Below are 115343 nucleotides of genomic sequence, written 5' to 3'. Positions count from 1 at the left end.
ATAGGTTTCTATACCCTTCGAATTCTCAAATATTTTGCCTGACTATGACGAGCGTTTCCGGCCCCTTTCGAGGTAAATAGGTTTCTATACTGACTGTTAATAATAAGCTAGAAAAAGGTCCTGCTAAGTTTCCGGCCCCTTTCGAGGTAAATAGGTTTCTATACGAAGATCCTGAACACGTTGAATTAAATGGCGAGGGGTTTCCGTCCCCTTTCGAGGTAAATAGGTTTCTATACACTATGTATGATATCAATGATGTTTATGAAATTTTGTTTCCGTCCCCTTTCGAGGTAAATAGGTTTCTATACTTGTTGTAGGGGCATATCATATTGATATTAAAGTAAAGTTTCCGTCCCCTTTCGAGGTAAATAGGTTTCTATACAAGGTCTAGTAATGATTTGGTATAAGGAATACTTGTTTCCGTCCCCTTTCGAGGTAAATAGGTTTCTATACCCCATATCTTGTATACAATCCTATAACAAGCACTAGATATAACCTATTGGAAACTAAAACTAGTATATCATATTTTGAAAGAGTTTTCACATCAAAAGAACAAACAATCATCCTTCTCTACCTCAACTTCATCTGTATTTAAGCGCATAGTTTCTTCCCTACTTCCAACATAAATGATGATATTATCAAGCTGGTCAGGATCGTAGAAATCTTCTAACTCTCTTATTAAGGTTTGATAGTTCGACTTCTCCAAATCCACTTCAAAACAAGAACGTTGGACTCGTAGGCCAAATCCCTCTAGTAACTTTGCTAGTTTTAAGCGTCTCTTATTACTGACAATATCATAAATAATAATACAAAAGAAACTTTTTTTCTTAGCAAATTCCTTCTCCTCAGAAGATAGATTAAAGTAAAGTCCCATTATATTTCCCCTGTAAAGCAACTAGTATAAAGTTCGGGTTTGAGTTTTTCACAAGCTCGGATAAATCCCTTTATCTGCTGATCTGCCATATATAGAAAAGTGTAACGTTTTTTATCTAATTCAACATACTGATGGATTTCTAACATCCGTTCCCTCATGGCACAGATAAAAATCTTTCTCCCTTCATCTCGCAATAAATAGCTACTCTCTTCATTCTTTTCAAAATGCTCAACTGTTAATTTACCACTAAAGATTAAGTCTAAAATAGTATTATCAACGATGATTGGACGCCACTCCTCCATGAAGTCACTCGCTAAAGTTGAATGGTGTTGGTGGCTCTGATGCATAACACCGAAACCATAACTCAAACCATTCTTTCTTATCAGGCCTAGAAAGCAAGAATAGAGCAAAGAGTAACCAAAATTTAGTAGACTATTAAAACAATCCTCAGCAGGCCTACGACTTCGTCTATAAAAATGAAAATCATCAGGCACTAGTAATCCCAAATAGTAAAAATAAGACTTGGCAATTCTACCTTCATACCCCATCACTTCTGGAATTGAGCTAGCTTCAGATATCTTTTCTATACTTTCTTCAAAGCGCGAAAAATCTTCATGTGTTAAAATTCCATCTTGATTATAATTTTTAAGTAAGGATAGCTGGTGATTTACCTTGGCGGAAGCTATTTTTTTGGATATAGAGAGACAAAAATCCTTATCAAAACAAGCTTTCGTCTGAATAATTTGCTTCTCAAAATCTTCTTGTCGATAGGAATCCAAGCAAGCCAAAAATTTACCTTCACCAGAAAAATAATAAACATTGATTTGCTTCTTTGCTAAAGCCTTTAGTAATTGTGTGCTTAATTGAGCGTGCCCAAATACTATGACATTCTCAACTAAGTGGATTGAGATTTCTTTAACTATCTCGCGTTGACCATTCTTTATGACAATCATCTGATTACAGAGACTTAAAGAATGATCAGACTTTTGAACAAAAAGGTCACTCATCTCATATACACCTCCTAAATGTATAAAGGATATTATTTTATCACTAAAATTGCTTTTGTCAATACCAAATATTAATTTTTTTAAAAACAAAAAAAACGAACCAGTTTAACTGATTCGTTCTTTTTGTTTACTCCTACTTCCGATACATTTTAAATTGTAGGAAGAGGTCGCTGTAAATTCCTGTCCATTTATGGTCAAACTTCTCATAAACTTCTAGGTGTTTCATAGTATCTGCATCAGGATAGAAGGACTTATCCTCTTTTGTCTCCTCAGGGAGCATTTCCTTAGCAGCATTGTTTGGTGTTGAATAGCCGACATATTCTGCATTTTTGAGAGCATTTTCGGGCTTCAACATAAAGTTGATAAAGGCGTAGGCTGCGTCTTGGTTTTTGACTGTTTTGGGAATAACCATATTGTCAAACCAGAGGTTACTTGCTTCTGTCGGTACGACATAGCGAAGATTTTCATTTTTCTCCAGCATCTGGCTGGCTTCTCCTGAGAAGGTCACACCAATGGCAGCATTATTCTGAATCATGTACCCCTTCATCTCATCCGCAACAATAGCCTTGATATTAGGTGTTAGCTTATAGAGCTTATCTACCGTTTCCTCCAACTGCTGTGGATCTTTAGAGTTTAGGCTATAGCCTAGCGAGTTAAGACCTAAACCAAGTACTTCACGCGCCCCATCAAAAAGCATAATGGAGTTCTTATACTCTGGCTTCCAAAGGTCATCCCAATGTTCAGGCGCTTCTTCCACCATAGTTTCATTGTAGACAATTCCCAAGGTCCCCCAGAAGTATGGGATAGAGTACTGGTTGTTGGGATCAAAGGACTGGTTGAGAAATTCAGAACCGATATTCTCAATGCCCTCAATCTTACTATAATCCAGTGGAACTAGAAGGTCTTCGTCCTTCATTTTGTTAATCATGTACTCACTCGGGATAGCAATATCATAGGTTGTTCCACCCTGCTTGATTTTCGTGTACATGGCTTCATTGGAGTCAAAGGTTTCGTACTGAACTTGGATTCCTGTTTCTTCTGTAAATTTCTCGAGAAGTTCAGGGGCGATATAGTCTCCCCAGTTGTAGATAACCAATTTTTGACTATCGCGACTATTGATTTTACTGTCAAGATGGTAAGAAATTCCCCAAAAGACAAGGATAATCGCTAGAATTCCTGCTAAAAATGAATAGAGTCGTTTCATGCTTGCTCCTCCTTCTCACGTGAAATGAAGTAATATCCGACAACTAGGATAATACTAAAGAGAAAGACCAAGGCTGAAAGAGCATTGATTTCTAGCGAAATTCCCTTACGAGCTCGAGAGTAGATCTCGACTGACAAGGTTGAAAAGCCATTCCCCGTTACAAAGAAGGTCACGGCAAAGTCATCTAGGGAATAGGTGAAAGCCATGAAATAACCTGCAATGATAGACGGTGTTAGGTAAGGAAGCATAATTTCCTTAAACATCTGGAACTGACTGGCTCCAAGGTCATAGGCTGCATGGATCATATCTCCATTCATCTCTTTTAATCGAGGCAAGACCATGAGCACTACGATTGGAATGGAGAAGGCCACGTGACTAGACAGAACAGTCAGAAAGCCAAGAGAAAACTTGAGTTGTGTAAAGAGAATCAAGAAGCTGGCACCAATCATAACATCTGGTGCAACCATCAAAATATTATTGAGTGATAGGAAGGCTTCTTGGTATTTTTTTCGTGATTGGTAGATGTAAATAGCACCGAAAGTCCCAATGACAGTCGCAATCAGGGCTGATAGGAAGGCTAGTAAAAAGGTCTGAACCAAGATCAGCATGAGTCTTCCGTCACCAAACATGGTTTCAAAGTGAGACAAACTAAAGCCTGTAAAACTATTCATATCATCCCCAGCATTGAAGGCATAACCAATCAAGTAAAAGATTGGCAGATAGAGGACGATAAAGACAAAGGCTAGGTAAAGATTTGATATTTTTTTCATCGTTCTCTCCTTTCCTTAGTCACCCACATAGTGATGAACATGGTCAGGATAAGAACAACACCGATAGTTGAACCCATACCGTAGTTGTCATTTGTTAGGAAGTTCTGCTCGATGGCAGTTCCCAAAGTAATCACTCGGTTCCCTCCAATCAAACGGGTCAACATAAAGAGACTTAAACTCGGGATAAAGACAGATTGGACACCACTTCGTACTCCATTCATAGAAAGAGGGAAGATGACATGGCGGAAAGTCTCCCATTTGGTCGCACCGAGGTCATAGCTGGCATTAATGAGATTATTATCCATATCATCTAAAACATTGAAGATAGGCAAAATCATAAATGGAAGCTCGATATAGCTTGCGACAAAAATAAATGAGAAATCCGTAAAGAGCAACTGCTGAGAACCGATTCCGATAAATTCTAAGAATTGGTTGATAGAGCCATTTTGCCCAAAAATTCCGATAAAGGCATAAGCCTTAAGGAGAAGGTTGATCCAAGTTGGTAGGATAATCAGCATGAGCCAGAGTTGACGGTGTTTAAGACGAGTCAAAAAGAGGGCTGTTGGATAACTGATAAGAAGCGTCACCAGAGTCACAATCCCAGCATAAAGAACAGAGTTGAAACTCATTTTAAGATAGGTCAAGTTTTGTGACGCAAAATAGGATTTATAGTTTTCTAAACTAAACTGGCCTTCGATGTTGAAAAATGATTGTCCAAAAATCAAGACCAAGGGTGCCAATACAAAGAGTGCAATCCAAAGCATGTAGGGCACTACAAAGAGTTTAGAGGTTGTTTTCTTCATCTCTTTCCTCCTCGATAGCGTTGATCAAACCTGCTTCATGCTCTTCGATTTCTACGTACTCTTCGATACGAGCATCGAACTCTTCTTCTGTTTCATTGAGACGCATGATGTGGATGTCTTCTGGTTCAAAGTCTAGACCGATTTCCTCACCAACGATGGCCTTACGAGTCGAGTGAATCATCCATTCGTTACCGAGTTCATCATAGGCGATAATCTCATAGTGAACCCCACGGAAGAGTTGCGTATCGACTTTAACTTGAAGTTTTCCTTCTTCTGGAAGAGTAATGCGCAAGTCCTCTGGACGAATGACGACTTCGACAGGCTCGTTTGGCTTCATCCCACCATCGACCGCTTCAAATCGTTTGCCATTGAACTCGACCAAATAGTCCTCAATCATGGTCCCTGGCAAGATATTTGATTCACCGATGAAGGTGGCTACAAAGTGGTTGATAGGCTCGTCGTAGATGTCAACTGGTGTCCCAGACTGAACGATTTCACCGTCATTCATGACAAAAATCCAGTCACTCATGGCCAGAGCTTCTTCCTGATCGTGAGTAACAAAGACAAAGGTGATGCCCAAGCGTTGTTGCAGTTCACGTAGTTCGTACTGCATGTCTGTCCGCAACTTCAAGTCAAGTGCTGACAAAGGCTCATCCAATAGCACCACTCGAGGCTGGTTGATAATGGCACGCGCAATAGCTACACGCTGGCGTTGTCCTCCAGATAACCTACGGATAGAACGCTTTTCATATCCTTCAAGCTGTACCATCTTGAGAACTTCTAAGACACGTTTTTCGATTTCTTTTTTATCGACCTTGCGTAATCGCAATGGAAAGGCAACATTTTCAAAGACATTCATATGCGGAAACAAGGCGTAAGATTGGAAGACAGTATGAACATCTCGCTTATTGGTCGGGATGTCATTGATACGAACACCGTCTAGCAAAATATCACCCGTCGTTGCTTCTAGCAAACCTGCAATGATATTTAGGATGGTTGATTTTCCTGAACCAGAAGCTCCTAGCAGTGTATAAAATTTTCCTTCTTCCAACTCAAAGTTAATATCCTTGAGAACCTTAGTGTCACTATCTTCAAAAACTTTAGAAACGTTTCTGAATTCGATAATTGGTTTTTTCAATTGTCATATATTCCTTCTTTTTCATAGATTAACAGATCAAGGCTCTGTCAGGCCGCCACTACCTCTTGCAGGGAGTTAGACCTCCTGCATGCATCTTCGCTACCGATAGGCTTTCACACCCTCTACATTCTAGTTAGTAGCAGCTAAGCTATTTCTACTATTTACTCATGTTCACCCAAGATACGAACTTCTCGCTCAAGAGTAACACCCGAGTGTTCTTTAACTTTTTCAATGACAGACTCAATCAAGTCTTCATAATCTCTAGCAGTTCCATCAGAAACATTAATCATAAAACCTGCGTGCTTTTCTGAGACTTCGACGCCACCGATACGATAACCTTTCAAGCCTGCTTCTGCAATCAATTGACCTGCAAAATAACCTACTGGACGTTTAAAGACGGAACCACAAGAAGGATACTCTAAAGGCTGCTTGAGTTCACGAAGGTGGGTCAAGCGGTCCATTTCTTGCTTGATGACTTGGTGATTACCTGGAGCTAAGGCGAACTTAGCAGATAGGACTACTGCCCCTGACGCTTGAATGGCTGAATGACGATAACCAAAGGTCAAGTCTTTAGCAGAAAGGGTTTCGATTTCACCTTCCTTAGTCAAGATTTGACAAGACTGGAGAACATGAGCAATCTCACCACCATAAGCGCCAGCATTCATAAAGACAGCACCACCGACGCTTCCTGGAATACCACAAGCAAACTCAAAACCAGTCAAACTATGACGTAGGGCAATACGAGTGGTTTCAATCAAGTTAGCTCCAGCTTCTGCCTCAATGGTATAGCCATCAACAGAGACATTATTAAGCTTGTCACACATGATTACAAAGCCACGAACTCCGCCTTCTCGGACGATAATGTTACTTGCATTTCCAAGAACCATCCAAGGAATGTTTTCCTGATTGGCAAACTTGACTACACGAGCCATCTCATAGCGATTGCGTGGAAAAACTAAATAATCTGCCTTCCCTCCAACTTTGGTATAGGTATAAGTTTTTAGCGGTTCATCGAATCGAATATCGATTCCTTCTAGTGTTTCTTTTAGTTTATCTAATACGGTCATTTTTCTAATCCTTTTATAAAATCCATTCCATTATACCATTTTTGGCTCTATTTTTCGATGATTTGGTTAGCTTTTTCAAAAGCTCAAACTAAAAAGAGGATGAACCTCTTTTTTGTATTATTGCTTTTTATAAAAGATCGATTTTGTAAAGTAAATAAAAATAATAACTTCCACTGCTAACAATCCTTCTACGAGAAGGGGATTTGACAACCAGCCAACTTGAGATAGGCTCGGAGCCAAATCAAATAGGGCGTGTAAACCATAAGCAGCTACTAGGTATATCCATTTCTTTTGGCGAACTGCTTGATAAACCCAGAAAGAGAGACCGATTTGCATAACAAGAGCAAGCACACGCTCAACACCGAGTAAATAAACCTGCCATCCAGATAGAGATTGTACTGTTTCAAGTGTATTTTGGGGAAGGAGATTTGCCAGATCTGGATTTGAAGACTCTAATAACGAAAAGAGAATCAAAAGACTAATCAAGCTTCCCATTCCGAGGTAGAGCAATTCCAAGCCACCATGCCCCAATCCATAAGCAAGGGCATCTGAATCTTCCAAAGTTCTTTTCTTCTCCAACCATTTAAAAAAGATAAGTCGAGCTGTTTCTTCAAACAAAGCAGCCATACAGATCCCGTAAATCACATAGAGAAGGGGATTTTCCGTCATGAGTGGAACTGTCCCATCCTTTTGTGGATGAAGAACCAAGAGATGAACGATTTTCTCTAAGACCTGAGATGAAGCAAAAAATGCAACTGCCCCAAGTCCCAAAACTGCAAAATTAATCTTGTATTTCTTTCTTGCGTACCAAACTGCTGCAATGAGGACGGCAAACAAGGCCAGCATCGTTATTATTACATGAATTTTCATATTTGACTCCTACTATTCTGCCTGTTCGATATCTTTTTTCATCTCGTCAATGTTAAACTTAGCAAATAGATATTGACGATCCTGAACAGGAAAACGTTGATCCAACTGGTCAACTGCACCCACTTCTACAATACCTTCCTTGATGACAAAATCCATAACGTGGCCACCAAAGGTTAGGTCATCTGAGATAAAGTGTAGATGGTAACCAGCAACACTAACTCCATGGAAAATTTCAGGTGTCCAAAAACCAACGATAGTTCCTGAGACATTGTCGCATCTATATTCAGGCTGATGCGTCGCAACCTCAGCAAACTTCGTTTCGCTTGTTGATTTTGGAATCATACGAACATGCATGTGTTTAAAATCACCATGAATCTTGATGGAACGAAATAGATTTTCTCCATCATAATAGGATTCAATACGTTTTTCAAGTTCCTGATCAGTCATTTCAAAACGCTGACGGAAAATAACTTCTGCCTGGTGGGGTACAACTGCTGCATAGGGAATCAAGGCATCTGGTGAAACTTCCACAATTTCAGGTTTCTCACCTGATCCCTTAGCCTGATAAGCTTTCCCATCTAAGACAATCAATTCTCCATCGATAGAATCCAGGGTTCCTAATCCTAAATCACCATGTTCAAGCAATTCACCAACGGTCATGGTTCCTCCGTAAAGTCCCGCCATCAAGGCTCCCAAAGTATTATATTGGAATAATTTAACTGGTTCTTGCACCTTCATCATCTCGCTCTTCTTTGAAAATTTTACTTACTAAGTATATCACATTTCTGATTAGAATTGAATGCTAGACTGCCTTTTAATACTCAATGAAAATCAAAGAGCAAACTAGAAAACTAGCCGCAGTTTGCTCAAAACACTGTTTTGAGGTTGTGGATAGAACTGACGAAGTCAGTAACATATATACTATAAGGCGACGTTGACGCGGTTTGAAGAGATTTTCGAAGAGTATAACATTGCCAAACTTCTAAAAAAAAGGTACAATGTAACAAAATCGAGAGAGGTCTGGGATGAAGCAAGAAAGCAAGTATGAACAAGTCGTTCACTATCTAAAAAATGAGATAGAATCAGGTAGATTTCCAACTGGAAGTCGCCTACCATCTATCCGAAAACTCAGTCAAGATTTTCACTGTAGCAAAGACACCATACAGCGCGCACTCTTAGAACTCCGATACGAGAAATATATCTACTCAAAACCTCAAAGTGGTTATTATGTATTGGAGCAACAAACCAGTCATGAAGACTTAATTATCTCAGTTAACGATGAACACGCAGCAGCCTATGATGATTTTCGTCTGTGCGTCAATGAGAGCTTGATTGGGCGAGAAAATTATCTCTACAACTACTATGAACACCAAGAGGGTTTAGAAGAATTACGAAAGTCCGTTCAGACTTTGCTCTTTGATCAAGCGATTTATAGTAAGGCAGACCAATTAGTCATGACATCTGGGACCCAGCAAGCACTGTTTATTCTTTCCCAGATTGATTTTCCAGGTCAAGCTCAGGAAATACTGGTCGAACAACCGACCTATCATCGGATGAACCAGCTGCTACTAGCTCAAAATATTCCCTATCAAACCATTGACCGTCGAGTAGACGGCATTGACCTAAACAAACTTGAGGAACACTTTAAAAGCGGAAAGATTAAGTTTTTCTATACTATTCCTCGTTTCCACTATCCTCTGGGGCATTCTTATTCTGAAGAGGAAAAACTTGCCATCCTTGACTTGGCTGCCAAATATCAGATTTATATCGTTGAGGATGACTATCTGGGGGACTTGGATCCTAAAATGGGACAAACCTTTCATTATTTAGACCAACATGATTTGGTCATCTATATCAAGTCCTTTTCTACCAGTCTATTTCCTGCCCTTCGAATCACTGCCCTTCTTCTTCCAAACACTATCAAGGAAGCTTTTGTGACCTATAAAAACATTCTCGACTACGATAACAACCTTATCATGCAAAAGGCTCTATCACTCTACATCGATAGTCAACTCTTTGAGAAAAACAGACTAGCACGACTGACACTGCAAGAAAAAAGTCAGGAGCACATCCAACAGCTCTTACAAAGGTATCCCATTTCCCTACCGAACTATCCACTTCATGATGGGCTTTTACTTGATCTCAGGAACTATCCTAGCATCGCTAGTCTTAAACACAGCCCTCTAGAACTCGACTTCTTCGAATCTTCCTATCTAGCGAACTGCCCTTATCACTTTGCAAAAATTTCCTTAGAAAATATTGAAGAAACATTAAGCTATTTAAAAACAGAGCTGGACTGAAATCCAACTCTGTTATTTTTTATTGCTCTACTTCTGTTAGCTTAGCAGCTTTTTCAAGATAAGTTTGGTAAGTTCCGTCATCTTTCAGTTTCTGGATGACCTTATCAACCACTTCCTTCAAATCTGAGTTACCTTTTTTGATAGCTACAGCATTTGCTTCGCCTTCTTTCATAGTCAAGTTTACTGTAGCCACTGCCAAATCTGAGTTCTTAGCAGCATAGCTTAATGCTACTGGCTCATCCATATGAACGGCATCTACTTTACTAGATTGAAGCTCGTTGACTGCTTCTCCCATGTTTGTCAAAGAAGTCAACTGTGCCTTTGGAAGTTGCTCTTTAACCATAGATTCAGGAACAGTTCCTTTCTGAGCTGCAATATTAGCACTTGCTAGAGAATCCAAATCCTTGTATTTTTCAAGATCTGATTTTCTGATAAGGAAGCTAATTTTATTTTCATAGTAAGGAATTGAGAAATCAAAGACTTCTTGTCTTTCTTCAGTTGCACTGATTCCCGCAATTGCTAGGTCTGCTTTTCCTGTTTGAAGACTGGTCAAGACATTATCAAAACTCATACTTGAAATTTCCAATTTCACTCCAAGTTCATCAGCGATTGCTTGCGCCATGTCAATATCCGCACCTACGACTTGGTTTTTACCATCCACAAGTGCTTGAAACTCAAAGGGAGCATAGTCGGGACTAGTTGCGACCACTAATTTTCCTTTTTGCTTGATGGCCTCCACTGCAGACTGCGAGCTTGAACTAGACGATTGGCAAGCTACCAATAAGAGGCTTGCAAGAAAACTACATAAGACAAATATCCATTTTTTAAAATTCATAAATAAACAACCTCTCTGTTGATTTTGTATAATTATAACTCTATCTACTTCGTTTGTCAAGCATATTCTAAATTTTTATGAAAAATTTTCAATTTTTGTTTCAAAAAAGGAGCTTTTACTTACTAACAAGCTCCTTTTTTTGCATAATTAATCAATTTTACAATTCAACAATCTTACCTGTTTCAAAGTAAACAACCCATTCACAGATATTTTTTGCATAGTCACCGATGCGTTCCAAGTAAGAAATGACTTGGAAGTAATCACGACCTGTGACGATAGCTTCTGGGTTCTTTCTAATTTCTTCAGTTGCAAGATCACGAATATTATCAAAGTAATGGTTGATAGTTTCATCCATGGTTGCAACTTCATAGGCTTGATCCACAGAACCATTCAAATAAAGTTCTAAAGCGGCTTCAACAAAGTTTTTTACTTCACGACCCATTTTTTTAATTTCTTCTTCAACTGCAGGGATACGCTGCTCACCCTTCATACGAATCGTTGCTTTTGCGATAGATACTGCATGGTCACCCATACGTTCTAAGTCTGACACAGCTTTTAGAACTGTTAAAACTGTACGTAAGTCTTGTGAAACTGGCTGTTGTAGGGCAATCATTTCAAATGATTTCTTTTCAAGTTTCACTTCGTATTCGTTTACTTCTGCATCTTCCTCAATGACTTCTTTAGCCATGTCACGGTCATGCGTTACAAAAGCACGTACGGTACGATTGATTTGGGAAAGAACTTCTTGTCCCATAGCATAAAACTGATTATGCAATTTCTCTAAATCTTCTTCCAATTGAGAACGTAACATCATTTATCTCCTTATCCAAATTTTCCTGAAATATAATCTTCTGTTTCCTTGTGTTGTGGGTCGAGGAACATATCCTTGGTATCGTTAAATTCAATCAAATCTCCATTGAGGAAAAAGCCTGTCTTATCGGAGATTCGAGATGCTTGCTGCATAGAACGAGTAACCAAGAGCATGGTGTATTTGTCTTTTAGACCATACAAGGTTTCCTCAATCTTACCAGCAGAAATAGGGTCCAAGGCTGAAGTTGGTTCATCCAAGAGGATGATTTTAGGGCTAGTCGCTAATACACGTGCCACACAAACACGTTGTTGTTGCCCACCTGAAAGACCAATAGCAGAGTCATGCAAACGGTCCTTGACTTCATCCCAGATTGAAGCACGTTGTAAAGCCTTCTCCACTGCTTCATCTAAGACCTGCTTGTCTTTTTCTCCATTTATACGGAGGCCATAAACGACATTTTCGTAGATAGACATAGGAAAAGGATTGGGTTGTTGGAAGACCATACCAATTTCTTTACGTAATTCAACAGTGTCGGTACGAGGACTATAGATGTTGTGACCGTTATAAACCACTGATCCAGTTGTCGTCACTTCAGGATTAAGGTCACCCATTCGGTTAATAGCCTTGAGCAGGGTTGATTTCCCAGATCCAGACGGACCGATAAGGGATGTAATTTCCTTGGGTTGGAACGATAAGGAAACACTATTCAAGGCCTTCTTTTTATTGTAATAGACTGACAGGTCTGAAACCTGTAAAATCGGTTCTGTCATACTATTTCCTCTCTAACCAAAGTGTCCAGTTACATAGTCATTTGTTGACTGTAGCTTAGCATTTTGGAAAATATTAGATGTCTTATCATACTCAATCAAGTCACCCAGGTAGAAGAATCCTGTGTAATCACTAGCACGCGCAGCCTGTTGCATACTGTGGGTCACGATAATAATGGTAAAGTCCTTCTTCAACTCCAACATGGTTTCTTCAAGTTGAGCTGTCGCAATCGGATCCAAGGCTGATGCTGGCTCATCCATCAAGAGGATATCTGGTTTCACAGAGATGGCGCGAGCGATACAGAGACGCTGTTGTTGACCTCCTGAAAGAGTTAAGGCTGACTTATGAAGGTCGTCTTTAACCTGATCCCAGAGGGCGGCTTGACGAAGAGAGGTTTCTACAATTTCATCAAGGACCTTCTTGTCCTTAACTCCTGCACGTTCATGTGCAAAGGTGATGTTGCGGTAAATTGATTTAGCAAATGGATTTGGACGTTGGAAAACCATTCCGATGTGTTTACGCATTTCATAAACATTGATTTCAGGACGGTTAACGTCAATTCCTTGATAGAGAATTTGTCCAGTCACCTTTGCAATATCAATGGTATCATTCATACGGTTGAGACTGCGTAGGTAGGTTGATTTCCCAGATCCTGATGGACCAATCAAGGCCGTAATTTTATTTTTTTCGAATTGCATATCCACGCCCTTGATGGATTCATTTTTACCGTAGTAAACATGTAAATCCTTAGTAGAGAGGGCCACTTTTTCTTCTGGAAAAGTAATAATATGCCTTTCATCCCAATTATATTTCGACATGGCTTCTCCTTTAGGCAGCGGTTAATTTCTTATGTAGATAGCTTCCGAGTTTACGTGCTCCAAAGTTAAAGATTAAGATAAAGATTAAGAGCACCGCAGCAGAACCCGCTGAAACAAGTGTCCCATCAGGAATAGTTCCCTCACTGTTGACTTTCCAGATGTGGACAGCCAAGGTTTCTGCTTGACGGAAGATTGAGATTGGACTGGTTACACTAAGGACATTCCAGTTAGACCAGTCAAGGGCTGGTGCTGATTGTCCTGCTGTATAGATAAGGGCGGCTGCTTCACCAAAGATACGACCTGAGGCAAGCACAATACCTGTTACAATACCAGGTAGGGCTTCGGGGATAACGACATGAAGAACTGTTTCCCAACGAGAAAGTCCAAGCGCCAAACCAGCCTCACGTTGCGTGTGGTGAACGTGTTTCAAACTGTCTTCAACATTACGCGTCATCTGTGGAAGGTTAAAGACAGTCAAAGCCAAGGCACCAGAAATAATAGAAAATCCATACTCGAACTGAACTACAAAGATGAGGTAACCAAAGAGACCGACTACGACTGATGGCAGTGAAGACAAAATTTCAATACAGGTACGAACGAAGTTGGTAACACGACCTTTTTTTGCATATTCAGCCAAATAAATTCCAGCCCCCATTGATAGAGGTACAGAGATGAATAAGGTAATGACCAAAAGGAAGAAGGAATTATAAAGCTGGATTCCAATACCACCACCTGCTTGGTAAGAAGATGATTTTCCAGTCAAGAAGGACCAAGAAACATGAGGTAAGCCTCGAACCAAGATATAGAGAATCAAGGAAGCAAGGATGGTCACAATGATTCCTGCGATGGTATAGAGGACAGCTGTAGCAAGTTTATCTAATTTCTTAGCGTGCATAGTTTTTCTTTCCTCTTTCTTTCGTAATCAATTTAATCACACTGTTAAAGGCCAAGCTCATCAAAAGCAATACTAAGGCTAGTGACCAAAGAACATTATTATCAACAGTTCCCATAACAGTATTTCCGATACCCATGGTCAAAACAGAGGTCAAAGTCGCAGCAGGTGTTGTCAATGAAGTTGGGACAACGGCTGAGTTTCCGACCACCATCTGAATAGCTAGTGCTTCACCGAAAGCACGCGCCATACCAAAGACTACTGCCGTAAAAATACCTGAACGTGCCGCCTTCAAGGTTACACGCCAGATAGTCTGCCAACGAGTAGCTCCCATAGCTAAACTAGCTTCACGGTAGTGACGAGGAACTGCACGTAGGCTATCTGTTGTCATGAAGGTTACAGTCGGCAAAATCATAACAAAGAGAACGAAAATCCCTGATAAAATACCAAAACCTGTTCCACCAAAGACACTACGTACAAATGGTACGACGACCTGCAATCCGATAAATCCATAAACTACTGAAGGAATCCCAACTAGGAGTTCAATAGCAGGTTGCAAAATCTTTGCCCCTTTTGGTGATACTTCTGTCATAAAGACTGCAGCCCCAATGGCAAATGGTGTTGCAATAAGAGCTGATAGGATGGTAACAATAAAGGAACCTAAAATCATCGGAAGAGCACCAAATTGTTTCCCTGAAGGGTTCCAAGTCTGTCCAAATAAAAATTCAAAAATGTTAACACCATTGACGAAGAAGGTAGATAACCCTTTCTGAGCCACGAAAATCAAAATCATGGCTACAATGATGACAATCAAAGAAAGGCAGGCAAAGGTTAGCCCTTTTCCTAATTTCTCAAGACGAGAGTTTTTTGAAGGAGAGAGCAATTTTTTAGATAATTCTTCTTGATTCATTATTGGCTCCCTTCTAGCGCTGTCACAGTACCTGCAGCATCTTTTTCAACCTTCATTTCCTTAACTGAAATATAACCCATTCCTTTAACGATTCCATTCTGAGCTTCGTCTGAAAGGACAAAGTTTAGGAATTCGGCAACCAGTTCATTTGGCTCACCAAGTGTATACATATGTTCATAAGACCACAAAGGCCAATTATTCGTGGTTACATTCTCTGAAATTGGTTCATAACCATTGAGTTTGATAGTCCCAACTGAGTCATCAACATAGGCAAATGCTAGGTAGGAAATAGCTCCAGGGGTCTGAGAAACAATTGATTTGACCATCCCGTTTGAATCTTGTTCCTGACTTTGCATTGCTGATTGCCCATCCATGATCACACTGTCAAAAGTCGCACGAGAACCTGAACTTGCCGCACGGTTGATAATAGAAATAGCTAAATCCTTACCGCCGACTTCCTTCCAATTAGTGATTTCTCCTGTAAAGATTTGTCGGAGCTGATCTGTCGTCAGATTATCGACATCTACTTCTTTATTAATAATTACAGCTAATCCAGCAACAGCAACCTTATGGTCAACTAGCGCGGACGCATCGATACCATCTTTCTCTTCAGCGAACACATCAGAGTTTCCAACATCAACTGCACCAGACTGAACCTGCGATAGTCCTGTACCAGAACCACCACCTTGAACATTGACTGTTTTTCCGATGTGAGCTGATGCAAATTCATCTGCAGCCGCCTCGACTAAAGGTTGGAGAGCAGTTGAACCAACAGCAGTCATAGACTCCCCACGATCAATCCAACTTGCACATCCTACTAACGAACCAGCAAGTAAAAGAGTCGCAAGAGAGAGTGTGAGTTTTTTTAATTTTTTCACTATTTGTCTCCTTGAAAATAATGATGAATAGCTTGGAATTTCGCCCTATTTTTCTATGTTTTATGCAAAAAATCCATACTTCCACTATAACATAGAATACTGATTTTGACTAGTTTTTCACCTTAAACCTCAAGCCCTTAGGGAAATAATTCTTCAATGTATTTCCTGTCACTTTTGCAAAACCTAAACCATTTCCAGCAACCAAAACTTGGTACCAGCCATTTGGCAAAGTTTCAGACAGCTGAACTGTTTCACCAGCTACGTATTTGACAAAGTCCTCTTGATGAATTTCAATTCCTTGCTTGACTTGACTTGGTTTCAAAGCTAGGCCAAGTGCAAAACTTGGTTCAAAACGTTTTTTCTTAAAGGTTCCAAGATGAAGTCCGTTTCGTGCAATTCTTAGTTTTCCTAAATCTGGTAGACCTTCTGGCAATAAATACAGTTGGTCACCAAAAACCTGTAGGACTCCAGCCAGTTTCTCTTTTAAATGTTTCTTCTCAAAATCCTGCCATAAAGAAATCTGTTCTCGAGAGAGGTTGGATTTAGAAGGCTTGAACTTAGAGACTTTATTTTCCCCTCGAAATTGCAAATGGGCAACAAACTGTCCTTCTCCCTTAAAGTGATGTGGGTACATTCTAGCGGCTTCAGGTAAGTCAATCCCAGGGACCATTCCATTGATATGTTGAACTGGAATCAACTCAAAATCATAGCTATCCAGTAACCATTGGATAATTTCTTCGTTTTCTTCTGGCGCCCAGGTACAGGTTGAATAAACCAAACGACCACCATCAGCCAACATGGTTACTGCATCCTCTAGAATTTCACGCTGCAAGTCAGCACATTGGCTTGGATATTCTACACTCCAATAATCCATAGCATCTGGCTGTTTTCGGAACATTCCTTCTCCAGAACATGGAGCATCTAGAACAATTAGGTCAAAATATCCCTTAAACACTTTAGCCAAACGATCAGCAGATTCATTGGTCACAACTACATTTGACGCTCCAAACCGTTCCATATTTTCAACCAAAATCTTTGCTCGCTTGCTAGAAATTTCATTGGAAACAAGAAGACCTTCGCCTGCAAGATAGGCTGCCAGTTGAGTGGATTTACCACCGGGAGCCGCTGCCAAGTCCAAGACCTTCATACCTGGTTTTGGTTGAGCTACTTGTGCAACCATTTGTGCAGCAGGTTCTTGGGAATATACCAAACCTGTTACATGCTCAGGTGATTTCCCTGAAACCTTGCCATAATAACCCCAGGGTGTATTTGGAATAGCATCTGAAAAAGAAACTTGGCTTTCTTTTAAGGGATTGATGCGAAAAGCGGAAACTGCCTCATCATCAAAAGAGGCAAGAAAAGCTCTTGCCTCATCTCCCAATATTGCTTCATATTTTTTTACAAATCCTTCTGGAAATTGCATGTAAGTTTATTTCCTTTCATAGATATAGGATTGGATTTCTGCCAACTTGTCAGTTGGAACCATCATAATTGGTTGTCGTGTCTGAAAATCCACCGGTTCTCCAGTTAAGGTTACAATCTGATACCCTAAACTTTCTCCTATGATACTAGCTGCAGCATAGTCCCAAGGTTGGAGGTAGGTGATATAGGTCAATAGCTGACCTGAGAGGATTTTTGAAAAGCTGATAGCTGCACTTCCATATATTCGCACACCAAGTGAAGCATTAGCCAATTCTGCTACACCCCAAGCGTTTGTTTCCAACATACCAGCATTACTCGCAATTAGAAAATCACGCAAGGGCTTATCCTTAAAGTTCGGCAAGAGTTCTTCATTGAGACAGGCCTGAAAAGCACCTCCTCCATGGTAACAATGACCTTTCATGACATCATAAATGATCCCAAACTGACCCACACCGTTTTCAAAATACGCTACCATAATGGCGAAATCTTCACCTTGTGCGACAAAGTTGTTAGTACCATCAATGGGATCAATGACCCAAACAGATCCATATCCAACTGAAGCACGCAGACAGCCCTCTTCTGCACAAAATTGGTCATCAGGATAATGCGAACGAATCCTATCAACCAAAAAATTCTGAACTTCCTTGTCCAAACGAGTCACCAAGTCTGTAGGAGATGATTTTCTCTCAATATGCAATTCTTCCTGCATATGAGCTAGAATATAGTCTCCTGCTTCCTTGACAATCTCTTTGGCAAACATAAATTTATTTTCCAAGCGAAATCTTCCCTTCCCCTTGTTCTTTGGCCAATTGGACAGCTCGATAGAAGGAGTAACCACTAGCAGTTTCAAATTCACGACCCAAGCGTTTTTCTTCACTCTTGCTTGGAACAACCGCTTTGAATCCCTTATAGGAATCTAGTAGTTTTTTTGCCTCTACCTTAGTCTCATAGGCTGCTTCAACATCATTAAAAAAAGAAAGCACTGAAGCAAGTTCTTCAGTGCTCCACGACAAATCTAGTGGGTAACTATACTGTTTATTCATCTAATTAATACCAGCTCTCAATGTAGCTTCTTTCAGTTCTTGTTTACGGTAACTACGAGGGAGAAAAGCACGAATCTCATCTTCATTAAAACCGATTTGCATCCGCTTTGCGTCAATAATAATCGGACGACGCAAAAGACTCGGATACTGCTCAATTAAATGAAGCAACTCCGATACTGAGATACTCTCTACATCAATATTCAATTTTTGAAAAATCTTTGAACGAGTCGAGATGATGTCATCAGTACCATTTTCGGTCAAGGAAAGAATGTGTTGCAGTTCTTTTCTCGTTAAAGGGCTGGTCATAATATTATGCTCTTGGAAGGGCACTTTATGATTCTCGAGCCAGGCCTTTGCTTTACGACATGATGTACAACTCGGTGATAAAAATAGTGTAATCATGCTTTCCTCTTCTTTACATACTTTTCTATTTCTATTATACAAAAAAATAAAGCGCTTGACTAGTTATTTCCGTAAAAAAAAACCTACTTTTTCAAGAAAAATAGGTTTTTTAGAATCAAATGTGAATGTTTTGCTTAAATATAGACATATTCATGTTACAAAAGATAGTTTTTTCCTACATTTTATTTGGAATCAGTAAGACTTTTCTTCACTTATCTATTTGTTTTTCGACTCTGTAGGTACATAAATCCAAAAATCAATTCATACAAGCAGAAAAATAGGAGAAAGGCATGGAGGAAAAAGTTCTCTGGTAGGATGAGAATGACAGGATCTTTTGCTGGATCAAACAACCAGGTATCATCACCTACAAAAAGAATCTGATGAAATAAGGTAAAGAATTGTTCAAAACCAATGAAGACACCAACTAAACCAAGAACCAAAGGTAGAGAAAGTATGATTAAGAGTGCTCTACGATAAAGTGGCAGAAAACCTTTCTGAATAACTTGCTTCCAAAAAAGATAGAAAATCGGTAGAGTTACTACTGCTACTCCTTGAGCAAGATGGAAAAGTCCCTTTACAACCACAAAGTGGTGAATACCAGAGGCAGACGAAGGAAAATCCGGCATTTCCAATACTTGACTCAATGGATTGGTCAAATAATCCATCAAAACATTAAAATTATGCTGGATGGTCTGAGGTTGCAGGTGAACACGATTTGTCAAGTTTAACCAAGAAATCTCCAGAGGGTAAACCAACCAAGCCAGGTAAATAGTCAATAAAATCGCAAGCGAGAGGAAAAAGAGAATACTTCCTACAAAAGTAAACTTAGTTTTCATCGAAATTCCACTCCGCTAGACTTGAAAGGACATGAGTTGGTGCAATTGGCAAATCCTCTACTTCTTCAGGTTTTGTAAATCCTGTCGTTACCAAAAGACTAGGAATACCATTGTCAATACCAGCTCGAATATCAGTAAGATAATTATCTCCCACCATGACAATTTCTTGGCGTTCAAGTCCTAGGTGTTCAACAGCCTTGTCCATAATAATCGCATTAGGTTTTCCAATATAAACTGGTTTTACACGAGTTGCTGCTTCAAGAAGAGTAATCAGAGAACCGGCACCAGGCAAAAGTCCACGTTCCGTTGGAATATTTAAATCTGGGTTAGTACCGATAAAGTGAGCACCTTTATGGATAGCTAGGGTTGCCTTAGCAAATTTTTCATAGTCTACTTGCCAGTCCAAACCAACAACTACATAGGCTGGATTTTCTTTATCTTCGACATACCCTGCTGCTTGAATGGCCTCCTTGAGCCCTGCTTCTCCGATGACATAGACTGTCTTTTCAAGTCCTAGGTCATTCATGTAATCAATAGTCGCTAAAGTTGCAGTATAGATCGTCGATACAGGCGTGTCAATGTTAAACTGATTGGCTAACATCTCTTGAACACTTTCAGGTGTACGAGTGGTGTTGTTTGTTACAAAAAGATAAGGAATCTCTCTTTTTTGTAACTCGTGAACAAAAGCCTCTCCCGCAGGGATTCTATCTTTCCCCTTATAAATCGTTCCGTCTAAATCAATTAAATATCCTTTATAAGACATATCTTTCTTTCTAATCTTTGTTAATTTCTTGCCAAGTAATCATAGCCTGGGCATTGATATCGCCATCACTTGTGACTTGATGATTACTCTCTAATCCATTTAATTCATAACTAGAAGTAATCATTCCACCTGGTCGAACTTCCTTGACATATTTGAGGTTAATTTTTTTTGGAATATGATTAGTAAGGAAATCTGCTCCCATGACCTCAAAAATCCAGTCTAGGTATTTGCTGTTATTGACGTGACCATTCATATCTAAGTCATAGAAACGAACGTGGTAGTCCTTGCTTATCGCTTCTTCCAGCTCTCTATATTTTGGCCCACGGACCAGTTTCTTAGAAAACTCAGATTGATAAGGGGCGACAATTTCTGGTACTACAGGATGAACCTTTCGACTTTCACGATCCATAAGGACAAAGGTAGCTAGCATATGAATGATTTCTTGACCATCTTCATCATAAATAGTAAATCGGCGGTAGCAAAAGAGACGATTATAGGTCAAAGCTTCTGTTTCAATGGTGATTTCCTCAGCAAAACGAGGCAAACGAACCACATCGATATCATAATCTGTGATAATCCAGACCAGATTATACTGTTCTAAAACATCCTTGTCACTCACTCCCAGTTCAATTGACTGCAAACCAGATACCTGGAGGGACAACAAGATCACATCTGGTAGCTTGATATGGCCATTCATATCAGCCATATCAAAAGGAATTTTCATCTTCATTTGATAAGTTAAGCCCATAATTTTACTCCAATATAAATCGTTCTGCTACTGTATCTCCTAAAAAGAGACCTCTCTTAGTCATACGAACACGATCACCATCAAGCTGCATGAGACCTTGTTGAATCAAGTCTTTTACGGTATCACCATAAAGTTCCTGGAAAGACCGTTCGAATTTTTCTTCAAATCGTGCCATGGAAACTCCTGACTTCTTGCGAAGGCCAAGAAACATCTCTTCTTCCATTTGTTCCCTTTGACTCAGGTGCTCCTCATTGATACGAGCACTCCCCTCTTCTACTGCCTTTAAATAATGGCGGATTGGTCCATGGTTTTTATAGCGAACACCGTTTACATAGCCAGACGCACCTGCACCTATACCATAATACTCAGCATTATCCCAGTACATAAGATTGTGACGACTTTCAAAGCCAGGTTTTGAAAAATTTGAAATTTCATAGTGCTCAAAGCCAGCTTTTTCTAGCTCTGCAATGATATACTCAAACATCTCTGCTTCTAATTCTTCCTTAGGAAGAGGTAATTTCCCGCGTCTCATACGGTTCATAAAGACCGTATGATTTTCCAAAATCAAGCTATAGAGGCTCATATGAGGAATATCAAGGGCAATAGCCTTGACAACATTATCCCTAACCTGGTCCATGGTTTGGCCAGGAAGTGCATAAATCAAGTCAATGGAAATATTATCAAAACCAGCTAGTTTAAGGCGATCGATATTTTCATAAATATCCTTTTCAGTATGACTACGCCCAATCTTTTTCAGCATTTTGTCATCAAAGGTCTGAACTCCTAGTGATACACGATTAACTGCAGAATTTTGCAAGACAGCAATCTTATCAGCATCCAGGTCACCAGGATTAGCCTCAATGGTCAACTCTTCCAACATTGATAAGTCCAGATTTTTAGTCAATCCTTCTAACAAAACTTCCAATTGAGAAGCAGACAAGGCTGTCGGTGTCCCACCACCAATATAGAGTGTACGCAATTTTTGAATATCATAAGAATGAAATTCTTGCAGTAGATGCTCTAGATAGCTGTCTACTGGCTGATTTTTAATAAAGACTTTTGAAAAGTCACAATAATAACAAATCTGTGTGCAAAACGGAATATGCACATAGGCTGATGTCGGTTTCTTCTGCATAGTATTTATTATACCACAAAGAGTTCACTCAAGAAAAAAATCACCATTCTTGATTTTCTAGAAAACCAAGAAATGGTGACTCTATGTTAATTTTCTTGAAGTTCGATGACAATTTCTTGACCATTTTCTTTTTCTTCTACAACCACTTTCTCTTCCAGTTGTGATTTAAAATGATTCAAGGTTTCTTTTGAAGCTTCAGTCGCTTGTTGAGCATGATATTTTGCTTTATCAAGAACAGTGTCAAGAGTAATCTCCCCAGATTCAATCTGCTCTTTTGTTTTAAGAACAAACTCTTTGGTTTGTTCTTTGACATCCGTTAATTTTTCACAAATCTGCTCTTTAGCATACTCAGGATCTTCTTTTAGATCTTCTAAAAATTCTTGTGCTTGGCTTCTAACTTGTTTTCCTTTGTCACTTGTTAGAAACAAGGCAGCTGCAACACCTGAAACAGTTCCTAAAAGGATAGATGATAGTTTTCCCATTATTCAACTCCTTTTTTATTTTTTAAAAAATTTACTTGCAACACGAATAGCAGACAAACCTGCGCCTGTTTTCAAAGTTTTTGAGCCAGCAGATGATGCCTTTTTGCTCAAAACACGCGCTTGATCATTAAGGTCTGATACAGAAACAGAGAGGTCTGCAACAGCTGTAAAGAGGGGATCAATTGTAGCAACTTTGACATTGATATCATCAACAAGAACGTTGACCTTTGTAAGCAATTCATTTGTTTGATGAAGAGTTACATCTACATCTGATGTTAAAGTTTTAACAGTTTTTTCAGTTTCATCAATTACACGACCAACTTTTTGAAGGGTAATAATCAGATAAACTAAAAATACAACCAAGGCAATTGCCACAATAATATAAGCAACTTCTAACATTTTAATTCCCCTTTTCTACATTATAAAATGGTGCTTTTTTCCGATTTTGATAAAAGATGATATAAATACCAAGGCCAATCAATAGCGCGGACAACCACTGGGATACTCGGAGTCCAAAGAACATGAGACTATCCGTACGCATACCCTCGATAATCATACGTCCAAATCCGTACCAAATTAGGTAAAAGGCAGTGATATGACCACGACGGACACTCTTTAATCGACGTCTAAAAATGACAATCAAGGCAAAACCGATCAGATTCCAGATAGATTCGTATAAGAAGGTTGGTTGTCGATATGAGCCATCAATATACATCTGATTCTTAATAAAACCAGGTAAATAGTCTAGATTGTCAACGACTGCTCCATAAGCTTCTTGGTTAAAGAAGTTTCCCCAACGCCCTAGACTCTGAGCAATCATGACGCTAGGAGTCGCAATATCTAAGAAATCCCAAGTATTGATTAATTTGCGGTCAGCAAAGATATAGAGAACAATTGCGCCAGTAATTAAACCACCGTATATGGCAAGACCACCATTCCAAATAGCAAAAATCTCTCCCAGATGTTGACTATAATAATCAAATCTAAAGATGACATAGTAGAGTCTAGCACCAATGATAGATAAAGGAAAGGCAATTAAGATGAAGTCCAAAATATCATCAGATAAAATCTTCTTTTTAGGCGCTTCTTTACTGGCAAGATATACCGCTAAAACAAGACCTGTAACGATGCAAAGCGCATACCATCTAACAGCTAAAGGACCAATTTGAAAAGCGATTGGATCAATCATTTTTCACCTCGTTCTTTGCAATCAGATTTGTCAATCTTTCTTCAAACAAGCGAGTAGCATCAAAGCCCATTTCCTTAGCACGATAATTCATCGCTGCTGCTTCGATAACTACAGAAATATTACGTCCTGTTTTTACAGGAATGCGGATACGTGGAATGGATACTCCAGAAATCTCCAATTCCTCAGCATTATTGCCTAGGCGATCAAAAGTCTTTTGCGTGTCATAATTTTCAAGATAGACAGCTAACTGAACTTGTGAAGAATCCTTAACTGCGCTGGCACCATAAAGACTCATCACATCTATAATACCAACACCACGAATCTCAAGTAAATGCTTCAAGATTTCAGCTGGTTCACCCCAGAGAGTCATTTCATCCTTAGCAAAGATATCTACACGATCATCAGCCACCAAACGGTGTCCTCGTTTCACGAGTTCTAGACCTGTCTCACTCTTACCAATACCACTGTCTCCCTGGATTAACACACCCATACCATAGATATCCATCAAGACACCATGTACACTTTCACGCTCAGCCAAACGAGAATCTAGGTAACTTGACAATTCCCCAGACAGACGACTTGTTGCTGTACGGCTCGTTAAAATAGCGATTTTACATTCTCTAGCAGCCTTTAGCATTTCCTCTGGAACTACTAAACCACGCGCAACAATAACTGCAGGTGTTTCCGGTTGGAACAATTTCTGCAAAATATGGTAGCGATTATGAGAAGACATGCTAATCAGATAAGACCACTCTTTCATCCCCAGTAGTTGAATCCGCTCTGGGGTATAGTAATCAAAATAGCCTGTCATTTCGAGACCTGGACGACAAATATCGCCTGTATTGATTTCTTTTTCAAGTAATTCTGGCTCACCATAGACAATGTCTAGTCTGAGCTTATCAATCACTTCTTTGACTAAAACCGACATAATTTTCTCCTTCAATCGAGTTCTCCCTACTATTATATCAAATTGTAGTAGGAAGTTTATGTTTTTAACAGTGTTTGGGGTATTACTTTAAAATTAATTATAAAAAGCTTCAATAAGTACGTCTTCTAGTACTTTGTTAAATTAGTTGAGCCAAATCTACCGCAAATCGATCAACATCTATGACCAAATCCCTTCCTGATTTTTCTATGTAAATTCTTGGAAGTTCTTTTGTGAGTATTCGGTTTGCATCAGCCATATCTTGTGGATAGACATAGAACTGTTGGCCCTGTGGAAACTGATTTTGAACTTGCCATTCTTCAAAGTCCCTCAAAAAACTCTTATGAGATGGCATCCTGACTGCTTCAAACAAGGTATGATCAAAGAATCTTAACAACCGATAAAGACCATGAACCTCATCAGCAAAGCATTTATCAATCTTGTCCCAGGGATAACCCCGTCTCTGATAAGCACGACATAAGTTTTGTAAAGCCATGCTTATCCCATCTACATCCTTTTGTACCAAACTTATAAAGTACCGAACAGAAAATTCTTCCATACCTGTTCTTTTTTTCTTCTCTAAAAACTGTTGTGCCAGTATGAGAGCCTCAGACAATCTGTCTTCATCTTGATAATAAAGAGCATATAACAGATTGATGACATTTTCTGGATAATAGGTTCCTTTCAATAAGGGTAAGTCTTCTGGAATGAAAGATGAAATGACTGAAAAATCATTACAAGCAAAACAGTTAAATAATCCTCTCAAAATTCCAGCTGTATAGATTGTCCCACTTGCAAGCAAACCGCCTTTAATTAACTCTACTCTTCCTGTTTGCCACAAAGCATTATTTAACAGATTATAGTCTCCATCTAAAAATGATACATAATATGCAAAATACTTGATATCATCTAACAATAAACTACTGTACAACTTTGTCCTTAAAATATCATCGGACATTACTTTCGAATTGTTCAAATACTTCTCAAATATTTTTTGGTTCGACTCTTCAAATTCTAGCAAATTTATCGGATCAGAATAATAGCCCCAATCTTTAAAATGATCTTCACGCATCTTTTGATATTCTTTTACATACTCTCTCATAAGAACCACTTTCCTCTATCTACTGTATAAAAAAAGACTAGACAAGTCTAGCCTTTCTTATTAATTAGAATTTTTTACGTTTACGAGCTGCTTCTGATTTACGTTTACGTTTTACAGAAGGTTTTTCATAGAATTCACGTTTGCGTGTTTCTTGAAGAGTACCAGCTTTAGTAACTGCACGTTTGAAACGACGAAGAGCATCGTCAAGAGATTCATTCTTACGTACTACTGTTTTAGACATTTTTTTCACTCCCTTCAAGTTCAAGATCTATTCTATTTTACACGGAATAAATAAAATTGTCAAGAAAAAAATGAAATTCTCCCAAATCATTCAATTTAAATTTTACAAAATTTTCCCTTACACCTAACCTAGTTCCCCACTTATAAAAATCATTCCAGACGGCCAAATAATTCATTTATTTCACACTCAATGGAATCTAGATATTCCCGATAATCTGACGGTAAATCAGAAATGGTATACAGATCCTGACTATCAAAATGCCAGACAAGATGTTTAAGTATCTGCTCTTGAATAAAATGTAAATCCTTTAGTTGAGCTAAACTGATAGCTTATATCTTTGCTAAATACTGACAAAAAGTAGAAAGTGCAGAACAATCAAATTTGTCTTCTTCATATCAATACCTATAACATTTCTTTTTCAAGAATTGATAATTCTCAAAAAATGAAGATTATATATTCTTCTTTTCAAGGGAAAATCTATCATACACCCTACTATTAGGACTATTGTACCACTTTCAGAAAAACTGTATTCATTTTTGAACATATCCAGATCAAAAAACCACCCAATCCATAGGATCGAATGGTCTTTAATGAAAAAAATCTTATTTCTTTAACAAGCTGAGTGCTGCTGCATCTGCGATAATAGTTACATCTGGATGGTTTTGCAGGCTGCTTGCTGGAAGACTTTCTGTCACAGGACCTTCAACAGTTCCAGCGATAGCTTCTGCTTTTGATTCCCCATAAGCAAAGAGAAGGATAGATTTAGCATCCAAAATATTTTTAATCCCCATTGAAATAGCTTGTGTTGGAACATCTTCAATCTTCTCAAAGAAGCGCGCGTTAGCTTCGATTGTAGACTGGTCAAGCTCTACAAGGTGAGTTTGGCTATCAAATGGTGTGCCTGGTTCATTAAAGCCAATATGACCATTGCGACCAATTCCTAAAATTTGTAGGTCAACTGGATGGTCAGCAAGAATTTGGTTGTAGCGTTCTACTTCTGCTTCTGCATTATCCTTGACACCACGTGGCAAGAAACTTTCTTTAAACGGTTTCTTGTTAAATAGATTTTCTTGCATAAAGTAACGGTATGATTGAGGATTATCCCCATCAAGACCTACGTATTCATCCAAGTTTACACTTGTGAGATTTGAAAAATCAAGATCGCTATCAACGATTCGTTGGTAAAATTCCAGAGGGCTACTTCCTGTTGCAAGCCCTAATGTTTGTGCACCGTTTTCCAATTTTTCTTTTAAGATATCAAAAGCAACTTTTCCACCTTCAATTGGATTTTCCACTTGAATAACTTTCATAATTTTGTCCTCCATATTCTTTATTTCATTATATGGTATAGACCAATTTTTGTCAAGTGAAAACGGTTTATTTTTGTTGGAAATATAAATATACTAAACAAAGCAATTAAGAGTTCTACCCTTAAACAAAAAAAGAGAGGAGTTTGACGTCCTCTCTTAAATCTTATATCAGAAATACTTCCTGATTATATTTTAGAAAATGATTCTTTTTCTTATACTATTTTTTACGTTTGGCAACCAAACTCAATCCAACTAAACCAAGTGCTACTCCTAAAACGATTAAGACTGTAGTTTTCTGTTCACCTGTTTTCGGTAACTCATTAGCCTTTTTCTTTTCAGGCGTTGACGATGTTACTGGTGCTGGAGGTGTTACTGGGCTTGGAGGTGTTACTGGACCTGGAGGCGTTACTGGACCTGGAGGTGTTACTGGACCTGGAGGTGTTACTGGACCTGGAGGTGTTACTGGGCTTGGAGGTGTTACTGGACCTGGAGGCGTTACTGGACCTGGAGGTGTTACTGGACCCGGAGGTGTTACTGGACCTGGAGGTGTTACTGGACCTGGAGGTGTTACTGGACCCGGAGGCACTGGTGGTTGATAAGTATTAATCAAGACTAGGTTCGTTTCGTTTTCTCGAACTGTTTTTGATACATATCCCTCAGGAACATTGACCTCACTAATTGTATAGCTAATCATTTTTCCTGCTATATATTTCGGAAGATTTGTAAAAGTATGAGTCCAATTATTATCTTCGTTTAAAATAACTTCTTGCCCTACTTTACTTCCATCAGCATAGAGTTGTACCTTAATGCTATTTGGGCGTTTTCCTGCTTTATTATCAGCATCATCCCATATTTTCTTACCTTTTATACTTGTAGTTCCTCTGTAAATATTGGTAAATGTAGTTTCCTCTTCACCGTAAGACACTGTTCCCTTTTTGATACCATCATCATCCGTTACTGTTACAGTAACCTTTAGTTCATGGCTATCATAATCGTAATTATCAGTGCTTTCAGGAAGAACTTCACGAATGATATAGTTGTAAACTCCTTCTTTTTTATACTTAATAGCATTGAAGGTTACACTTCCATCTTCAGCATTTTTTACAATTTGAAGAGGTTCACTAGGGTTTGCAGCATCATAAAGTGCAAAGTTAAACTGATCTTTTTCTAGTGTTTTCCCTTTTAAAGTTTTGTGAGCCTTTAAGATAACTGATTCTGATTTTTCAGCGTTACCAAAACCTGACCCCGACTCTAGACGGACTTCACGTACCATACTACGTGTCTTAAAATTTGTGGCAGACCATGCCAAATTATTCGATACTAATGAACCTGCAGGAACTCCATCTGGTAATTTAGTAGAGTATTCAATATACATTGCCCAATGATAGTTATCTCCAAATGGAATCGTAAAGCCTGTGATTCCTCCTTGAGCATTTTTAGTGAATACTGCCTTGTTTGAAAAATTATCTGATGGTTCTAACGTGAGAATATGAGCCTCATTACGAATTTTTGTAGGTTGTGTATCATAACGAACAGCTCTAAATGATTCAGGAATTAAGGTTTGTCCATTACCAAAAGTATCCGTAATTGTCATCCCACGAATCATATCTTGATTGGCATTCAAGAGAATACGCCACTTAATAATACTTGGATCTGTATCATCTTGATAACCGTATTTCATCTCATAGTCGCCTGCTTCACCACTATCTTGTTTGTACTTGAAGCTATAAGTCTTATGACCAATGGTAACAGTAACTGGTTGACTCTCCTTAACAACTTCTCGATTAATAGTTAAATTAAACTGTAAAGAAAGCTCTTTATTCTCAGGTCTCTTAGAAAAATAATCTGTAAAAGTTACCGTCACTTTTCCTGCACTAGGATCTGTATGAGCAACACCAACCTTCGTACCCTTACTATTTGTAACGTCAAAGGTCAAATTTGTAATCAATCTGAGCTCTCTAGGAATATCTAAAATCAATTGATCATTCTCATAGATATTCTGATTATCTGGAAAAGTTAATTGATAAGTTGCGATTAAACGTTCCCCAGCAATAACTTCCACATCATCACTCAATTCAAGGCCAGATCTCTCATGAATAATCTTAGTATCAAGATTATAACCCGTCACCGAATCCGCTTGAACTGTTTTTGATAATTTAACTATTGATAAGCCTATTAGCAAAAACATTAAAAAAAATGTTAAACATTTAGACAATTTATGCTTCATAATAACCTCCTTTACGATTAGAAAACATTTGATTATCTAAGTATATTATATCATACTTATTTAAAAAATGTACAATCACTAACCATTTGTTTAATTAATTTTAAAGTTTTATATTTATTCAAAGTTTTCGGTTTCTTAAATATATTATAAAAACAAAAAGAGAGGCATTAACCTCTCTTCTTGCGATTACATACACTTATTTAATAAATGTATAACCAACTTTAGAATATCTTTTGTTTAGATACTCAAAGATAAATCTTGATTCGTTCTAGAAACCTAGAAACATTAAGCTTCATCTTCTTTTTTGCGTTTTGCAACCAAACCTAGACCTACCAGACCAAGTGCAGCACCAAGTGCAACAAGTCCAGATTTAGATTGTTCACCAGTGTTTGGCAACTCAGGACCTTTAGGTTTTTCTGGTGTTGGTGGTGTTACTGGTGTTGGTGGTGTTGGTGGTGTTGGTGGTGTTGGTGGTGTTGGCGGTGTTGGCGGTGTTACCTTGTTGTTAAACTCAGTATCTTCAGGCATTTGTGAAGTAAGAGTCAACACTTTACCATCCTTAGTTACAGTAACTCCAACAGTCGCTACCATCTTATCGTACTCAACTCCAGCCTCTGTACCTTTCACTTCTTCTACATGATAGATATAAGTACCTTCTTGACCACGTTTGAATTCAAGAGCTGAGAACTTGATCTTACCTTCAGCATCATTACTTACGGTTTCAATCACGTTACCATCTTTGTCTTTCAATACGAAGCTGAATTCACCAGCTTTCAACGCACGACCTTCCAATTTCTTCGTGAAGTTGAATTCAACTTTCACTGGGATATTAACAACACGTTTCTCAGTTGGTTTTTCTGGTTTTTCAACTGATTTCTTAGTTGGATCATATTGGTGAACAATTTGAGAAGCTGTATTTTCAATATCTACACCTTCTTTAGCAGTTCCCTTGATACGTGCTGGAATATCAAACTTGTAGTAACGTCCAAATGCTAATTTAGTAGTGTCGATTACTTGAGTATTTTCTGCATCTCCAAGTGACTTAGTCAAGTCAGCCTTAGATGTAGCAGTAATGACACCATCCACAATTGAGATATCAAACTTAGCTGTTACATCTTCACCAGTTACTGAATCATAAGCCTTAATTTCAGATACGTTAACATCCAAGTTTTCGCTGTCATATTTATCTGTAATACCAACAGATTGAATATTGTGAGCTTCAGTGAATTTAGTTGTATCAAGCCATACTTGGTAAACAACCTTATCACCCTTATGGAGTGTTTGAGTATTGATATTTTGCTTTTCATTATTATCAACTTTGTCCACGTATGGATCTTTGTTGGTATCAGCTACTTTATCAGTCAACTCTTTATCATCATCAAGGAGTTTATTTCCAGTGATATTAAATTTCTCTTCATTAAGAATATATTTCTCTGGATTGAACTCAGGAGTTTCTGGTGGAGTCACCTTGTTGTTGAACTCTTTGTCTGCTGGATCAGTTACGTTAGTGATGAGAGCTTTCGCTGTTCCGTCATGTTTCACTGTAACTGTTACATTCGCTTTCATGGTGTCGTATGTAACGGTTGCGTCTGTTCCTTTAACTTCTTCTACTGTGTAGTTGTGTACGCCTTCTTGGCCTTTCTTGAACTCAAGTTTAGAGAACTTAACGTTACCAGCCGCATCATTGCTTACAGTTTCAAGAGTATTACCTTCTGAATCTTTAAGAACGAAGCTGAATTCGTTGGCTTTAAGCTCACGACCTTCCAAACGTTTAGTGAAGTTGAATTCCACTTCAACTGGTACGTTGTTTACACGTTTTTCAGTTGGTTTTTCAGGTTTTTCAACTTTCTTAGTCGTTGGGTTGTAGTAGTTAACTACTTGAGCCGCAGTATTTTCGATATCTACTCCGCCAGGTACATCAGCTTTATCAGTTTTAACTGTTGTTGGGATGTCGAACTTATAGTAACGTCCGAAAGCGAATTTAGTTGTGTCGATGATTTGAGTATCTTCTGCATCGCCAAGTGACTTAGTGAAGCCAGCTTTAAGGGTTGCAGTGATTACTCCACCTTCAACTGTGATGTCGAATTTATCTGTTACTTCTGCGCCTGTTACTGAATCGTAAGCTTTGATCTTAGTAGAATCAAGTTCCAATTTAGCTTCATCGTAGTCATCTGAGATTCCTACTGATTGGATGTTGTCCTTGTTAGCTGCGTCAAATTTAGTTGTATCCAACCATACTTGGTAAACCAACTTGTCGCCACGTTTCACAGTCTTGGTGTTCAAGTTTTGAGCTTCGTTGTTTGATGCATCGTCCGCATATGGGTTCGCATTGGTATCTGCGTACTTGTCTGCCAACTCTTTATCATCATCAACGAGCTTGTCGCCTGTGATATCGAATTTCTCTTCAGAAACAACGTATTTCTCTGGTTGGAACTTAGGCTCTTCTGGTGGAGTTACAACGTTGTTAAATTCTTTATCCGCAATGTCGCCTACAGTCGCGATAAGAACTTTAGCTGTTCCATCGTGTTTCACTGTAACTGTTACATTCGCTTTCATTGTGTCGTATGTAACGGTTGCGTCTGTTCCAGCTACTTCTTCTACTGTGTAGTTGTGTACGCCTTCTTGGCCTTTCTTGAACTCAAGTTTAGAGAACTTAACGTTACCAGCCGCATCATTGCTTACAGTTTCAAGAGTATTACCTTCTGAATCTTTAAGAACGAAGCTGAATTCGTTGGCTTTAAGCTCACGACCTTCCAAACGTTTAGTGAAGTTGAATTCCACTTCAACTGGTACGTTGTTTACACGTTTTTCAGTTGGTTTTTCAGGTTTTTCAACTTTCTTAGTCGTTGGGTTGTAGTAGTTAACTACTTGAGCCGCAGTATTTTCGATATCTACTCCGCCAGGTACATCAGCTTTATCAGTTTTAACTGTTGTTGGGATGTCGAACTTATAGTAACGTCCGAAAGCGAATTTAGTTGTGTCGATGATTTGAGTATCTTCTGCATCGCCAAGTGACTTAGTGAAGCCAGCTTTAAGGGTTGCAGTGATTACTCCACCTTCAACTGTGATGTCGAATTTATCTGTTACTTCTGCGCCTGTTACTGAATCGTAAGCTTTGATCTTAGTAGAATCAAGTTCCAATTTAGCTTCATCGTAGTCATCTGAGATTCCTACTGATTGGATGTTGTCCTTGTTAGCTGCGTCAAATTTAGTTGTATCCAACCATACTTGGTAAACCAACTTGTCGCCACGTTTCACAGTCTTGGTGTTCAAGTTTTGAGCTTCGTTGTTGTTAGCTTGGTCTACATATGGATTTGTATTTGTTTCTCCATATTTATCAGTCAACTCAGAATCATCATCAAGAAGTTTGTTATCAGTGATTGAGAATTTCTCTTCATTCAAGACATATTTCTCTGGTTGGAACTTAGGCTCTTCTGGAGGAGTTACACGGTTGTTAAACTCTTTATCAGCGATGTCGCCAACAGTTGCCACAAGAACTTTAGCTGTTCCGTCGTGAGAAACAGTTACTGTTACATTCGCTTTCATTGTGTCGTATGTAACGGTTGCATCTGTTCCAGCTACTTCTTCTACAGTGTAGTTGTGAACGCCTGCTTGTTCTTTCTTGAATTCGATAGCTGAGAACTTAACGTTTCCAGATGCATCGTTACTTACAGTTTCAACAACTTTACCTGTTGAATCTTTAAGAACGAAGCTAAATTCGTTAGTTTTAAGCTCACGACCTTCCAAACGTTTAGTGAAGTTGAATTCTACTGATACTGGTACGCTGTTCACACGTTTTTCAGTTGGTTTGCTTGGTTTTTCAACAGTCTTGCTTACTGGGTTGTAGTAGTTTACAATTTGAGCCGCAGTATTTTCGATGTCTACTCCACCTTTAACGTCAGCTTTAACAGTTGCTGGGATGTCAAACTTGTAGTAACGTCCGAATTCGAATTTAGTTGTGTCAATGATTTGAGTATTTTCTGCGTCTCCAAGTGACTTAGTGAAGCCAGCTTTAAGAGTTGCAGTCATCACACCGTTGTTCACAGTGATATCGAATTTATCTGTTACTTCTGCGCCTGTTACTGAATCGTAAGCTTTGATCTTAGTAGAATCAAGTTCCAATTTAGCTTCATCGTAGTCATCTGAGATTCCTACTGATTGGATGTTGTCCTTGTTAGCTGCGTCAAATTTAGTTGTATCCAACCATACTTGGTAAACCAACTTGTCGCCACGTTTCACAGTCTTAGTATTGATGTTTTGAGCTTCGTTGTTTGATGCATCGTCCGCATATGGGTTCGCATTGGTATCTGCGTACTTGTCTGCCAACTCTTTATCATCATCAACGAGCTTGTCGCCTGTGATATCGAATTTCTCTTCAGAAACAACATATTTCTCTGGTTGGAACTTAGGCTCTTCTGGTGGAGTTACAACGTTGTTAAATTCTTTATCCGCAATGTCGCCTACAGTCGCGATAAGAACTTTAGCTGTTCCATCGTGTTTCACTGTAACTGTTACATTCGCTTTCATTGTGTCGTATGTAACGGTTGCGTCTGTTCCTTTAACTTCTTCTACTGTGTAGTTGTGTACGCCTTCTTGACCTTTCTTGAATTCAAGAGCTTTGAACTTAACGTTACCAGCCGCATCGTTACTTACAGTTTCAACAACTTTACCTGTTGAATCTTTAAGAACGAAGCTAAATTCGTTAGCTTTAAGCTCACGACCTTCCAAACGTTTAGTGAAGTTGAATTCTACTGATACTGGTACGCTGTTCACACGTTTTTCAGTTGGTTTGCTTGGTTTTTCAACAGTCTTGCTTACTGGGTTGTAGTAGTTTACAATTTGAGCCGCAGTATTTTCGATGTCTACTCCACCTTTAACGTCAGCTTTAACAGTTGCTGGGATGTCAAACTTGTAGTAACGTCCGAATTCGAATTTAGTTGTGTCAATGATTTGAGTATTTTCTGCGTCTCCAAGTGACTTAGTGAAGCCAGCTTTAAGAGTTGCAGTCATCACACCATTTTCAACCTTGATATCGAACTTGTCTGTTACATCTGCTCCACTTACTGAATCGTAAGCCTTGATAGCTGAAGCATCTACATCGACTTTCGTTTCATCGAAGTCATCAGTGATTCCTACAGATTGAACGTTGTCCTTGTTAGCTGCGTCAAATTTAGTTGTATCCAACCATACTTGGTAGTAAAGTTTTTGACCACGTTTAACAGACTTAGTATTGATGTTTTGAGCTTCGTTGTTGTCAGTTCCATCGACATATGGATTTGTATTTGTTTCACCATATTTATCAGTCAACTCAGAATCATCATCAAGAAGTTTGTTATCAGTGATTGAGAATTTCTCTTCATTCAAGACATATTTCTCTGGTTGGAACTTAGGCTCTTCTGGAGGAGTTACTGTATTGTTAAACTCTTTATCAGCTGGTTCGGTTACGTTAGCAACCAATGCTTTAGCTGTGCCGTCATGAGATACTGTTACAGTTACTTCTGCCTTCATAGTATCGTAAGTGACAGTTGCGTCTGTACCTTTCACCTCTGTTACAGAGTATGTGTAAGTACCTTCTTGACCCTTCTTGTATTTAAGGGCAGTGACTTTTTCACCAGCTTTATTTGTGTACTCTACCGGAGAGAATTTAATCTTACCATCTGCATCGTTGGTTGCAGTCGCAATCACAATATTGTCGCTGTCTTTCAACTCGAATGTAAATTCGCCAGCTTTAAGCTCACGACCTTCCAAACGTTTTGTGAAGTTGAATTCTGCAGTGATTGGTACAGAGTTTACACGTTTTTGAGTTGGTTTTTCTGGTTTTTCAACAGATTTGTTTACTGGATTATAAACATGAACAATTTGGTTGGCTTTATTTTCGATGTCCACTCCACCTGCAACGTCAGCTTTAACTGTCGCTGGAATATCGAATTTATAGTAGCGACCAAATGCAAATTTAGTTGTATCGATAACTTGTGTATTATCCGCATCACCCAATGATTTGTTTACAGAAGTCTTAGATGTTGCTGTAATGACACCATTTTCAACCTTGATGTCAAACTTATCAGTTACGTCATCTCCACTTTCACTGTCATAAGCTTTAATATCAGCAGCATTAACAGTTAATTTTTCTGCATCATAGGTATCAGAGATTCCAACAGATTGGATGTTATTTTTATCAGTGAAGTTTTTCGTATCCAACCATACTTGGTAAACTAGTTTATCACCACGTTCAACAGTCTTGGTATTGATGTTTTCTGCTTCGTTGTTTGAAGTTCCATCTGCGTATGGGTTAGCATTTGTAGCAGTGTACTCATCAGTCAATTCATCATCATCGTCTACAAGTTTTGTTCCTGTAATGTCAAATTTCTCTTTATTAAGAACAAATTTTTCAGGTTGGAATTCAGGTGTTTCAGGAGGAGTGATCTTGTTGTTGAATTCTTTATCATCAGTTCCTTCTGTTGATGTTCCATCAGCATTGACACCGCCAGTTGATGTTACGTTTGTTACAGTAGTCAAGGTGTGACCATTCTTAGCAACTTCAACTGTGACTGTTGCTTTCATAGTATCATAAGCCATACCAAGCTCTTTAGTAGATGGAATAACTTCTTCTACTGTATAAGTATGAGTTCCAACTTTAGTATTATCAAATGATAATTCAGAGAATGTTACAGTTCCGTCAGCTTTATTTGTTACTGTTTCAAGAGTTTGACCAGTTGAATCTTTAAGAACAAAGCTAAATTCGCCATCTTTAAGTTCACGACCTGCTAATTTCTTAGTAAAGTCAAATCTTGCAACGACTGGAGCTACATGGTAGTTATTGAACTCAGTATCATCCGGCATTGTAACATTAGCAGTCAAAATACCAGATGCAGCGTCTTTCGTTACATTAACTGTTACAACTGCATTCATTGAATCGTAGTCGATATTTGTATCTGTTCCAGCTACTTCACGTACAGTGTATGTATGTGAACCTTCGTTATCGTAAGAAATCGCGTCAAACTGGATAGTTCCATCAGCCGCATTTTTCTTAGTTTGGATGACTTTGCCATTTTCAACTAATTCAAATGTGAAGCCATCCTTCGTAAGCTCTTTACCTTCAAGTTTCTTAGTGAACTTGAATTGAGCTTGTGTTGCAGTTGGGGTAAAGGTATTGTTAAATTCTTTATCTGCTGGAAGTGTTGCTACAGCTGTAAGTGCATGACCTGATTTGGTAACAGTAACTGTCACGTTAGCCTTCATGGTGTCATAAGTCATACCAGCTTCTTTTGTTTCTGGGATAACTTCTTCTACAGTGTACTTGTGATCACCAACTTGAGCATTTGTAAATGTCAAGGCATCAAATTTAACCTTACCAGCGGCATCATTTTGTTTTGTTTGGATAACAGTGCCATCTTTGTCTTTCAATACAAAGCTAAATTCACCAGCCTTAAGTGTACGACCTGCAAGAGCTTTGCTGAAGTCAAATTGAGCTGTTACTGGTGCCACTACATGGTTGTTAAAGACTTTATCATCTTCACCAGTTGCTTCACCACCAGTAGAGGTCATTGCAGTTTTAGCTGACAAAAGACCAGTACTTGCATCTTTGGTTACAGTTACTTTAACTGCGATAGTCATTGCATCGTAGTCTACATCAGCTTTATCGCCTTTAACTTCTTTAACAGTATAGTTGTAGACACCCACTTGATCAAATGACAATTCGCTGAAGTTAATCTTACCATTAGCTTTATTTGTTACAGTTTCATTAACATTGTTATCACCAGTCAAAGTGAAGCTAAAGTCACCTGCATTCAAGTTACCATTTGAGAGTGATTTATCAAACTCAAGGTTTACTTTAACAGGAGCTGGTGTGAAGGTATTATTAAACTCTCTATCTGCAGGAAGTGTGTTTGTTGCTTTAAGAACGTGACCTTCTTTAGTAACAGTGATCGTTACTTCAGCTTTCATTGGGTCATAAGTCATTCCTGCTTCAGAACCTTGAACTTCTTCTACAGTGTACTTGTGAGTACCAACTTGTGTGTTGTCAAAAGTCAAATCATCAAAGGCTACTACACCTTCTTTAGTATTTGTCTTGGTTTGAAGGGTCTTACCAGTTGAATCTTTCAATACGAAGCTGAATTCACCAGCTTTCAACTCACGACCTGCCAGAGCCTTACTGAAGTCAAACTTAGTCTTAACTGGAGCTACAACATAGTTGTTGAAGACCTTGTCATTCTCACCCTCAGCATGACCACCTGTTGATGTATAGACTGCTCCAACTTCTAGTTTATCCTGAGCATTTTGTGTAACGGTAACTGTAAGAGTAACCTCCATACCATCATAGTCAACATTCGTATCCGAACCAGCAACTTCTGTAATCTTATAAGTGTAAGTACCTGGTTTTTCGAATGTTAGTTGGCTAAAGGTTGCCTTACCATTTTTGTTGGTAACAGTTTCTTGGTGTGTACCACCTTCTTGTTTAAGAGTAAAGCTAAAGTCACCGTCGTTCAAGGTACGACCATCAAGAACTTTGCTTACTTCAGGGGTGTAGGTTACTGGATCTACTTTAACATAGTAGTAGATAGGTTGTTTATACGGTACTAATGTATTGAGCAAGTCTACGTTTACACCGATTCCCTCTACTCCACGTTCCAATTGAGAGTTTGCAGAAGAGTGACCGATACCATCCCCCAAGAACGGTACAAATACTGTTTTCTTCGGTGTGTAACCTGCAGCTGTTTGGAAGCCAAACTTAACTTCTTTACCATTTGGATAGTTTACACCATTAGTATCCGTAAAAGCAATTGTATGAAGTGGTGTTTTCGTAACGACTAAGTCTTCTGTATTATACTCACCAGGTTTAATAGGTTTAGTCTCTGCTAGCAACATATAACCATCAGTACTTAATGAACCATCCGAGCGTTTGCTTTGTTGTTTTGGATCAAGAAGATAAACACGAACAACAACTGTTCCATCTTCACCGACAATTTCTTTGATTCGCTTAATGCCATAGCGGTCAGCATCCATAAATTTGCTACCAACTGTGTAAGGGCGAGAAGCGTAACCAGTCATGCTATCTGGATCCGCTTTTTGGTAAAGCTTGTAACCAGCAAATTTACGTTCACCAGAAGCAGTGAAATTTTGACCTTCTGTAGCAGTCAAGGTGTACTTAGCTAGTTCAACTTCATTTCCGTTTGCTACATAGTCTTGAACTGTTGTATCTGTTTTGTTAGCCTTGTAGGTAGAGTTTGACTTGTCTACAACCTTATAGTAAGTCGTTTTAGTCACTACCTTTGGAAGTTTGAAGTTACTGTCAGTAATCGTACGTCCATTGTAAGCAGGTTCTACGACGTTCATCACGTCAGTCGAAGTACGAGCATTATAAACGGCAGTATATCGCGCTTGTTCATCAGGAGTAAGTGTGTGTCCCGGTGCTACTAAAGATGTAATACTATCTCCAACTTTATAGCCGACTTGCAAAAAAGGCTCGTCAGTTTTATCACCAGCTGTCCCCTTACCTGCTTGGTAATCAATTTGGAAGGTCAACTCAGAATTTGACTTGGTTGCAGTTGTCGTAAATTGTTGAACACCACTAGTAGCAGTGATAGTCTTCGTTTCAACTACTGCACCAGTTGTCTTATCAATCAATTCCGCAACAGAATCAGTTGAGTCACTAAAGTTCTTATAGATACGAACGTAGTAGTTAGTATTGTAGCGTTCATTGAATTTTGTAAGGTCTAAGATACTAAATGTATAGTAATCTCCAGCTTTTCTTTCATAACCAGCAGGCACATTCTGTGATTTAACAGTTGCACCAGCAGGATCTGACATATCTGGATCCGCTACTTCACCGTCCTTAAGTGTAGCTGATGTTGCTATTGCTTCTGTATTATGGTCAGTTGCAGCACGACGGTTACGGCGACGACCACCATTTGTAGCCAAAGCGCCCGCATTGACAGTGTTCTCAGCTGCCAAAGCAAGTGTTTCTGTATCTACTAGTGGTTTTGCTTCAACATTTGCTGCACTAGCAGTTGTATCAAGGCTAGTTGCTTCAGCTACAGCTGAAAGTTCTGATTTAAGCTCAGATTTGTCCTCTGGTTTAGATTCAGTCTTTTCTTCTGCCTTAGGCTTAGTTGTTACAACTTCTTCTACTTTTGAAGCAGTTTCTGCTACTGGTTTAGAAGATTCTGGTTTTGCCTCAGGAATAACAGATGTTTTTTCCTCAGCTTTTTCAGCTTTTGTTTCTTCTGATTTTACTTCTTCAGACTTAACTTCAGGTGTTGAAGTTTCTAACGTAGCTTCTGAAGATTCGGTAGCAACTGTATTCTCCACGTCGGTGGCTGACTCTTTCGACTGATTTTTGTCGATGAGTTCAGTATTCTCTCCAGGATTTCTTTGTGCTACAATCTCAGCAGCATTTACAGCACTACCGTTAGCCATCATGAAGCTAAGGGTTGTTCCTAAGAAAACTGATGCGACACCAACTTTGTATTTTCTTAAAGAAAATCGTTGTTGCTCTCTTCTTATCATGTGATAAGCTCTCCTTTTTTAACATTTTAACTAATAATATGTAAGTTTATTGACTTTTTACAGAAAAGAAAATGGTCTTCCCCACATTACCAGTAACGCTAACAGTATACCATATCGTAGCCTTTTAAATCAAGAAAAACAGAATTAACATCATTCTCTTTTTGTAATTATTATTCATTTTTACGACAATTAATTCAACTTAAATTAATGTTTGTTGATGTCGTTTTTTTTATCCAATCGTATTATTACAACTTTTATATCTACATATCACCTTCATCCAATGATGTTTTCTATATAAAAAGCTCTAAACATTTAAATTAAATATTTTTTTATTCAATTCAAATGTTTAGAGTAAATTTTATTTTTGTAAAATTACTGATTACAAGATAGATATCTGATAAAGACTGATCCTAAAATATATATTTTCTTAAAATATTTGATAAAGCTTGATAACCAGAAACGCTGAGGTGAAGCCCATCCGTTGTGTAGTCTTCCTTGAGTTGTCCTTCCTGATCGAGTAGGTTCTCGAAAACAGGCACAAAGTCAACCTGCATATAGGCAGAGGCAAGATCTTGATAGGCTTGGTTCCAGGCCTTGATTTTCTCATTGGTACGAATATAAACTGTCTGCTTGAAGTCCGTACTCTCATTGACCGGCAAAATGGAAACTAGCTTTATCTGTGACAGTGGATAGTCGCGAGAAATGGTTTGAATCACGCTCTCAAGATTGTTTAGCGCTTCATTCATTGGAACATCTTTTCCAATGTCATTTGTCCCAATCAAAAGTACAATTTGATCCACTGCATCGCCATAAAGATGAGTATCAAGATTTTCTCGTAAAAGTCCCGTCTGGTAGCCTCGAATCCCTCGATTCACAATGGTTTTTGACGTTTCCAATAATTCTTGCAAGGGATAATATTCAATAATGGAATCCCCGATAAAAATGATATCTGGTTCAATTACCGAGATTTGATTAAGTTCACGATACTTGGTTTGAATTTTCTCTTGCTCTTTTAAGAGCCAATTCTCTAATAATTGTACTGCCAAGTTATTCTCCTTCTTCTAGCCAGTTTTCTAAAACTTGGTAAACACCTGCCTGACTGTTAGCTGGCGCTATTTTGGTGGCTACTTCTTTGACAGTCTCCTCTGCATTTTCCATCGCATAAGAAACACCTGCTAACTCTAACATTTCGATATCATTTTCACTATCACCAAAGGCCATAATTTGTTCAGGTTTCAAGTCCCAACGTTTGAGTAATTCTTTTAAGCCCCATGCCTTATGAATCCCATCTTGTAAGATATCAATACAGCCGTAGCCACTCGAAACAGCTCGAACATGACCATCAAACAAGTCATTGATTTCCTGTAAAACCACATCTGATCGTTCTTCTCCAACAACCATACTCATCTTGAGGACACCTCCAAAGAGACTGGAATCAAATTCATCAACAAAGTGCATTCGTTGATAGAATTTCTCTATCATCTCTGAAGTCATAAATTTATCAAGTTCTGTAAAAACAGTGCCTTCCTTGACAAATCCACCATTCATACCTGTTACAACAAACTGATCCTGGCACTCTCTGCCTTTAAAATGAGCTAAAGCTCTATCAACCATAGCATCATCCCAAGTCTGAGCTTGAATCAATTGATCATTTTCGAATATACGAGCGCCATTAGCAACCACGAGAACTACTCTATCTGCTAGATGTCCCAGTAATTGTCGCATTCGATGAACTTCATTTCCAGTTGCAATGACAAAACGAACGCCACGTTGATCTAACTGATCTAAAATTTTCTCTAGTCGAGGTAGGTCCAGTTGTCCTTGAGGATCCAACAAAGTACCGTCCATATCTGTCGCTATTATCTTAATATCCATCTTGCTCCTCTTTTAATGTCACTACCACTTCAAACCTACATGCTCGTTCATTTCTTTATAGGCTGTATCAATCCGTTCCTTGGTGGCCTCGTCTAACTGACTTCGGTATTTCCCGCCCTCTATAAAATCTTCCAAGATATAGGTTTGGTAAAGATAGAGTGGGTAGCCTTCTGGAGAATAGCCTCCCTTTGGAGTACGACTCACCCAACTTGGATGAGCTTGGGCCGTCTCGATAGTTGTTTTACCGGATTTCTTCTTAATGGTTACATCCATGAGGACTCCACGTTCCGTCCACTTGGCATTTTCAACATCCTGCATGGTTTCAATCCGTTGATTTGAGATAAAATTCCCCATAGAGTAGATGATAAGCTTTTTATCACCGTCTTTTTCAACCGTTTCAGCTGGTTCAACAACGTGAGGGTGACCACCAAAGATAATATCAGCTCCCCAATCAATCATTTTATGGTAAAGTTTCTTTTGCTCCTCAGTCGGCTCAATTTGATACTCAACTCCCATCTGAGGCATGATAATTGTAATATCTGCCTCCTTCTCTGCTCGTTCAATTTCAGCCTTCATTTTATCTTCGTCTAAGTCTGAAAGATAACGATTATAATCCTCTTGTGAAATGCTTTGTTCAATGCCGTTAAAACCATAGGAATAAGCTAAAATAGCAACTTTAATACCATTAACTTCCTTGATAACTAAAGGAGCCTTATCTCGTGATTCATGGGTATAGACCCCGACCGGTGTCATTCCTGCCTTTTCAATAGCATCTGCAGTTGAAATCACTCCCTCAATCTGAGAATCCAAGATATGATTGTGAGCCAAATCTAGCACTTGATAGCCTGCATCTTTTATAGCATCCATAACTTCACCAGGTGCATTGAACAAGGGGTATCCTGCAAGATAGTGGTCTTTATTTACAGTTCCTTCAAAATCACCAATGACTAAGTCAGCTTGCTTCAGCCAGGGTTTTACATACTCAAAATTTTCATGGAAATCATAGGTGCCGTCTGATTTTTTGGCTGAAATGTAGATAATGTCATGATAGAGCAAATCACCATTTGCCATGATACGCGCACTCGTTTCTTGTTCCGTCTCTGCATTCTTTGCCTGAGAACTTGACTCTTGGTGTGCGGAACTTGGATCACTACTGCTTAAAGAAATCCCTCGAGCTCCTTCCACTAATAAAGTAAGCATCATCGAGACAGCTACCGAAGCTAACAAGACCACAATAAAAGTGCGATTATTCCACTGCTTATAGTTCCTGAAAAACCGAACGGAATGTCTAATAGCTTGTAAAACGGGACCATTTTTTCTTTTTCTACTACGTTGTTCCATCATTTTTCTCCCATGATTTTAAAGTCTATTTTCTTACTCTATTATACCACAGACAAATAGGTATTTCCTTTTATTATATTATTTTTTAGCAACTTCTGTGACTTTCTTTCTCATCTGTTTTGTGTTATCATGTAATTGTAATAGAAGGAAAGGAAAGAATATGTCTGCTATAGAACGAATTACCAAAGCTGCTCATTTAATCGATATGAAAGATATTATCCGAGAAGGGAACCCTACTCTTCGTGCTGTTGCCGAGGAAGTCAGTTTCCCTTTGAGTGATCAAGATATCATTCTTGGAGAAAAAATGATGCAATTTTTGAAACACTCGCAAGATCCTGTTATGGCTGAAAAATTAGGTCTACGTGGAGGAGTTGGACTTGCTGCACCGCAGCTCGACATCTCAAAACGCATCATCGCCGTACTGGTACCAAATATCACTGAGGAAGGTGAAACTCCTCAAGAAGCCTATGATTTACAGGCTGTCATGTACAATCCGAAAATTGTATCCCACTCAGTCCAAGACGCTGCTCTAGGCGAGGGAGAAGGTTGCTTGTCTGTTGACCGTGCTGTTCCAGGCTATGTTATCCGCCACGCTCGAGTAACCGTTGACTATTTTGATAAGGATGGAGAAAAGCACCGCATCAAACTTAAGGGCTATAACTCTATTGTAGTTCAACATGAAATTGACCACTTAAATGGCATTATGTTCTATGATCGTATCAATGAAAAAGACCCATTTGAAGTTAAAGATGGCCTGCTCATTCTTGAATAAAGAAAATCCCGTTGCAAGACGGGATTTTGTGTTATAATGAAGATATGAAAACAAACGATATTGTCTATGGCGTTCATGCCGTCACAGAAGCTCTTTTAGCAAATACTGGAAACAAACTCTACCTTCAGGAAGATTTACGAGGAAAGAATGTAGAAAAAGTTAAGGAATTGGCTACTGAAAAGAAAGTATCCATTTCTTGGACTTCTAAAAAATCACTTTCTGAGATGACTGAAGGAGCTGTTCACCAAGGTTTTGTCTTGCGCGTTTCTGAATTTGCCTATACTGAACTTGAGCAAATTCTTGCTAAAACACGCCAGGAAGAAAACCCACTACTACTAATCCTTGATGGTTTAACGGACCCACATAATCTCGGTTCTATCTTGAGAACAGCGGATGCAACTAATGTTTCAGGTGTCATCATTCCCAAACATCGAGCTGTCGGTGTTACTCCTGTCGTAGCAAAAACAGCAACAGGTGCGATTGAACACGTTCCCATTGCCCGCGTTACCAATCTCAGCCAAACCTTGGACAAACTCAAGGATGAAGGCTTCTGGACATTTGGTACTGATATGAACGGAACTCCTTGCCACAAATGGAATACAAGTGGTAAAGTCGCCCTCATCATCGGAAATGAAGGCAAAGGTATCTCAAGCAACATCAAGAAACAAGTAGACGAGATGATCACCATTCCTATGAATGGTCACGTACAGAGCCTCAATGCCAGTGTTGCTGCTGCCATTCTCATGTACGAAGTCTTTAGAAATCGACTCTAATAAAAAGTGAGGTTGGGACAAAAGATCCCGACCTCACTTTTTATTAGCAATCAAACTTTGACGCGGTAGCTGATTGAACTTTTTGTTCGTCTTTTAAACTCCAAAAAGTTCTAATCATACCCGCGGGCTGGGACTACGAAATCGAGACTTTGTCTATCGATTTCTGTCCCACCGCCTTTTTAACTATGTTCAGTAATATATTTATAAGCTTCTTGACCTGCAATAGCGCCATCTCCAACTGCAGTTGTGACTTGACGAAGGTCTTTTTGACGAACATCACCAACAGCAAAAATACCTGCAACACTTGTCTTCATGTGGTCATCTGTCACAATCCAACCTGCTTGGTCTCGAATCTGCAACTCTTGGACAAAGTCACTAACAGGGTCTAAACCAACATAGATGAAGACACCACCAAAGGCTTGTTCTGTCACTTGTCCTGTTTTAACATTTTCAATGGCAACCGACTCAACACGGTTTTCACCCTTGATTTCTTTGACAACCGAATCCCAAATGAAGTTGATTTTTTCATTGGCAAAAGCACGATCTTGCAAGACCTTTTGGGCACGTAGTTCATCCCGACGGTGAACAATGGTAACAGATTTTGCAAACCGTGTTAAGAAGATAGCCTCTTCAACTGCGGAGTCACCTCCACCTACGACCAACAAATCTTGGTCGCGGAAAAAGGCTCCATCACAAACCGCACAGTAAGAAACACCACGGCTATTGAGTTCTTCTTCACCTGGAACACCTAAGAGACGATGTTTAGAACCAGTCGCTACGATAACTGTGCGCGTTTCATAAACTTGGTCGTCAGTTACGACTTTTTTGAATTCGCCATGGTCCTCAACATTTTCAACGAAGCCATAGAGATGCTCAACACCTAGATTTTCAAGAGGTTCAAACATTTTTTCAGCCAATTCTGGGCCACTGATATTGGCATAACCTGGATAGTTTTCAATGTCAGAAGTATTATTCATCTGACCTCCTGGAAGGCCTCCTTCAATCAAAGCCACTTTCAGATTACTGCGTGCTGCATACAAGGCTGCAGTCATCCCAGCAGGACCTGCACCGATAATAATCGTATCGTACATTCTCTTTCCTTCTTTCTTGTTGTAACTATTTTTATTCTAACGAATTAAATCCCATTTTACAACTATTAAGCCTTGAGAACCAACAAGATGCTCATGGTTGCAAATGACAATACTGGAATTGTTAAAACTCCAATCATAATCATATCGTAGAGATGGGCTTGACGTGCTTTAGCAGTTTTGTCAACCCCAGACAGAGCTCTAAGTCCAATCCAGAGTCCCAAAATAATCAAGACCAGTAGAATTGTCAACACTAAACTCTCTAAATACAAAGCAAATAGCTGAACTAGCATGCTCTCTCTCGTTTCTATTAATTTTAAAGAGCAAACCCAGTTAGCCTAGCCAACTGAGTCTTTCTTATCTTCTATTATATCAAATATAGGTCCGTTTGTAACTAGCAAAGAATTCTTTTGTTCGTTCTTCTTTAGGATGATTGATAATCTCATCTGGTGTTCCAGACTCAATAATCTTTCCTTTATCCAAGAATAAAACCTTATCAGCTACTTGAGAAACAAAGGACATATCGTGACTGACCAAAATCATAGTTTGACCTGATTTGGCAGCATTAGCAATAGATCGTTCTACCTCACCAACTAATTCTGGATCAAGGGCTGAAGTAGGTTCATCCAAGAGCAAGATTGCTGGCTTCATGGCCAAAGCACGCGCCAAAGCTACCCGTTGTTTTTGCCCACCTGATAAGTGGCGAGGATAGTGCTGTTGACGATCTGAAAGACCAACCTTAGCCAGCTCTTCTTTAGCAATCTTAGTTGCTTCTTCGTCGGATAATTTCTTGACAACTACCAAACCTTCCTTGACATTGTCTAGAGCTGTTCTACGTTCAAATAAGTTGAACTGTTGGAATACCATAGATAACTTGCGGCGGAGAGTCAAGATTTCATCTTGAGTAATTTGAGAAAAATCAACTTTGAAATCATCAATCTGAATGCTTCCACTATCAGGTGTTTCCAGATAATTTAGGCTACGAAGAAAGGTTGACTTCCCCGCTCCTGATGAACCAATCAAAGCCACTACTTCCCCTTTTTGAATATCTAAATTCAGATGATCCAAGACGGTTTGACCTGAAAAGGATTTGCTTAAATTTGAAATCTTAATCATTAGCGAAGGTCTCCTTTCACATCTGTTTTCACATTATCTGGTGCTTCGATTGCCATTTTTCTCTCAATAAAGCGACCAAGATTTTCAATAGCGATATTTACCACCCAGTATACAAGGGCAACTGAGATGAAACGTTCGAAGTAACGGTAGTCGGCACCGCCCAAAATCTGAGCTTGGGCAAAGACTTCTACAACACCCGCACTAAAGGCTAGGGAAGTCCCCTTAGTCAAACCGATTAGGGAGTTAATCAAGGTTGGAGTCGCTACTACCGCTGCATTTGGAATAATGACTCGACGATAAACTTGTGCACGTGTCATTCCAAGACTACGAGCAGCTTCAATCTCTCCAGGATTAACAGAAAGAATAGCGGCACGGATAGTTTCACTAGCGTAAGCTGCTTCGTTAAAGGCAAAAGCTACAATGGCAAAAGCTGCAGCCGGAATCGCATTGATATTAAAAGCAGTTCCCCATTGTTGATTCAACGCTTTTAATGCTAGAGGAATTCCATAGTAAGTCAACATCAGCTGCACTAGGATTGGTGTCCCTTTTAAGAAACTAACAAAGAATGCTTGTAATGGATAAAGAATTCTAACGCGATTAATTTTTACAATAGCAAAAACCAAAGCCAAGATGATACCAAAAAAAGCACCAAATACTGTCAACATCAATGTTGTTGGCAATTGTTGTACAATTCTTGGAATCCCATCAAAGACAGAACGAAAACTAAATAGTTTACCGTCTGGAATATACTGCATCAAGTTTTGGTACCAATCTGATGCTAAAAGTGTTGTAACATTCATAGAAACATCCTCTCCTGATAATGAATCATTCTATCATACTTCTGCCTAGATTTAAAATATTTGCTACGTGCAGAAGAGACTTTGTCTACCTACTAGTTTATCATACTTTAAAAGTGTAAGGTTATATATTTTACCTATCAAGGAGATAGAAAAAAACTATTTCAAATCCAAGTTGTCGTAGGTTTTACGATAGCCAATTTGTTTAACAACACCATTCTCCACTAATATTGGACGTTTTAATAACATACCATCACTGGCCAAGAGTTTGGCTGCTTCTTTTTTGGATAAAGTCCCAACCTTATCTTTTAAGCCCAGTTCACGGTATTTAATTCCACTGGTATTGAAAAATTGCTTCAACTCAAATCCTGAAGTTTCAAGCCAATTTAAAATGACCTCTTCACTCGGAGTTTCTTCTACAATATGAACATCTTTATACTCTAGCCCGAGTTGATCTAACTCCTTTTTCGCTTTCTTACAAGTTGTACATTTTGGGTATTCGATAAATTCTAACATTTTCTTTTCTTTCTGTTCTTTATTCTCTTGAAATGCTGCACCTTCATGCTTTAAGAGCCAGGCCTTCTTGTCAATTCCTGAAGCATAGCCTGTTAGACGTCCTCCAGCACCTAGCACACGGTGACAGGGGACAAGAATAGACCAGGGATTGCGACCTACTGCTCCTCCGATTGCTTGGGCAGAAGCTACTTGCAAGTCCTTAGCTATTTGTCCATAGGTAACAGTCTGGCCTAAAGGAATTTCCCGCAAGTAGTTCCAAACTCTTTTTTCGAAGTCACTACCGATAGGAGCCAAAGGTAACTGAGACAAATCTTGATTTTGTCCTTTAAAATAAGCATCTAAACAGCTAGCAATTTGATTTAAAATGGGATGACTTTCCACCTCAACTAGATTACCTAGCGACAAACCTCGCTCAAAATGGCTCTGTGCTTCAACCCATATCCCAAACAGATAGTGATCATCTGCCACCAGAGATAAGGTTCCAATCGGAGACTTGTATAACATCTTTGCATACTTTTTAGACATTCGATTTTAATTTTTGATAGGCCAAACGTTCCCCATCTACTGGAACTTTACCAACTTGTTTAAAACCTAGCTTCTCAAAAATATGTTGCATAGCTTTATTCTTAGCGTGCGTATCTGAACGAAAATCCAAGTAATCAAAGCCTTCAATCAAGCCTTCCAAGAAGGTCTGGGCAACACCTTGCCCTTGCACATCACTAGCGACAGCAATACGGTGAAAAACTAGATACTCTGACTCTCTTCCTTCCCAGCTTCCATCATAAATGGCTTCATAGGCTTTTTCTGGACTCTTGGTTACTGCTGCATAAGCTAAGAGTTCTCCTTCTTCCAGGGCTACATAAGCCTGACCTGAGATAATATCTTCGATGATCGTGTCGGCATTTGGGTAACCATTTTGCCATTGGGTGCTACCAGCTTCCGCCAAGCTTTTTTTAGCTTCCTCAATCACCTGCATAATTGCATCTACTTCGTTTGGAAAGGCTAAACGAATTTCCATCTTATCTCCTCTTTTCTGACTAGTTTCTCTCATCATAGCATAATTTAAGGCTTTCTACAAGCAGTTAAAACTTGACTTTTTATTTCTATTATTTTATAATCTAGTTATCAAAACTAGATAAACAGGAGTTGGAAATGAAATCTACTTTTTCCTACCCAGAATGGGACGAAATTCCAAACATTGATCTCTATTTGGATCAGGTCCTACTTTATGTAAATAAAGTTTGTTCCCCTATTTCTCTTGCTAAAGAGAAAGGTTTAACTGCATCAATGGTGAACAACTATGTCAAACACGGCTATATCACCAAACCTGAAAAGAAAAAATACCAACGCAAACAAATCGCCCGATTGATTGCTATCACAACGCTCAAGTCTGTTTTTTCAATCCAGGAAATTGCTCAAACCCTAAACACCCTACACACAGAGACTAACTCACAAGAACTTTACAATGCTTTTGTGGACTATATGAATGAAGACCTAGACCCAGCTAATCCAATCATTCAAGCAAGCTGTCAAACGGTCAAACTTTATCATCAAACACTAGCACTAGTCTATACAGAAAATGAAGAGGAGGAAACAAATGAATACTAGTTTTAAACTCAGTAAACGCCTTAGTTTTGGAGAAGAAATAGCAAACAGTGTCACCCATGCTGTAGGGGCACTTATCATGCTGATTTTGCTCCCTATCTCATCGACATATAGTTATGAAGCTCATGGATTTTTATCATCGATTGGTGTGTCGATTTTCGTTATTAGCCTCTTTCTCATGTTCCTTTCATCGACCATCTATCATTCTATGGCTTATGGTTCCACTCATAAGTATGTCTTGCGCATTATCGACCATTCCATGATTTATGTTGCGATTGCAGGTTCTTATACTCCTGTCGTTTTGACCTTGATGAATAACTTGTTTGGTTACCTGATTATTGCTATCCAGTGGGGAACAACTATTTTTGGTATTCTTTATAAAATCTTTGCCAAAAAAGTCAATGAAAAATTTAGTCTAATTCTCTACTTAATCATGGGTTGGTTAGTTGTGGCTATCCTACCAGCAATCATCAGTCAAACAAATCCAATCTTTTGGACTCTTATGGTATCAGGTGGTCTTTGCTATACAGTTGGTGCTGGATTTTACGCTAAGAAGAAACCATACTTCCACATGATCTGGCATCTCTTCATCCTAGCAGCTTCTGCTCTCCAATACATTGCCATTGTTTATTACATGTAAAAATAGGCCGGGAAAATCCCGACCTATTTTTATTTGCACATGTTGATAAAGTATTGATGCAAGCGAAGATCATTTGTCAATTCAGGATGAAAGGAGGTCACTAGCATATTCTTTTCTTGAGCAGCAACGATTTGATGATTCACTACTGCCAGAACATCAACACCCTTACCAACTTCACTAATAATAGGTCCACGGATAAAGGTCATGGGAATTTTGCCAACACCCTTACATTCTGCTTCGGTATAAAAGCTTCCTAGCTGACGTCCATAGGCATTGCGCTCAACTACTATATCCATAGTCGCCAGATGACTTTCCTCTTGAGAAGTGATTTGACTCGCTAGCAAAATCAAACCGGCACAAGTTCCAAAGACTGGTAAGCCATTGAGAATAGCTTCTCTTAGAGGAAGTAGCATCTGCTGGTCACGTAGGAGTTTTCCCATAGCTGTTGACTCACCGCCAGGTAAAATCAATCCTGACAGAGTACTCTGATGCTGCTGAAAATCTTCTAGGTTTCGCAGTTCAATACTTTCAACTCCTAGTTGAGCAAGCATTTTCTCGTGTTCTACAAAGGCACCTTGCAAGGCCAATATTCCGATTTTCATCTATTTTCCTCGCTCAGCCATGAGAATTTGGATTTCATTCTCATTGATACCAACCATGGCTTCTCCTAAGTCTTCAGAGATTTGAGCTAAAATTTGAGGATTCTGATAGTTTGTAACTGCCTTGACAATTGCTGCTGCACGTTTAACAGGATCACCTGATTTGAAAATCCCTGAACCAACAAAGACACCTTCTGCACCTAGCTGCATCATAAGAGCAGCATCTGCAGGTGTTGCAACCCCTCCAGCCGCAAAGTTCACGACTGGTAGTTTTCCATGTTCGTGAACGTATTGAACTAATTCTACAGGTACTTGGAGTTCTTTTGCTGCGACATAGAGTTCATCTTCACGTAGATTTTGAATGCGACGGATTTCTTGATTCATCATACGCATATGGCGGACTGCCTGAACGATGTCTCCTGTTCCAGGTTCCCCTTTTGTACGGATCATCGATGCTCCTTCAGCGATACGACGCAAGGCTTCTCCTAGATCTTTAGCACCGCAAACAAAAGGAACTTGGAATTCTTTCTTATCCACATGGAAACGATCGTCAGCTGGAGATAGCACCTCACTCTCATCGATATAGTCAATCTCGATGGCTTCTAAGATCTGTGCTTCAACAAAATGCCCAATTCGAACCTTGGCCATAACTGGAATGCTGACTGCGTCTTGGATTTCCTTGATCATCTTTGGATCGCTCATACGAGAGACACCACCAGCTGCACGAATATCAGCTGGGATTCGCTCCAAGGCCATAACAGCTGCCGCACCTGCAGCCTCTGCAATTCTTGCTTGTTCAGGGTTTTGAACATCCATGATGACGCCACCTTTAAGCATCTGTGCCAAATTTTTATTTAATTCATAACGATTTTCAGTCATTTTCTCTTCCTCAATAGTTGTATTGGTAGCTACAATTTTATTTTAAGGTAGAAATGACTCAAGTACAAGATAAAAAAAATCGATTTGTCCGGGTACAATTATCTCAATCATTAAAAAAGTACCCATATAAGGTACTCTTATTTCTTAGATTTTTTAATGTTTTTAACAAGATAAAACAGATATCCTGAAACCATATAGGCAACAAAGATAGTAGCTGCCCATCTAAAGACAAAGCCCCAACCATGTTTGGTAGCATTCAAAAAGAAATAAGGGAAGGGACTATCCTTAGCGTTAGGGACATCCATCTTTAGAACAAAACCGTTTAAGATGGCAAAAATCATATAAAACAAAGGAAGGCTGGTCCAAAGCATGGGATCAAACCACTTATATTGACGACTCTTATCAAAAATAATTGTATCTGCTAAAAACCAGAGAGGTACGATATAATGACAAAGGAAATTTTCCAAACGGTAAAAATCTGTCGTCAAGGGAGCTAGCATGAAATGATAGATGACACAAGTAATCATAATACTCATAGTGACACCACCCTTGAGTCGCAAAAGACTTGAACTTTGCCAATGGTCACCCTCACGTCGCATCTTTAACAAAAGATAACCTGTAAAAATGACAACCAAAAGGTTGGAAAGGACTGTATAGTAAAGCAACATCCCTAAACCACCACGTTTGGTAATTTCCAGATAGACGCCTGTAAATGCTGCGAAAAACATGAAAGAGCGACTGAAAAAAATTATTTTATTCCAAGCAGTCATGATTAGATCTTTTTAACAAATTCTGATTTTAATTTCATAGCACCAAATCCATCAATCTTACAATCGATGTTGTGGTCACCTTCAACAATACGGATGTTTTTAACACGTGTCCCTTGCTTAAGGTCTTTTGGAGCACCTTTTACCTTAAGGTCTTTGATCAAGGTTACTGTATCACCGTCAGCCAATTTATTTCCATTAGCATCGATGGCAACAATGCCTTCTTCAACCTCAGCTTGCTCAGCAGGATTCCATTCATAAGCACACTCTGGGCAGACTAGCAAGGCTCCGTCTTCATAGACATATTCTGAATTACATTTTGGGCAATTTGGTAGATTGTTCATTTTATCTCCTTCTATTTTCATGATGGTTTGATTGTCAAATTTTCGTTAACAAAGACTATTATACCTTAAAATTAAAAATTTGACAAATTGCTAAAAAACCGACTCACCACTATCGTGGTAAATCGGTTAAAATTTCAATTAAAAATGTTTGACTGCTTCTGATTTAATTTTTTCGACAACTTCTAAAATACTTAGCCCTGTTGTGTCCAAATAGATTGCATCATCAGCCTGCTTAAGAGGAGAGGTTTCACGATGACTATCTTTATAATCACGCGCAGCAATCTCTTCTTTCAAAGTTTCCAAATCTGTTTCGATCCCCTTTGAAAGATTTTCCTTATAACGTCGTTCTGCACGTTCATCCACTGAAGCAACAAGAAAAATCTTCAATTCAGCCTTAGGCAAGACCACTGTACCAATATCTCGACCATCCATGACGATTCCACCTTGTTGGGCAATTTCTTGTTGAAGGGCTACCAATTTTTCACGAATAGCTGGAATGGCTGCAAAAGCAGATACAGCATTAGTTACTTCATTTTCTCGAATTGGATTTGTCACATCAACATCTCCAACAAAAACAAGCTGTTCTCCTGTTTCAGCACGACCAAAGCTAATCGGATATTGTTCCAATAATTCAAGAAGTCGAGAAGACTCTTCTGGACTTACTTGGTTGTTCAAAGCGATGTAAGTCGCAGCACGATACATGGCACCTGTATCCAAGTAGGTATATCCAAAGTCCTTAGCGATAATCTTAGCTACTGTACTCTTCCCACTGGATGCTGGTCCATCAATGGCAATCTGAATTGTTTTCATTCTAACTCCTATCTTGTCTTAAGGACATCACCAGGATTTGCAAACCAAGTACCTGAAGACATATGACCAGGGTTCAAGGCTTCAAGTTGAGCAATAGAAATGCCTGCTCTAGCTGCAATAGCTGCCTCACCTTCACCTGCAAGGACAGTAATGGTTCCTTCAGCATTTGTATGTTCCTCTGAACTACTTGAAGAAGTTGATTCTGCTTCAGAACTTGATGCTTCAACTGAACTACTTGAAGATGTTGAAGATACTTCCTCTACCTTAGGCGCAGAAGAATCATGAAAATCTTTCAAGGCTGCCGTACGATCACTTCCACCAGATGACAGGTAGATTAGAATAGCAATCATTCCGACAACGATAACAAAGAAAATACAAGCCAAAATCGTTAAAATACGATTAGCTCCTACTCCTGATTCCTTATTTCCTCTGCTTCTGCGTTCCGAACGACTTTCCTCGATATCGTAAATATCTTCTTGCCATGGTTCCTTTTCCATACCTTACTCCTTGTTTTTTTTCTAATTTCTTATTACAATATAAATATGAAAATCACACTTATACCTGAACGATGCATTGCCTGTGGGCTATGCCAAACCTATTCTGATTTATTTGATTACCATGATAATGGTATTGTGCGTTTCTATGATAATCCTAATCTACTAGAGAGAGACGTCCCAGCTAGTGAAGAGCTACTGGAAGCTGTGAAACAGTGTCCCACTCGCGCGCTCATCAAAGATTAATTTGTCATCAGTGGCGATTCGATTTCCAAATCCCACTTCCTCTAGTTTAGCATATTTTTCCAGAAAATTATAGTCTTTTGAAGGACTTATTTTTAGTAAATCTTATCATGACTCACTCTGTTCTTTTATCAGATAGAGGGGTCTTTTTTTCGTTTCCATATAAATTTTACTGATATATTTTCCGAGAATCCCAATCGTCAATAATTGGACACCACCAAGAAATAGAATGACAGCCATCAGAGAGGTCCAACCAGAAGTTGGATTGCCCAGTACGAGAGTACGAACAACTACAAACAATGTCATCACCAAAGCCAGAAAACACGACGAAAGACCAGCAACAAAAGCTAATATCAAAGGAAAATCTGAAAAATTCACAATCCCTTCAATAGAGTAGAAAAAGAGTTGTCTAAAACTCCAACTTGTCTTACCTGCCTGCCTTTCAACATTAGGATACTCTAGATAGTGAGTACGGAAACCAACCCAGGCAAAGAGTCCTTTGGAAAAGCGATTGTATTCTGTCAATTCCAACACTGCATCCACAACGGATCTTCTCATCATCCGAAAATCACGGACACCCGATGGAAGAGCTACTGGGCTAATTTTTTGCATAAAACGATAAAAAAGATCGGCGCAGAAACTACGTAAAAAGGGTTCACCCTCTCGACTAGTTCTCCGAGTTCCCACACAGTCCAAATCTGGATTCTGATCTAGTAGTCCTTTCATCTCAAGCAAGAGGCTTGGTGGATCCTGAAGGTCTGCATCCATAACCACCACCAAATTTCCTGTTGCTTGTTGTAAACCTGCATATATGGCCGCTTCCTTCCCAAAATTTCGCGAGAAAGAGATATAATGTACTGCAGGATTTTTCTCTCGATAAACCTTTAGAACGTCCAAAGTCTTATCAGTCGAACCATCATCTACAAAAATGTATTCGATTTCTGTTTCCAAATCTGGGATCAGTGTTTCAAGAGTTTGATAAAAAAGAGGAAGTACTTCCTCTTCGTTTAAACATGGGACTATGATTGAAATCATCATCTTAGTCTTCAAATCCATTTGGATGCTTGCTTTGCCAACGCCATGCGTCTTCACACATTTCTGTAATACCAAGTTCTGCTTCCCATCCTAGCTCTTCCTTAGCTTTTGCTGGATCTGAGTAGCAAGCTGCGATATCACCCGGACGACGTTCAACGATACGGTAAGGAATTGGACGTCCGACTGCTTTTTCCATATTTTGGATAATTTCAAGCACAGAGTAACCTTTTCCTGTACCAAGGTTGTATATGTTTAGACCTGAACCTTTTTGAAGCTTCTTAAGGGCTGCAACATGTCCTTTTGCTAGGTCAACAACGTGGATATAGTCACGTACACCTGTTCCATCTTCAGTATCGTAGTCATCCCCAAATACTTGAACTTGTTCCAACTTACCAACTGCGACTTGTGTAACATATGGAAGAAGGTTATTTGGAATACCGTTTGGATTTTCACCCAAATCACCACTCTTATGTGCACCAATTGGGTTGAAGTAACGAAGTAAAACAACGTTCCATTCTGAATCAGCTTTATAGATATCTGTCAAGATTTCTTCAAGCATTAGCTTGGTACGACCATAAGGGTTAGTAGCTGAAAGTGGGAAATCTTCTAAGATTGGGACTGTATGAGGATCTCCATAAACAGTTGCTGATGAACTGAAGATGATATTCTTACAGTTTGTCTCTTCCATAACTTTCAAGAGACTGACAGTTCCAGCGATATTGTTATCATAGTAGGCAAGAGGGATACGTGTAGATTCCCCTACAGCCTTCAAACCAGCAAAATGGATGACGCCTGTTGGTTCTTCATGTTTGAAAATATCACGAAGTGTTTCCGTATCACGAATATCAGCTTCGTAAAAAGGAATTTCTACCCCAGTGATTCTTTCGACTACTTCAAGACTTTTACGACTACTATTTACCAAATTATCCACGACAACTACTTGGTGTCCAGCTTGGACCAGTTCGATGACGGTGTGAGTTCCGATAAAACCAGCTCCACCCGTTACCAGAATTTTTTCTTGCATTTTTTTTCCTCAATTCTTGGATTATTTTTTTCATTTTACCATTTTTGATAGGGAAAGTCATTTACTTTCCTAAGACTATCGTAAAATCTAAGTAAAAGATTTACTATTGTTTCTTTTTAATGTATCTTTCAGTCGGATAATCTGCTGGATTTAATACTCCACTTCTCCCCTGAAGCATTTGGACTAGATGATAACCGATTATGGGACCAGTCGTTAACCCTGAAGATCCTAAACCGCTCGCTGTATAGACTCCTGATAAGTTTGGAACCTGTCCGAAAAATGGAGAAAAATCACTTGTATAAGCACGAATCCCAACACGTTCTCCAGATAAAATTGCCTCAGCCAGGGCTGTATAAAATGGACTCGCCGCCTCCGCCATTCGTTGGAGCAAATTCTCATCAACTGTTAGGTCAAATCCCATATCATTTTCATGGGTAGCTCCTAGAGATAACTTACCGCCGGGAAATGGTATCAAATCCCACTCACCTTCCGGCATAACAACAGGGTAATCTCCCATGTCTTGTTCCACTTGGTAATCTCGGAGTTGCCCCTTTTGAGGACGAACATCCACCTCATAGCCTAAAGGCTCCAAAATGTGTCCAAGCCAAGCTCCTGTGGACAAGATAACTTGGTCAAACATTTGATTGTCTATTTGATAACCCGAAGCTAAGGGTTTTAGACTGACCTCTTTCTTTACGACCTTCACTTGACTGGCTTCCAGTAATCGATTCACTAGGAGTTGCCCATCTACTCGAGCTCCACCAGAAGCATAGAGTAAACGTTCAAATCCCTCTAGACCGGGAAATAAATTACTAGCAGACGCTTGGTCCAAAATGGCTAATTCTCCAATCAAGGGAGATTCATCTCTACGTTGCAAGGCTAGTTCATAGAGTTCTTCCAGTTTAGACTCATCCTTTTTGAGAAGGAAGACTCCTGAGCGCTGGTAGAAATCAACTTGTTGACCAGTTTTTTCTAAATCAGCTAATAAATCTACATAAAAGTCTGCTCCTAGGCGAGCCATCTTGTACCAAGCTTTATTACGTCGTTTAGAGAACCAAGGACTGATGATTCCTGCCGCTGCCTTGGTAGCTTGTCCGTACCCATGATCAAAGACAGTTACTTCGACATCTGCTTCCTTAGAGAGATAGTAGGCAGCTGTTGCCCCTACAATTCCTGCTCCTACAATGGCAACTTTTTTCATTGTCTTTACCTTCTAACTAGATATGATGGAATGGATTGGTAGAAGCCTGACTTGCGACTACTTCTAGCGACCAAGCATTCTCTTCCTTCCATTCGTTCAAGAGCGCTGCAATTCTTTCCACAAAAAGCACTTCGATATAGTGTCCCGGATCTAGAGCTAACAAACCATCTGACAGCATATCTTGGGCAGTATGATAATAAATATCACCAGTGATATAAAGATCTGCTCCTTTTGCTAAAGCATCAGAATAGAAAGATTGCCCACTGCCACCACAGATAGCAACTCTTGAGATTGTTTTTTGCAAATCAGTCTCTTGATAATACACCATACGAAGGCTATCTAGACCAAAGACTTCCTTAACATGGTCAGCAAATTCCTTAAATTTTTGAGGTCTAATAGTTCCAATACGGCCAATCCCACGTTCAGGACCTGTTTCCTGTATATAGGTTGTATCTTTAATATCTAACAGTTGGCAGAACCAGTCATTGAGACCATTTTCAACAATATCAATATTAGTATGACTGACGTAGACGGCGATATCATGCTTGATGAGATTGATATAAATATGATTTTGAGGACGACTAGCTACCAAGTCCTTAATCGGACGAAAGATAGGTGCGTGCTTAACGATAATCAGATCAACACCCTTGTCAATAGCTTCAGCGACTGTCTCTTCACGGATATCAAGAGCAACCATGACCTTTTGAATTTCCTTGTCTAGGGTGCCAATTTGCAGACCACGACTATCACCTTCCATAGAAAATTCTTGTGGGCAATAGACTTCATAACGCTTAATCACTTCACTTGCTTTCATGGAGCACCTCCTTAATGGCTTGAATTTTATCTGCTAGAACCTGACGTTCTTCTTGATTTTTTTCTGGAATTTGACTAAGGGCAAACTCAAGCTTAGCAGCTTCTTTTTGCCATTTTTGGATGAAGACTGGACTGACTTCTTTGGACAAGAAGGGGCCAAAGCGGACATCAGTTGCTGATAGATTCATTTTACCAGCTTCTGCAACTATGATCTCGTAGAATTTCCCAGCTTCTTTTAGAATACTTTCTGCTATGATTTGAAAACCATGCTCTTGTAACCAAGAACGCAACTCATCTTCACGATTATTGGGTTGAAGAATCAATCGCTCAACATTGGCAAGTTTATCTAATCCCTCTTCTAAGATCGTAGCAATCAAACGACCACCCATTCCAGCAATAGTGATGACAGATACCAGATCACTTTCTTCGAAAGCTGCTAAACCATTAGCTAAACGAACTTGAATTTTTTCAGTCAAGCCATGACTCTCAACATTTTTTACTGCAGATTGATAGGGACCTACCACTACCTCTCCTGCAATGGCACGCTCAATGTGCCCTTTTTCAACCAATTCAATGGGTAGATAAGCATGATCGCTTCCTACATCTAGCAAAACGGCTCCTTGGGGAACAAAAGAAGCCACCGTTTCTAATCTCTTCGAAATCATTTTTTCTCACTTTCAAAAACTCTATTTCCCTTTATTATACCATATTTTATCTGGCAATCCTGCTCCTAAAAAGACCGCAATCATGGATTGCAGCCTTTCTTTATCTTTTAACTTGATAACGACTTGTCAGTATGAAAATCACAATAAAGACGAGCATCATAATGCTATAGATAGGCAATGTTTGACCTGTCAGTGTTGAAATTTCAAGTAGTTTTTGGATTCTTGGGAATAGAGCCGTTCCAAGGAAGCCACCAACCGACCAAATAATCAAGAGCACACGCCACAGACTAAATGGCAAACAAGCTCTAACTACAGACATGAAACCAATCGATGCCAGTAGATAATACAGAAGAGTCGAAATTTCAATGGCTGACCAGCCTTGACTGGTTCCAAAAATTTTAACAAAGAGAACACTAAAAACTACCATCAAGGCACTTGGTAGTGCACGGATCATGGATTTTCTGAGGAAGTTTTGTTCGACTGGCTTAATATTTCTCTCAAAGGTCAATACGAACGGTGGGAATCCTTCCACAAACTGGTCAATCATGGTAATCTGAATCGGGATGAATGGGAAAATCAAAATCCATTCACTACGTCCCAACAATGCACTTGCAATACAGATAACTGCTAACAAGAAAGAATAGATTGTCTTAATCAAGAAAATTGGAGCAATGTGGGCAATGTTATTGACCACACGACGACCTTCAAAGAGAATCTCAGGGACATCATTAAAGTCTGAGTTCAAGAGGACCAGATTTGCAATCTGACGAGTCGCTGGATCTCCTTCAGCCATAACGATGGAACAGTCTGCCTCACGGAGGGCTAGGATATCGTTGACACCATCTCCTGTCATAGCTGTAGTATGACCTGCTTTTTTCAACGTTTTGATGATCAGTTTCTTTTGATGAGGAGAGACACGTCCGAAAATCGCTGTCTCCTCAGCCATAGCAATCAATTCCTCGTCCGTGATCTTCGAACAATCTACATAGCTGTGGTAATCTGCAAAACCAGCTTTTTGAGCAATACTTGAAACGGTAACTGGATTATCACCAGAGATTATTTTCAGCCCCACTTCCTGAGAACGAAGATAGTCTAGAGTTTCAGCTGCCCCTTCTCGGATTGGGTCTAGAATCTCAAGCAAAGCCAAGGCTTGCATATCCGATGGTTTCTGTGGCTTGTGGTGATCAAGTTTTTCTTGACTGAGGGCCAGAACTAAGACACGAGATCCTCGTTCAAGAGCTTCTCTAGCCTCAGGAACTTCAGCATCCAACAACATCTCTGGTGCCCCTAGAAAAACAGTTCCAAGACCTTCCAACTCCATTGCTCCCCATTTACGATCGCTTGAAAATGGAAGACTAGAAATCATCGGATAAGCTACTTGACCTTGAAAACGTTGACGGATAGCTTGAGCTGTAGGATTTTTATCCTCGCTGTTTGCCATATAGCTGGTTAGTATGTCGGCAATAGCATCCTTGTCATAAGCCTGGGTCAGAGGAAGAACAGTCTCAACCTGCATCTTCCCTTGGGTGATGGTACCTGTCTTATCCAAGCAGAGCATATCCACGCGCGCTAGGGTTTCAACAGAGTACATCTCCTGCACCAAGACCTTTTTCAAACCAAGCTTGATAACAGCGGTTAAAAGAGAGGTAATGGTCAAGAGGGCAATCCCCTTAGGCAACATTCCCAAAAGAGCTGTAGAGGAATTCACTACAGAAGACTTGAGTGGCAGACCTTTTAAGACCAAAGCTTCAAGCAAGAGGGCAATTCCAAATGGAATGATGATTTTTCCAGTAAAGCCTGCTAGCTGGTCTAGCGATTTCATGATGCGTGAGTTGATGGGTTTAACTGTCTTAGCTTCAAGCATGAGTTTAGCTGCATAGTTATCTGCTCCTACATGATGAACCTGAGCGAGGACAGAACCACTGGCAAGAAAACTACCGGACAGCATTAAGTCTTCTACTTCTTTTTGCACCAAGTCGCTCTCGCCCGTTAACATGGCTTCATTGACTTCTGCAAAACCTTCTAATACAATCGCATCACTTGGAATTTGATCCCCTGCAGACAAGCGAATCACATCATCCAAAACAAGCTCTTCTGGATTCAAAGCAATCTCTTGTCCATCACGGATAGTCGTAATCTTTTCTTTATTCAAGAGATTGAGCTTATCAACCATATGTTTGGCACGTAGCTCGGTTACAATCCCAGAAAATGCATTAAAGCAGATAACCGCAAAGAAAACCAGGTTGCTCCAGGCTTGAACAAAAGCGAGCGCTAATGCAATAGCAAAGTTTAAAGCATTAAAGAGAGTAAAGACATTTCGTTTTACAATCTGCCAAGTACTGGTACTAGCTGATGCTTTGAAATCATTGACCTGTCCCTGTTTCTGACGTTCATTAACTTCTGATTGGCTTAAGCCTATAATTTTATTTTTATCCATAAATTCTATCATATCATTTTTTTAAAAATAATTCTAATTTCATATGAAGAGCAATTCAGCCTAAACAAAAAAACATTTGCTTGTCCTAGTATGATAAGGTATAATAAAAGAAAGAAAATTGAAGGAGACACCATGTTTTATACTTATCTTCGTGGGCTGGTTATGTTGATTCTTTGGTCTATCAACGGTAATGCTCACTATCATAATACTGATAAAATTCCGAGTCAAGATGAAAACTATATCCTAGTTGCTCCCCATCGTACTTGGTGGGATCCTGTCTACATGGCATTTGCGACCAAACCAAAGCAATTTGTCTTTATGGCTAAAAAGGAACTTTTCTCTAATCGAATCTTTGGTTGGTGGATTCGAATGTGTGGTGCCTTTCCCATTGACCGGGAAAATCCTAGCGCTTCGGCTATCAAATACCCTATCAATGTTCTTAAAAAGAGCGACCGATCTCTCATCATGTTTCCAAGTGGTAGTCGTCATTCTAACGATGTCAAAGGTGGCGTAGCTCTGATTGCTAAAATGGCCAAGGTTCGCATCATGCCAGTTACTTACACTGGTCCAATGACCTTAAAAGGACTCATCAGTCGCGAACGTGTCGATATGAACTTCGGAAATCCTATCGATATCTCAGACATTAAGAAGATGAATGATGAAGGAATTGAGATAGTTACTGAACGTATCCAATCAGAATTCCAACGTCTGGATGAGGAAACAAAACAATGGCACGATAACAAAAAACCAAATCCTTTGTGGTGGTTTATTCGCATACCAGCACTGATTCTTGCTGTCTTAGTTGCGATTGTTACCATCATCTTTAGCTTTATTGCAAGTTTTATCTGGAATCCAGAAAAAAAACTAAATCAATTAGGTTAGAATAAAATGGCTGAGGGATATTCTCTTAAGCCATTTTAGTTTGACTGACAGCTGATTACTTTTAAATAAAACATTTTATTGACAAAGATTTGAAACTATAGTATACTTTTTAAGTAAGCTGATTTAGCTCAGTAGGCAGAGCGCATCCATGGTAAGGATGAGGTCGCCGGTTCGATCCCGGCAATTAGCATTCTTTAACAGTTCCTTTTTATAGGAACTTTTTTTATTGACATTTTATTGTCCTTATAGTAAAATAAAACTTGCGATGAGTCGATATGTAGCGAGAGCTACTATTGAGCAAAGGAGGTCATAACGCAGGAGCGGACCTTGAGAAATTGTGTGAACCAATTTCTCACATGGAGATGCCTCTCAGGCTTTCTGGTTTTTCCAGAGAGCTTTTTTTATTTTCCTAAACACTATTAACTTCTATCTTTTAGCAATCCTTTCTGTCCAAATAGCAATAAGCTCAAGCAACAATCAAACACTTATAGACTTATTATCCAAAAAATCCTAGCTAGATTTAGACAAAAAGATACTAAGATGACCAATGAAATCTCTAATTACAGCAAAAGTTACAGAGCAAACTGTATTATATACCTTAGTATTGAAAGGAAAATGATATATTTTGTCCCTCGTCACAAAAAAAGACCTATCACACAAGCTAGAAAGCTTGATATGATAGGCTTTTTAATATTAGATTAACGTACAGTGCGGATACGCATTGTGTTAGTACGAACTGCTTCACCAAGTGGCACACCTGCAACGATAACGATATCGTCACCAGATTGTACAAGACCTGCTTCAACTGCTTTACGTTCAGCAATTTCAAACATGTCATCAGTTGATGATGGAGCTTCTGTCAACATTGGGATAACACCCCAGTTCAACATCAATCCACGTTCTGTCAATTCGTCAAATGTCAATGCCAAGATATCAGCATTTGGACGATATTTAGAGATCAAACGTGCTGTGTGACCAGTCTTAGTAAGAGTTACAACCAATTTGATGTCCATTGAGTTTGTAGCGTCTTTAACTGCTGAAGCCATAACTTCTGTCTTAGAGTTACGTTCAAATGAATCTGAGTTCAAACGTCCGTATTCGTTAAGAAGAGTTTGAGCGTTCTTATCGATAGTTGCCATTGTACGAACAGACTCAAGTGGGTATTTACCATTTGCTGACTCACCTGAAAGCATTGTAGCATCAGTTCCGTCGATAACAGCGTTAAATACGTCTGATACTTCTGAACGAGTTGCACGTGGTTTTTCAGTCATTGTTTCAAGCATGTTTGTTGCAGTGATAACAACTTTACCAGCAGCGTTCACTTTAGTGATGATCATTTTTTGGTAAACTGGAACCATTTCAAATGGTACTTCGATACCCATGTCACCACGAGCGATCATGATACCGTCAGCAGCTTCAATGATTTCATCCAAGTTATCGATACCTTGTTGGTTTTCGATTTTAGCGAACAATTGAACGTGACCGTTACCAGTTTCTTCACAGATTGCACGAACTTCGTTCACGTCTTTTGCAGTACGTACAAATGAGATCGCGATGAAGTTGATACCTTGTTCAAGACCGAAGCGGATATCAGCGTTATCACGTTCAGCAAGAGCTGGGAAAGGAATTTTAGTGTTAGGGATGTTTACACCTTTTTGTTTAGCGATAACACCGTCGTTTTCAACTTCAACGACAAATTCACGAGTTGCATCGTCTTTTTCTACAACACGAAGACCAAGTTTACCATCGTCAACCAATACTTGGCGACCAACTTCAACGTCATCATAGATGTCAAGAGCTCCAGCAACGTTCAAAGCAATCACTTCACGAGTTGATTTGATACCTTGTTTAGTTGCAACACGGATTTTTTCACCAGTTTTGTATGAGTACTCTTTAGCTTCACCTTCAAACAATTCAGTACGGATTTCTGGTCCTTTAGTGTCAAGAAGGAAACCAACTTTTTTACCTGCAAGTTTTTCTGCGAGTTTAACAGTTGCCATACGGTCACCTTGTTCTTGGTGGTCACCGTGTGAGAAGTTGAAACGGAAAGTGTTAGCTCCTGCTTCAATCAATTGAGCAATGTTTTCAGCTGAAGCTTCAACGTCAAGTTTTTCACCCCAGTATCCGTCATCACCGAATTTTTTACCACCACGGATTTCTACCGCAGGACCCAAAGTTGCAACGATTTTTACACGTTTGTTCATGATTTTTGTGACTCCTTTATATAATTCGACCTTTAATGGTCATTTTACCAGATTAGTTAAAGTTGATTATGACAAGCTCTTGTTCAAGTCAGAGAGTTCAATATCAGCTTTGTGAGGGTTATTGACAACGATCTTACCATCAGCTGTTAAGCTAAACAAAGCTCCTTCTTCTGATGTACCAAGAATTGGATTTTCAACCATTTTCTCGTTACGGATACCAACAGCGACACCACCGATTCCTTGTTTAAGGAGTTTAACAGCGTGTGCTCCCATACGTGACGCCAATACACGGTCACGAGCAGTTGGAGATCCACCACGTTGGATATGACCAAGTTCAGTTACACGAAGGTCGCTTGTATCTCCAGCTTCTTTTAGTTTTTGACCAAATTCAGCCGCTGACATAACACCTTCTGCCAAAACGATAATGTTGTGTTTCTTACCGTGTTCATATCCAGCTTTGATACTTGCTACGATGTCTTCCATCTTGAAGCCTTCTTCAGGGATGATAATTTCATCAGCACCAGTGGCAATACCAGCCCAAAGAGCGATATCTCCAGCATTACGTCCCATAACTTCAACTACGAAAGTACGACGGTGACTTGATGAGGTATCACGAATCTTATCGATGGCATCCATTGCAGTTGTAACTGCAGTATCAAATCCGATTGTGAAATCAGTACCTACGATATCGTTATCGATTGTTCCTGGAAGTCCGATAGCAGGGAACCCATGCTCAGTCAAGCGCATAGCTCCGTGATAAGAACCGTCACCACCGATAACCACGACACCTTCGATACCGTGTTTTTTCAACTGCTCAATCCCTTTAAGTTGGCCTTCGAGTTTTGCAAACTCAGGATAACGAGCAGAGTGAAGGAAAGTACCACCACGTGAAATGATGTCTCCCACTGAAGCAGCATCAAGTGGATAAATTTCGCCGGCAACCATACCTGCGTATCCATCATAGATACCAAAAACTTCCATTCCTTCTGAGATTGCTTGACGAACTACTGCACGGATGGCAGCATTCATACCAGGGGCGTCTCCACCACTAGTCAAAACAGCAATACGTTTCATTTGGTTTTGCTCCTTTTTCTTTTAACATTCTAACTGATTATACCATAATTAAAGTTAAAATTCTTTTATTTTCATTGATTTTTAACGATAAATCGTTTTCATAGTTATTTGACTCAAAGATTCCTGCAAACTAACATCTTTTGCAACAAAATAACCCGGCAAAAGAACATTTTTTTGTTCATTTTCGTAGCGAATAATGACTGGAATTTGTCCCTTGTATTGTTCTAAAATATGATAAATTTCAGAATCATGTTCATGATCAGCAGCCTGAATCCAAAATCGTTCACTCACTGCTTCTTTTAGATTATTTAATACTAACTGAAGGCGACCGTCTCTTGCCTGCACTTTTCCATTAAGGTAGTAAAATCTTCCTTCATGTAAGAGATTGTTAAATTGACGATACTGGTCAGAAAAAACTGTGACTTCAAGCTTCGTTTTACTATCACTAACTTTCAGAAAAGCCATGTTTTCACCTTTTTTAGTACGAATGACACGAATGGATTCTATCTCAACGAGTACTGTAGCTGTCTGTCCTTCAGATAGTTCAGACAAACTCACAATTGGATAGAGGGGATTCTTTGCTAAAATCAGTAAGGGATGCGGACTGATACCGACTCCAAGCCACTCCTGTTCCTTACGAAACTTTTCGACTTGCGTAAAATCCTCACTCTCAAGCCAATTGTAGCTATTATCTGCAAATAAACTACCCAATTCTTCCACAAAAATAAACAAAGTAGGTAAGTTGGATAAGATTTTTTGACGATTTTTTTCAAAACTATCGAATAAACCAATCTCGACTAGGGGAGTTAAAAGACTCAACTTCTGATAATTTTTAGGCAAGCGAGTGACAAAATCTTCGACACTACTAAAAGGACGATTCTCTAAAATCCAATAGGCAAAATCTCGAGGCATCCCCTTGATACTCTTAAGTCCCAAGTAAATAGTCTTGTCTGTCAATTTATCCTGATATGGGATTGTATTGATAGAGAGTGGTGTCAGTTCAAAGCCCATTTCGAGGGCATCGAGAATATAATCTCCACTGGCATAGTTGAGCATGACTTGATAAAAGATTTCTGGGTAATGTGTTTTAAAGTAAGCAAGCTGGAAGGCTAAAGCCGCATAAGCATAAGCATGCGATCGGTTGAAACCATAACCAGCAAATTTTTCCATGACAGCAAAAACCTGCTGAGCCTGTTCTTTTCCATGACCTTTTTCGAGTGCTCCTTGGATGAAACTTTCCTCCATTCGGTGCATCTCAGCTGCATTCTTTTTCCCCATGGCACGACGTAAAATGTCGGCCTTCCCAAGGCTAAAACCAGCATATCGCTGAGCTACTTGCATCACCTGTTCTTGGTAAAGCATAATGCCATAAGTTGGAGCCAGAATATCTTCCAAAGCTGGGTCCAGAACTGTTACCTTTTCTTTACCATGTTTTCGAGCCACAAAGTTGTCGATATAGTCACTCGCTCCCGGTCTGTTGAGGGAAGTCGTTGCCACTACTTCTTCAAAGCTTTCTGGTTTCACGCGCTTTAATAAGCGAATAGCACCAGGTTGTTCAAACTGAAAAATCCCCTTGGTCTTCCCAGCTGCAAAGAGGGCTAAAGTTTCCCTATCCTCAAGATCAATTTCCTCAATCCTTAACTGAATTCCTTGAGTTTCAAATAAGAGCTCCTGCATTTTTTGAGCGAAAGTTAGGTTTCTTAAGCCTAAGAAATCCATCTTGAGCAAGCCATTTCCTTCAACTCCATGTGCATCATACTGGGTAATGAGCATATCCTCACCATACTTAAGAGGAATATAGTCCGTTAGATTTTTATCACTAATCACGACACCAGCAGCGTGGATAGAGGTCTGTCGAGGATAACCTTCTAGTTTTTTAGCGATAGAAAAGGCTTTTTGGTACTCAATCTTACTTTGAATCAGTTGTCTAAATCCTAGATTGCCTTCATAGGCGATTGTCAAGGTATCTTTGAAACCAATTTTCTTGGTTATGGATGTCAACTCGTACTCGGGAACACCATACCGTTTAAAAACATCTCGGATAGCCTGTTTGGCACCAAAAGTCGAGTAGGTGACTATCTGAGCAGCGTGAATACTACCATAACGGTCACGAACATAGCGGATAAATTCAGGACGATAGATATCAGGAATATCAATATCGATATCAGGCATGGTATAGCGTTCACGATTTAAAAAGCGCTCAAAGATAAGATTCTTAGCTACAGGATCAATACCAGTAATATTTAAGGCATAGGCCACTAGACTTCCAACTGCAGACCCACGTCCCATTCCCATATAATATCCCTGAGAACGACCAAAACGTAAGAGATCCCAGACAACCAAGAAATAGTCATCGAATCCCATGTCATGAATCACAGATAGTTCTTCTTCCAAACGAGCCTGATAAACTGAATCGAGTAAGCCTTTCTGTTCCAAGCCCTTAATAGCTCTTTCGCGCAACTCTTCAACAGCAGGACGCTCTGGATTGAAACGTGGAAGCTTGAGACTACTATCAATCTCATAAGTAGTTGCTCCAATCAGTTCAGAAAGATTTTCTAAGGCTTGCGGAAACTTTTCTTGAAATACTTGCTCTAAGCGATCAGCAGGTAAAAACAAGCCTTGTTGCGATTGAACATCTACCTCTCGCAAGGTCACATTTTCCTTAATCGCCTTGAGCATTTGAAGCGTTTCTAAATCCTCAGATTCGAAGGAATTAACACGATAAAGTGGGAGAATGGAGTGAGAAAAATTCGACTGAGGTGTATCTGGATACACTCCGATATAATAGTCATGCCCTAAGTCCAAGAAATCAATTGAAGAATAATAGGGAACAATAACACAAACATCTTCTAGATAGGGAGAAAAATCAGTCCATTCCTTTTTACCTGTCATTTTTAGAGTCGAAATCTTCATGAGATTTCGATAGCCATGATTTGACAAGGCTAAAAATCGAAGGTTGACGAGTTCCTCCTTATGATGAACAGTCATCTCAAGACCTAATACAGGCTGAATCCCTTGCTTTTGGCACTCTTTGATAAAATAATAAGCTCCATAGAGATTATCAATATCCATGATTCCAAGTGCTGAGTAGCCGTATGCTTTCCCTTGGTCAACATACTTCTGAATGGAAATCATACTCTCCATGAAACTATAAACCGTTTTTGTATCAAGTTGTGCAATCACTCGCTATCACCTCCCTTTTTCTACTTATATTATACCATTTTAGAAAATAGAAAAACAATTTCTTTCTTCCCTTGTAGAAAAAAGAACCACAGTTGAATTAACCGTGATTCCCATTCATTATTCTACCTCTAGGATAGGATTTGTAGCTGTCAAGTGGCTGATCTTACCACTGATACCAAAATATTCCTCAATTTTAGTATGTAATTCTAGCATTGCTTCCCGAGCTCGTGATGCCTGTTCTTCATTGATAGCTTCAATGACTAAAACAGCATCTTTGGTTTCTTCTGTTAACATGGTTCTTTGGGCTTCACGCCAGTTTAAACACCGACAAACCGCACCTTGTTCATCAAAATAAATCATTTCATCAGCTAAGGCAGGAGCATCACTTTCAGCCCCTAGTGGAAAGAAGGATTCATTCCCTTGAGCTCTTCCAAGACATAAGTCACCAACAATCTTAGCTAAATCCTCTCCCCCCATACAAGGAACTGTGTAAGAAAGTGAAACGCTATTATAGACATCTACCAAAGGATTTATTAGATTAAATTCTCTTCCTTGACTCACACATTTTAATAAAGCCTCAATAGAAGAACGAGCACATTTTTTTGTTTTGAGTTAAGTGAATGCCTGACGCCATTCTTTTTCTTTCATTCTACTACAAATTCAAAAAACGAGTAGCCTACAAGCTACTCGATAGGAACTATAATGAATTTTCACGAATCACTTCTACCTTGTATCCATCTGGATCTTTGATAAAGTAATAGTTTGGTTGAGTCCCTGGAAGTCCATTAGGTGCTGTTACTTCATAGCCTTTGTCGCTATGTTCTTTATGAAGAGCCTCAAGGTCAGGTGTACTTAGGGCGATGTGAGCAAAACCGTCACCGACAACATAAGGTCCGTGATCATAGTTGTAGGTCAACTCCAACTCATAATCATCACCTTCAAGTCCAAGATAAACAATAGTGAAAGCATAGTCTGGAAAGTCTCTACGACGTAATTCCTTAAAACCAAAGGCATCCTGATAAAAAGCGATTGATTTTTCAAGATTTTCAACTCGCAAGCAAGTGTGTAGCATTTTAGAAGCCATTTTTTTCTCCTTTGTTTAAAAAAGACTGGGACAAACTTGCACCAGTCTTATGAATAATTATTTACCAAGTTTTGCTTTAGCTGCATCTGCAAGAACTGCGAAAGCTGCTGCATCGTTAACAGCCAAGTCAGCAAGCATTTTACGGTTAACTTCGATCTCAGCCAATTTCAAACCATGCATCAATTGTGAGTATGAAAGTCCGTTGATACGAGCTGCCGCATTGATACGTGTGATCCACAATTTACGGAAGTCACGTTTCTTTTGACGACGGTCACGGTATGCATAGTAGTAAGAGTTCATTACTTGTTCTTTTGCAGTACGGAACAAGATGTGTTTAGCTCCATAGTAACCTTTTGCTAATTTAAGAATACGTTTACGACGTTTGCGTGATACAACGCCACCTTTAACACGTGCCATTTATATTTCCTCCAAATATTTCCTAGAATTGTTTACTTACAAATACGCGATTATTTCAAGCGAGTAAGCATTGCTTTGATACGTTTGAAATCTCCTGAATGCACCATAGATGCTTTACGAAGATGACGACGTTGTTTTTTAGTTTTTCCGTGGAAACGGTGAGAAGTGTAAGCACGGAAACGTTTAAGTCCACCAGAACCTGTACGTTTGAAACGTTTAGCTGATGCGCGGTGTGTTTTTTGTTTTGGCATGATTTTTTCTCCTTTATTTAACTTTCTGACAATTATTTTTTGTCAGTTGCTGGCGCCAATTGCATGAACATTTGGCGTCCATCCATTTTAGCACGTTGTTCAATGATAGCAATATCTTGAGTTGCTTCAGCGAACTCGGCTAAAACTTTTGCACCAATCTCTTTATGGGTGATCATACGCCCCTTAAAGCGAATGGATACCTTCACTTTATTCCCTTTTTCAAGGAATTTGCGAGCATTGCGAAGTTTAGTTTCGAAGTCACCCTTGTCAATAACAGGGCTCAAACGAACTTCTTTCACGGTCACAACGCTTTGTTTTTTGCGTTGTTCTTTTTGTTTCTTCTGGTACTCAAATTTGAACTTGCCATAGTCCATAATTTTTGCAACAGGAGGTTTAGCTTGAGGTTGAATGAGAACCAAGTCCACATTAGCTTCGTCCGCAAGTGCTTGCGCTTCGCTTAGTGGTTTGATACCCAATTGCTCACCTTCAAGACCGATTAAGCGAACTTCGCGTACACGAATTTCATCATTGATGAATAAGTCTTGCTTTGCTATGGTTTTCACCTCTTTTTTTAATTTAGAGAAAAACAAGAGCGGACTTGCTAACGCAAACCCGCACTACATGATTGTATTTCATTTCTGAAATTTGATCCGTAGGGGCCAGACAACGTTAGTCGCAAGGCGAGAAGTTCTCACTTCTGCTTTTCTCAACTTTTATATAATATCAAGTTTTCCCCTACTTGTCAAGATTAAAAATATCTTTTTTTAATTTTTTCAAAATATTTGCCGACAATGACCTTACTGGTTACGAGAATAGTAAATCTCATGCGGCTTCAAACGAGTATTGAGTAGTTCTGATACAGTCACAAAACTATAACCTTGTCCCTGCAAATACTCAATAACCTTTGGTAATGAATTAACAGATGTTTGATGGATATCATGCATCAAAATGATAGATCCATTGCTTACCTGACGTTGAATTTCTGTTAAAATAGCAGCTTCATTTTTACTCTTCCAATCCAAACTATCCACATCCCACATAATAAAGCTTAAATCAAGGCTATTGCGAATATCATCTGAGACTGCACCGTATGGCGGACGCATCAATTTAGAACTTTTTCCAAGAACTTTTGTAATAGCGTCTTCGGTATCTGTGAGCTGTTTCTTAGCATCTTCCAGTGACAGTTTTGTTAAAATTGGGTGATTCCAACTATGGTTTCCAACTTCATGACCTTCAGACTGCATACGTTTAAGAATCGACTCATTACCTGCAATATTCTTTCCTTGGACAAAGAAAGTTGCTTTAATCTTGTATTTAGCCAAGATATCCAATGCCTGTGGTGTTGTATTTCCGTCCGGTCCATCATCAAAGGTAAGAGCTACTACTTTTTTATTTTTCTCAGCCTGAGCCTTCTTATAAAGTTCTGCATCCTTTTCAGTTAGATAGGACGATTGGATAACATCAAAGAAGTCTGAAATAGGCAAAGCTATTTCTTCTACATTATTAATTGCTTTGACTGGATATGACACCAATTGACTATCTTTGTAAGCGAACTTCCAAGATGATAAATCGCTAGCTGAAAAATCGGCTATTACTTGATCAACAAGAGTTTGTTCAAGCTTTTTATCTTGGAGCGTTGACTTGATATTCTCAAGAAATGTTTCTTTGGCTTTGCTAGCATCTGTAAAGAGCTGATCTAAAGTAAACAGGGTCCCATCTTCCTTAAGATAAAGCTGATCTAATGATGTATTTTCTAATTCTACAACAGTAGAATCACTCAAATCATAGACCTGTTTTTTCACAAGATGACTCTCCACACCCTTGATAGAAGAAGAATCTTTCTCAGAGTAGTAAAAGATCAAATCTTCCTTATCTTCTACCTTATCCGTGATATCTTTTACAATGATATCCTGAACAGGGGTAATGACCTTGTCCCCCGTCATAGGATAGTAGGTGATGATTTCTGCCTGCCCTTTACGAAAATGATCTTTCTGACTTCCTTGTGAATAGGAATCATCTTTTTCTTTTTTCAGTGCTTCAATTTTTTGCTCAAAAGCTTGATTGGTCAAGACTTTATAAGCAATACCAGCACCTAATGTTAAGATTGTGAAGAATAGAAGCCCCACAATAATCCACAAATTTCTTCTCTTCTTGTCGTTTACTTTACGGTTTGTTCTTTTTTTTGTCATAGTCTTATCATATCAAATCAGGCCTATAATTTCAATGATAAATAGGAAAATGTCCATTTTTTAAGAAAAGAAAGGTAAAAGAAAAGGCCTAGATTTTTCTAGGACTTTTCTTGATTAAAATCGAATGATTTCTCTTGTTTTTTCATATGAAGAAACAAAGCGATTTGTTACTCCTGGCTCAGCAACTTCCAAAGCTTGGGAAATCTTTTCAAAAGATGCTTGATAATCAAAGGCATTTTCAAAGATTTCTAAAGATTCATGGAAGGCTTGTTGAATCCCTTCATCAAATGATCTGTAGCGATTAGAATATTGAAGCAACTGTTCTGTCAAGGTAGCATATTGCACGATACTGTATGTTTCTGTTTCCAAAACTTCCATATCATGTGACGCGATTTCTAGGATACGATTGACAGACTCAATGTTGACTTGTGACTGTTCCAATTCTGCCATCAAATCCTCTGTACTATGGCTAGCAGCAAAGAACAATTTCAAGAAGTTCTGTGGGATTCCTGGAAGATTTCTCTTTTCCATGTAGCGCTTGATTGTGTGAAGGCGATTGACGTAAACATTTGCCTTTTGACGTGCATTAACATCATCTTTTTCAATCTGCACTAGACGTTCGCTCACTGAAACTTGATCATCTTCAATTTCTTTTAATGTAGCTTGAACATTTTCTAAACGTTCTTCCAATACAGAGTAAGCTTCTGAATATTCCTCTTGTTCTGAAGTCAAATCGCTAACTGTAAGTTCTAGGGAATCCAAATCCACTTGAAGACGACGAACATGATTTACATCACTCTCAGCCATCAAGTAGGTCTTGCTCAAACGCTCGATATCTTTAACCAAGACTTGATTATTGTCTTTTAAGTGGTCAAGGTAGGTTGGAAGTGTTGACAACAAGTTTTCAACAACTTTTTGAGAAGCAATCTCTCGTGTGAAAATATTATAGAGAGCATTGATTTCTTCTTGAATCTGAGTATTTTCATATTCAGCATTGTCCAATTCCAATTTTTTAATATTTTCTTGGTTATTTTTCAAAGCTTCATACAACAACTGTAAACGTGATTCTATGTCAGTTTCTACAAAGTGATAGTTGGCATCAAGCAACTTACGATAGCCAGCCTCTAGATCTTCAAGTTGATCAGGGAGTTCAGTCGTTAGTTTAGTAACAATTGCTGGAATTCTCTCTACGATATGTGTCAAAGCGAGAATATGATTTTCAGCATTATCCAAAATCCCTGCTGCTTCAACTGGATCTCCTGAAGAGTTTAGCGTCACAAATTGAGAAAATTCAGATTGGATGTTCTCCAATTGTTTTTCAATTTCAGGAAGCGCTTGACCATATTTCTCAGAATCTTCTGCGACTGTTTTCTGCAGGCTTTCAAATAAATCTAAAGCATGCAAGACACGACCACTATTTTTGGATTCTTGTTTTTCTAGATCTGCCAAAGCATTTCGAATGGAAGCAATATCTTCTTCGATAAGGGTAATCTGGCTTTCAATTTGATCAATTTTGTGTTGAGCCTTCAAGAAACGAAATGAATTATTGTACCCTTCTGCTTCAAACAGATTATTCTCAATATCCGCAAATGAGTTGAGTGATAGGTCTACCCATTTTTGGTTCCACTCTCTAAATGCAATCTGACTTTGACCAATCAGATGCATATTCTTAACAGCTTCTACTTCATCGTTAACTGGAAGGTTATACAACTCTTCCTTTCTTTCTTCTAATACTGCGAGCCTCTTTTCATTGCGTTTGCGTAACAAAACTGCCATAACATATGCAATAATCAGAAGAGCCGCGATTGCAATCATAGTAATAATCAACAGATTATCAGACATATCAAACTCCTTTTTATACATGAAACAATTGTAATGATTATATCATATTTTTCAAACCATGGGAACTATTTCCCAATTTTTTTAAACGTCAAGTGTACTGTAGACCGCATTTTCTTCGATAAATTCTCGACGTGGTTCTACACGGTCACCCATGAGCATATCAAAGATTTTATCTGCTTCTGCAGCATCATCAACTGATACACGCGCCATGAGACGATGTTCTGGGTTCATAGTTGTTTCCCAAAGTTGATGGTCATCCATTTCTCCAAGACCTTTATAACGCTGAATAGTTGGTTTTGAACGTCCTTCACTATAGCGAGCCAAGGCTTCCTGGAGACGGATTTCTTGATCTGCTCCAGGTTGGATGTATTCTTTAATTTCACTGCCGACCTTAACACCGTAAATTGGTGGTTGAGCGATATAAACATAACCTGCTTCTAAAACGGGTTTCATATAACGATAAATCAAGGTTAACAAGAGGGTACGGATGTGAGCTCCATCGACATCGGCATCCGTCATGATAACGAGTTTTTGGTAACGGGCCTTTCTGACATCAAATTCAGCACCAAAGCCTGTTCCCATAGCTGTGAAAAGGCTACGAATTTCTTCATTGGCAAGGATTTTATCCATGCTGGCCTTTTCAACGTTGAGGATTTTACCGCGAATCGGTAAAATCGCTTGGAATTCACGGTTACGACCAGACTTTGCAGAACCTCCCGCTGAATCTCCTTCGACGATGAAAAGTTCAGTTTCAGCTGGATTATTTGAAGAACAGTCTGCTAATTTCCCTGGAAGGTTTGAAATCTCTAAACCAGATTTCTTACGAGTAACCTCACGCGCACGCTTGGCTGCTACACGCGCCTTAGCTGCCAAAATCCCTTTTTCAACAATCCGCTTAGCAATCTGTGGATTTTCCATTAGGAAGTCTGAAAATGCTTCACTAAAGAGGCGATTGGTAATCTTGACAACTTCACTATTTCCAAGTTTAGTTTTCGTTTGTCCTTCAAATTGAGGATTTGGATGTTTAACAGAGATAACGGCAGTCAATCCTTCACGGACATCCTCACCTGTAAGGTTATCTTCGTTATCTTTTAGGAGTTTGTTTTTACGAGCGTAATCATTGATGACACGAGTTAGGGCTGTACGGAAACCTTGTTCATGTGTTCCACCTTCATGTGTATGAATGTTATTGGCAAAACTCATGACATTTTCATGGTAACCAGTTGTATATTGCATGGCTACTTCAACTGTGATGTCATCCATTTCTCCATCAGTGTAGATTGGCGTATCAAAGATTACATCTTTGTTTTCATTGATATACTCAACGTAACTCGCAATCCCACCTTCGTAGTGGTAGTGTCTTGTTTGTTCAAGTCCCTCACGCTTGTCAGTGATGGAGATTTGAAGACCACGGTTCAAAAAGGCTAGCTCCTGAATCCGCTTGTTTAATTTATCAAAATCAAAAGTTGTTGTTTCTGTAAAAATCTCTGGGTCTGGCGTGAAGTGTACGGTTGTACCTGTTTTATCTGTATCTCCAATCACCTCAAGGTCAGCAACAACATGTCCACGACGGTATTCTTGGTAATGGATTTTTCCATTTTTGTGAACACGAACATCCAACTGAGTTGAGAGGGCATTTACAACCGATGAACCTACACCGTGGAGTCCACCTGAAACCTTGTAACCGCCACCGCCAAATTTACCTCCAGCGTGAAGAACGGTAAAGACAGTTTCAACGGCAGGACGGCCTGTCTTTTCTTGAATATCAACAGGGATACCACGTCCATCATCAACAACCGTAATAGAGTCATCTGGCTCAATAAAGACCTGAATATGACTAGCAAATCCCGCCAAGGCCTCATCGATAGAGTTATCAACGATTTCCCAGACTAGGTGGTGAAGACCTTCTTTTGAAGTCGATCCGATATACATTCCAGGACGCATACGAACGGCTTCCAGACCTTCCAAAACTTGAATCTGACTGGCATCATAATCCTGTGCCTGTTGGTTTTTGATTTCTTCTGTCATTTTTTCCCTTTTTCTTACATTTCTAATACTTGTCTCAATGTCACGATATTTTTAAAGAGATGCGTCGCTAAGCCTGCTGCTTGTCCAGCTTCAATATCGATAGGACGGTCACCAATAACGATACCAGAGCTTATCTTGTACTTATCTCGCAAATAGATCATAGACTCTGGATTTGGTTTTCTCTTAAAGCCAGAGCTAGCTGTTACTACTTCTGTAAAATAGTCAGCAATACCAGTCTTTTCAAGAATATCCAAAACTTGGTCATTGCGATGTGAAACCAAAAAGTTCCGTCCTCCCTGGTCTGAGATTTCCTCCAATAAAGCAGGTACTCCCTCAAACAAGGCAGGATGTTCAAGCTCTCGCGCTTCGTTTTCCTTATATTTTTCTAAAAAATGCTCTATTGTTGGGGCAAATTGGTCAATCGCAAAAGCAGTTGACACTTTCAAGGCATTATAAACTTTATCATGTTCTTCTTCGATTCCAAATTGAGCTAATGTTTCCACAAAAGCCGCGGTCGAAGTCTCATAATTATCAAGTAAAGTTCCACCTAAATCCCAGATGTAATCGTGATATTTCATACCCTTCATTATAGCATTTTTTTATCAAAAAAGCGACGATTTCCTTCTATTTTAACAGTAAAAAACGAGAAGAATCCCCTAATTGATAGATTCCTCTCGTTTTAGTTAATCTATTCCAAACACATCACGATAGAGCATGGCTTCTCTCAAAGCATTTGCATCTCCACCAAGTTGTTCTACTAAGTTATAAGCAAAGGCAAGGGCAGTTGCTGGACCGCGACTGGTAGTCAACTGACCATCGACAACTACTGTTTCCTTGCGATAGTGACCATCAGCAATTTGCTCTTGGACACCATCATAGCAGGTGAACTCTTTGTCCTTTAGGAGACCGGCTCGATTCAGTACAATTGGTGCTGCACAAATGGCTGCTACTTTTTTACCAACTTGGTCAAATTTTTGAAGTTCAGCAATCAATTGCTCATTATCACGCAAGTGAGCTGAACCTGGCATACCTCCTGGTAAGACAATCATGTCGTACTCAGATAAATCACCATCAAACACACGATCTGCTTGTACTTGGATGTCATGTGATCCCGTCACTCGGGCTTCAAAACCAACCATATGACAAGCAATATTGGCACGACGTAATACGTCCACCACTGTTAGGGCTTCGATTTCTTCAAAGCCATCTGCTAAGATAACTGCTACTTTAGCCATGATTTACTCCTTATTTAACTTTTTTCAAAACAACTTTCTTCCGTTTCAATCTTGTCTTACCGCTCTTTTCTTCGGCTAGATGCGTTTGATAACTCATCGATAGAAGCAGACCAACACCAATCAGATTACTGATAATGGCTGATCCCCCTTGGGAAATGAACGGCAAAGGAATCCCTGTCAGAGGAAGAAGACCTGTCACTGCACCGATATTTTCAAAGATATGGAACAAGAGCATCATAATGAAGCCAGTTGAAATGTAGGTATAAAATTGATTATTGGACTTGAGAGTGATTTTTAACATTCGATAGATAAGTAGGAGATAAAGCGTAATTACGAGGACAGAGCCGATAAAACCAAAATCTTCTGCAATGACGGTAAAAATCATATCACTCTCACGAACGGGAATGAGGAGGTTGGATACATTAAATCCTTGACCAAATAAGCCTCCACTTCCAATGGCGATTTGCCCTTGCGCCTGTTGATAGGTGGTCGTTTGTGCATAATCAAAGGGATTGAGCCAAGCAAGGATACGGTTGATCTGATAGGTTGGCATCCCGACCTGATGCATGAAAGCACGCCCATCTTTTGTGATGAAAATTGCCAAAAATCCTGCAATCCCTGATACAACTGTCGCAAAAATTGGAATGATAATTTTCCAAGAAACGCCAGAGAGCAAGACAAGTCCAGCAAAGATGGCGACAAAGACCAAGGCCGTTCCTAGGTCACTCTGTAAGGCCAGTAAAACTAAGACTGGCAGTGTGAAGACAATCATCCACAGTATCAAGAGAAAGTCTAAAGGAATCGTTCGTTCTTTTTCCTTATGTTTTTGTGTGAACTGAACAATGACCCGAGCCAAGATCAAAATATAGGAAATTTTCATGAATTCGGAAGGTTGGAAAAGTGTCACTCCTCCAATTGACACCCAGTTTTTGGCCCCTGTTGCTGCCACTAAATTTGGATTGTAAAAAACCAAGGGTAAAACCATAAGGACTAGACCTAGGGCGTAGAGATAGGGAGTCGCCTGCCATAAAAATTTTGTATTAAAAAACATGACTACAAAGCTGATGATAATTCCCAAGACGATCCATGCTAGTTGCTGACCGAGAATAGGCCAAATATTTTGAGGATAGTCATGGCTGACAGCTATGTAAATAGCCACAACTCCAATCACCAGCAAACAGAATACTGGCAATATCAAACTATAATCGACCCGAGAGTCGAGAGAACGTTTCATAAAGGTCTCCTTCATTCTTTCAGATGTTTATTTTATTTTTTATGTAAAAATTCTTGAACTTTTGAGAATACTTGCTCTTTGCCAATTTCTCTCACTCGACTAGTCTGTGACAAGGCTTTGCCAATCTGCTTTCCATATCGCTTGCTTGTCATTCGGCTATCCAAGATAAGGACAGAGGAGCGTTGCCCTAGACGACGCATGGTTCTACCAATTGCTTGTTTGAGGCGAATAATAGCCATTGGCAGTTGATAGTCGTAGAAAGGATTTTTCCCTTCCAGACGCAGTTCCTGATTCATTTTTTTCGTAAAGGGGTCTTCTGGATTTTGGAAGGGCAGGCGTGTCACCACTTCAATCACTCGAGGGTGAGTCGCAAAATCAACTCCCTCCCAAAAACTACCTGTCCCTAGTAAGAGTTGAGAGTCTCCTCTTTCAAATCGTTTCTTGAGTTGAGCCGGATCTCCGTTTTTATATTGGGCTAAATGAGAAAGAGATAGAGAGTCTGATACCTGCAACAAAAGATCTTTTGAAGTGAATAAAACAAGCATGGGCTCTTTAAGATAAGACAAATCTTCCAGCACTTCTACAAGAGCCTGAGCATAGTCTTCTTGAGAGGTTTCAGTCACCAATGGAAAATCCTTAACAACCAAGATTTCTTGATTTTCTTGAAAATTCTCATCCAGTCTGTCAAAGGCTGCATGCGGGAATCCCATTAGTTCTGGTAAAGATACTCTGCTACTAATTTCCAAGGTTGCAGAGACAGCTAAGAGTTGACAAGTCTCTGGAAAGATTTCCGAAAAGAGCAGACGTTGATTGCGACTGGAAGAAATGACAACCTTCTTGCTAGACAAGTCTGAGGCTGATAGCCAAAATTCTCCATCAGTGCAGAAAAATCGCTGACAATCCCGGAAACCTTGAACTTCTAACTCTGAGAAATCCTGTTGGAGTTGTGCCATTGTTGTCGCAGGGCACATTCTTCGTTTGCCAGATAGGAACTGGTCCATCAAATGACAAAGCTCAAAGCGAATACTCTCCATCAAGCGTCTCTGAAGCGTCCCTTCTTCTCGAACTAGAGCTTGATCTAGCCGGTCTACTATGTCGTTTAAAACGAAACTCTTTTGTAAAAGACTTTCCAAAGTTAGTAAGATCTTCTGGGCCTCATCCAAAATCAAGAGACGGCCCTCTAGTAGACTGGGATCATCCTCAAGTCGGGTAACGAGATAAGCATGATTTGTCACAAGTAGCTGGCAAGAGCGAGCTTTTTTCTGCCCCCGTCTCCAAAAATCCTCTAACCAAAAGAGAGAAGCTTTGGGAAGATTCCCATCATGCACCAAGTTTGGTAAAAACTGCTGGTAACGGTAAAGCTGACCAATCTCGTCTAGGTCCCCCGTTTCTGTCTCGGTTAACCAAACCAGGAGTTGCATCTTAAAACGTGTGTACAAGCGATTGGACTCTTCTTCCTCTAGTGCATGATGAAAGGCATCTAGTTTTAGATAATTCTGTGGTCCTTTAAGATTATGAATCGAAAGGTGAAAGACCTCTTCCAATCTACGAGCCTCTTCTTGCATCACTTGATTTTGTAGAACTTTAGTAGGAACACTGAGAAGGATTCCTTTATCGTTTTCTAGTGATAAAGCGGGTAACAAATAGCCGTAGGTTTTCCCAATTCCAGTCTGAGCTTGCACAAAAGCAATTTTCTCATTCTGTAGAAAATCTTGAACCTTTTGAGAAAAGCTAGCTTGCGGAAGTCTATCTTCCAAATCCAACAAGGCAATATTGGTTTGGAAATCTTTCGATAGTTTACGTGGAGAAAGGGCTGGCTTTTCTTTTCTTAAAAATAAACCTTGCACCTCTACCAAGTCATGTTCAACTAGGATAGACTGCTTCTGATAAACTTCCTCGATGACCAGATAAGACTCATATAATAAACCATCTGACAAACTTAACAAGCGCTCCAATAAGCCTTTTGGCAGTCCAAACATTTTTTGTCGCATACAAAGAAAGAGCTCTGCTGTTGCTTGGGCATCTGATAAGGCAGTATGGGCTTTTTCTAGTGAAATTCCCAACTCTTGACAGAGAATTCCCAGGTTGTATTTTTCAAGCTGAGGATAAAACACCTGAGCCAACTCGACTGTATCGATACGGGGAGTGCGCAATTCATAGCCTTCGAAAAAGAGAAATTCTGCCAACAAATTGGCATCAAACTGGACATTGTGCGCAACAAAAACACCGTCCTTGACCAAGTCAAAAATTTTTCCAGCCACCTGAGAAAATTCTGGTGCCTCTGCTAGTCGCTGATCGGTCAAGCCCGTTAATTCTTTGATATGAGAATCCAAGGGTTCGTGGGGATTGACATCCGTTGCAAATTGGTCAACAATCTCGCCATTTTCAATGACCACGATTCCCACTTGGATAATTTTTGCCTTGCTTCCGGTACTGGTTGCCTCTAAATCCACGACCACGTACCGATCATTTCTAAAATTCATCATTAAAAATTATATCAAAATTTACACAATTTGACATCCATGAACTTTATTGGAAGGGTCAAGTTTCTTGCAAGTTTTTCTAAAAAATGATTGAATAGAAGTTTAGAAAAGGAGGGACATCATGAACCCATTAGATTTGTTTAATCAAGTAAAAGAGCTAATCGAGAAAAAAGATTTGGCTGCCGCAAAAACCTTTGTCGAAGAAAACAAGGACCAACTCGGTGAGTATCTTAACCAAGCACAAACTTTGATTTCAGGCTCAGAAGGAATCGGTAATCTTGTTGATAAGGTCAAAGGACTCTTCTAATCCTTAAAAGGCACCTGAAAACCTCAGGTGTCTTTTTGTATTTTCTTCATGAAGGCTGGGATATGTTGACTAATCGTGGTTGGCAGAACTACAAAATTGTCCTCAGCTAGTTCTTGGGCAATTGCTGAATGTAAATAGGTCGCTACTGTCACTCTTTCATAGAGACTTGCTTGTGGAAATTGGCCTGCAAAGCCAGCGATCATCCCAGCCAGAGTATCCCCCATGCCGCCAGTCGCTTGATAGGGACCGCCAACACCCAGCTGATAAAAATCAGCATGCCCGGCTTGCCAGATTCGAGTAGCTGGACCTTTTTGGACTAAAATCGTTCCTGAAGGAAAGCTCTTCAAAGCCTCTCCTGTTTCCTTGCTTCCTTGGGAATCCAAATCTAAGCCTGACAAGACTTGCCATTCCCTTTGGTGAGGAGTTAAAACTAGATGGGCTTTAGGAAATTTCATTCCCGTCTTCGCAAAAATGGATAAGGCACCACCATCCAGTATGAGAGTCTGGTCTTGATTTAAATGAAAAAAAACTGTTTGGAGAAGCTGTTCTCCATGCTTATCATCCACTAGTCCAGGTCCGACCAAGACAACACTTGCTTTCTGTAACTGTTGCTCCAGTAATTGCTTATCATCAAGGTCAAAAGCCATAGCCTCCGGCAGATGGCTATGCAGAGCTGAAATATTCTCCTTATCCGTTGCTACTGTCACTAAGCCTGCGCCACTTTTAACAGCCCCTAAGGCAGCCATAACAATCGCTCCCCCATAGGGATAAGTCCCTCCAATCAAGAGAAGACGACCATAGTCTCCCTTATGACTAGAACGAGAACGCTCGATGATCACTTTTTTCAGTAGAGCTTGATCAATCTCTTTCATACACTACTCCTTCAACTTATCCTTACCATGTAGTACTTGATTAACCTTGGTATTCCAAGCCTGTAACCCTTCTCCCTCATAGTCTAGGTAAATCACTCTATCTTGTAATTGACAAGGAATCAAACCTTCAAAACAAGCCTTATCTTTTGACGGGATGATACACAAATGAAGAAAGGTATTCAAATCTAACCTATCTCTTACCTTCGCAACATGATAGCCATCAAAGATATAACCTGGCGCTTGAATTAATTCTTCATACAGAAAATGAAAACTAACGCCAGGAATGAACTTTTCTTGCAATTCCTCCTCAGACGGTGCCCGTCCTAACAAACGCTCCATAGCGAGTCGGTAACCCGAAGTCGTATTAGACCATCCGAACATGATATAGTCAAAATAGTCTGCTGGATCAGAAGCTGCATTACGACTATCTGTAACTAGCTCAGCCCCACTTTTACCAAATACTTTAACCGCCGACCTGAGTTTTCCAGTCTGAAAAATAGCCTGAGCCACCTCAACTGTACAAGTATGACTACAATAATTTGAAGTAACCAACTTCCTCTGGATATCATAGGTAGAAGCTACAAGGCGATGACTTGGTCTATACGGAGGAAAAAAGCTATGCTCTTGCAAGTAATCATGAATTTGTTTATTTAATTCGAGATCCTCACATTCCACAATGATCTGACGACGATAGTCCTGTTCATAAGCAATAAACTTTGCTAGCTTCTCCAATTCCCATTCTTTAATCTGAGGATAGTTTTCAAGAGCAAATTGATAGATTCCATCCCACTGGAGACTAAAATCTGCATTACAGACTTTTACAATCATGGTTCTTCTCCTCAGATTCTCTTACTTCAATTATACACCTCACTACCCAATTAATAAAGAGAGTGGGACAGAAATCGGTAATTCGTTAGAATTCGATTTCGTCGTCCCACCTCCGCACAGTTGAGTAGGGCTGTAAAAGCTGATGAAATCAGCGTAGTAGAGCCCACTCAACCACTGCGTCTTGCTCGGCAATCCAAAGACAATTGAGAGGCTAGGACTTTTGTCCCAGCCTCTTCATTTATAACGATTAGCTTTTTTATAGCTGGGAGTTATCAGTCTTACTTTTCTTTACGTTTAACTGTTAGTAGTGCCACTGACAAAACAAGACTGAGACTTGCTAGGAAGGCAGCTGTGTCAGGTCGACTTTCACCTGTTTCTGGAAGTCTTGCTGAATCTACTTTCTCTGAAGCATTTTCAAAGTTTTCTCCCTTAACTGCTGGTTCATGAGCTTGTTCTACTGGTTTTACTGGTTCTTGGTTTTGTTCTTTATAGACAATCGCATAAAGTCCTAGATCTTTGGTGACAAATTCAACCATGTCACCTACAAGCGTCACCTTTTGAACCTGCAAGCCTTGATCTAAGCTCATGTGATAAACTCCTTGAACCTGTCCCTTGACTGGCAATCTCACTAGGACAACACCTTTGAGTTCAACTTCTTGGTTGTCCTTATCCAGCAATTTCACTTGATAAGCATCGTAGTGCTTACCAGCTAATTCTTGACGTAGAACCTTTTGAACTTGAAGTTTGAGGTCTTTAGATAACTCTGTAGTTAGCCCTGCTACCAGAACTCCAGTTTCCTTATCAGTCAAAATTCGAACCTCTTCGGCTGGTTTAACAAGAATTGGTGCAGGCTCATTTCCAGCTGTAGCTACTGTTCCTGTATATTCTGGCAGCTCGTTCTTGGCTGCTTCCACAGCATTAACGCCACCTGTAAATTCTGGGACTTCATTCTTAGCTGCCTCTACTGCATTGACACCACCCTTGAATTCTGGGATTTCTACTACTGGAGCTGGCTCATCGCCTACTGTGCCGATTGCATTTGTGTACTCTGGTAACTCATGCTTAGCGGCTTCTACTGCATTGACTCCGCCCTCAAATTCTGGAACTTCTACTACCGGAGCTAGCTCATCGCCTACTGTGCCGATTGCATCTGTGTACTCTGGCAATTCATGCTTAACAGCTTCCACAGCATTGACACCACCCTTGAATTCTGGGATTTCTACTACTGGAGCTGGATCCTCACCTGCTGTGCCGATTTCATCTGTGTATTCTGGCAACTCATGCTTAGCTGCTTCTACTGCATTGACACCACCTTCAAATTCTGGCACTTCTACCACTGGAGCTGGTTCGTCTCCTTTACTTGTTGTCGGTGTTGGATCGTTTTCCACTTCTTGATAGAAGGTAGTCATTTCGTAGAATTCTGGTTCTCCACCTTCCCAAGAAACTTTTACATCGAGAACCCGTGAATTTTTTCCTGAAAGGGCAAAGGTTTGGAAACTTGATCTTACTTCACCCAAGTTTTTCCATACTGATTCACCAGCATCATTCAAGGTACGAACTTGAACATTTACTTTTGCACCTTCTGGCAAGTCAGCAATCAAGCGAACATGATTGGCCTTGGTTTCTTCAGATAAATGATAAACAAGCTCTCCTTTATCTTCAGTAGCTGCATAGCTTGTCAAGACATTTCCGTCAGTCATATTTTTCTTCAGGTTATCCGCTTCTTCGCTACCAGTTCCTGTCACTGTAGGATTATTTTCAGGATTGATAAATTCACCATCATTGATCACGATTTCGCTAAATCCTACAAAACGAGCATTATAATCCGCTGTAAAGAGAACACGCATGAACTTAGCAGTTACAGGTTGATCCAGAATACCTTCAATATAACGATTTCCTGGGTTAGCAGAATCATGTGTCCAGCCGTCGGTCAAGGAATTATCACGAATTTCATTTTCCACACCATCTCCGACTGTTACAACATCCGTCCAGTTCTTACCATCTTCACTAACTTGAATCTTCCCATCACGCAAATAATTACGCTGAGCGTCCTGAATATAGGCACGAATCTTCTTGATGTGACGAGTTGTGCCTAGTTTCATGACAATTTCCCCGTTTTTACGTTGGTAATCAGAAAATTCTACAAAATTATTAAAGTCTCCATCAAACAGTTGACCAAGGTTGTGAACGCGACGAACATCATTAGCACCATAATATTGGTGAATACCCATAGTGGTTGATGAGAGTTCAGTTGGAGCCACTTCTTTTGTCTTAACGACTAATTTTCCAGTAGGAAGCGCTTGATCCTTATCTGTTTTGTTCACGATGCGTACATAGCGTACCAAGGCGTGTTCTGGAAGTTGGTCAGCGCTCATCCATTCCACTTCATTTGCTGAATATTCCAGTGTCAAACCTGTTTCACCTGCACCTTCAAGTGCAATTGAACTAGCTTCATGGAGGCGGTCCAATTTCAAGCCAAGATAGCCATTTGCTGGAAGATGATTCCCTTGGGGTAAGGTCATTTCATAACGACCACGACTGTCCACTACTGGCGTTTCCTTCAGGCTGTCGACATTGGTGACGGTCAAATCAGTATTTGGTGTATCGACGTCAACTCTAAAGTCCGCAATTCTCCACCATTTACTGAGCAGTTGCGTGTTACGAACACGAACGTATTGGGCGGTGAAGTTTTGGCTAATATCTGAAATTCGATCCCCAGCTAAGGTCTGAAGTACCTTCCAGTTTGTACCGTCTGTAGAATATTCGATGACACCAGCTGCTAGTTTGTCACCTTCCCCTTGAACTAGATGAACATGTTTCACTTTCTTAGCTCCACCCAAGTCCATTTGAACCCAAGCATTTTCTGGAGTCACATTTGTTTGGTTGGCATGAGCCATCATAGATTCGGTGTTATCTTTGCCATCTTGCATTTGAAGCACACTGGTTCCATACTTGTAAACCAGATTTGGACTTAGAGTAATGATCCCTTTTACCTTCTTGCTTCCAAGTTCGAGCGGTCTATTGACAGCAATCTCACGCATGGCAAGCCAAGCATTATCTTTCTTAGCAGTGGCACGCATACGAACTGCTTGTGCCGTAATATCAAGATTAGTAAATTCAAGCGTACGTTCTCTACCTGTGTAGGCGGGACTTGTGAGAGCTACCCAGTCGCCCTGTTCGTTTTGATATTCCACAAGGGCATTTCCGAAGGTATAATTATCGGCTGTCTTTGTACCTGTAGCAAAACCTAGCGTATGGACCTTAATGGCTTTATTGAAACGAAGTCCTACATAATCATCTCGTTCAATAACGGTTGTCGTCTTGACAATCGCATGAGTATCCAAGTCGCCGTCTGTTACTTCTGCAAGACCTCCTTCAATCCCCGCACGGTTGGTAATAAAGGTGGTCACAAGTTTATCTGGATGCAGCATAGTTTGGATATGCGTAGCCAAGTATTCCTTTAAGTTATTGATAAATGGACGAATATGTTGCACTCCAAACACTGCCCGTTCATAATGGTCTACATAGAAGAAAGAGTAACTAATAGACTGATCGTAATACTTAACCCCAGCATAGTATTGCTCCCAAACCTTAGCATCATTCTTTTCAGCTAGACCTTCTGTCGCTGTCAGCAAAGCTTCTAAAGCATCCATCTGATCCACTGTATTATCTAACCAGTAGTGGATTTGGTCAAAAAGCTTCTTGTCCCCTTTTTCTTTCAGAAGGAGGGCGTCAGCCTTCAAGTTTGCAAAGATACCCTTTAATTCTTTTCTCTCTGCATCTACATTTTGACCAGCCTTCAATTTGTTATAAAAGTCTGTCAATTTAGGTGCAAGCTCAACAGATTCTTCCAATTTTGTGACATGTGGAGGGCGGTTTTGGTTGCGCATATGCTTACCAAGTTCACGAAAGGCTTTTGATACATCACTTTCCTCAAAATTTCCATTGACCACATAGTTAAAGGCCATATCATTGATTTTTTCAGCTTCTTCCGCACTTCTCCATTGCTTCCAACCATACTGAGCCACATCAAAGAGGGCTACCTTTGAAGCTTCGGATTGTTGCATCGGATTTAGCATAATGCCCTGCGCCAAGGACAAATCAACATTGGGATGTAAGAATTTTTCACCACCACCCAGAATCAAGTGTTGCTTGGTATTATCATTACAAGGCCAGTTAATCCAAAAATGAATCGGACGATACTTCTTGCCACCTTCTGTCAAATTCTTCTTCAAATTTGTTAGGAAGGTTTGGTCAACTGCACCCCATACCTTACCCCCTGTTAGGGTTAAATGAACCGTTTCTGGAAGGCGTTCGTTAAGCGTGCGAAGTTCATCTTCTGTCCCTTGTCCCATATACCAGGCTGGAACGAAAATCATATCTTTACGAAGGCCACTGTATTTTGTTTCTTGTTCAGTTAGCCAATTTGTCAGGTCGGTCATTAACCGAACATAACTATTGTAGCCACCAACAGGCCAGGCTGCATCATCAGCTAGAACACCAAATTCACGTACCCCTGCATCCAGCAATTGGGTGAATTTCGCTTTAATGACATCTAAATCTTGTTTATATAATTCATCCGTGTCAAAACGCATTTTGTTATGCATAAATGGATGTATGGTCCATACATAACGAGTCTTTGTTTCATTCCCCACACGAGCTAGATCACGAATCTCTGACATTTTTTCTTCTGGATAGAGTTCACGCCATTTGGCATTGTGATAGGGATCGTCTTTTGGCGCAAAGAAGTACTGAGTTAACTTCAAGTCGCCACCATAGCGCATCAGCTCTTCACGGTTTTCTTTGGTCCAAGGATTTCCATAATAACCTTCGATAAAGCCACGATTCTTCACTTCTGCGTAGTCTTCTACGGTCACATCTCGAAGAACTGGGACAGGACTCTCCTTCAGCATCTGTTTCAAGGTTGTTAGTCCAAAGAAGACAGCATCGGTATCCTTTCCGACAATCGAAATCTTATTGTCCTTCACGCGCAAGACATAGGCATCAATTTTATCGTATAATTCAGACGAAATATCTTGGACTTCTTTTTCTGCCAGAGGAGCTTTCCCACGCACTCCAAGGAAAATATTGGTCGCCCCTTCTGTAGCTTTTGTACTGGTAGTATAGGATACATTACTAGCTTGGAGAACTTCTTTGGCACGGTTACGTGTATAAATATCTAAGCCATCGCTAAAGACAAGATTTACCTTTCCTTCTAGAGCAGTGACGCCATCGCCATAAGTTACCTTTTGAGGTCTTGGGAATACCGTATATTCTTTTTTAGCTACTTGAGATTTTGCGGCATCAATTTCTGCTTTACTTGCAGGTTTGTCTGCTGTAAATGAATCAGCTTTCTCCACCGTTCCATTTACTTCAGCTGGTTTCGTGGGTTCTGTAACTGCATTAGTCTCAGTAGGAGCTACTTCTGTAGAAGCATTTTCTACGGTTGTTACTCCCTTCTCTACTGTAGAATTTTTAGTTTCTACTGGTTTTGAAGAAGTTTCTTCGAGAGCTTGGGACTTAGTAGCTACCTCTTCCACTTTAGTCTCTGAAACAAAGTCTGCCTCTGCACTTTTAATAGCGCCTGCCAATTCTGGTGATAACTTATCCTCTGGTGGAAGTTGTGTAAGACTCGTTTCTGCTTCTAGTGCGGGCTCTGTCTCTGCCGCTTGTACCATACTAGCTCCAAAGATACTCGCACCTACCATAACAGAGGCTGCTCCTATTGCAAATTTTCGAATGCTATAATGACAACGTTTCTCAAAAAATTGATGATCCATCTTTCTTCTATTCCTTTCCTCCAACCACTCATCTAAGCGGTTTCATCCCTATTTTAAAAAACGGAGAGAACCTAGAGGTCCTCTCCATATGGTTGTAGCATTTTTCGATCCTATCCACTGGGATAGTCCAAGTATTTCTACAATCAATCAGCAATGTAGAGTTCCAAACTCTATTTTTCTTTACGTTTAACTGTTAGTAGAGCTACTGATAAAACAAGACTGAGACTTGCTAGGAAGGCAGCTGTATCAGATCGACTTTCACCTGTTTCTGGAAGTCTTGCTGAATCTACTTTCTCTGAAGCATTTTCAAAGTTTTCTCCATTAACTGCTGGCCCATGAGCTTGTTCTACTGGTTTTACTGGTTCTTGGTTTTGTTCTTTATAGACAATCGCATAAAGTCCTAGATCTTTAGTGACAAATTCAACCATGTCACCTACAAGCGTCACCTTTTGAACCTGTAAGCCTTGATCTAAGCTCATGTGATAAACTCCTTGAACCTGTCCCTTGACTGGTAATCTCACTAGGACAGCGCCTTTGAGTTCAACTTCTTGGTTGTCCTTATCCAGCAATTTCACTTGATAAGCATCGTAGTGCTTACCAGCTAATTCTTGACGTAGAACCTTTTGAACTTGAAGCTTGAGGTCTTTAGATAACTCTGTAGTTAGCCCTGCTACCAGAACTCCAGTTTCCTTATCAGTCAAAATTCGAACCTCTTCGGCTGGTTTAACAAGATTTGGTGCAGGCTCATTTCCAGCTGTAGCCACTGTTCCTGTGTATTCTGGCAACTCATTCTTGACAGCTTCAGCAGCATTGACGCCACCTGTAAATTCTGGGACTTCATTCTTAGCTGCCTCTACTGCATTGACACCACCCTTGAATTCTGGGATTTCTACTACTGGAGCTGGATCATCGCCTACTGTGCCAACTGCCTCTGTGTATTCTGGCAACTCGTTTTTAGCGGCTTCTACTGCATTGACGCCGCCCTCAAATTCTGGGACTTCTACTACTGGTGCTGGCTCGTCGCCTACTGTGCCAAGTGCCTCTGTGTATTCTGGCAATTCATTCTTAGCGGCTTCTACTGCATTGACACCACCATTAAATTCTGGGACTTCTACTACTGGTGCTGGCTCGTCGCCTACTGTGCCAACTGCCTCTGTGTATTCTGGCAATTCATTCTTAGCGGCTTCTACTGCATTGACACCACCTTCAAATTCTGGGACTTCTACTACTGGTGCTGGCTCATCACCTGCTGTCCCGATTGCATCTGTGTATTCTGGCAACTCATGCTTAGCTGCCTCTACTGCATTGACACCACCCTTGAATTCTGGGACTTCTACCACTGGAGCTGGCTCATCACCCTTACTTGTAGTAATGGCTGGTTTGACCTTAACTTCAACAACTCGATCTTGCGCCTCTGTCGTATCCGTATGAACAGTGGTACGGTTAGATCCTAGAACCTCAACATAATCAACTCTTTCACCCTTCTTACCTTCTGAGATTACACGACGTTCATCTTGAGCTAAGTCATTGTTTTCACGAATAATTTCCTTAAATGGAATTTCGGTCTTGACAACTTCTAAACTTGGTCGTTCGAGAACAGGACTTTGGTCGCCTTCTTCAGGAACAATACGGTGACTAGGTTTGAAGTGAATACGATATTCCTTGATAAGACTACCATCCTTAGCAAGAAGACGAACAAGGCTAGGAAGATTATCCTGACTAGACTCAACAACCGTTGTCACACCGTGACCACTTGCTTGAGCAGTCACCTGTGGTTTAGTGCCATTTAAGTTCACTGTATAATCTGAAACCGCAGGATCAAAATTTTCCAATGCTTTTCCAGCAACCGAAATAGTCACTGAAGGAGTTTCCACATCGTTTGCTTTAGCAGGAGAGTAAGCACTAAATTCGACCATTGCTAGACCATTAGTTGTAGATTTACGAGTCATGCGTGCTCGAATAGCTGTTGTCTGAATTGGATCAAAGGTAAATTCGATTGGTTTACCAGCTACGATTTCTCCAGATGCCTTATAAGGAATTTCTTGCCAGTTTTCTGCCTTATTAAATGGATGATCCGCATTTTCTTCATAACGAGAAATAGTGCTTGGTTCTGTATAGGCAGGCCCAACATATCTTTCTAATACCATTGTCGCTGGTGCGTCTGTTCCACTGTCTTTAAAGAACTGAATAGCTACTTTTCCAACAGACTGAGGTGTAATCTGACCATTCTTCTTAAAGAGAATTCCCACAGATGTTTCTTGGTCTTTCGGAGTACGAGACCAGTTAGTCCAACGTCCATCTTCGTTAAAATGACCATCGTTGATATAGAAAATCTTATCCCGAGAAGCTGCTTGTGTATCATTTGTAGTAGATGCAAAAGCTTTAGAATCTGTCGCATTATTGCTTGCATTTTCTGAGATAACTTGATTACCTTTTGTAACAACTGTTACTTGCATCTTGGTTGTTAAGTCTGTTCCTAGAACATGACCAAGCACTTCAAAGTTACCTTCTTGGGCAGTCGCATGTTCTGGGACTGCATCCCATTGGACAGCAAGATTAGCTTTAACCCAGCCAGTCTGTGATGGATAGTAGACTGTTACTTCGGCAGGCAATTGAAGTTGATCGCCAACATTCAAGGTCTGGGCACTATTTTCCGCAGCTACTGGTTGTGTTGACTCTTTTTCGTCATCACGGAAGATACGATATTCTTTAAGAACAGTTCCATCCTCAGCTTTCAAGATAAGACGTGTCGCACCTTTTTCACTTGTTGCAGGAACAACCGTTACCAAACCGTTGTTGCTGGCTGTGGCAGTGATTTCCTTGCTTGCTTGAGGAATATAATACTCTGTCTTAGATGGATTGAAATGTTCCAGCTTCTTGCCATCTACTTGGATAGAAATTTCAGAGCTGGTAGCACTTGGAACCTTACTTCCTAAAATAGTGATTTCTGTTAAACCAACACCAGCCTTTCCATCTGCCTTCTTCATACGCATACGAACAGCATAAGTTTCAACCTTATCAAATGTAAAGTGGTTTGTTTGACCTGCAGATAATTGTCCAGGAGCGTGAAGATTTTCTACAGCCTTCCAGTTGGCAGCATTGTTGAATGGATGCTTGGTATCTCCTTGAGCATGATTGACATCGTTTGGAAGATCTGGAACTTCTTGACCGACATAGTATTCGATGACATATTCTTTTGGAAGTCCGATAGCTCCGTCTGTGTAGAAATCAACGGAAAGATTATCGACAAATCGTTTGGTCAAATCACCTGAATTACCAAACAAGATAGACGCCCAATCATTATCTGTGCCTGTTTGCCATGTAGTCCATCGATTCTTAACATCTGTATTGGCTCTTGAAACTGTCAAGTCGTTCAAAGTACTAGCTGAATCATCACCACCCGTATTGGATACAATAGCAGCTGGCAATTGAGAACCAGTCCACTGTTTAGAGATATTATTTCCAGCAACAACTTGACTAGAAACACGGACATGGGCCTTGGTAGTTAGATGGCTACCCACTAATTGACCCTTGATTTCATAGATACCTTCAGTCTGACTAAAGTTTTCAGGAACCTTGTCCCAAAGGACATCTTTATAGACAGTTGTTCCATTAGAATGATAAGCACGGACACTAGCAGGTAATTGAACAGTTTCACCCTTAGGAAGAGTGAGGCTGATTTCTTCAGTAACCTGCAAACCTTCTACAGTTACATTTGCTACAGCTTCAATATCTGTACCTTCGACATGACCTTTAAGGGTAAAGCTATGATAGTAACCAAGTTCTTTGGCATCTACCTTGTCCCAAGTTACAGCTACCTTACGAGGCAAGCCCTTATCAAATTCTGCTCCGATTTGATCAGGCAAATTCGGTTGCTGATTGATATCTGTAGAGATAGAAACAGGATGAAGTTTGACAATTTTCTTGTCTACTGTATTTTCTTTTATCACAAGTTCAGTTGCTACAGACTGAGTCTTATCAGTTTGATTGTCAATACGAGGAGTGAGGGTTACACTACCTTTTTTGTAAAGAAGTAAGTTCTTACCATTCACCTCAAGATGTCCACCATCAGCTGACTTAGCTTCCAAATGGATATCTGACGCTGAAAATTCAGTTTGTGAACCATCTTCGTAGTGCCCAATGACATGATAAGGGAGAACTTGGTCTTCTGTTGCATTTTCTTTTCCTTCAACACTTACTTCCAAGCGTGTCAAGGCAGGAGCTTCCTTCACAAACTGAATCAAATAAGTTTGAACTAAATCGCCCTTTTGGTCACTCAAAAATACAGAAGCCTGATAATCATTAGCTGCTGAAGCTTGTTGAACGGTTACCTGATAGCCTGTTGTCTGTGCTCCAACACTTGGGATTTTAGCAGTATAAGGAAGGGATACTCGGTAGTAGGTCTTTCCAGGCTCAAAGTTTTCAAGAGACTTGTCACCAACCGTGAGACCTGTAACAGTACTTTCTGTTTCCTTATCACTCGCGATAAAGGTTGCCGTAACCTCGTAGTCATTGCCTTCCAATTTACCAGTTGCTTCAGTACGTCCACCTTCTTTTGTCAAGGCAGATGGATCTTTCAAGGTCCAAGAAACGACATTCGCATCAACCAAGTTACCATCTGACAAAACAGCCGTTACAGTTTTATCCAAATCTTCTGCTGCTGTTCCCACTGGGACTGTTGCTACCTTAGGCAACCACTTATCAAGCGCAACGACCTTGACAAGGGCTTCAGCCTTGGCTTCGAGTCCTTCCACACTACCAAGGACTTTTTTCTCACCAGCACTTGCAAGGAGATCTTCTGGGATGTCCCAAGTCACAGCTTTTTCTTCAACACTACCATCGCTATAAATAGCTGTCACAGTCTCTGGCAATTTAGGATTTTCGCTGACATCAGTTCTTGCCTTCACAGGGGCAAAAGCGACAAAATGGCGATTTTCTTTCTTGCCTGAAACGGTTGTGACTGTTGCATGATCAGAGGCTAAACCTGCAGAATCCGCATATAAGGTGAATTTGCCTTCTTTTTCAGTCGATTTTACAATGACAACACCTTTACCATTGAAGGCTTTTCTTTGCCATGTACCATCTTTCTGAGCCTTATAACGTTCACGGCTAGCTTGTTCCCCATTGTCCACACCAACGATTTGCCCTTGCCCATGAAGATTGAAATGAACAAGATTATTGGCAGTTGGTACAACATTGCCGTCTTCATCAACGATTTCATAATGGATATAAGACAAATCTTTGCCATCTGCAGTGATAACATGTTCTTCCTTGGTGAGACGAACTCTAGCTGGCTCCCCTGCTGTTGTCACACTATCACGCGCAATTTCTTTACCATTTTCATCACGAGCAATAGCTGTTAAGGTACCTGGTTTATAGTCCACCAACCACTCAAGATATAATTCACTTGGCTTAGCTCCCTCGTGATAAGGGCGACCATCTTCAGTTGTTTTCTTAACAAATTCTTTCTTACCGAGGGACTCATTGTTCAAGAACAATTCTACACTAGCGGCATTTGAGAAGGTCCGAACTGGAACCTTACCATTGACCAGCATATTACGTTCCTTGAGCGTTTCTTCAGTCCAATTCCAGTGAGGCATGATACGAACAGTTGGTTTTTCTTTGGCACTATACCATTCACTACGGTAGAGATAGAAATCATTCTTAGGCAAGCCTGCCGTATCAATGATACCAAAGTAAGAGCTTTTCACTGGTGTATTATCTTGGTTATGCCATGGTGTAGGTTCACCGATATAGTCAAAACCAGTCCAGATGAACTGACCTGCATAGCCAGCACGATCACGGTCAAATGTCCAAGATTCAGTAGCTGTTCTACCCCAGGCTACACGATCATTACCATAGTCTGACTGTTCATAATGACGATTTGGACGATTGTCGTGCCAGAGTAAATGAGCAGGATCAAAATAAGAATCACGAGTTCGAGTTGCTGAAGAAGTTTCAGAACCATAAATCAACCAATCTGGATGTTCCTTCCGAACTGCATCATAATTCCGTTCCCCATAGTTCATACCAACAGCATCCATGATTGCTGCCAATTCTAAGAACAAGCCTGTAGACCTACGACTAAATTTATTTTCCCCCATGGTCACATAGCGTTCTGTATCAATTGCTTTGATGATTGCTTTCAAACGCTTGGCTGTTTCTAGCGAACGCTCACCACCATCTGCTTCATCAACCTCATTACCGAGGGACCACATAACGATAGATGGATTATTTTTATCACGTTCAACCATGGTTCTGAGGTCAAAATCAGACCACTTCTCACCCTTCTTAGCTTCTGGGTGAGTTGCATCTTGGTCAAAGAAACGTCCATAGTCATACGTTTTCTTGCCACGATACCAAGTATCAAAGGCTTCTTCTTGAACCAAAAGTCCTAGATTTGCTGCAGCATCGAGCAACTGTGGACTTGCTGGATTGTGGGTTGTACGGATAGAGTTAACTCCCATATCTTTCAGGAGTTTTAATTTACGATAGGTTGCCTTATAATTTTCTTCTGCTCCCAAGGCACCGTTATCATGGTGGATACTAACTCCATGGAATTTCATTCTCTCGCCATTAAGAGAGAATCCTTCCTTAGCTGTCCAGTTGAAATAACGATAACCAAAAGTATCTTCTGTCACATCAACTAGCTGACCATCCTTATAAACCTTGGTTTTCAGAACATAGAGCTGAGGATGGTAGCTTTTGGTTGTCCAGAGGGTTGGCTTATTAACCAAAATCGTTTGCTTAAAGTCAGCTGTCTCATTTCCTGCTAAGCTCTTAGTTACAGAACGAACCAAATCTGAAACAGCCTTACCTTCCTTAGTAAAAATCTGTTGCTCCACAAATACCTTGGCTAAAGTCTTGACAGTATTTTTGATCTTGCTTTGGATTTGTGTTTCAACATTGCCATCTTTTTGTTCAGCTAGTTTTGGAGTTGTGATATGATTTCCATTTTCAGCTACCTGCACCTTGTCACGATAGCTCAAAGTAACATCGCGATAGATACCACTTCCTGAGTACCAACGACTACTTGGTTGCTTATTAGTAACTTGGACAGCAATGGTATTTTCACTACCATCTTTATTTAAAAATTCAGTAATATCGTATGAAAAATGATTGTAACCACTTGGATAATGACCGACAAATTTACCATTTACATAGACTTTAGAGTCCATGTAGACACCATCAAAGTTGATCCGAACATCCTTGTCTTTAGCACTTTCGTCAACCGTGAAGGTCTTGCGATACCAGGCAGTACCCCCGTTTAATTGACCGCCTTCATTTCGAGCAGGAGACTTGTGGTCAAAATCAAAATAGATACTCCAGTCATGAGGAAGGTTCAACTTAGACCAGTCATGAACATCCACATCTTTCTTAGAAAAGTCACCTTGAGCGTTTAGTTTAAAATACCAGTCTTTGTTGAAATTTTGTTTTCTCTCTTCAAGGAGCTGATTTTCTTTTTCCTTCTCTTTTGTAGCTTGAGGTGATTCACTTGCAGAAGCTTTTTCTTCCTTGCTTTTATCATCCGTTACAGGTTTATTCTGATTAGTTGTATCAGTATGTTCTTCTCGAACTGCTGGCTTTTCAGAACTTGCTTCTGAAATTGTAGACTCTTTCCCATTCGCTTCAGCAGCAGGTTTTTCAGTTTTTTCAACTTTGTCTTCTTTAGGGCTGACTACTTCCGCTCCCTTTTCTTCCTTAGGACTTGTTGCCTCAGTCACCTTTTCTTCAGTTATTGGTTTTGCGGATTCAACAGTATTGTTTTCTTTTTCAGTAGCGGAATCTTGTGGGCCATTTTGCTCAGCTTTTGCAATTGCTGCAGCAACCTCATCTGGAAGCTTATCTAAAGGTTGAACTTGATGAATCGTTTCCTCGCTGGGACTTGCTGTTTCGGTTTCAGCTGCTTGAACCACCTGAAGACCAAATATACTAGCTCCAATCATAACTGAAGCCGCACCAATGGCAAATTTACGAATACTATAATGACACCGTTTTTCAAAAAATCTCTTATCCATTATTGTTCCTTTCCAATGTTCTAGTAAGCGATTACATTTTACTCCAAAAAATAAACCTCCCTCTAGACGCTTACTTATTTTATCCATATAAATATTGATGCTTTTAATATATCAAAATAGTAGAGTTTTTTCAATAATTTGTAGAAGTTTTACTGTAATTTTATTAAAATAAGTGCAAGAAAAAACAAGTTCATTTTTTAGAACTTGTTTCTTCACTATATAAAATCAATGCTTGTATTATCTATCCAAACTACGCAATGCAGCTTGATAAGTCTGCTCCATAAGCATGGTAATGGTCATAGGCCCAACTCCACCAGGTACAGGTGTGATATGGCTAGCGATTGGCGCAACAGCATCATAGTCAACATCTCCACAGAGCTTGCCATTTTCATCTCGGTTCATCCCCACATCAATGACAACTGCTCCAGGTTTGACAAAGTCAGCAGTCACAAACTTAGCACGACCAATTGCTACGACAAGAATATCGGCCTTAGAAGCTACCTTGGCAAGATTATGTGTTCGTGAGTGGGTCAAGGTTACAGTTGCATTCTTAGCTAATAACAACTGGGCCATTGGTTTACCGACAATATTAGAACGACCAATGACGACTGCATTCTTACCTTCTAGTTCAATCCCATACTCATGAAACATTTCCATAATACCAGCAGGAGTTGAAGGAATCATAACTGGGTGACCAGACCAAAGGCGTCCCATGTTGAGCGGATGAAAACCATCCACATCCTTTTCTGGATCAATGGCTAGTAAAACAGCCTCTTCATCGATGTGTTTTGGTAAAGGCAATTGAACCAAAATACCATGCCAAGCTGGATCTTGATTGTATTTGGCAATCAAATCCAACAATTCCTCTTGGGTAATTGTTTCTGGAACTCGCACAACTTCACTCTGGAATCCTGCTGCAATAGCTGAACGTTCCTTGTTACGAACGTAAACTTGGCTGGCTGGATTTTCTCCGACTAAAATAACGACCAAACCAGGCACCAAGCCTGTCTCTTCTTTCAATTTCGCAGTCTTTTCAGCCAATTGTCCCTGTAACTTGGCCGCCAAGGCCTTCCCATCAATAATCTGTGTCATGTGTTTTCTCTTTTCTAACAAATATCTTCTATTATATCAAAAATATACTTGTCCCTCTAACACTTCTTACCTAAGAGACCTTATAGTCTGAAACTATAAGAAAAAGCCCTTATCGAGCTTTTCTAAATTACGATATTCTTACAAAACCTTACTCAAGAAATCCTTGGTTCTTTGTTCTTGGCTTTGTTCAAAGACTTGCTCTGGAGTTCCGTCTTCAACAACAACGCCATCAGCCATAAAGATGACACGATCTGCCACCTCACGCGCAAAGCCCATCTCATGCGTCACGATGACCATGGTCATTCCTGACTTAGCAAGTTCTTGCATAACTGCTAGTACTTCCCCTACCATTTCTGGGTCTAGGGCAGAAGTTGGTTCATCAAAGAGTAGGACATCTGGTTCCATGGCAAGACCACGAGCGATAGCGATACGTTGTTGCTGTCCACCAGACAAACTTTGTGGATAAGCATCTGCCTTATCTGGTAAACCAACCTTTTCCAAGAGCTCATGCGCTCTCTTCTCAGCAACTTCCTTACTTTCCCCTTTGGTCTTGATAGGAGAAAGCGTGATGTTTTCCTTCACTGTCATATTGGGGAAGAGATTGAACTGTTGGAATACCATTCCCATCTTTTCACGCATGGCAAAGAGGTCATTTTTCTTATCCGTAATATCCACTCCTTCAAAGATGACCTTTCCTTTTGTCGCTTCTTCGAGGAGATTCATGGAGCGAAGGAGGGTTGACTTCCCGCTACCTGACGGTCCGATAATCACCACAACTTCTCCCTTTTTAATCTCCAGATCAATTCCTTTTAAAACTTCATTTTTCCCAAAGTTTTTATGAAGATTTTCAATTTTTATAAGCGTTTCAGTCATTATTTTTTCTCTCCTTGTCCCATACGATTTTCAAAAGCTTTCAAGGCTAGTGTCAAGATAGAGGTCATAATCAAGTAGTAAAAGGCCGCAAATAAGAGTGGAGTTAAAGGTAGGTAGGTGGTTGTTGACACCGTAGTAGCTCCATTCCACAATTCCATAACACCGATTGCTGACAAGAGTGAACTATCCTTGATAATGGTAATAAACTCATTCCCCAAGGCTGGCAAGATATTCTTGATAGCCTGTGGCAAGATGACATAGCGCATAGCATTTTTAGGACGAATCCCTAGAGAGTAAGCCGCCTCTAATTGCCCTTTAGGTACTGCACTGATACCAGCACGAACTGTTTCTGATACATAGGCACCACTATTCATAGAGATAATGATAATCCCTGGAATCAAACGTGAAAAATCAACTCCCAAAACTCCAATCTGAATTGTAGGAGCATTGATGTGCATAAGAGCAAAAGCAATCATGATCTGTACCATCATAGGTGTTCCACGGAAAATCCAAATATAAATATTGGCAAGCCAAGCTAAGGGCTTCATTTTAGAACGTTGAGCAAAAGCCAAGACTATCCCTAAAATTGTCCCCAAAAAGACAACCAAAACCGAAATCAAGACCGTTACGAGAGCACCATAATTAAAATATGGCAGATATTTAGGTAAAAAAGAAAAATTCATAAATCCACTACTTTCTAAGTCTAACTTAAAACTTGTATGAGTATAACATGTTTTGAATAAAAATGCAATCTTTTTCCTTTTATTTTCAATAAAATTTCAAAGAAAACAGAAATAGCGAGAAATCTTAGTTTTTTCTAGTCAAGTGGATACTCTTTATGGTAAAATAGTAACGATAAGAAATGGAGGAGAATCAAAATGGAATCACATTTGGTTAGAATCATCAACCGCCTAGAAGCAATGACAAAAGATGGTGGTAACTTAAAACGTAACTTTGAGCGCGAGGGAGTTGTTGTAGCTGAAGTTGCTTTTAACCATGATGAAGAAAATGGCCCAATCTTTACACTTCGTGATGTTGAAGCTCGTGAAACATATACTTTTGACAGCATCGACTTGATTGCGATGGAAATTTACGAACTTCTATACTAATAATAGATATACAGAGGTTGGGAAAAAAGATCCCGACCTCACTTTTTATTAGCAATCAAACTTTGACGCGGTAGCTGATTGGACTTTTCGTTCGTCTTTTAGACTCCCAAAACTCCTAATCATCTTCGCGGGGCTGGGACTACGAAATCGAGACTTTGTCTATCGATTTCTGTCCCACCGCCTTTCACAAACGAGAATCCTTTTTGCATGACAAATAGGATTTTTTTCTTACTATCAAGATTTTCTCACGATTAGCGCTCTTCTATTAATAGTGCTAGTATCCAATCTTTTTACTTGAATTGCCCAATAATCATGATATAATTAAATTATATACTTGTTTGACTATTTTTGACCTTTTGGATTTAGTCAAGACTAAGAAAGAAATGAGGTGGCGGTATGCTCTGTCAAAACTGTAAAATCAATGACTCAACGATTCATCTTTATACCAATCTCAATGGGCAACAAAAGCAAATCGACCTTTGTCAAAATTGCTACAAAATTATCAAAACAGATCCTAACAATAGCTTATTCAAGGGCATTACAGATTTAAACAACCGTGATTTTGATCCCTTTGGAGACTTCTTTAACGATCTCAACAACTTTAGACCTTCTTCTAATAACAACAATATCCCCCCAACTCAGTCAGGGGGTGGATACGGTGGAAATGGTGGCTATGGTTCCCAAAATCGTGGTCCTGCCCAAACCCCACCACCAATCCAGGAAAAAGGACTCTTGGATGAATATGGTATCAATGTCACTGAGATTGCCCGTCGTGGAAATATTGACCCTGTAATTGGCCGCGACGAAGAGATAATCCGTGTCATTGAAATCCTCAACCGCAGAACAAAAAACAACCCTGTCCTCATCGGTGAGCCCGGTGTTGGTAAGACAGCTGTTGTCGAAGGTTTAGCTCAGAAAATTGTTGACGGTGATGTTCCGCATAAGCTTCAAGGTAAGGAAGTCATCCGCTTAGATGTCGTTAGCCTTGTTCAAGGAACAGGTATCCGAGGTCAGTTTGAAGAGCGCATGCAAAAACTCATGGAAGAAATTCGTGAGCGCGAGGATGTTATTCTCTTCATTGACGAAATTCATGAAATTGTCGGTGCTGGTTCAGCAGGAGAAGGGAATATGGATGCAGGAAATATCCTAAAACCAGCTCTTGCTCGTGGCGAACTCCAACTGGTTGGTGCTACTACCCTCAATGAATATCGCATCATCGAAAAAGATGCTGCCCTTGAACGTCGTATGCAACCTGTCAAAGTTGATGAACCAACTGTGGAAGAAACCATTATTATCCTGAAAGGTATCCAAAAGAAATACGAAGATTACCACCACGTTCATTATACTGACGGCGCTATCGAAGCGGCCGCTACCCTTTCTAACCGCTACATCCAAGATCGTTTCTTGCCAGACAAGGCCATTGACCTTCTAGATGAAGCTGGTTCAAAAATGAACTTAACCTTGAATTTTGTAGATCCTAAAGTCATCGACCAACGCTTAATCGAAGCAGAAAATCTGAAGGCACAAGCAACCCGCGATGAAGATTTTGAAAAAGCAGCCTACTTCCGTGACCAGATTGCCAAATATAAGGAAATGCAAAAGACAAAGGTAACGGATCAGGATACCCCAATCATCAGCGAAAAGACGATTGAACACATCATCGAACAAAAGACTAATATCCCAGTTGGTGACCTTAAGGAAAAAGAACAGTCTCAACTCATCAACCTAGCAGATGACCTCAAGGCTCATGTTATTGGTCAAGATGATGCAGTTGATAAAATCGCTAAGGCTATCCGTCGTAACCGTGTTGGACTCGGTACTCCAAACCGTCCAATCGGTAGCTTCCTCTTTGTTGGTCCTACTGGTGTCGGTAAAACAGAACTTTCTAAACAACTAGCTATCGAACTCTTTGGCTCTGCTGACAGCATGATTCGCTTTGATATGAGTGAATACATGGAAAAACACAGTGTGGCTAAACTCGTCGGTGCCCCTCCAGGATACGTAGGCTATGATGAAGCAGGTCAATTGACTGAAAAAGTTCGTCGTAACCCCTACTCACTGATCCTCTTGGATGAAGTTGAAAAAGCCCATCCAGATGTTATGCATATGTTCCTTCAAGTCTTGGATGATGGTCGTTTAACGGATGGGCAAGGTCGTACTGTTAGCTTTAAAGACGCCATCATTATCATGACCTCAAATGCAGGTACAGGTAAGGCAGAAGCTAGTGTTGGATTTGGTGCTACTCGTGAAGGCCGTACCAACTCAGTCCTTGGAGAATTAGGCAACTTCTTTAGCCCCGAATTCATGAACCGTTTTGATGGTATTATCGAATTCAAGGCTCTCAGCAAGGAAAATCTCCTTCAAATCGTTGATCTCATGTTAGATGATGTCAATAAACGACTCTCAAGCAATAACATCCATTTGGATGTAACAGATAAGGTTAAAGAAAAACTTGTAGACCTTGGTTATGATCCAAAAATGGGAGCTCGTCCACTCCGTCGTACCATCCAAGACTACATCGAAGATGCAATCACGGACTATTACCTTGAAAATCCAAGTGAGAAAAACCTCAAGGCTGTCATGACTAGCAATGGTAAAATCATGATTAAATCAAAAAATAAATTGGAAACAGTTGACTCAAATGACTAATTCCACATACTAAAAGAATGTTCTTACTTGACAGTAAGAGCATTCTTTAATATGATAGAAAGAAAGCGCACACATAAAGGAGAAATTTATGACAAATCCAACCTTTGGAGAAAAAAAAGAGGGTGTAACCTACAAAACTAGATATGGTGTTTATGCAGTCATCCCTGACTCAGCACATGAAAAGATTATCCTCGTTCAAGCTCCAAATGGTGCATGGTTCTTGCCTGGTGGCGAGATTGAAGCAGGTGAAGATCATTTTGAAGCTCTCAAACGAGAACTGATTGAAGAATTAGGTTTTACAGCTGAGATTGGCACTTATTATGGACAAGCAGATGAGTATTTCTATTCCAGCCATCGTGATACTTACTACTACAATCCAGCCTATCTCTACGAAGCTACTTCTTATCAAGAAATCCAAAAACCTTTGGAGGACTTCAATCATCTAGCTTGGTTCCCAATCGATGAAGCCATTGCTAACTTAAAGCGTGGCAGTCATAAATGGGCAATTGAAGCTTGGAAAAAACAGCATCAAGTTTAAATTAACTTTTCCAATTTTTCCAAAAAGTGCTATAATAGAAACAGAAACACAGGAGGAAAGCCTATGAAGCTCATCAACACTACTAATTCTCACTCAAACCTTGTTAAAAGCCAACTGGAGAGTACCGACGCTACACTCGTAGAAGTCTACTCTGCAGGCAACACTGATGTTATCTTTACTCAGGCACCGCTTCATTATGAAATCCTCATTTCCAATAAACATCGTGCTATCCGCGAACAAGAAATGGAAAAAATCCAAGAATTTTTCTTGAATCGCAAGATCGAAAAGCAAAATATCGATGAAGCTAATATCAAGACCCTCTACTCTGAAAAATTGATTGAAATCTCAATCCCAACAAAATAAAACTTAGTAATATTTGAGCTACACTCTAAAAATTCTAACTTTTTAGAGTGTTCTTTGTCTGTCTAATCCGATATTCTAGAATCAGATTCAGTGTTACAGAAAGAATTTTCTAACAATCCTTCAACTGACTAAATTTGGTAATATTTTTGTAATAACTCGGTACTTTAATCAAAAAAATAGCAAATTCTACTATCATTGTTTTGTAACATTAAAAAAGGAGCTCATAAATGGAAAAATTAATATACAGAAAAGCCAGGCTAGACGAATACCAAAAAATTGGAAAAGTAATAGCCGATAGCTTCTTTGACTATCCATTCTTAACTCTAATCATAGATGATCTCAAGAAACCTGAAAACTATCCTGCTTTCTTAGAACTATTAGAAAGTCTCCTTACTCGCCTCTATATCAAAGAAGAAACCTGTTTAGTAGCTGAACAAGACGGAGAAATCCTAGCTGTCGCCTTATTACAACAAAATGATTTTTCTATCCTATCTTACTTGCTAAATGGTGTCATAAAACTGTTTCGCTACATTAGCCCACGAAATTTTTTGAAGTATCTTGATTTAGTAGACCGTTCCGAAGAACATTTGAAAAAATCTAATAGCTTTGACTGGTATTTGATGCTCCTTGCAGTTAATCCATCCGTTAAAGGACAAGGAGTAGGCAGTGCTTTTCTTAGAGACGCAGTTGAGCCTTATGTCAAATCCAAGGGCTGCAAGCGCTTAGGGCTCATTACCAGTACAGAAAAAAATGTTCCGTTTTATAAAAAGAATGATTATGTATTGCTAGATTTTATGGAATTAGAGTACGGGACTAAGTCTATTGGAAACTGGGCTTTTTTAAAGACTATCGATAAATAACTAAAAAAGGAGTTTAAATCAACTCCTTTTTACTTTATTTAACTGCTTCTTTCAAGGCTTCTACCTTATCCAAGCGTTCCCATGGAAGATCGATATCTGTACGTCCCATGTGTCCATAAGCCGCTGTTTGACGGTAAATTGGACGTTTGAGGTCCAGCATTTGAATGATTCCTGCTGGACGAAGGTCAAAGATTTGACGTGCTGCTTTTTCAAGCTTGCTTTCAGCTACTGTTCCAGTACCGAAGGTATCGATACGAACAGATACAGGTTGAGCTACACCAATGGCATAAGCCAATTGCACTTCTGCTTTCTTAGCGAGACCTGCAGCAACGATGTTTTTTGCAATGTAGCGAGCTGCATAAGAAGCTGAACGGTCAACCTTAGTCGCATCCTTACCAGAGAAGGCACCACCACCGTGACGTGAGTAACCACCATAAGTATCCACGATGATCTTACGACCAGTCAAACCTGAGTCTCCTTGAGGTCCTCCGATAACGAAACGACCTGTTGGATTGATGAAGAATTTTGTCTCATCATCAAGATAAGATGCTGGAATCACTTCTTTGATAACCTTGTTAATCACATCTTCATGAATTTGTTCATTGCTAACTTCTGGATCGTGTTGAGTTGAAATAACGACTGTATCCACGCGTACTGGCTGGTCATTTTCATCATATTCAACAGTGACTTGAGATTTAGCATCTGGACGAAGATAGCTGATTTCACCAGACTTACGAAGCTCTGCCAAACGACGAACCAACTTGTGGCTGAGTGAAATTGGCAATGGCATGAGTTCTTCAGTTTCATTAACCGCAAAACCAAACATGAGACCTTGGTCTCCAGCTCCAATCAAATCAAGTGGATCTTGATCTGCGTTTCCACGAACTTCCAAGGCTTCATTAACACCTTGGGCGATATCAGGAGATTGCTCTACCAATGATGGATGAACTCCTACTGTTTCAGCTGAGAATCCATACTCAGTGTTGGTATAGCCAATCTCTGCAATCGTATCACGTACCACACGGTTAATATCTACATAGGCATTGGTTGAAATTTCACCAAAAACATGAACTGAACCAGTATAAACAGCTGTTTCAGCAGCAACGTGGGCTTCTGGATCTTGCTCTAAAATAGCATCCAAGATAGCATCTGAAATTTGGTCTGCAATCTTATCTGGATGCCCCTCAGATACAGATTCAGACGTGAATAATTTACGTTCTGACATAAAAATGTCCCCCCTTAAAAAATATTCGTTATAGAGTTACAAAGTACTGGTAGAGAATAGTTAAACGATGTTCACTACCACCTTATCGGGACCATATAACCTAACTATTATAACACGAATCTTTGAAAAATACTCGTATGATTACTATTTTTCTTAATTGGAAAATGTTTTCTAATCTTAGCCAAATAAAAACTCTTAAAGTGGATAGGATTTCCAACTTCAAGAGATTTCTTAAAAACTAATTATTTTCTAGATAAAACTCAAAACGTTCTCCGACGTATTGGCTCTTTACATACTCAAAAGCTGTACCGTCATCAAAGTAAGAAACCTGAGTCAGTCCTAAAATAGCATGACCTTTTTCTACTTCTAGATAATGAGCAATCTTTTCCTTGGCTAGACGAGCATAAATAGTTTGGTGAGATTTACCAATCCGATAACCATGTTTCTGTAAGGTTTGAAAGAAGTGCTTGGTTACTTCTTCTTTCTTGAAATTCTTGATAAATTTCTCAGGAATAGATGCTACTTCATAGACCACAGGAACTTGATCTGCATAACGAACACGTTCCATTCGAATAATATTTTCAGTGGTCTTGATCCCTAATTTTTCAACTTCTTGCTCATTAGGAATAGTCCGACGATAGGAAATCAGATGACTCGATGGTGTTTTCCCCTGAGCCTTCACAATTTCCGTAAAACTGGTCGTTCCACGCATTTTTTCCTGAACACGAGTACTAGAAACAAAGGTCCCGCTACCCACACGACGCTCCAAAACTCCTTCCTCGACCAAAAGGGAGATAGCTTGACGCAGTGTCATACGGCTAACCTCAAATTCCTCAGCTAAGTCTCGCTCACTTGGAAGTCTTTCTCCAATTTTCCAATTTCCCTCATCAATACCTTTTTTGATTTGGTCGTGAATTTTCATATAAGCTGGTAACATGCTTGCTCACTTCTTTTCTTTATTTTTTCCATTGTACCCTATCTCATGGGGAAAAGTCAAACTGCACTTGTTTGGTTGGTAATTCTGGGGCATTTATGATAGAATATTCAAGAAGATATTTCTTTTAAGAAAGGGAAAAGATGACCAACATTTCAACTGATTTGCAAGATGTCGAAAAGATCATCGTACTGGACTATGGTAGCCAGTATAACCAACTTATCTCACGTCGTATCCGTGAGATTGGTGTCTTTTCAGAACTAAAAAGTCACAAGATTTCGGCTGACGAAGTCCGCGCTATCAATCCTATCGGGATTGTACTTTCAGGTGGTCCAAACTCTGTTTATGAAGAAGGCTCATTTGATATTGATCCAGAGATTTTTGAACTTGGAATTCCAATTTTAGGAATCTGCTACGGTATGCAGCTATTAACTCACAAGCTTGGAGGAAAGGTTGTTCCTGCAGGTGATGCTGGTAACCGTGAGTATGGACAATCCACTCTTACTCACACCGAGTCTGCTCTTTTTGCGGGTACTCCAGATGAGCAACTTGTCTTGATGAGCCACGGAGATGCTGTTACAGAAATTCCTGCTGATTTCATTCGTACTGGTACATCAGCTGACTGTCCTTATGCATCAATCGAAAATCCAGACAAGAAAATCTATGGTATCCAATTCCACCCTGAAGTTCGCCACTCAGTACACGGTTATGATATCCTCCGTAACTTTGCCTTGAACATCTGTGGTGCCAAAGGCGACTGGACAATGGATAACTTCATCGAGATGCAAATCAAACAAATCCGTGAGAAAGTTGGAGACAAACGTGTTCTCCTCGGACTTTCTGGTGGTGTTGACTCTTCTGTTGTTGGGGTTCTTCTCCAAAAAGCCATCGGGGATCAATTAATCTGTATCTTTGTAGACCACGGTCTTCTTCGTAAAGGGGAAGCTGATCAAGTTATGGATATGCTTGGTGGTAAGTTTGGGTTGAACATCGTTAAGGCAGATGCTGCCAAACGTTTCCTTGATAAATTGGCTGGTGTATCTGATCCTGAACAAAAACGGAAGATTATCGGTAACGAGTTTGTTTATGTCTTTGATGACGAAGCAAGCAAACTAACAGATGTGAAATTCCTTGCTCAAGGAACACTCTATACGGATGTGATTGAGTCTGGTACCGATACTGCTCAAACCATCAAGTCTCACCACAACGTGGGTGGACTTCCTGAAGATATGCAGTTTGAACTCATCGAGCCTTTAAATACTCTTTACAAGGATGAAGTTCGTGCCCTCGGTACTGAACTTGGCATGCCAGACCACATCGTATGGCGCCAACCATTCCCAGGTCCAGGACTTGCTATCCGTGTCATGGGTGAAATCACTGAAGAAAAACTTGAAACAGTTCGCGAATCAGACGCTATCCTTCGTGAAGAAATTGCCAAAGCAGGTCTTGATCGTGATATCTGGCAATATTTCACTGTTAACACTGGCGTTCGTTCAGTAGGTGTTATGGGGGACGGTCGTACTTATGACTATACAATTGCTATCCGTGCTATCACTTCTATCGATGGAATGACAGCTGACTTCGCTAAGATTCCTTGGGAAGTCCTACAAAAAATCTCTGTTCGTATCGTAAACGAAGTTGACCACGTTAACCGTATCGTCTACGATATTACAAGTAAACCACCTGCAACTGTTGAGTGGGAGTAAAGTTTCCTATAAAATAATAAATAATACTGCTGGAGCATGGACTACAGTGGTATTATTTTTTATAATTTCAATAATAGGAAAATTTCTCGACTCTCAACTCCTCTTTTTAAATCCTTGAAACCATGCTATAATATAGTAAGTATAGCTCCAATAACCTAATGATAAAGATTTCTTACATCATCCGTAAGTGTTATTCTACTCTGATTCATATTATAATGAAAGTAACAAAAGATGGAGGTGTTTCACATGGAAACAATTTTACGAGTAGAATCATTAAAAAAGCATTATGGAAAAGAGCCGAATATCACCAAAGCCTTGAACGGTATATCTTTTCAAGTTGTTAAAGGTGAGTTCTTAGGGATTATGGGGAGCAGTGGTTCTGGGAAAACAACCCTTCTTAACTGTCTCGCTACTATCATCAAACCAACTGACGGCTCCATTCAAATGCAAGAAAAAGATTTAGGTCAGTTAAAAGGTAGTCAGTTAGCTGATTATCGTGGCAAGGAAATTGGTTACCTCTTTCAAAATTTTGAGCTTTTGGACAATCTGACAGCCAAAGAAAATATTTTACTCCCCTTGTCTTTGCACAAGGTCGATGCCAACGAAAGTAAGGTTCGGTTAGAATTGCTTTCCCAATATCTAGATATTTCTGAACTTCTGGATAAGTTCCCATCTCAATTATCAGGTGGTCAACGGCAAAGGGTAGCTGCTGCGCGTGCCTTGATTTTAGACCCTAAGATTGTATTTGCAGATGAGCCCACAGGAGCTTTGGATTCAAAAAATGCGACCATTTTGATGCAAAAATTATCCGAAATGAATCAAGTGGAAGAAACCACCATTCTCATGGTGACCCACGATTCAGTCGCTGCCAGCTTTTGCAACCGCATCTTGTTTATCCAAGACGGAAAACTATTCCATGAAATTCGACGCGATTATCCAAGAGAAAGTCAAGAAGATTTTTACCACAGAATACTAAAGGTCATGTCTGTACTGGCTGGAGGTGATGGCAATGTTTTCTAAATTAGTCTCAAGAAATAGCAAGAGAGATCGAAAGAATAATGGCTTGTATTTCAGTTCCATGGTTCTTTCTATTATCTCCTTTTACATCATCCTTTCTTTGTCCCATCAAGATGTGATGATCTTTCTAAAACAAATAGAGAGTCATGCTGTAGATAAACTCTTTAGCATGATTCCCATTCTTTACGTAGCAACGCTCTTTATTCTCTTTTTTCTAGTCTACTTCGCAAGCAGTATGCAGATGGAAAGGAGAAAACATGAATTTGGTGTCTATCTAACGCTAGGGATGCGAAGAAGCAAACTGTTCTTGCTGCTCCTACTCGAGGATTTGAGAAACAGTATCCTTGCTCTTGGAATAGGTCTTCCAATTTCAATCTTGATTTCAGAACTGATTAGCCTAATAACTGCTAAAATTGTTGGGCTAGGGATTATTGAACATCAATTTTCTCTATCTACTACAGCTCTATTCTATACAATCATCGGTTTCCTAGCCGTAAAATTAGCTGTCTTTATTCTTTTAAGTGCAAAAACAGCCAATAAGGAAATCGGAGATTTGCTATCCTATTCTCCTTCTGGCATGAAGAAACTACTCCCCAAGGGTGTGTACCTTCTTGCTTCTGTCCTCGGAATTTTGCTTCTAGGAACAGCCTATTACTTGGGGATGAGTGGACGAGCTTGGGAAAATGTCATAACAATGGGCATCACTGTTCTCTTGGGGACTCTAGGAACTATACTACTCTTCTTTGGTATGCGTTTGTTTATAGACTTTTTGGTCAAGCTTGGAAGCAATCGAAAACTCCACACCTATAATTTTAGACAGATTCAGGAATTAGTTATCCAACGCTCAACTATACTGGCTATCTGCTCCCTCTTAATCTTCTCTGCCCTGTGCCTCTTTGGAGCAGGTGTTGCCATTGCAAGTGGCAATTCAGGCAATCAAACCCACGTTTTGGATTATACATTTAGAGATAGCAAGCAGGAAACAGATGAAAATCTTGATATGAATACAGTTAAAAAAGAGCTTGAAGCTGCTGGACTGGCATCACAGTTTTCAAAGATTCTACAAATCAAAGTGGGCAAACCGAAAGAACACGAGTCCGTGTCCTTTGAAAAGTTCATCAAGGTATTGAAAGAGCAAAAAGAAAGTAAAAACAAGGAAGTCTTAGTCCATAATTTCCAGAAGTATATAAGTTGCCACCTTTTGCCACTCTCTGAATACAATGAGCTTAGAAAGGCTGCCAGTCTCCCTCCTCTAGAATTAACAAACAAGGAAACCTACTTGTATATGGGAAAAGATTTTCTCCCGGATGAGAATCTAGTTAACTCTGTTCTGAAAACAAATCCTCAAATCAAAGTCATGGAAAATGATGTAAAATTGATTGGAGAGGTTCAGTCTTTACCAATTGTAACGGATCGTGAAATAAACATTTCTGTAGCCCTCATAGTCCCAGATGAGACCTTTATGAGCTATACAGATGGTCGGTATTCAAATTATGTTAGTGGTATCTTGGCTCCTGAGCTGGTCAAGGAAAAAGGCCTGATGAAAGCTATCTCAGATACCAATAAAAAGCTGAATCAAAGCCCTCTTGGCTATGAAAGTTATATACAAAACATGGGAAGACAATTATTTTACATTATCTCTGCCAGCTATATCACCATCTATCTGGCTATCATCTTCCTTGTTGTCGCAAATACAATTATCGGCGTTCAGTTTTTGATGGGACAAAGACAATCCTACAGACGATACCAGACTTTAATCCATCTCGGAGCAAACTACGAAACTCTTTGTAAATCTTCAGAAAAGCAAATCAATTGGTATTTTGGTCTGCCAATAGCCCTTGCACTTATCAGTAGTAGCTTCGGAGTGAGCTCCCTCCTCACAGGAATAGTACCAGCCAATGCAAGAATGGCCATGGGGCAGAAATTTTTCACAGCCATGCTGATAATACTGCTGTTAGCTGGATTTGAGATCATCTATATAAGAATTGTAAAGAAAAATAGCAACAAGTACTTGTTGTCATTAATGGAACCCAAAAGAGATGAATAAGGTAGAATAAAATAGGAAAAGGAGGAGCCGATATGAAGCATATTCTGGTTATTGAAGATGAAGCCTTGATTCGAGATGAAATTGTCATTTTGTTAGAGAAAGCGGGTTATCAAGTTGATAAGTTGACTGACTTCAAAGATACAAGCCAGCAAGTGCTGCAATACGATACGGATTTAATCATACTGGATTTGAATTTGCCAGGAGAAACAGGTTTTCAAATTTGTAAAAATCTCAAGTCCAAACGCTCTTTGCCCATATTGGTTCTCACCTCCCGTGAACAACTAAAAGATGAGATTTACGCCCTAAAATTAGGGGCTGACGAGTACTTAACAAAACCTTTCAAGAAAGAAAGATTCTTGGCTCGTATAGAAAACATTTTGAAACGCTATGAAGGTAGACAAAATTTGCTTGAAAAAGATAATTTCCTGCTGGATAGAAATACCTATACTCTTTATATCAACGGACATTCGATTTTACTCCCCCAAAATCAAGGGAAATTGTTAGAAAGCTTATTAGTGGCAACTGATTCTGTCGTCACAAAAGAAGAACTAAGTATGAAACTGTGGAATACAACTGAGTTCATCGATGAAAATGCCCTACAAGTAAACATTGCAAGGCTGAAAAAGGTGATGAAACAGGCTGGCATTGCTCTTCAAGTCAAGTCCGTCAGAGGTATTGGTTACAAGCTAGAAGAGGTAAGTCCAGATGAAAGATAATCTAAAATATCTAGCGAGTTATCTGCCTTGGTTACTTGTTCTCTTAGCATTTGATCTATTTACAGCTGTCCTGCTTTGGCTTTCAGATGTGAGAATGTTTCAAGCTCTCATTCTTCTCTATATTTTAGCCACCGTCCTGCTTTTTTTCGTCCTATCATTCTTACTTATAAGAAAAGAAAGAAAAAAAGCCACCGCCTATAAATCCTTCATAGCCAATCCTAAGATCGATACTGAGCTTGAATTATTGAATTTATCAAGTGCCTCAGAGAAAGAAAGCATTGAAAAAATAGCAGATACACTTTATCAAAAGCAGGCTCAAATAGGAAAACTCAACTCATTACTAGCCGAGTACGAGGACTATGTTGAAAAATGGGCGCATGAGATTAAACTTCCTTTATCGCTTCTTTCCCTCCTTTTAGACAATCAAAGTGACCAACTACCTGAGGATACTGCTTTTAAATTGGACTATGTGAAAAACCAAATCCAAGGAAATGTATCACAGATCTTATTCTACTACAGGGTGAAAAGTGAGAAAAATGATTTTCTATTTGAAGACCTTGACCTAGAAGAGTGTATCCAAGATCTTTTGGAGAACTTTGATCCCTTGCTCAAAGAAAAGAATTTTACGATTAAGTTAGAAAACATACAAGGAATCTGCTACACCGATCAACGCAGTTTTGAATTTATCCTGTCTCAAATACTAGCCAACGCCCTTAAATATTGCTCTGACAAACCAGAACTCAAGATTTCTATGTCAAGTGACAAGGGGCGCAAAACCCTGATTATTAGGGATAATGGGTGTGGAGTTAAAGCTTGCGACCTCCCTCATATCTTTGAAAAAGGATTTACAGGTGATTCAGGAGAGACAAGGAAAAAATCAACAGGCATGGGTCTCTATCTTGTCAAACAATTAGCAGATGCTTTAAAAATCGACATCGTAGTGAAATCCGAATGGATGCATGGATTTGAAATATCTCTTTCTATTTCGTAATTTTTCGATTAAGAAAATTGCCTAGTCATAGAAAGCACATATTTTATACCAAAAAGGAAAGCACTTCTGCTTTCCTTTTTGATATCATAAAAACACCCTGAAATACTTGTCTCAGGGTGTTTGTTTCAATTTTAAAATGTCTGGCGCTTAGCTTTTCGCTCTGCACGTCCACGAGCACGACCTTCTGCTCGCTTGGTTTTACGGCGTTTTTCATCGACAGCCCACTGGATTTTTTTCTTATATCCTGGTTTGACTTTTTTCTTTTTCTTTTTAACCAAACCAATCATTTCGATGTCCAGTTTTTCCTGTTTCTTCTCACGATTGGCACGACGATCGCGGTCATAGGTATCTTGGAATTCTCCGTCTTTAACCATCTTAGGCACAAACTTGATCCCTAGTTTCTCTAACTCACGAATATCTGAGTCGTCACTAGGCTGGTAAAGAGTAATGGCTGTACCAGGCAGACCATTACGTCCAGTTCGTCCAACACGGTGGACAAAGAAGGACAAGTCCTGTGGAATAGCATCATTGATAACGTGGCTGACACCTTCAATGTCAATCCCACGCGCAGCCAAGTCAGTCGCAACGATGTACTCAAAATCAAGGTTCTTGACCTGATTCATGATCCGTTTGCGTTCACGAGGAGCAATATCTCCATGAATCTTAGCAACCTTCAAGCCTTGGGCTGTTAAATATGTATGCAATTCATCTGCACGAGTCTTAGTATTGACAAAAATCATGGCTAGATATGGTTGCATGACTTGAGTCAATTCATAAATCTGGGCATTCTTATCACGACCTTTAGTCGAAATCAACCAGTTATCAATGGTATCTGAGATAACTGTTTTGGTCTTGATTCTTTCCATAACTGGATTAGACAAGTATTTTTTCAAGAATGGTTGCAATTTTTGCGGAATAGTCGCTGAAAAGACCATAAACTGCAAGTCTTTTGGAAGACTTCCTGCAATCTTATCAACCGTCTCCAAGAATCCCATATCCAAGGTCATGTCAGCTTCATCGACAACAAAGGTCTTAGCCTTGTGAATAGCCAAATCGCCTGTTTTTACCAAATCATAGATACGACCTGGTGTTCCGATAACAATATGGGGCTGGTTGCTTGCCAGTTTGTCAATTTGGCGCGCCTTGTCTGTTCCACCAACGTAGTTAACGACACGTACTTCTACATCCGAGTGGCCTGCAAT

The 115343-nt window shown here is 39.7% G+C and carries 95 protein-coding genes, 1 tRNA gene, 4 pseudogenes and 1 other annotated feature (1 of these 101 only partly in view); of the genes and pseudogenes, 19 read left to right on the top strand and 81 right to left on the bottom strand.

Features of this window, described 5'->3' with window-relative positions; all coding sequences use genetic code 11:
- Positions 1–544 precede the first annotated feature (544 nt).
- The 9 genes from cas2 to budA all read right to left on the bottom strand — a co-directional run bounded on the left by cas2 (position 545) and on the right by budA (position 8474).
- The gene (gene cas2, locus AAFQ93_RS05600) at positions 545–874 is read right to left on the bottom strand and encodes a CRISPR-associated endonuclease Cas2 (RefSeq protein ID WP_223140817.1); all 330 of its coding nucleotides are present in this window, start codon (positions 872–874) and stop codon (positions 545–547) included.
- Complete coding sequence (gene cas1 / locus AAFQ93_RS05595; RefSeq protein WP_223140816.1) at positions 874–1881, bottom strand: CRISPR-associated endonuclease Cas1; 1008 nt, start codon at positions 1879–1881, stop codon at positions 874–876. Before cas1 ends, cas2 begins: the two co-directional genes overlap by 1 nt.
- A gap of 133 nt (positions 1882–2014) precedes the next feature.
- The gene (locus AAFQ93_RS05590; protein WP_223140815.1) at positions 2015–3085 is read right to left on the bottom strand and encodes an ABC transporter substrate-binding protein; all 1071 of its coding nucleotides are present in this window, start codon (positions 3083–3085) and stop codon (positions 2015–2017) included.
- Entirely contained in the window at positions 3082–3855 is a 774-nt protein-coding gene (locus tag AAFQ93_RS05585; RefSeq protein WP_223140814.1) for an ABC transporter permease, read from the bottom strand. Before AAFQ93_RS05585 ends, AAFQ93_RS05590 begins: the two co-directional genes overlap by 4 nt.
- The gene (locus tag AAFQ93_RS05580; protein ID WP_000754116.1) at positions 3852–4658 is read right to left on the bottom strand and encodes an ABC transporter permease; all 807 of its coding nucleotides are present in this window, start codon (positions 4656–4658) and stop codon (positions 3852–3854) included. Before AAFQ93_RS05580 ends, AAFQ93_RS05585 begins: the two co-directional genes overlap by 4 nt.
- Positions 4639–5796: an ABC transporter ATP-binding protein gene (locus AAFQ93_RS05575; protein ID WP_375554890.1), complete on the bottom strand. Its 1158-nt coding sequence runs from the start codon at positions 5794–5796 to the stop codon at positions 4639–4641. Before AAFQ93_RS05575 ends, AAFQ93_RS05580 begins: the two co-directional genes overlap by 20 nt.
- A 161-nt stretch (positions 5797–5957) precedes the next feature.
- Positions 5958–6863: a UDP-N-acetylmuramate dehydrogenase gene (murB, locus tag AAFQ93_RS05570; RefSeq protein WP_375554889.1), complete on the bottom strand. Its 906-nt coding sequence runs from the start codon at positions 6861–6863 to the stop codon at positions 5958–5960.
- A 117-nt stretch (positions 6864–6980) separates the two neighbouring features.
- Complete coding sequence (locus AAFQ93_RS05565) at positions 6981–7733, bottom strand: YhfC family intramembrane metalloprotease (RefSeq protein WP_373115357.1); 753 nt, start codon at positions 7731–7733, stop codon at positions 6981–6983.
- A 12-nt stretch (positions 7734–7745) separates the two neighbouring features.
- Positions 7746–8474, bottom strand: a complete 729-nt coding sequence (budA, locus tag AAFQ93_RS05560; RefSeq protein WP_375554888.1) for an acetolactate decarboxylase — start codon at positions 8472–8474, stop codon at positions 7746–7748.
- A 284-nt stretch (positions 8475–8758) separates the two neighbouring features.
- On the opposite strand from budA, the gene AAFQ93_RS05555 reads away from it, so the two are divergent.
- Positions 8759–10033, top strand: coding sequence for a PLP-dependent aminotransferase family protein (locus AAFQ93_RS05555; protein ID WP_375554887.1), 1275 nt, complete (start codon positions 8759–8761; stop codon positions 10031–10033).
- A 19-nt stretch (positions 10034–10052) separates the two neighbouring features.
- Here AAFQ93_RS05555 and AAFQ93_RS05550 read toward each other — a convergent pair whose 3' ends face one another.
- The 27 genes from AAFQ93_RS05550 to AAFQ93_RS05420 all read right to left on the bottom strand — a co-directional run bounded on the left by AAFQ93_RS05550 (position 10053) and on the right by AAFQ93_RS05420 (position 43492).
- On the bottom strand, positions 10053–10868 hold the full coding sequence (locus AAFQ93_RS05550) for an ABC transporter substrate-binding protein (protein ID WP_375554886.1): 816 nt from the start codon (positions 10866–10868) through the stop codon (positions 10053–10055).
- A 157-nt stretch (positions 10869–11025) separates the two neighbouring features.
- The gene (phoU, locus tag AAFQ93_RS05545) at positions 11026–11679 is read right to left on the bottom strand and encodes a phosphate signaling complex protein PhoU (protein WP_375554885.1); all 654 of its coding nucleotides are present in this window, start codon (positions 11677–11679) and stop codon (positions 11026–11028) included.
- Positions 11680–11690: 11 nt separating this feature from the next.
- Positions 11691–12449, bottom strand: coding sequence for a phosphate ABC transporter ATP-binding protein PstB (gene pstB / locus AAFQ93_RS05540; RefSeq protein ID WP_375554884.1), 759 nt, complete (start codon positions 12447–12449; stop codon positions 11691–11693).
- A gap of 12 nt (positions 12450–12461) precedes the next feature.
- Positions 12462–13265: a phosphate ABC transporter ATP-binding protein PstB gene (gene pstB, locus AAFQ93_RS05535; protein WP_049495489.1), complete on the bottom strand. Its 804-nt coding sequence runs from the start codon at positions 13263–13265 to the stop codon at positions 12462–12464.
- A gap of 10 nt (positions 13266–13275) precedes the next feature.
- The gene (gene pstA / locus AAFQ93_RS05530; protein WP_000543058.1) at positions 13276–14160 is read right to left on the bottom strand and encodes a phosphate ABC transporter permease PstA; all 885 of its coding nucleotides are present in this window, start codon (positions 14158–14160) and stop codon (positions 13276–13278) included.
- The gene (gene pstC / locus AAFQ93_RS05525; RefSeq protein WP_049509826.1) at positions 14150–15067 is read right to left on the bottom strand and encodes a phosphate ABC transporter permease subunit PstC; all 918 of its coding nucleotides are present in this window, start codon (positions 15065–15067) and stop codon (positions 14150–14152) included. Before pstC ends, pstA begins: the two co-directional genes overlap by 11 nt.
- Positions 15067–15945: a phosphate ABC transporter substrate-binding protein PstS gene (locus tag AAFQ93_RS05520; protein WP_375554883.1), complete on the bottom strand. Its 879-nt coding sequence runs from the start codon at positions 15943–15945 to the stop codon at positions 15067–15069. The genes pstC and AAFQ93_RS05520 overlap by 1 nt, the downstream gene beginning before the upstream one ends.
- 109 nt (positions 15946–16054) lie before the next feature.
- Positions 16055–17368 carry an RsmF rRNA methyltransferase first C-terminal domain-containing protein gene (locus AAFQ93_RS05515; protein ID WP_375554882.1) on the bottom strand — a complete coding sequence of 438 codons (1314 nt, stop codon included), beginning with the start codon at positions 17366–17368 and terminating at the stop codon, positions 16055–16057.
- 6 nt (positions 17369–17374) lie between these two features.
- Positions 17375–18142 carry an inositol monophosphatase family protein gene (locus tag AAFQ93_RS05510; RefSeq protein WP_375554881.1) on the bottom strand — a complete coding sequence of 256 codons (768 nt, stop codon included), beginning with the start codon at positions 18140–18142 and terminating at the stop codon, positions 17375–17377.
- Positions 18132–18410, bottom strand: a complete 279-nt coding sequence (locus tag AAFQ93_RS05505) for a UPF0223 family protein (RefSeq protein ID WP_045763367.1) — start codon at positions 18408–18410, stop codon at positions 18132–18134. Before AAFQ93_RS05505 ends, AAFQ93_RS05510 begins: the two co-directional genes overlap by 11 nt.
- Positions 18411–18812: a Spx/MgsR family RNA polymerase-binding regulatory protein gene (locus tag AAFQ93_RS05500; RefSeq protein ID WP_045763368.1), complete on the bottom strand. Its 402-nt coding sequence runs from the start codon at positions 18810–18812 to the stop codon at positions 18411–18413.
- Between the two features lie 212 nt (positions 18813–19024).
- Positions 19025–19648: a TIGR01906 family membrane protein gene (locus AAFQ93_RS05495; RefSeq protein ID WP_375554880.1), complete on the bottom strand. Its 624-nt coding sequence runs from the start codon at positions 19646–19648 to the stop codon at positions 19025–19027.
- Positions 19638–20411 (bottom strand): TIGR01457 family HAD-type hydrolase, encoded by a 774-nt coding sequence (locus tag AAFQ93_RS05490; protein ID WP_000120628.1) that lies wholly within the window; start codon positions 20409–20411, stop codon positions 19638–19640. Before AAFQ93_RS05490 ends, AAFQ93_RS05495 begins: the two co-directional genes overlap by 11 nt.
- A 10-nt stretch (positions 20412–20421) precedes the next feature.
- A complete protein-coding gene (locus AAFQ93_RS05485; RefSeq protein ID WP_223140801.1) occupies positions 20422–21159 on the bottom strand; it encodes an acyl-[acyl-carrier-protein] thioesterase in 738 nt (245 codons plus the stop codon).
- Positions 21160–21163: 4 nt separating this feature from the next.
- On the bottom strand, positions 21164–22294 hold the full coding sequence (gene hemW / locus AAFQ93_RS05480) for a radical SAM family heme chaperone HemW (RefSeq protein WP_223140800.1): 1131 nt from the start codon (positions 22292–22294) through the stop codon (positions 21164–21166).
- 86 nt (positions 22295–22380) lie between these two features.
- On the bottom strand, positions 22381–22776 hold the full coding sequence (locus tag AAFQ93_RS05475) for a YtxH domain-containing protein (RefSeq protein ID WP_223140799.1): 396 nt from the start codon (positions 22774–22776) through the stop codon (positions 22381–22383).
- A gap of 15 nt (positions 22777–22791) precedes the next feature.
- Positions 22792–23175 carry a DUF948 domain-containing protein gene (locus tag AAFQ93_RS05470; protein ID WP_153224907.1) on the bottom strand — a complete coding sequence of 128 codons (384 nt, stop codon included), beginning with the start codon at positions 23173–23175 and terminating at the stop codon, positions 22792–22794.
- Position 23176: 1 nt separating this feature from the next.
- Complete coding sequence (gene lgt, locus AAFQ93_RS05465) at positions 23177–23965, bottom strand: prolipoprotein diacylglyceryl transferase (protein WP_375554879.1); 789 nt, start codon at positions 23963–23965, stop codon at positions 23177–23179.
- Positions 23958–24893, bottom strand: coding sequence for an HPr(Ser) kinase/phosphatase (hprK, locus tag AAFQ93_RS05460; RefSeq protein WP_375554878.1), 936 nt, complete (start codon positions 24891–24893; stop codon positions 23958–23960). The genes lgt and hprK overlap by 8 nt, the downstream gene beginning before the upstream one ends.
- Positions 24894–25029: 136 nt before the next feature.
- On the bottom strand, positions 25030–25992 hold the full coding sequence (locus AAFQ93_RS05455; RefSeq protein WP_375554877.1) for a hypothetical protein: 963 nt from the start codon (positions 25990–25992) through the stop codon (positions 25030–25032).
- 64 nt (positions 25993–26056) lie between these two features.
- Positions 26057–26233 carry a 30S ribosomal protein S21 gene (rpsU, locus tag AAFQ93_RS05450; RefSeq protein ID WP_000048054.1) on the bottom strand — a complete coding sequence of 59 codons (177 nt, stop codon included), beginning with the start codon at positions 26231–26233 and terminating at the stop codon, positions 26057–26059.
- Positions 26234–26835: 602 nt separating this feature from the next.
- Positions 26836–27543, bottom strand: a complete 708-nt coding sequence (locus tag AAFQ93_RS05445) for a glucosamine-6-phosphate deaminase (RefSeq protein ID WP_049548279.1) — start codon at positions 27541–27543, stop codon at positions 26836–26838.
- Between the two features lie 217 nt (positions 27544–27760).
- Entirely contained in the window at positions 27761–29770 is a 2010-nt protein-coding gene (locus tag AAFQ93_RS05440) for a Cna B-type domain-containing protein (RefSeq protein ID WP_375554876.1), read from the bottom strand.
- Positions 29771–30055: 285 nt separating this feature from the next.
- Positions 30056–40276: a Spy0128 family protein gene (locus AAFQ93_RS05435; RefSeq protein WP_375554875.1), complete on the bottom strand. Its 10221-nt coding sequence runs from the start codon at positions 40274–40276 to the stop codon at positions 30056–30058.
- A gap of 410 nt (positions 40277–40686) precedes the next feature.
- Entirely contained in the window at positions 40687–41322 is a 636-nt protein-coding gene (locus tag AAFQ93_RS05430; protein ID WP_375554874.1) for an SGNH/GDSL hydrolase family protein, read from the bottom strand.
- A 1-nt stretch (position 41323) separates the two neighbouring features.
- Entirely contained in the window at positions 41324–42151 is an 828-nt protein-coding gene (locus tag AAFQ93_RS05425) for an HAD family hydrolase (protein ID WP_375554873.1), read from the bottom strand.
- A gap of 21 nt (positions 42152–42172) precedes the next feature.
- On the bottom strand, positions 42173–43492 hold the full coding sequence (locus AAFQ93_RS05420) for a CapA family protein (protein WP_375554872.1): 1320 nt from the start codon (positions 43490–43492) through the stop codon (positions 42173–42175).
- Between the two features lie 160 nt (positions 43493–43652).
- Between AAFQ93_RS05420 and def the strand changes: the two genes are divergently transcribed.
- Positions 43653–44264: a peptide deformylase gene (def, locus tag AAFQ93_RS05415; RefSeq protein WP_001272935.1), complete on the top strand. Its 612-nt coding sequence runs from the start codon at positions 43653–43655 to the stop codon at positions 44262–44264.
- A 44-nt stretch (positions 44265–44308) separates the two neighbouring features.
- Positions 44309–45037, top strand: coding sequence for a 23S rRNA (guanosine(2251)-2'-O)-methyltransferase RlmB (rlmB, locus tag AAFQ93_RS05410; protein ID WP_248034622.1), 729 nt, complete (start codon positions 44309–44311; stop codon positions 45035–45037).
- A gap of 179 nt (positions 45038–45216) precedes the next feature.
- Here the strand turns inward: rlmB and trxB are convergent, their stop codons facing one another.
- The 7 genes and pseudogenes from trxB to AAFQ93_RS05375 all read right to left on the bottom strand — a co-directional run bounded on the left by trxB (position 45217) and on the right by AAFQ93_RS05375 (position 49572).
- Positions 45217–46128 (bottom strand): thioredoxin-disulfide reductase, encoded by a 912-nt coding sequence (trxB, locus tag AAFQ93_RS05405; RefSeq protein WP_045762918.1) that lies wholly within the window; start codon positions 46126–46128, stop codon positions 45217–45219.
- A gap of 65 nt (positions 46129–46193) precedes the next feature.
- Positions 46194–46418, bottom strand: coding sequence for a DUF4059 family protein (locus tag AAFQ93_RS05400; RefSeq protein WP_000960970.1), 225 nt, complete (start codon positions 46416–46418; stop codon positions 46194–46196).
- A 79-nt stretch (positions 46419–46497) separates the two neighbouring features.
- A complete protein-coding gene (locus AAFQ93_RS05395; RefSeq protein WP_045762917.1) occupies positions 46498–47241 on the bottom strand; it encodes an amino acid ABC transporter ATP-binding protein in 744 nt (247 codons plus the stop codon).
- The gene (locus AAFQ93_RS05390; RefSeq protein WP_045762916.1) at positions 47241–48041 is read right to left on the bottom strand and encodes an amino acid ABC transporter permease; all 801 of its coding nucleotides are present in this window, start codon (positions 48039–48041) and stop codon (positions 47241–47243) included. The genes AAFQ93_RS05395 and AAFQ93_RS05390 overlap by 1 nt, the downstream gene beginning before the upstream one ends.
- A gap of 156 nt (positions 48042–48197) precedes the next feature.
- Positions 48198–48554 (bottom strand): Spx/MgsR family RNA polymerase-binding regulatory protein, encoded by a 357-nt coding sequence (locus AAFQ93_RS05385; RefSeq protein ID WP_375555776.1) that lies wholly within the window; start codon positions 48552–48554, stop codon positions 48198–48200.
- A gap of 15 nt (positions 48555–48569) precedes the next feature.
- Positions 48570–49079: pseudogene (locus AAFQ93_RS05380) on the bottom strand (methylated-DNA--[protein]-cysteine S-methyltransferase); the annotation flags it as partial.
- The gene (locus tag AAFQ93_RS05375) at positions 49072–49572 is read right to left on the bottom strand and encodes a GNAT family N-acetyltransferase (protein WP_375554871.1); all 501 of its coding nucleotides are present in this window, start codon (positions 49570–49572) and stop codon (positions 49072–49074) included. The gene AAFQ93_RS05375 and the pseudogene AAFQ93_RS05380, both read right to left, overlap by 8 nt.
- A gap of 134 nt (positions 49573–49706) precedes the next feature.
- On the opposite strand from AAFQ93_RS05375, the gene AAFQ93_RS05370 reads away from it, so the two are divergent.
- A complete protein-coding gene (locus AAFQ93_RS05370) occupies positions 49707–50162 on the top strand; it encodes a DUF1836 domain-containing protein (protein WP_045762912.1) in 456 nt (151 codons plus the stop codon).
- Positions 50152–50799 (top strand): hemolysin III family protein, encoded by a 648-nt coding sequence (locus AAFQ93_RS05365; RefSeq protein ID WP_375554870.1) that lies wholly within the window; start codon positions 50152–50154, stop codon positions 50797–50799. Before AAFQ93_RS05370 ends, AAFQ93_RS05365 begins: the two co-directional genes overlap by 11 nt.
- 29 nt (positions 50800–50828) lie before the next feature.
- On the opposite strand, the gene pdxT is transcribed toward AAFQ93_RS05365, so the two are convergent.
- The 6 genes from pdxT to AAFQ93_RS05335 form a co-directional block, all read right to left on the bottom strand.
- Positions 50829–51401, bottom strand: coding sequence for a pyridoxal 5'-phosphate synthase glutaminase subunit PdxT (gene pdxT / locus AAFQ93_RS05360; RefSeq protein WP_375554869.1), 573 nt, complete (start codon positions 51399–51401; stop codon positions 50829–50831).
- Positions 51402–52277, bottom strand: a complete 876-nt coding sequence (pdxS, locus tag AAFQ93_RS05355) for a pyridoxal 5'-phosphate synthase lyase subunit PdxS (protein ID WP_223339211.1) — start codon at positions 52275–52277, stop codon at positions 51402–51404.
- Between the two features lie 137 nt (positions 52278–52414).
- Positions 52415–53047, bottom strand: a complete 633-nt coding sequence (locus tag AAFQ93_RS05350) for a Pr6Pr family membrane protein (RefSeq protein WP_375554868.1) — start codon at positions 53045–53047, stop codon at positions 52415–52417.
- 2 nt (positions 53048–53049) lie between these two features.
- A complete protein-coding gene (locus tag AAFQ93_RS05345; protein WP_375554867.1) occupies positions 53050–53388 on the bottom strand; it encodes a zinc ribbon domain-containing protein YjdM in 339 nt (112 codons plus the stop codon).
- A gap of 138 nt (positions 53389–53526) precedes the next feature.
- Complete coding sequence (cmk, locus tag AAFQ93_RS05340) at positions 53527–54198, bottom strand: (d)CMP kinase (protein ID WP_045762908.1); 672 nt, start codon at positions 54196–54198, stop codon at positions 53527–53529.
- An 8-nt stretch (positions 54199–54206) separates the two neighbouring features.
- Positions 54207–54695, bottom strand: a complete 489-nt coding sequence (locus AAFQ93_RS05335) for an SAG1386/EF1546 family surface-associated protein (protein WP_000410178.1) — start codon at positions 54693–54695, stop codon at positions 54207–54209.
- A gap of 45 nt (positions 54696–54740) precedes the next feature.
- On the opposite strand from AAFQ93_RS05335, the gene AAFQ93_RS05330 reads away from it, so the two are divergent.
- Positions 54741–54938 carry a ferredoxin gene (locus AAFQ93_RS05330; RefSeq protein ID WP_301559159.1) on the top strand — a complete coding sequence of 66 codons (198 nt, stop codon included), beginning with the start codon at positions 54741–54743 and terminating at the stop codon, positions 54936–54938.
- A gap of 105 nt (positions 54939–55043) precedes the next feature.
- On the opposite strand, the gene AAFQ93_RS05325 is transcribed toward AAFQ93_RS05330, so the two are convergent.
- The 6 genes from AAFQ93_RS05325 to AAFQ93_RS05300 form a co-directional block, all read right to left on the bottom strand.
- Positions 55044–55991 carry a glycosyltransferase family 2 protein gene (locus tag AAFQ93_RS05325; RefSeq protein ID WP_301559158.1) on the bottom strand — a complete coding sequence of 316 codons (948 nt, stop codon included), beginning with the start codon at positions 55989–55991 and terminating at the stop codon, positions 55044–55046.
- Positions 55975–56994, bottom strand: a complete 1020-nt coding sequence (galE, locus tag AAFQ93_RS05320) for a UDP-glucose 4-epimerase GalE (RefSeq protein WP_301559157.1) — start codon at positions 56992–56994, stop codon at positions 55975–55977. Before galE ends, AAFQ93_RS05325 begins: the two co-directional genes overlap by 17 nt.
- A 103-nt stretch (positions 56995–57097) precedes the next feature.
- A complete protein-coding gene (locus AAFQ93_RS05315; protein WP_301559156.1) occupies positions 57098–58195 on the bottom strand; it encodes an FAD-binding oxidoreductase in 1098 nt (365 codons plus the stop codon).
- A gap of 16 nt (positions 58196–58211) precedes the next feature.
- Positions 58212–59009, bottom strand: a complete 798-nt coding sequence (locus AAFQ93_RS05310) for a Nif3-like dinuclear metal center hexameric protein (protein ID WP_375554866.1) — start codon at positions 59007–59009, stop codon at positions 58212–58214.
- Complete coding sequence (locus tag AAFQ93_RS05305) at positions 58996–59673, bottom strand: tRNA (adenine(22)-N(1))-methyltransferase TrmK (protein ID WP_375554865.1); 678 nt, start codon at positions 59671–59673, stop codon at positions 58996–58998. Before AAFQ93_RS05305 ends, AAFQ93_RS05310 begins: the two co-directional genes overlap by 14 nt.
- A gap of 100 nt (positions 59674–59773) precedes the next feature.
- Positions 59774–62110 (bottom strand): cation-translocating P-type ATPase, encoded by a 2337-nt coding sequence (locus AAFQ93_RS05300; protein ID WP_375554864.1) that lies wholly within the window; start codon positions 62108–62110, stop codon positions 59774–59776.
- 132 nt (positions 62111–62242) lie between these two features.
- On the opposite strand from AAFQ93_RS05300, the gene AAFQ93_RS05295 reads away from it, so the two are divergent.
- Positions 62243–62992, top strand: a complete 750-nt coding sequence (locus AAFQ93_RS05295; protein WP_375554863.1) for a lysophospholipid acyltransferase family protein — start codon at positions 62243–62245, stop codon at positions 62990–62992.
- A gap of 117 nt (positions 62993–63109) precedes the next feature.
- Positions 63110–63182, top strand: a tRNA-Thr gene (locus AAFQ93_RS05290).
- A 508-nt stretch (positions 63183–63690) separates the two neighbouring features.
- On the opposite strand, the gene pyk is transcribed toward AAFQ93_RS05290, so the two are convergent.
- The 15 genes and pseudogenes from pyk to AAFQ93_RS05215 all read right to left on the bottom strand — a co-directional run bounded on the left by pyk (position 63691) and on the right by AAFQ93_RS05215 (position 82219).
- Positions 63691–65196: a pyruvate kinase gene (gene pyk, locus AAFQ93_RS05285; protein ID WP_375554862.1), complete on the bottom strand. Its 1506-nt coding sequence runs from the start codon at positions 65194–65196 to the stop codon at positions 63691–63693.
- Positions 65197–65262: 66 nt separating this feature from the next.
- The gene (pfkA, locus tag AAFQ93_RS05280; protein WP_375554861.1) at positions 65263–66270 is read right to left on the bottom strand and encodes a 6-phosphofructokinase; all 1008 of its coding nucleotides are present in this window, start codon (positions 66268–66270) and stop codon (positions 65263–65265) included.
- Positions 66271–66351: 81 nt separating this feature from the next.
- Positions 66352–69453: a DNA polymerase III subunit alpha gene (locus AAFQ93_RS05275; protein ID WP_375554860.1), complete on the bottom strand. Its 3102-nt coding sequence runs from the start codon at positions 69451–69453 to the stop codon at positions 66352–66354.
- A gap of 117 nt (positions 69454–69570) precedes the next feature.
- A pseudogene (locus AAFQ93_RS05270) lies at positions 69571–70092 on the bottom strand (B3/4 domain-containing protein); the annotation flags it as partial.
- A 58-nt stretch (positions 70093–70150) separates the two neighbouring features.
- Entirely contained in the window at positions 70151–70537 is a 387-nt protein-coding gene (locus AAFQ93_RS05265; protein WP_000157160.1) for a VOC family protein, read from the bottom strand.
- A 57-nt stretch (positions 70538–70594) separates the two neighbouring features.
- Positions 70595–70954: a 50S ribosomal protein L20 gene (gene rplT, locus AAFQ93_RS05260; RefSeq protein ID WP_375554859.1), complete on the bottom strand. Its 360-nt coding sequence runs from the start codon at positions 70952–70954 to the stop codon at positions 70595–70597.
- A gap of 50 nt (positions 70955–71004) precedes the next feature.
- Positions 71005–71205, bottom strand: a complete 201-nt coding sequence (rpmI, locus tag AAFQ93_RS05255; protein ID WP_001125942.1) for a 50S ribosomal protein L35 — start codon at positions 71203–71205, stop codon at positions 71005–71007.
- Between the two features lie 32 nt (positions 71206–71237).
- Positions 71238–71768 (bottom strand): translation initiation factor IF-3, encoded by a 531-nt coding sequence (gene infC / locus AAFQ93_RS05250; RefSeq protein ID WP_000848177.1) that lies wholly within the window; start codon positions 71766–71768, stop codon positions 71238–71240.
- 15 nt (positions 71769–71783) lie between these two features.
- Positions 71784–71914: a sequence feature (ribosomal protein L20 leader region), on the bottom strand.
- Between the two features lie 88 nt (positions 71915–72002).
- Positions 72003–73394, bottom strand: a complete 1392-nt coding sequence (gene pgdA, locus AAFQ93_RS05245; protein ID WP_375554858.1) for a peptidoglycan-N-acetylglucosamine deacetylase PgdA — start codon at positions 73392–73394, stop codon at positions 72003–72005.
- Positions 73395–73508: 114 nt separating this feature from the next.
- Positions 73509–75236 carry a septation ring formation regulator EzrA gene (ezrA, locus tag AAFQ93_RS05240; RefSeq protein WP_223140775.1) on the bottom strand — a complete coding sequence of 576 codons (1728 nt, stop codon included), beginning with the start codon at positions 75234–75236 and terminating at the stop codon, positions 73509–73511.
- 81 nt (positions 75237–75317) lie between these two features.
- Positions 75318–77264: a DNA topoisomerase (ATP-hydrolyzing) subunit B gene (gene gyrB, locus AAFQ93_RS05235; RefSeq protein ID WP_223140774.1), complete on the bottom strand. Its 1947-nt coding sequence runs from the start codon at positions 77262–77264 to the stop codon at positions 75318–75320.
- Positions 77265–77278: 14 nt separating this feature from the next.
- On the bottom strand, positions 77279–77842 hold the full coding sequence (locus AAFQ93_RS05230; RefSeq protein WP_223140773.1) for an HAD family hydrolase: 564 nt from the start codon (positions 77840–77842) through the stop codon (positions 77279–77281).
- A 105-nt stretch (positions 77843–77947) separates the two neighbouring features.
- Positions 77948–78499, bottom strand: coding sequence for a DJ-1 family glyoxalase III (locus AAFQ93_RS05225; protein ID WP_223140772.1), 552 nt, complete (start codon positions 78497–78499; stop codon positions 77948–77950).
- A 10-nt stretch (positions 78500–78509) separates the two neighbouring features.
- Positions 78510–79733, bottom strand: a complete 1224-nt coding sequence (locus tag AAFQ93_RS05220) for an FtsW/RodA/SpoVE family cell cycle protein (protein WP_223140771.1) — start codon at positions 79731–79733, stop codon at positions 78510–78512.
- 32 nt (positions 79734–79765) lie between these two features.
- Entirely contained in the window at positions 79766–82219 is a 2454-nt protein-coding gene (locus tag AAFQ93_RS05215; RefSeq protein ID WP_375554857.1) for a bifunctional DnaQ family exonuclease/ATP-dependent helicase, read from the bottom strand.
- A 118-nt stretch (positions 82220–82337) separates the two neighbouring features.
- Here AAFQ93_RS05215 and AAFQ93_RS05210 point away from each other — a divergent pair, with 118 nt between their 5' ends.
- Positions 82338–82523 (top strand): hypothetical protein, encoded by a 186-nt coding sequence (locus AAFQ93_RS05210; RefSeq protein WP_060955516.1) that lies wholly within the window; start codon positions 82338–82340, stop codon positions 82521–82523.
- Between the two features lie 23 nt (positions 82524–82546).
- Here AAFQ93_RS05210 and AAFQ93_RS05205 read toward each other — a convergent pair whose 3' ends face one another.
- The 8 genes and pseudogenes from AAFQ93_RS05205 to AAFQ93_RS05170 form a co-directional block, all read right to left on the bottom strand.
- Entirely contained in the window at positions 82547–83395 is an 849-nt protein-coding gene (locus AAFQ93_RS05205; RefSeq protein WP_223140769.1) for an NAD(P)H-hydrate dehydratase, read from the bottom strand.
- A gap of 3 nt (positions 83396–83398) precedes the next feature.
- Positions 83399–84223, bottom strand: coding sequence for a phosphate ABC transporter ATPase (locus AAFQ93_RS05200; RefSeq protein ID WP_223140768.1), 825 nt, complete (start codon positions 84221–84223; stop codon positions 83399–83401).
- A 278-nt stretch (positions 84224–84501) separates the two neighbouring features.
- A pseudogene (locus AAFQ93_RS05195) lies at positions 84502–89643 on the bottom strand (SIALI-17 repeat-containing surface protein); the annotation flags it as partial.
- Between the two features lie 291 nt (positions 89644–89934).
- Positions 89935–90003 (bottom strand): annotated as a pseudogene (locus AAFQ93_RS05190) (YSIRK-type signal peptide-containing protein); the annotation flags it as partial.
- A gap of 170 nt (positions 90004–90173) precedes the next feature.
- A complete protein-coding gene (locus tag AAFQ93_RS05185; protein WP_375554856.1) occupies positions 90174–98021 on the bottom strand; it encodes an SIALI-17 repeat-containing surface protein in 7848 nt (2615 codons plus the stop codon).
- Between the two features lie 237 nt (positions 98022–98258).
- On the bottom strand, positions 98259–99113 hold the full coding sequence (locus AAFQ93_RS05180) for a bifunctional methylenetetrahydrofolate dehydrogenase/methenyltetrahydrofolate cyclohydrolase (RefSeq protein ID WP_000192098.1): 855 nt from the start codon (positions 99111–99113) through the stop codon (positions 98259–98261).
- Positions 99114–99251: 138 nt separating this feature from the next.
- Entirely contained in the window at positions 99252–99986 is a 735-nt protein-coding gene (locus AAFQ93_RS05175) for an amino acid ABC transporter ATP-binding protein (protein ID WP_223140765.1), read from the bottom strand.
- Positions 99986–100669, bottom strand: a complete 684-nt coding sequence (locus AAFQ93_RS05170; protein WP_223140764.1) for an amino acid ABC transporter permease — start codon at positions 100667–100669, stop codon at positions 99986–99988. The genes AAFQ93_RS05175 and AAFQ93_RS05170 overlap by 1 nt, the downstream gene beginning before the upstream one ends.
- Positions 100670–100864: 195 nt before the next feature.
- On the opposite strand from AAFQ93_RS05170, the gene AAFQ93_RS05165 reads away from it, so the two are divergent.
- From AAFQ93_RS05165 to AAFQ93_RS05145, 5 genes are all read left to right on the top strand, one after another.
- Positions 100865–101095 (top strand): DUF1797 family protein, encoded by a 231-nt coding sequence (locus AAFQ93_RS05165; RefSeq protein WP_000443576.1) that lies wholly within the window; start codon positions 100865–100867, stop codon positions 101093–101095.
- A gap of 396 nt (positions 101096–101491) precedes the next feature.
- Complete coding sequence (locus AAFQ93_RS05160; RefSeq protein WP_375554855.1) at positions 101492–103744, top strand: AAA family ATPase; 2253 nt, start codon at positions 101492–101494, stop codon at positions 103742–103744.
- Positions 103745–103832: 88 nt separating this feature from the next.
- Positions 103833–104282: an NUDIX hydrolase gene (locus tag AAFQ93_RS05155; RefSeq protein ID WP_045762885.1), complete on the top strand. Its 450-nt coding sequence runs from the start codon at positions 103833–103835 to the stop codon at positions 104280–104282.
- Between the two features lie 63 nt (positions 104283–104345).
- The gene (locus AAFQ93_RS05150) at positions 104346–104645 is read left to right on the top strand and encodes a DUF1827 family protein (protein ID WP_153225417.1); all 300 of its coding nucleotides are present in this window, start codon (positions 104346–104348) and stop codon (positions 104643–104645) included.
- A gap of 227 nt (positions 104646–104872) precedes the next feature.
- The gene (locus AAFQ93_RS05145; protein WP_375554854.1) at positions 104873–105505 is read left to right on the top strand and encodes a GNAT family N-acetyltransferase; all 633 of its coding nucleotides are present in this window, start codon (positions 104873–104875) and stop codon (positions 105503–105505) included.
- 34 nt (positions 105506–105539) lie between these two features.
- Here AAFQ93_RS05145 and metK read toward each other — a convergent pair whose 3' ends face one another.
- Complete coding sequence (gene metK / locus AAFQ93_RS05140; RefSeq protein WP_195184351.1) at positions 105540–106730, bottom strand: methionine adenosyltransferase; 1191 nt, start codon at positions 106728–106730, stop codon at positions 105540–105542.
- Positions 106731–106968: 238 nt separating this feature from the next.
- Positions 106969–107667, bottom strand: coding sequence for a GntR family transcriptional regulator (locus tag AAFQ93_RS05135; RefSeq protein ID WP_153225419.1), 699 nt, complete (start codon positions 107665–107667; stop codon positions 106969–106971).
- A 140-nt stretch (positions 107668–107807) separates the two neighbouring features.
- On the opposite strand from AAFQ93_RS05135, the gene guaA reads away from it, so the two are divergent.
- The 5 genes from guaA (at position 107808) to AAFQ93_RS05110 (ending at position 114141) form a co-directional block, all read left to right on the top strand.
- Entirely contained in the window at positions 107808–109370 is a 1563-nt protein-coding gene (guaA, locus tag AAFQ93_RS05130; protein WP_223140761.1) for a glutamine-hydrolyzing GMP synthase, read from the top strand.
- 246 nt (positions 109371–109616) lie between these two features.
- Positions 109617–110390, top strand: a complete 774-nt coding sequence (locus AAFQ93_RS05125) for an ABC transporter ATP-binding protein (RefSeq protein WP_371561145.1) — start codon at positions 109617–109619, stop codon at positions 110388–110390.
- Positions 110380–112434, top strand: a complete 2055-nt coding sequence (locus AAFQ93_RS05120) for an FtsX-like permease family protein (RefSeq protein ID WP_375554853.1) — start codon at positions 110380–110382, stop codon at positions 112432–112434. Before AAFQ93_RS05125 ends, AAFQ93_RS05120 begins: the two co-directional genes overlap by 11 nt.
- A gap of 32 nt (positions 112435–112466) precedes the next feature.
- A complete protein-coding gene (locus AAFQ93_RS05115; protein ID WP_375554852.1) occupies positions 112467–113150 on the top strand; it encodes a response regulator transcription factor in 684 nt (227 codons plus the stop codon).
- Entirely contained in the window at positions 113140–114141 is a 1002-nt protein-coding gene (locus tag AAFQ93_RS05110) for a sensor histidine kinase (RefSeq protein WP_375554851.1), read from the top strand. Before AAFQ93_RS05115 ends, AAFQ93_RS05110 begins: the two co-directional genes overlap by 11 nt.
- Before the next feature lie 131 nt (positions 114142–114272).
- Here the strand turns inward: AAFQ93_RS05110 and AAFQ93_RS05105 are convergent, their stop codons facing one another.
- Positions 114273–115343 carry the 3' portion of a DEAD/DEAH box helicase gene (locus AAFQ93_RS05105; RefSeq protein ID WP_375554850.1) on the bottom strand. The gene runs 273 nt beyond the window's last position, so only the last 1071 of its 1344 coding nucleotides appear in the window; the start codon falls outside the window, past its right edge; it ends in the stop codon at positions 114273–114275.

Source organism: Streptococcus nidrosiense, assembly GCF_042140045.1.
In the GTDB taxonomy this organism is placed as follows: Bacteria; Bacillota; Bacilli; order Lactobacillales; family Streptococcaceae; genus Streptococcus; species Streptococcus nidrosiense.
This window is presented reverse-complemented; position numbering and strand designations above follow the sequence as displayed.

Coding starts and splice junctions, on each gene's coding strand:
- cas2 (WP_223140817.1), bottom strand. CDS start 874: ATGGGACTTTACTTTAATCTATCTTCTGAGGAGAAGGAATTTGCTAAG.
- cas1 (WP_223140816.1), bottom strand. CDS start 1,881: ATGAGTGACCTTTTTGTTCAAAAGTCTGATCATTCTTTAAGTCTCTGT.
- AAFQ93_RS05590 (WP_223140815.1), bottom strand. CDS start 3,085: ATGAAACGACTCTATTCATTTTTAGCAGGAATTCTAGCGATTATCCTT.
- AAFQ93_RS05585 (WP_223140814.1), bottom strand. CDS start 3,855: ATGAAAAAAATATCAAATCTTTACCTAGCCTTTGTCTTTATCGTCCTC.
- AAFQ93_RS05580 (WP_000754116.1), bottom strand. CDS start 4,658: ATGAAGAAAACAACCTCTAAACTCTTTGTAGTGCCCTACATGCTTTGG.
- murB (WP_375554889.1), bottom strand. CDS start 6,863: ATGACCGTATTAGATAAACTAAAAGAAACACTAGAAGGAATCGATATT.
- AAFQ93_RS05565 (WP_373115357.1), bottom strand. CDS start 7,733: ATGAAAATTCATGTAATAATAACGATGCTGGCCTTGTTTGCCGTCCTC.
- budA (WP_375554888.1), bottom strand. CDS start 8,474: ATGATGAAGGTGCAAGAACCAGTTAAATTATTCCAATATAATACTTTG.
- AAFQ93_RS05555 (WP_375554887.1), top strand. CDS start 8,759: ATGAAGCAAGAAAGCAAGTATGAACAAGTCGTTCACTATCTAAAAAAT.
- AAFQ93_RS05550 (WP_375554886.1), bottom strand. CDS start 10,868: ATGAATTTTAAAAAATGGATATTTGTCTTATGTAGTTTTCTTGCAAGC.
- phoU (WP_375554885.1), bottom strand. CDS start 11,679: ATGTTACGTTCTCAATTGGAAGAAGATTTAGAGAAATTGCATAATCAG.
- pstB (WP_375554884.1), bottom strand. CDS start 12,449: ATGACAGAACCGATTTTACAGGTTTCAGACCTGTCAGTCTATTACAAT.
- pstB (WP_049495489.1), bottom strand. CDS start 13,265: ATGTCGAAATATAATTGGGATGAAAGGCATATTATTACTTTTCCAGAA.
- pstA (WP_000543058.1), bottom strand. CDS start 14,160: ATGCACGCTAAGAAATTAGATAAACTTGCTACAGCTGTCCTCTATACC.
- pstC (WP_049509826.1), bottom strand. CDS start 15,067: ATGAATCAAGAAGAATTATCTAAAAAATTGCTCTCTCCTTCAAAAAAC.
- AAFQ93_RS05515 (WP_375554882.1), bottom strand. CDS start 17,368: ATGCAATTTCCAGAAGGATTTGTAAAAAAATATGAAGCAATATTGGGA.
- AAFQ93_RS05505 (WP_045763367.1), bottom strand. CDS start 18,410: ATGAATAAACAGTATAGTTACCCACTAGATTTGTCGTGGAGCACTGAA.
- AAFQ93_RS05500 (WP_045763368.1), bottom strand. CDS start 18,812: ATGATTACACTATTTTTATCACCGAGTTGTACATCATGTCGTAAAGCA.
- AAFQ93_RS05495 (WP_375554880.1), bottom strand. CDS start 19,648: ATGAAAACTAAGTTTACTTTTGTAGGAAGTATTCTCTTTTTCCTCTCG.
- AAFQ93_RS05490 (WP_000120628.1), bottom strand. CDS start 20,411: ATGTCTTATAAAGGATATTTAATTGATTTAGACGGAACGATTTATAAG.
- AAFQ93_RS05485 (WP_223140801.1), bottom strand. CDS start 21,159: ATGGGCTTAACTTATCAAATGAAGATGAAAATTCCTTTTGATATGGCT.
- hemW (WP_223140800.1), bottom strand. CDS start 22,294: ATGCAGAAGAAACCGACATCAGCCTATGTGCATATTCCGTTTTGCACA.
- AAFQ93_RS05475 (WP_223140799.1), bottom strand. CDS start 22,776: ATGGGAAAACTATCATCTATCCTTTTAGGAACTGTTTCAGGTGTTGCA.
- AAFQ93_RS05470 (WP_153224907.1), bottom strand. CDS start 23,175: ATGTTAGAAGTTGCTTATATTATTGTGGCAATTGCCTTGGTTGTATTT.
- lgt (WP_375554879.1), bottom strand. CDS start 23,965: ATGATTGATCCAATCGCTTTTCAAATTGGTCCTTTAGCTGTTAGATGG.
- hprK (WP_375554878.1), bottom strand. CDS start 24,893: ATGTCGGTTTTAGTCAAAGAAGTGATTGATAAGCTCAGACTAGACATT.
- AAFQ93_RS05455 (WP_375554877.1), bottom strand. CDS start 25,992: ATGAGAGAGTATGTAAAAGAATATCAAAAGATGCGTGAAGATCATTTT.
- rpsU (WP_000048054.1), bottom strand. CDS start 26,233: ATGTCTAAAACAGTAGTACGTAAGAATGAATCTCTTGACGATGCTCTT.
- AAFQ93_RS05445 (WP_049548279.1), bottom strand. CDS start 27,543: ATGAAAGTTATTCAAGTGGAAAATCCAATTGAAGGTGGAAAAGTTGCT.
- AAFQ93_RS05440 (WP_375554876.1), bottom strand. CDS start 29,770: ATGAAGCATAAATTGTCTAAATGTTTAACATTTTTTTTAATGTTTTTG.
- AAFQ93_RS05435 (WP_375554875.1), bottom strand. CDS start 40,276: ATGATAAGAAGAGAGCAACAACGATTTTCTTTAAGAAAATACAAAGTT.
- AAFQ93_RS05425 (WP_375554873.1), bottom strand. CDS start 42,151: ATGGATATTAAGATAATAGCGACAGATATGGACGGTACTTTGTTGGAT.
- AAFQ93_RS05420 (WP_375554872.1), bottom strand. CDS start 43,492: ATGGAACAACGTAGTAGAAAAAGAAAAAATGGTCCCGTTTTACAAGCT.
- def (WP_001272935.1), top strand. CDS start 43,653: ATGTCTGCTATAGAACGAATTACCAAAGCTGCTCATTTAATCGATATG.
- rlmB (WP_248034622.1), top strand. CDS start 44,309: ATGAAAACAAACGATATTGTCTATGGCGTTCATGCCGTCACAGAAGCT.
- trxB (WP_045762918.1), bottom strand. CDS start 46,128: ATGTACGATACGATTATTATCGGTGCAGGTCCTGCTGGGATGACTGCA.
- AAFQ93_RS05400 (WP_000960970.1), bottom strand. CDS start 46,418: ATGCTAGTTCAGCTATTTGCTTTGTATTTAGAGAGTTTAGTGTTGACA.
- AAFQ93_RS05395 (WP_045762917.1), bottom strand. CDS start 47,241: ATGATTAAGATTTCAAATTTAAGCAAATCCTTTTCAGGTCAAACCGTC.
- AAFQ93_RS05390 (WP_045762916.1), bottom strand. CDS start 48,041: ATGAATGTTACAACACTTTTAGCATCAGATTGGTACCAAAACTTGATG.
- AAFQ93_RS05385 (WP_375555776.1), bottom strand. CDS start 48,554: ATGTTAGAATTTATCGAATACCCAAAATGTACAACTTGTAAGAAAGCG.
- AAFQ93_RS05375 (WP_375554871.1), bottom strand. CDS start 49,572: ATGGAAATTCGTTTAGCCTTTCCAAACGAAGTAGATGCAATTATGCAG.
- AAFQ93_RS05370 (WP_045762912.1), top strand. CDS start 49,707: ATGAAATCTACTTTTTCCTACCCAGAATGGGACGAAATTCCAAACATT.
- AAFQ93_RS05365 (WP_375554870.1), top strand. CDS start 50,152: ATGAATACTAGTTTTAAACTCAGTAAACGCCTTAGTTTTGGAGAAGAA.
- pdxT (WP_375554869.1), bottom strand. CDS start 51,401: ATGAAAATCGGAATATTGGCCTTGCAAGGTGCCTTTGTAGAACACGAG.
- pdxS (WP_223339211.1), bottom strand. CDS start 52,277: ATGACTGAAAATCGTTATGAATTAAATAAAAATTTGGCACAGATGCTT.
- AAFQ93_RS05350 (WP_375554868.1), bottom strand. CDS start 53,047: ATGACTGCTTGGAATAAAATAATTTTTTTCAGTCGCTCTTTCATGTTT.
- AAFQ93_RS05345 (WP_375554867.1), bottom strand. CDS start 53,388: ATGAACAATCTACCAAATTGCCCAAAATGTAATTCAGAATATGTCTAT.
- cmk (WP_045762908.1), bottom strand. CDS start 54,198: ATGAAAACAATTCAGATTGCCATTGATGGACCAGCATCCAGTGGGAAG.
- AAFQ93_RS05335 (WP_000410178.1), bottom strand. CDS start 54,695: ATGGAAAAGGAACCATGGCAAGAAGATATTTACGATATCGAGGAAAGT.
- AAFQ93_RS05330 (WP_301559159.1), top strand. CDS start 54,741: ATGAAAATCACACTTATACCTGAACGATGCATTGCCTGTGGGCTATGC.
- AAFQ93_RS05325 (WP_301559158.1), bottom strand. CDS start 55,991: ATGGATTTGAAGACTAAGATGATGATTTCAATCATAGTCCCATGTTTA.
- galE (WP_301559157.1), bottom strand. CDS start 56,994: ATGCAAGAAAAAATTCTGGTAACGGGTGGAGCTGGTTTTATCGGAACT.
- AAFQ93_RS05315 (WP_301559156.1), bottom strand. CDS start 58,195: ATGAAAAAAGTTGCCATTGTAGGAGCAGGAATTGTAGGGGCAACAGCT.
- AAFQ93_RS05310 (WP_375554866.1), bottom strand. CDS start 59,009: ATGAAAGCAAGTGAAGTGATTAAGCGTTATGAAGTCTATTGCCCACAA.
- AAFQ93_RS05305 (WP_375554865.1), bottom strand. CDS start 59,673: ATGATTTCGAAGAGATTAGAAACGGTGGCTTCTTTTGTTCCCCAAGGA.
- AAFQ93_RS05300 (WP_375554864.1), bottom strand. CDS start 62,110: ATGGATAAAAATAAAATTATAGGCTTAAGCCAATCAGAAGTTAATGAA.
- AAFQ93_RS05295 (WP_375554863.1), top strand. CDS start 62,243: ATGTTTTATACTTATCTTCGTGGGCTGGTTATGTTGATTCTTTGGTCT.
- pyk (WP_375554862.1), bottom strand. CDS start 65,196: ATGAACAAACGTGTAAAAATCGTTGCAACTTTGGGTCCTGCGGTAGAA.
- pfkA (WP_375554861.1), bottom strand. CDS start 66,270: ATGAAACGTATTGCTGTTTTGACTAGTGGTGGAGACGCCCCTGGTATG.
- AAFQ93_RS05265 (WP_000157160.1), bottom strand. CDS start 70,537: ATGGCTTCTAAAATGCTACACACTTGCTTGCGAGTTGAAAATCTTGAA.
- rplT (WP_375554859.1), bottom strand. CDS start 70,954: ATGGCACGTGTTAAAGGTGGCGTTGTATCACGCAAACGTCGTAAACGT.
- rpmI (WP_001125942.1), bottom strand. CDS start 71,205: ATGCCAAAACAAAAAACACACCGCGCATCAGCTAAACGTTTCAAACGT.
- pgdA (WP_375554858.1), bottom strand. CDS start 73,394: ATGACAAAAAAAAGAACAAACCGTAAAGTAAACGACAAGAAGAGAAGA.
- ezrA (WP_223140775.1), bottom strand. CDS start 75,236: ATGTCTGATAATCTGTTGATTATTACTATGATTGCAATCGCGGCTCTT.
- gyrB (WP_223140774.1), bottom strand. CDS start 77,264: ATGACAGAAGAAATCAAAAACCAACAGGCACAGGATTATGATGCCAGT.
- AAFQ93_RS05230 (WP_223140773.1), bottom strand. CDS start 77,842: ATGAAATATCACGATTACATCTGGGATTTAGGTGGAACTTTACTTGAT.
- AAFQ93_RS05225 (WP_223140772.1), bottom strand. CDS start 78,499: ATGGCTAAAGTAGCAGTTATCTTAGCAGATGGCTTTGAAGAAATCGAA.
- AAFQ93_RS05220 (WP_223140771.1), bottom strand. CDS start 79,733: ATGAAACGTTCTCTCGACTCTCGGGTCGATTATAGTTTGATATTGCCA.
- AAFQ93_RS05215 (WP_375554857.1), bottom strand. CDS start 82,219: ATGATGAATTTTAGAAATGATCGGTACGTGGTCGTGGATTTAGAGGCA.
- AAFQ93_RS05210 (WP_060955516.1), top strand. CDS start 82,338: ATGAACCCATTAGATTTGTTTAATCAAGTAAAAGAGCTAATCGAGAAA.
- AAFQ93_RS05205 (WP_223140769.1), bottom strand. CDS start 83,395: ATGAAAGAGATTGATCAAGCTCTACTGAAAAAAGTGATCATCGAGCGT.
- AAFQ93_RS05200 (WP_223140768.1), bottom strand. CDS start 84,223: ATGATTGTAAAAGTCTGTAATGCAGATTTTAGTCTCCAGTGGGATGGA.
- AAFQ93_RS05185 (WP_375554856.1), bottom strand. CDS start 98,021: ATGGATAAGAGATTTTTTGAAAAACGGTGTCATTATAGTATTCGTAAA.
- AAFQ93_RS05180 (WP_000192098.1), bottom strand. CDS start 99,113: ATGACACAGATTATTGATGGGAAGGCCTTGGCGGCCAAGTTACAGGGA.
- AAFQ93_RS05175 (WP_223140765.1), bottom strand. CDS start 99,986: ATGACTGAAACGCTTATAAAAATTGAAAATCTTCATAAAAACTTTGGG.
- AAFQ93_RS05170 (WP_223140764.1), bottom strand. CDS start 100,669: ATGAATTTTTCTTTTTTACCTAAATATCTGCCATATTTTAATTATGGT.
- AAFQ93_RS05165 (WP_000443576.1), top strand. CDS start 100,865: ATGGAATCACATTTGGTTAGAATCATCAACCGCCTAGAAGCAATGACA.
- AAFQ93_RS05160 (WP_375554855.1), top strand. CDS start 101,492: ATGCTCTGTCAAAACTGTAAAATCAATGACTCAACGATTCATCTTTAT.
- AAFQ93_RS05155 (WP_045762885.1), top strand. CDS start 103,833: ATGACAAATCCAACCTTTGGAGAAAAAAAAGAGGGTGTAACCTACAAA.
- AAFQ93_RS05150 (WP_153225417.1), top strand. CDS start 104,346: ATGAAGCTCATCAACACTACTAATTCTCACTCAAACCTTGTTAAAAGC.
- AAFQ93_RS05145 (WP_375554854.1), top strand. CDS start 104,873: ATGGAAAAATTAATATACAGAAAAGCCAGGCTAGACGAATACCAAAAA.
- metK (WP_195184351.1), bottom strand. CDS start 106,730: ATGTCAGAACGTAAATTATTCACGTCTGAATCTGTATCTGAGGGGCAT.
- AAFQ93_RS05135 (WP_153225419.1), bottom strand. CDS start 107,667: ATGTTACCAGCTTATATGAAAATTCACGACCAAATCAAAAAAGGTATT.
- guaA (WP_223140761.1), top strand. CDS start 107,808: ATGACCAACATTTCAACTGATTTGCAAGATGTCGAAAAGATCATCGTA.
- AAFQ93_RS05125 (WP_371561145.1), top strand. CDS start 109,617: ATGGAAACAATTTTACGAGTAGAATCATTAAAAAAGCATTATGGAAAA.
- AAFQ93_RS05120 (WP_375554853.1), top strand. CDS start 110,380: ATGTTTTCTAAATTAGTCTCAAGAAATAGCAAGAGAGATCGAAAGAAT.
- AAFQ93_RS05115 (WP_375554852.1), top strand. CDS start 112,467: ATGAAGCATATTCTGGTTATTGAAGATGAAGCCTTGATTCGAGATGAA.
- AAFQ93_RS05110 (WP_375554851.1), top strand. CDS start 113,140: ATGAAAGATAATCTAAAATATCTAGCGAGTTATCTGCCTTGGTTACTT.